Below are 104,025 nucleotides of genomic sequence, written 5' to 3'. Positions count from 1 at the left end.
GGGCGGCCAGTCCTTTCAAGCCGCACCATCAGGCCGGCAAGAGCGATGCAGCCTCACCCGCCCCACCCGGGGTCACAGCACAACGTAACAACACGAAGTAACTGCACCTACGAACTTAAGGATCTGCGATCTCGACGGCGTCATCAGCTGGTCGAGCACCTTGCCCCGCTGCTCGGGCTTGAGGTCGGGCGCCAGCCCCTGGGTCACCTTGAGCAGGTCGACCTGGCGGTCTTTGCGCAGGTTCAACCAGGCGTAGTTGAATGCGCTGGCTTCGGCCCCGCCCCGCAGCCACTGCTGTTGCATGAACAATGTGGTGAAGAACTCCTTGCTGCGCCTGGGTTCGTTGTCGAAGAAGCCCGCGAAGGCGTCCTCGTAATGGGTTTCGGTCGAGTTGTGCCGGATGAACCGCGTCGTCCCCAGCGGTGTCGCGGCCGTGACGACCAGCTGCGGGCGACCGTGCAACGCAAACAGGCGGCCCTTCAACGGCTTTCGTTTCAGCCACTTCGCCACGTTGGCGCGTTCGTTCGACGGCCAATCCTTACACAGCGTGCTGGGTTCGAAAATCGCCGCCCACGCCAGGTTCCGGAAGTCCAGCACCGGCTGGGCGAGGATTTGGAAGTCGGCCAGCGGGCGCTTCGGCCTGAACGGCGACCTCAGCCGATGAAACTGGTAGTGCCAGGTGGCAATTCGCAGAATCCGCTCCAGGCCGGTGGCCACCAGCGAGATCTGGGCTCGCGGCGTGTTCCAGTAACCGAGCAGCGTGAAGATCTCCATCTGATTCAGGATCGCTTTCAGCGCACGCTCGTACAGCGTCCAGTGATTCTCGTTGGCGCACCGATTTGCCCGGAATCCGAACTCGCGCGGCACCAGCCAGGCGAGCGCGGTCGCGGTGACCGCGGCCAGGGCGTCGGCCTGGTAGTCCACGTCCAGCAGCACCCGCGGGGCATGGCGGCTGAGCTCGGAGTGGTTGCCGCCGGACATCCCCTGGGAGTTGTGCAGCAGCTCGTGGATGAAGTAATTGTCGATCATCCAATCGGTGTCCTGGTTGTCGAGCCCCAGATTCGATTGCACCCGGGCCATGGCTTCCCGGGTCCGCCGGCTGATGCGATACACCGGCTGCCGCAGCGACGTGTCGATTTCCATCGACTGCTCGCGCGGGCCGGAGGCCGTCGGGTCGGTGTTCCGGTCGAACTTGAGGTTGCGCAGGTCCCCGTCGGAAACCAGCGCGGACAGGAATTTGATCGGCGCGAGCCGAAGCTTCTTGACCGAATCCTTCGTCAGCACCTTGCGCAGGGTTTCCAGGCGCCCTTCGATGCGGTCGTCGAAAGCCGATTGCGTGGCCGCCGCCGGTTGCGTGGTCGCTGCCGTTTGTATGGTCGCCAACATGGTCTGACCCCCAGCTCGGGCGTGGGACGGGCCGTCCGTGCGGTAGAACGTTACGCGCGCGCGGCCAGCGGCGACCGGTTTTGAGCGATTACGAGTGTGCCCGCGCGAATTGCCGGTGATCGCGACCAGTCCGGCCGTCGGCCGGGCGGGGCCGGACTGGTCGAGCGATCTCTTGCCGGGACTCGGGAAAATGGCCACCCCTCATTGGCCATTCCGGCGATGCCCCGGCGCAGACTGGGGCAGGGCGTGACTAGCTGGCCCGGGCGGGTGACGAGTCGGCCGGCGGCGCGACGGCGGCCGGGGCGGCGAGAACTGCGGTGACGGCCGCCGTGAAGAAGGCAGCACGGGACAACATCTGCCCAAACCTCCTTGCTTCCTCGTGAGTTGGGTGACGTTGCCCGATTCGTCGATGGCAGCCTAGCTGACGGCGTTGTCAATAACAGGCGGAATCGGGAAATTTCGCGCCCGGCGGCGCACGGCGCGGCCCCGGCCCATCGGGGCCCGGCGGGCTGTTACGGTGCCAGGCCGTAGAGGCGCGCGGCGTTCTCGCGGGCGATCAGGTTGACCACCCGGATGGCGTCGGTGCGGCTCCAGTCACCGGCTTCCACGAACTCGCGCAGCACGCGGTGAATACCCCTGCGCCACAGCACCGCTCCCAAAAAATGCAGTTCGGCGGGACCGAATCCGTCGGAGGAATAGAGGATCTTGGAAAACGGCGCCAGCTCCAGCAGGCGCGCCAAGAACGCCGGCGACCGCGCCCCCAAGTGGTTCACGCTCAACCCGCCGTCGACGTATACGTTGTTGAAGGCCTGCGCCAGGTAGCCGGCCTCCCGCTCGTAGGGATAGCAGTGCAGCAACACGATCGGCACATCTCCGCTGTGGTGCAGGAAGTCAAGCAGCAGCAGCGGATTGGCCTTGTGCAGATCGCAATCGCGATCGCCGAACCCGACATGCAATTGCAGCGGCTTGCCCAACCGCAGCGCCCGGTGCAGCCCGAACCGCAGCAGCACCCGATCGCGCAACCGGGTGCCGCCGAGCTCGCGCCACCGGGCCGCCGCCCGGGCGACCTCGGTCGCCGACGGCTCGCTTAGGTCTCCGTCGAACCCGCCCCGGTAGGCCAGGATCGATTTGGTGCCGACCGCGCCGGCCGCCCGCGCGGCCAGGATCTCGTCGAAGGCCGCCGCGTAGTCGCCCGGCGCTTGCGCCGCCTGCTCGGCGACCTCCTCGAGACGCACCAGCTCGGCCGTGGGGGCGGCCGCCAGCTCGGCCATCTCGGCGACACCGGCGACCACGCCGTGCCCGATTCCGGTGTCCACCAACCAGTTGCAGACCCCGGCGGCCGGCAGGAACAGCCGCGCCAGTTCGTGTTCGCTGAGTTGGCAACGGCGCTCCCAATAGGATTGCGGGTCGGCGTGTCTGGGCAGCCCCAGGATGGGAGCGCAGTGGGCGCGCACGGCGAACCCGAGCTGCGAGTCGAAGCCCGAACCGGTGATCGGCTCGGTGTTGGCCTCGTTCAGCGCGTTCTCGAATCGTCGCCGCCCGCCGGTCGTCAGCCAGCAGCCGTGGACGTGCTGGTCGATCAGCGACACGGCGCCGATGTGTTCGGCCAGCGCATCGGTGTCGGAGACCATGGCGGCGTCGTCACAGGCTCCAGGCCATGCGGAACCGGTCCGCCAGTTGCGCGGGGTCCAGGTCGCCGTAGCGTTCCTGCTCCAGGCGGCGCACCGCCACCACCATGTCGACCACCGGGTCGCCCAGGATGTGCCGCATCAGTTCCGAATCATCAAGGGCCGCAATCGCTTCTGCGGCCGAATCGGTCAGCAGCACCACACCGTCGCGGTCACGGTCGGCGTCGGACAGCGCCGCCGGGTCGACCGTCACCTCGGGAGGCAGCGCCGCCTGCGACTTGATACCGTCCAGGGCGAGCCCGAGGATGGCCGCCGACGCCAGGTAGGGGTTCGCCGACGGATCGACGATCTTTACCTCGACGTTCCCGCCGCGCGGGCTGCCGGGGCCGTCGACGATGAATCGCACTGCGGCTTCCCGGTTCTCGGTCCCCCAGCAGGCGTAGGCGCCGGCCCAATTGCCCGGGCGCATCCGCAGGCCGGAGACGATCGACCCGCACAGCACACCCTGCGCCTCGGGCAGCCCGCGGATCACGCCCGCCACCGCGTTCTCCCCCGCCGGGGTCATGCCCGCCGTGCCTGCGCCGCCGGAGAACAGCGGCCCTTCCGCCATGGACAGCGAAAAGTGTTGGTGGGCACCGGATCCCACATCACCGGCGAACGGTGCGGGTGACAGGCTGATGCGGAACCCGTGCCGGCGGGCCGCGCGGCCGATGATCAGCCGCATCAAGATCAGCTGGTCGGCGGCGGCCACCGGGGGTTGCGGCGCCAGCGAGAGCTCGAACTGGTTGGCGCCGTACTCGGGGTGCAGCTGTTCGATCGCGATGCCGGCCCGGGTCGCCGAACCGATCACATCGCGGACGAACGCCTCGTGCTCCAGCACCCCGGCAAGGCCGTACTGCGCCCACAACGTCGACGGCAACCGCTGCCCGTCCGGGGCGACCAGAACGAATTCGACCTCATGCCCGATGGCCGCGTCGATGCCGGCGTCGGCGAGCGCGGCCTCGACCCGCTTCAGCGTTCCGCGGGCGCAGCTGGGTATGGGCGTGCCGTCCTGGGCGAAAAACGCGGCCGGCGCCCAGGCCAGGCCGTCGCCGACGATGCGCAACGCGGACAGGTCGATCCGAAGACGTTGGTCCCCCACCACGCCGACCTCGGCGGTGAAGGCGATGCCGGTTTGGTCGACGGCGAAGGCATGCCAGGACGGGCTGGCGCCCAGACCGGGATCGGCGAAGGTGTTCGTCCGCCGGATCGGAACCGTCTTGGCCAGGGTGAGCCCGGCGGGATTGACGACCGTCCCGATCACGGTGTCGACGCCCTCGGCCTCCAGCTGAGCGATCGCCGCGGCGGCAAGCGGTGTGCCGGTCATGGCAGTCATTGTGCAGGGTCGCGGGCCCGGCGCCCGCGATTTCAGTTCTGGCGGCCGACCAACTCGGTGACGAACCGATCGAGAAAGCCGTCCCACGGCGCCGTGCCCGCCGGCCGGATCACGAATTTCGTCAGCCCCGCATCGAGGTAGGCGTCGAGTTTGCGGTGCAGCTGATCCCATCCGCTCGCGATCAGTTCGTCGGGGTCCAGGTCGGGGCGGCGGCGCCGCACTGCCGCGATCGCCGGCGGCGGCAGTTCGCCGTCGGCGACGGCCAGCGAGATCCCGAAGTGGTCGGGTTCGATGTGCCGTCCGGCGGCCGCCGCGGCCCGCTCGATCGCCTCGCGCCCGGCCCGGGCCTCCGCCGGGGTGAGGAAGCTGCCCAGCCAACCGTCGGCCAGCGCACCGATCCGCCGCAACGCCGCGGGCGCCGAACCGCCCAGCCAAATATCCAATGGCGGTGCGGGTTTGGGCGTGACCGCCGCACCGGTCACGCTGAAATACCGCCCGGTGAACGTCGCCGAATCCTCCACCAGCGCCGCGCGCAGCAGCCGCAGCGACTCGTCGAACACCGCCGCCCGCTCGCCGTCGGGAACCACGAACACCTCGCGTTCGGCCGGAATCGCCGAGCGCAGCCCGAACACCGGAAGGACCCGCTTGGGCGCGACCGCCGCCAGCGACGCCAACTGCTTGGCCACCAGCACCGGGTGCCGCCCCGGCAGCACGGCGACCGACGTGCCCACCTTCAACCGGTGCGTCCGCGCCAGCGCAAACGCCATCCCGACCACCGGATCGACCGCCGGGGAGTACACCAGCTCGGAGAACCACAGCGAATCCACCCCGGTCGACTCGAGATGGTCGACGATGGCGCCCAACTCGGCGGGGGCGTTGTCGGCGCCCAGCCCGACGCCGAAGCGGATCTTCATCGGCGCCTTCCCCGTCGGCGTCGCACGCCGGGCTATCCGCGGCTGGGGATGGTCAGCTTGCAGGCCTGCCCGATGTCGAGGGTCCGCAGCACCCGGCCCATGCCGACCCACAGCGCGCAGGACAGGGCCAGATCGGCGAGCAACTCGTCGGAGAAGTGCTCGGCGCAGCGGCTCCAAAAGTCTTCGTCGTCGCGCAGACCGGTGTGATCGGTCGCGAAGCGGTCCGCGAATTCGGCTGCCAGCCGCTCCTGTTCGCTGTAGCCGGGCCAGGTGCGCCACTCATGGACGTGGTCGTACAGCTCCTCGTCGACGCCCGCCGCCGGGCCGTCCTCGTCGCGGGTGTTGACGCACACGACGCACTCGTTGCGGTGGGCGATCACGGCGCGGGCCAGCTCCCGGGTGCGCAACGGCAACCGGTTCTTGGTGTAGACCGCCTGGCTGAACGCGCCCAGCGCGGCGCCGATGTCCGGAGATTTCACGAACCAGCCGGCCAGGTCGTCGTCAGCAAATGTTCCGATTCGGCTCATGGCGTGATGGTACGCCCGGGTTCGCCGGCCGCCGGCGACGAGTGCTCGGCCCGGCTAGCGGGCCGCCGCCGTGATCGCCGCGGTCGGCTGCGCGTCATGCCAATCACGTTGGGCGAGAACGCGATACGCAACGCGTTCCAGGGCGGCCTGCACCGCTTGGCGGTCCGGGCGCCCCTCGAAGCCGGGCGACCGCCCGAGTTTGTCGACCAGCCAGGCCAACAGCAGCGAATGCACGTAGCCGACCTGCTGGGCCCCGGCCGGCGTGAGCCACAGCCGGTCGCCGTCGCTGCCCGCGTAACCGGCGGTGACCAGGCGCGAGAAGGTCGGCTCGAGCACCTCGAACGGAATCCGCAGATACTCCGCCATGTCGGTGAGTCGCGCGGTCCCGTACATCTGGGTGTAGCGGTTGATGCGCAACACTCCCCACAACCCGGCGACGTCGAGCCGGCAATCGGGTCGCATCGCGATGCTGCGCAACCGCATCCCGGTCTCGCCGCGCAACATCCGGGCCATCGCGTTCTCCAGCATCTGGTCGGGTGTCTCGGTGGTCGGCATGCCGAATGCGTCACCGAGATCGACTGTGCTGTCGTGGATGTCGCGCAGCGGGATTTCGCGCAGGAACAGCGCCAGCACGAAACCCACCAGTGCGACCGGGGCCGCCCAGAAGAACACCTCGGTGAGCGATTCGGCATAGGCCGCCACGATGGGCGCGGCCACCTCATGAGGCTGGCGGTGTAGGGCGCCCGGCGAGCTGACCGCGCCGGGCGGCGCGCCGCTGGCCGCCAGCGCCGGACCGATCCGGCGGTTCAGGAAGTTCACGAACAACGAGCCGAATATCGCTGCGCCGAAGGAACTTCCGATGGTCCGAAAGAACGTCACCCCGGACGTGGCGACGCCGAGATCTTCGAAGTCCGACGTGTTCTGCACGATCAGGATCAGCACCTGCATGGACAGCCCGATGCCGGCGCCCAGGATGAACAGATACAGCGACTGGATCACCGCCGAGGTCGACGGCTGCATCCGCGACATCAGCAGGAACGCCAACGCCATCAACGCGGTGCCGGCCACGGGGAAGATCTTGTACCGGCCGGTGCGCCCGACGATGGTGCCGCTGCCGGTCGAGGTGAACAGCATGCCCACCACCATGGGCAGGGTGCGCAACCCCGACGTGGTGGCCGAGACCCCGTCGACGTATTGCATGTAGGTGGGCAGGAACGTCATCGCGCCCAACATGGCGAAACCCACCACGAAGGACAGCACGCAGCACACGGTGAACACCGGGCTGGCGAACAAGCGGACCGGCAGAATGGGCTCGGCGGCGCGGCGTTCCACCACCACGAAAACGCCGAGCGCCACCGCGGCGGCGGCGAACAGGCCGATGATCGTCGGCGAGCCCCACGGATAGCGGCTGCCGCCCCAGCTGGTGGCCAGCGTCAGGCCGGCGGCGCCCAGGCCGACGAAAACGATTCCGGCGTAGTCGATCACCGGTTTGGCCGACGCGGCCAGCGCGGGAATCGCCGCGGCGGCAACGAAAATGACGATCACCGAGACCGGCACGTTCACCCAGAACGCCCAGCGCCAGCTCAGGTAATCGGTGAAATAGCCGCCCAACAGCGGGCCGATGACCGTGGTGACGCCGAACACCGCCCCGAGGATGCCCTGGTACCGGCCCCGCTCCCGCAGCGGAACGACCTCACCGATCAGCGCGCTGGCGGTGACGGTGATCCCGCCGCCGCCGATGCCCTGCAGCGCACGCGCTCCCACCAACATGGCCATCGACTGGGCCAGTCCGCACAGGACCGAGCCGGCCACGAAGAACAGGACGGCGGCCTGGAAGACGCGCTTGCGGCCGTACAGATCGCCGAGCTTGCCCACCAGCGCGGTGACAATGGTCGAGGCGAGCAAATAGCTGGTCACGACCCAGGACTGATGGCCGGCATCGCCCAGGTTGGCGACGATGGTCGGCAGCGCGGTCGCCACGATGGTCTGGTCCAACGCCGCGAGCAGCATGCCGAGCACGATCGCGACGAAGATCAGGTTGCGCCGCTGCAGGCTGATCCGCTCGCCGCCGGATCCGGTATCGGCGCGGGCCGGTGCATTCACTGCTGCTCTCGGGGTCGTCATGGCTGCCTTCCGTCGCGTCGGCGTCGGCTATGAGTACCCAGCTGTCGGCGTGGACCTGTCAGCCCGCTGACCCCGAGGGCGCGCCGTGCCGCCCCGGCATCAGCTCGGTGGCCGCGACACGCACTGCGCCGAGTAGAGCTCCACGCCCAGCTTGTCCATCAACTCCAGCTGCGTCTCCAGGTAGTCGATGTGCTTTTCCTCGTCGGCGACGATCTGCTCGAAAAGCGTGGCGGTGGTGGAGTCCTGCTTCTCCCGGCACAGGATGATGGCCGGCTTGAGCCGGTCCATCACCTCGTATTCGATGGCCAGGTCGGCCTCGAACTGCTCGCGCAGCGTCTGGCCGATGCGCAGCGAGAACAGGCGCTGATAGTTCGGCAACCCGTCGAGCAGCAGGATGCGGTCGGTGATCGCCTCGGCGTGGCGCATCTCGTCGAAGGACTCGGCCCGGGTGTGCTCAGCTAACTCGGTGAACCCCCAGTTGTCCTGCATCTTGGAGTGCAGGAAGTATTGGTTGATCGCGGTGAGTTCGCTGGTCAGCTGCTCGTTGAGCAGACGCAAAACTTCCGGATCCCCTTGCATTTTCACTCCTACGGTGTGAGCGGCTGGCTGTTCGGCCGCGGTCGGTGCGCCGGGCTGGAGCGCACGAACCTGGGCTGTAGCAGCACTTTGCCACGGCCACAGCGAATCTTCCAGCAAGGTTTGGCTGCGCTCAGTGCGTGTTACGGGTGAGCTAGATCGCTTCTTGTTAGGTTAGACTCCACTAACTGACTTAGGTTAGACTCCACTAATATGCGGCGGGATATGCGGCAGCTGTGTCCGGTGGTTTCGCGTGGGCGATCGACGCCCCCGGCGGCCACCGGCCGAGGCGGCGCGGCGTCGCCCGTCCGAGCGTTCGACGAAGGGGATGCCTACGTGCGAGGGGTGCGCTGATGTACGTGTGCCTTTGTGTCGGGGCCACCAACCAGACCGTGTCCGAGGTCGTGGCGCGGGGCGCCACCACCTCCAAGGAGATCGCCGCGGCGTGCGGGGCCGGCGGCGACTGCGGCCGGTGCCGGCGCACGCTGCGGGCGATTCTGGCCGCTTCGGCGAAGCTGGAGACCGCCCCGTCGGTCTGAGGCCGCTCCCCCGCCTCAGCTGGGCCGCTTAGTGCTGTTTGCTTGGTGCCTGCCGCTCAGCGCTTGTTGAAGTCGGCCAGCGCGGCCGCGTTGGCCTGGGCGCCCATCAGCTCCGCGAAGTGCGCGTTCTCCCGCGCGGTGGCCGCCGCGATCTGCGGCCGGACCGGTTCCATCATCGTGTGCTTGACCGCCATCAAACTCGAAATCGGGCGGGAGGCAAGGATTTCCGCGTGATGACGGGCCTGCGGCAGCAGCTCGTCGGGCGCGCAGACCCGCCAGACCAGGCCCATCCGCAGCGCCTCGTCGGCGTCGACCCATTCCGAGGACATCAACAGCCAGGCGGCGTTCTGCCGGCCGACCAGTTGTGGCAGCAGGTAGGACGAGGCCGCCTCGGGGGCCACCCCCAGGCTGGTGAACGGGCACTTCAGCCGGGCCGTCGACGACATGAACGCCAGATCGGCGTAGCCCAGGATGGTGGCACCGATCCCCACGCCGACGCCGTTCACCGCGCAGATCAGCGGCTTGGGAAATGCGCTGAGCGCGTTGATGAGTCCGATGAAGCCATGCTTGCCCGGGGTGAAGTCCGGGTCGGTGATGCGGGCCTGCATCTCGGCCAGGTCGGTGCCGGCGCTGAACCCGCGTCCCGCCCCGGTCAGCAGCACGACCGCCACCTCGGGATCCTCGGCCGCGGCCAGCAACGCCTCGGCGGTGGCGTCGTAGAGGGCTTCGTTGAACGCGTTCAGCGCCTCCGGGCGGTTCAGCGTGAGGGTGCGTACCCGCTTGTCGTCGTCGATCTGCAGCGTCACGCCAGCAGCTTAGGTCAGCCGTTGCTGTAGACGCGGGTCGGGGCGATCAGCACGACGGCCCGCCGCTCCCGGGCCATCACCCGGTCGTACTCGTCCCAGTCGTCGTGACTGCCGCCGGCGGCGGTGAACACTTCGCGCAGCAGCAGTCGCAGCCGGTCGGCGTCGGTCAGCCACGGCTGGGCGTCGTCCGGGCCGACCAATTCGGCGCGGCCCTCGACGGTCGCCCACTGCCAGCCGTTGCGGAAGGTGACGCCCAGCTGCGGCCGGGCCCGCAGGTTGGCCCGTTTGACCTTGCCGTAGGTGGTAAAGCCCAGCACCGGTTGACCGTTCGCCGGGTGCGCCAACCGGCCGACGTTGACCAGCGAGGCCTGCACGGTCTGGTCGGCGCGGACGGTGGATATCACCGCCAGACCGTTTTCCGCGGCGGCCAGGGCGACGGCGTCGTCGAGTGTGGTCATCTCCGGTACCTCATTGCGCGAACGGTGTCTTGACGACGTAGCGGCTGGTCGGCACCGTGTCGATGTTCTCGTTGGCGCCAAAAGCCGTGGTGCTGGCCACCATTCGGCCCAGCCGGTGCTGCAGGTCCTGTTCGTCGGCCGCCCCGAAGAACGCCTGCAGATCGGTGATCGCCTCGGCGGGGAACAATTCCTCGACGATGCCGGCGATCTCCGGTGCGCCCGGGGTGAGGGTGCGCACCACCCAGTTCTGGGTGTAGCCGAACGTCGATTGGGTCTCGATGGCCACCGGGGTGTGGTCGCGCTGCCAGCGGGTCAGCCAGGTCTCCTGGTCCATGCCGGCCGGCCGGCGCAGTAACGCGATGTTGGCCAAACCCGGTGTGCGAGAGGCTGGTTCGGTTTGCGGCGCCGGCAGCGGCACCGACTCGGTCACCAGATAGGCGGCCAGCTGCTCGCACTCGGCGGCGAGCAGGCGCAGCGCGGCCGCCACTTGCTCGCCGTAGCACTGCTGGGTCCACATGCTGACCACCGCGGCCACCGGCGGGTCCAGCGTGGTCAACGTCATCAACGACCGGCGTACCGCATCGTCGCGGACATTGACCGCCAGCCCGGGCAGGCCCAACTCGAGCAGCGCATCGGCGACCGCGCCGCGCTGGCGGGCGCACCAGTCCTCCTCCGAATCGGCACGCATAAGCACGGCGATCACTTTTTCCATGAGCCGAAACCTACCCGCGCCGGGCCGCCGGCAGGGTTACTTCACCAGCCGTACCTGGTGCTGGCTGCTGATCAGCTCGCCGATCAGCCCGGCCAGCTCGCGGTAGGAGTCGTCGCGCCCGCTCGACGAGCGGAACACCAGACCGATGCGCCGGCCCGGGCGCGGCGCGGCGAACTGGGCCAGGCCCAGCCGGCTGCGCGACGCCTCCACCGGGACCGCGCTCTGTGGGATGAGCGTCACCCCCAGGCCGCCGGTCACGCACTGCACCGCGGTGGCCAGCGAGGCGGCCCGGGTGTTGGCCAGCTCCGCCCGCACACCCGCCTTGTGGCAGACGTCCAGCGCCTGGTCGCGCAGGCAGTGCCCCTCGTCCAGCAGCAGCAGCGGCAGGTCGGCCAGCGCCGTCGCCGGCACCCGGCGCTTGCCCGCCAGCGGGTGGCCCGGCGGAAGCGCGAGCACGAAATCCTCGTCGTAGATCGGGATCGCGGTGACGCCCGCCGTCTCGGCGGGCAGCGCGATCAGCGCCGCGTCGAGCGCGCCCTCGCGCAGCACCGCCAGCAGCCGTTCGGTCTGGTCCTCGGTGACCCGCAGGGTCAGGCCGGGCCGCCGTTCGGCGATTCCGGCCAGCACGGTCGGCAGCACGTAGGGCGCCACCGTGGGGATCAGCCCCAGCCGCATGCCGGCCCGCAACGGGTCCGCCGAACCCGCCGCCGCCGCGGTGAAGGCGTCGGCCGCCTCGACCACGGCCTGGGCGTGCGGCAGCAGCTCGGCGCCCTGGGGTGTCAAGAAGACACGCCGGGTGGAGCGCTCCACCAACTGCGTGCCCAGCCCCGCCTCCAGCGCCGCCAACGCCTGCGACAGCGTCGACTGGCTGACTCCCAAAGCCGTTGCGGCACCGCTGAATTGGCGCTTCTCGGCGACCGCGACGAAGGCGCGCAGACCGGCGATCGTGGGCTGATAAGTCTTATCGGGCATACCTATAAGTGTAGTGGGAAATATCACCTTTACTTCATTGAGGGTACGCGGCAACATGGTGGACGAAAGCTAATCTTGAGTTGATCCAGATAAGTAGATCCAGATAGGAGCGACATGCCTCTGCTGACCATCGGCGACCAGTTCCCCGCCTACGAGCTGACCGCGTTGATCGCGGGCGACCTGTCCAAGGTCGACGCCAAGCAGCCCGGTGACTACTTCACCACCATCACCAGCGAGGACCACGCCGGCAAGTGGCGCGTGGTGTTCTTCTGGCCCAAGGACTTCACCTTCGTCTGCCCCACCGAGATCGCCACCTTCGGCAAGCTCAACGACGAGTTCGAGGACCGCGACGCCCAGGTGCTCGGCGTCTCGATCGACAGCGAGTTCGTCCACTTCAACTGGCGCGCCCAGCACGAGGACCTCAAGAACCTGCCGTTCCCGATGCTCTCGGACATCAAGCGCGAACTGAGCCTGGCCACCGGTGTTCTCAACGCCGACGGCGTGGCCGACCGGGCCACCTTCATCGTCGACCCGAACAACGAGATCCAGTTCGTCTCGGTCACCGCGGGTTCGGTGGGCCGCAACGTCGAGGAAGTACTGCGGGTGCTGGACGCGCTGCAGTCCGACGAGCTGTGCGCGTGCAACTGGCGCAAGGGTGACCCGACGCTGAACGCCACCGAACTGCTCAAGGCCTCTGCTTAATCCGGGCCCGGCTGGGTACAAGCCTGATCAGGAGGCGAGATGAGCGTCGAGAATCTCAAGGAAGCACTGCCGGAGTACGCCAAGGATCTCAAGCTGAACCTGGGCTCGGTCACGCGCACCACCGAGCTCAACGAGGAGCAGCTCTGGGGCACGCTGTTGGCCAGCGCCGCGGCGACCCGAAACACGCAGGTGCTCACCGAGATTGGCGCCGAGGCGGCCGACACCCTGTCCGCCGAGGCGTACCACGCGGCGCTGGGCGCCGCATCGGTGATGGCGATGAACAACGTGTTCTACCGGGGCCGCGGCTTCTTGGACGGCAAGTACGACGACCTGCGTGCGGGATTGCGGATGAACATCATCGGCAATCCCGGCGTGGAGAAGGCGAACTTCGAGCTGTGGTGCTTCGCCGTTTCGGCCATCAACGGATGCCCGGACTGCGTGGCCTCGCACGAGCACACGCTGCGCGAGGCCGGCGTCAGCCGGGAGACCATCCAGGAGGCGCTCAAGGCCGCCGCGATCATTTCCGGTGTGGCCCAAGCGATCGTCACCTCCCAGACGCTGGCGACCGCCGGCTGACCGTGCCGTCGTGGCCAGTGTCGTGACCGGACCCGACTGGGTCCAGCACGTCATCTGGTGGCAGGTCTACCCGCTGGGGTTCGTCGGCGCGTACCCGCTACCGCAGTCCAGCGAGCCGCCGCAACCGGAACAACACCGGTTGCGGCGGCTCGTCGACTGGTTCGACCACGCGATCGAACTCGGCGCCTCCGGCATCGCGCTGGGCCCGATCTTCACCTCGCGCACCCATGGCTACGACACCACCGACCACTACCGCATCGATCCCCGGCTCGGCGACGACGCCGACTTCGACCACCTCATCGCGCAAGCGCACCGGCGCGGCCTGCGGGTGCTGCTCGACGGCGTGTTCAACCACGTCGGTGTGGATTTCCCGCGGTATCGCGCCGCCATCGACTCTGACGATCACGCCGCCGCCCGCTGGTTTCGCGGTAGTCGCGGGCGTTTTCACACCTTCGAGGGCCACGACGGCCTGATCACCCTCAACCACGACAATCCCGAGGTCGTCGACTACACCGTCGACGTCATGGCGCACTGGCTGGGACGCGGCGCCGACGGCTGGCGGCTGGACGCGGCTTACGCTGTGCCGGAAACGTTTTGGGCGGCCACCCTGCCCCGGGTGCGCGACCGCTACCCGCAGGCCTGGTTCGTCGGCGAATTGATCCACGGCGACTACGCCGCGGTGGTGCGGGCCACCGGCTTCGACTCGGCCACCCAATACGAGCTGTGGAAGGCGATCTGGAGCAGCCTCAACGACGGCAACTTCTATGAACTGGACTGGGCGCTGCAGCGGCACAACGCATTTCTGGGCCGGTTCTCGCCGCTGACCTTCATCGGCAACCACGACGTCACCCGGATCGCCAGCCAGCTGAACAACCCCGCGCACCTGGCGCACGCCCTGGTGCTGCTGCTGACGGTCGGCGGGGTGCCCAGCGTGTACGCCGGCGACGAGCTCGGCTTTCGCGGGGTCAAGGAGGAACGGTTCGGCGGCGACGACGCGGTACGGCCCGAGTTCTGCTCTCCCCCAATACCATTGGATGACTTCGGCACCGAGGTGTGGAGGCTGCACCAGTACCTGATCGGGCTGCGCCGCCGCCATCCCTGGCTGCACGCGGCCACCACCACCGCGCTGCTGCTGCAAAACCGGCACTACGTGTACGAGACCCGCAGCGGCGATGAGGCCCTGTTGATCGTGCTCAACATCGGCGATGAGCCGCTGCGGGTTTCGCTCGACGAGCTGGGCGGCCGGCGCGGGCGGGTGATCGGCGGCTCGGCAGCCCCACCGCCGGAGGTGCTCGACACGGTGGTCGTCGAGCCGCAGGGCTGGCGGATCCTGAGCCCGATCTAGGAGTCCGCCAGGCGGGCCAGCGTCACCGGGTCCTGCCGGCCGTCGTAGTACTTCTGCAGGACCGCCAGGAAGTCAGCGTTGTCGTCGGTCGCGTGCGCGAACAGCGTCATCGACGAGCACAGCTTCAGGTCGTCGGGCGAGCCGAAGATCTGCCCGACGGATCGGCCCTGCACCCGCTCGACCAGTCGGGCGCATTCGCGCAGACGCGGCCCGAGCAGCTCGTGGCGCAAGTAGGCGCGGGCCTCCGGCAGCGACGAGATGCCGTACCGGTCCGCCATCGCGCTGCCACCCAGGCCGCGCAGCTGCGGAAAGACGAACCACATCCAATGGCGGCGTTTTCGCCCGGCACGCAACTCGTCGACGACGTCGGCGTAGACCGGCTCCTGGGCGTCCACGAAGCGTTCGAGATCGAACGGGTCGGCGGCCGAGTCCATATGACTACGGTGGCACATGTGGGAGTCCAACGGCGAGTGCCCAGGGTGCGCGACCTCGCGCCACTGATGCAGTTCAAGCGGCCCGAGTTCAACGCGACCAAACGCCGCCTGCGATCCGCCCACACCATCGAGGACCTGCGCCGCATCGCCAAACGCCGCACCCCGAAGGCGGCCTTCGACTACACCGACGGCGCCGCCGAGGACGAGCTGTCCATCCAGCGCGCCCGACAAGCCTTCCGCGACATCGAGTTTCACCCGACGATCCTGCGTGACGTCAGCACCGTGACCGCGGGATGGGATGTGCTGGGCGGGCCCGTGGCGCTGCCGTTCGGGATCGCCCCGACCGGCTTCACCCGGCTGATGCACACCGAGGGCGAGATCGCCGGTGCGCGGGCGGCGGCGCGGGCGGGCATCCCGTTCTCGCTGTCCACCCTGGGCACCTGCGCGATCGAGGACCTGGCGGCCGCAGTTCCCCAGTCGCGCAAGTGGTTTCAGCTGTACATGTGGAAAGACCGGGAACGCTCGATGGCGCTGGTGCGCCGGGCCGCCGACGCAGGTTTCGACACCCTGCTGGCCACCGTCGACGTCCCGGTGTCCGGGGCGCGGCTGCGGGACAACCGCAACGGCATGACGATCCCGCCGACGCTGACGCTGCGCACCGTGCTGGACGCGGTGCCGCACCCGAAATGGTGGTTCGACCTGTTGACCACCGAGCCGCTGGCGTTCGCGTCGCTGGATCGCTGGCCCGGCACCGTCGCCGAGTATCTGAGCACCATGTTCGACCCCAGCCTCACCTTCGACGACCTGGAGTGGATCAAGGCGCGGTGGCCGGGAAAGCTGGTGGTGAAGGGGATTCAGACGCTGGACGACGCCCGCGCCGTCGTCGACCGCGGCGCCGACGGCATCGTGTTGTCGAATCATGGTGGGCGCCAACTGGATCGGGCCCCGGTGCCGTTCCACCTGCTGCCCACCGTGGCGCGCGAGCTGGGCAAGCACACCGAGATCCTGCTGGACACCGGGATCATGTCGGGCGCCGACATCGTCGCGGCGATCGCGCTGGGGGCCCGCTGCACCCTGGTCGGGAGGGCCTATCTGTACGGGCTGATGGCCGGGGGTGAGGCCGGCGTGACCCGGGCGATCGAGATCCTGGCCGAAGGCGTGATCCGGACGATGCGGCTGCTGGGCGTCACCTGTCTCGAGGAGCTGTCGCCGCGGCATGTGACGCCGCTGCGGCGGCTGGCGCCGCTGCCGCCCGTCGAGCCGCCAGTGACGCCGGCGTGACGCTCGCCGGCCGACGGTGCGCGGGCGTGACGCTCGTAGCGAAACCGTCCTCGGGAACAAACCGGCGCCGGGCTGGGTTAAGCGCATCAGACTCAACTTTTGGAGGATTTGATGGCTGAGGCCTACTCGGTGCCGGTGCTGTTCGTCACCGACACCATCGTGTTGCCCGGGATGGTGGTGCCGATCGCGCTGGACGACGCGGCCCGCGCGGCGATCGACGCCGCTCAGGCGAGCGAATCCGGTCAGCTGCTGATCGCCCCCCGGCTCGAGGACCGCTACCCGTCGCACGGCGTGATCGCCAAGATCGTGCAGGTCGGGCGCATCGCCGGAGGCGGCACCGCCGCGGTGGTGCGCGGCGAGCGCCGGGCCCAGATCGGGGCCGGCACGTCCGGGCCCGGCGCGGCGCTGTGGGTGCAGGCGACCCCGGTCCCCGACGCCGCGATCACCGACGAGATCAAGACGCTGGCCGCGGAGTACAAGAAGCTGCTGCTGGCCATGCTGCAACGCCGCGAGGCCTGGGAGATCATCGACTACGTCAACCGGCTGACCGACCCGTCGGCGCTGGCCGACACCTCCGGCTACGCGTCCTACCTGACCAGCGCGCAGAAGCGCCAGCTGCTGGAAACGGTCGATGTGGCCGAGCGGCTGCGGGTGCTGATCGACTGGACCAGCTCGCATCTGGCCGAGGTCGAGGTCAGCGACAAGATCGCCGAGGACGTGCGCGAGGGCATGGAGAAGACGCAGAAGGAATTCCTGCTGCGCCAGCAGCTGGCCGCCATCCGCAAGGAGCTGGGCGAGGGCGAACCGGACGGGTCCGATGAGTACCGGGCCCGCGTCGAGGCCGCCGAGCTGCCCGAGAAGGTCCGCGAGGCCGCGCTGCGCGAGGTCGGCAAGCTGGAACGCGCCAGCGACCAGAGCCCCGAAAGCGGCTGGATCCGCACCTGGCTCGACACCGTGCTGGACCTGCCGTGGAACGTCAAGACCGAGGATTCGACGGACCTGAAGGCCGCCCGGGACATCCTGGACGCCGACCACCACGGCCTCGACGACGTCAAGGACCGCATCGTCGAGTACCTGGCGGTGCGCACCCGCCGCGCCCAGCGCGGGCTGCAGGTGGTCGGCGGCCGCGGCTCGGGTGCGGTGATGGTGTTGGCCGGCCCGCCCGGCGTCGGCAAGACGTCGCTGGGCGAGAGCGTGGCGCGGGCGCTGGGCCGCAAGTTCGTGCGCGTCGCCCTGGGCGGGGTGCGCGACGAGGCCGAGATCCGTGGCCACCGGCGCACCTACGTGGGCGCGCTGCCGGGCCGGATCGTGCGTGCGATCGGCGAGGCGGGATCGATGAATCCCGTTGTGCTGCTGGACGAAATCGACAAGGTCGGCTCCGACTACCGGGGCGACCCGAGCGCGGCGCTGCTCGAGGTGCTCGACCCGGCGCAGAACCACACCTTCCGCGACCACTACCTGGATCTGGACCTGGACCTGTCCGACGTGGTGTTCCTGGCCACCGCCAACATCGTCGAGAACATCCCGTCGGCCCTGCTGGACCGGATGGAGCTGGTGACCATCGACGGCTACACCGAGGACGACAAGGTGGCCATCGCCCGGGACTACCTGCTGCCCCGGCAGCGGGAGCGGGCGGCGCTGACCGAGGACGAGGTGACGGTGACCGACGCGGCGCTGCGCAAGATCGCCGCCGACTACACCCGCGAGCCGGGCGTGCGACAGTTCGAACGGCTGCTGGCCAGGGCGCTGCGCAAGGTGACGACCAAGCTGGCAGAGCAGCCTGGGTCGGTCACCATCGACGAGCCCGATCTCGTCGACTACCTGGGCCGGCCCCGGTTCACGCCCGAGTCGGCCGAACGCACCGCGGTGCCCGGGGTGGCGACCGGCCTGGCCGTCACCGGCCTGGGCGGCGATGTGCTCTACATCGAGGCCGGGGCGACCGACGGGGAGCCGGGGTTGCAGCTGACCGGTCAGCTGGGTGACGTGATGAAGGAGTCGGCGCAGATCGCGCTGTCCTACGTGCGCTCCCACGCCGCCGCGCTCGGGGTCGACCCGAAGGCGCTGGACCGGCGCATCCACGTGCACGTGCCCGCCGGGGCGGTGCCCAAGGACGGCCCGTCGGCCGGGGTCACGATGGTGACCGCTCTGGTGTCGATGGCCACCGGACGCCAGGTGCGCTCCGACGTCGGCATGACCGGCGAGGTCACGCTGAACGGTCGGGTGTTACCGATCGGCGGCGTGAAGCAAAAGCTGCTGGCGGCCCAACGTGCCGGGCTGTCAACGGTTTTCATCCCGGCGCGCAACGAGCCGGATCTCGATGACGTGCCTGCCGAGGTGCTCGAGGCGCTGACGGTCACGCCCATGACCGACGTGGCCGACATCGTCGCGCAGGCGCTGGAACCCGTCACCGCGCCGGCCGCCGCCGCGGCCTGACCGCGCCTCCAGCGTCACGCCGGCGTGGCTCTCCGCACCGAACGCCACGCTGGCGTGACGCCGGGTGTCGCGGTTGAATGACCGCGTGAGTCTCAAACGGCGAGTGGTACACCGAGTTCAACGCCTGCTGGTCAACCCGGTGGGCCGGCAATTGCCGATGACCATGCTCGAAACCACCGGACGCAAGAGCGGCAAGCCGCGGCGGACCGCGGTGGGCGGACGCGTGGTGGACAACCAGTTCTGGATGGTTTCCGAACACGGCGAACACTCCGACTATGTGCGCAACATCAAGGCCAACCCGGCCGTCCGCGTGCGGGTCGGCGGCCGCTGGCGCACCGGCACCGCGCACTTGTTGCCGGACGACGACCCCGTGCAGCGGCTGGGCAACCTGCCCCGCCTCAACAGCGCGATGGTGCGCCTGATGGGCAGTGACCTGCTGACCATCCGGGTGGACCTGGACTGACCTCGACGCCCGTGTCGGCGGCCGGCATTAAGGTCGGCGCATGCCCTACGACGAGGACCTGGCCAACCGGATCCGCGAGCTGCTCGGCGGTCAACCGGGCATCGAGGAGAAGCGCATGTTCGGCGGGCTGGCGTTTCTGCTCAACGGCAACATGTCGGTGGCGGCCAGCGGCCAGGGCGGGCTGCTGGTGCGGGTGCCGCCCGAGGACACCGACAAACTCGCCGCGCGCGCCCATGTCGGCCCGATGGTGATGGCCGGGCGGGAAACCCGCGGCTGGTTACGAGTCGACGCCGCCGGGGTGCGGACCAAACGCCAGCTTGCGGGTTGGGTCGCCCGCGGCGTCGGATACGCCGAAAGCCTGCCGCCCAAGTAGCGGCGCCGTTTGCCCGCGCACGCCGGGGGTACGCGAACCGGTATGAGCAACCGCGACCAGCGAGTGCGACGACTGCTCGACGTCGCCGGCCAGACGTACGCGGCGCAGGCGGGCATCAAGCTGAGTGACAAGCCGATGCCATTGTTTCAGCTTCTGGTGCTGTGCATGCTGGCCAGCAAGCCGATCGACGCGGCCATCGCCGTGGGCGCGGCGGCCGAACTGTTCAAGGCGGGTCTGCGAACCCCTAAGGCGGTGTTGGACGCGGATCGGCAGACCATGATCGACGCGTTCGGGCGCGCCCACTACGTGCGTTACGACGAGAGCTCGGCCACCCGGCTCACCGACATGGCCGAGCGCGTGCGCGACGACTACTCCGGTGATCTGCGCGAACTGGCCGCTCGCAGCGAGCACGACACAGTGTCGGCGAAACGGATGCTGAAGAGATTCAAGGGGATCGGCGACACCGGCGCCGACATCTTTCTGCGCGAAGTCCAAGACGTGTGGACCTGGGTGCGGCCCTACTTCGATGACCGGGCCACCGGAGCCGCCAAGAAACTGGGGCTGCCCGCCGAGCCGGACAAGCTGGGAAGCCTTGCGCCGCAAGCCAATGCGCGGCTGGCCGCCGCCCTGGTGCGGGCGTCGCTGGACGACGACGTGCGCCGGCAGGTCAGCGGCTGACCGCCCCGTGACCGTGCGCATCGGTACCTCCGGGTGGTCGTATGACCACTGGGCGGATGTGCTGTACCCGCCGGGAACGCCGTCGGCGCCCCGGCTGTCCCGCTACATCGAGGTGTTCGACACCGTCGAGTTGAACGCCAGTTTCTACCGCTGGCCCAAGGATTCGACGTTCGCGGGGTGGCGCGAGCAGTTGCCGGACGGCTTCACCATGTCGGTCAAGGCGCACCGCGGACTCACCCACTACCGCCGGCTGGCCTCCCCCGAACCGTGGATCGAACGGTTCGAGCGGTGCTGGGAGTTGCTGGGCGATCGGCGCGGCGTGCTGCTGGTGCAGTTGCATCCCGAGCAGCAGCGCGACGACGCCCGCCTGGATTCCTTCTTGGAGCGCATGCCCGCGTCCATCCGCGTCGCCGTCGAACTGCGCCACCCGTCGTGGAACGACCCCGCGGTGTATGCGCTGCTGGAGCGCCGCCGTGCGGCGTACGTGGTGACGAGCGGCCTTGGACTGGCGTGCATCCCGCGTGCGACGACCGACCTGGTCTACATCCGGATGCACGGACCGGACCCAGCCGCCAACTATGCCGGCTCGTACTCCGACGACGACTTGCGGTGCTGGGCCGAGCGGATCACCACCTGGGACGGTGACGGAAAGGACGTGTGGATGTATTTCAACAACGACCTGGGCGGCCACGCGGTACGCAACGCGCTCGCGCTGCGCGAGCTGGTGGGTTGAGCGCCCGCGAGTAGGCTGAAACTTCGACAGAACGGAGCAACCCATCATGGCCAGCGCGACCGGCTTCGTCATCATCGGCGGCGGACTTGCGGCGGCAAAAGCCGTGGAAGCATTGCGGGACAACAACTTCGACGGGCGCATCATCGTGTTCGCCGACGAGGAGCACCTGCCCTACGAACGGCCGCCGCTGTCCAAGGAGTTTCTGGCCGGCAAGAAGTCACTGACCGACTTCACCGTGCAGAACTCGGACTGGTACCGGGACAACGACGTCGACCTGCGGCTCAACACCCGGGTGTGCGCGCTGGACACCGCCGGCCACACCGTCGGGCTCGCCGACGGCACCACCGTGGCCTACGACAAGCTGCTGCTGGCCACCGGATCGGCCGCGCGGCGTCCGCCGATCCCGGGATCGGATTGCGCCGGCGTGCATTACCTGCGCACGTATGAAGACGCGGTGGCGTTGAATTCCTTTCTGGGCGAAGGGAAGTCGCTGGCAGTGGTGGGTGCGGGGTGGATCGGGCTGGAAGTGGCCGCGGCCGCGCGCCAGCGCGGTGTCGAGGTCACGGTGGTGGAGGCGGCCCGACAACCCCTGACCGCGGCGCTGGGGGAAACCGTCGGCGAGGTGTTCGCCACGCTGCATCGCGAGCACGGCGTGGATCTGCGGCTCGAGACGCAGGTGCGAGAGATCACCCGGGCCGACGGCTCGGCGACCGGCCTGCGCACCACGGACGGGTCGGCGATCCCCGCGGACGCGGTGCTGGTGGCCGTCGGCGCCCGACCCAACATCGAACTCGCCGAGGCGGCCGGGCTGTCCCTGGCCGATGGTGGTGTGCTGGTCGACGCGTCGTTGCGCACCAGCGATCCCGACATCTACGCCGTCGGCGACATCGCCGCCGCCGAACATCCGCTGCTGCGCACCCGGATCCGCACCGAGCACTGGGCCAACGCGCTCAAACAGCCCGCGATCGCCGTGGCCGGGATGCTGGGCAGGCCGGGCGAATACGACGAACTGCCCTACTTCTTCACCGATCAGTACGACCTGGGCATGGAGTACGTCGGGCATGCGCCCCGGTTCGAGCGGGTGGTGTTCCGCGGCGACGTCGCAGCCCGCGAATTCGTCGCGTTCTGGCTCGACGCCGACGACCGGGTGCTGGCCGGGATGAACGTCAACATCTGGGATGTGCTCGACGACGTCAAGGCCCTGATCCGGTCCCGGGCGCCCATCGACGCCGACCGGCTCGGTGATCCCGGCGCACCGCTGGGCGAGCTGCTCGGTTGACGGGTCAGCCCGCGGGGCGCTGGGCCGGCGATCCCTCGGCGCAGTGCTGCGGCGGCGTCCACCGGCCGTCGATGACCTCGGGTGGGCATTGCACCTGCAACCGCTCCCGCTCGGTGCGGCGGCGCTTGATCCGCAGCCGGGCATCGCCGGGCATGGTCACCAGCTCGTTGCAGGTCAGGTAGTACACGTCGTCGACGGCGTCGATCAGATCCGCCTCCACCCGCAGAGATCCCAAGGCGCGCAACGTCATTCGGAGCTCGTGGGTGAACCGCATGGTGGCGTCGTGGGCCAGCTCCTTAGAGCCGCGGGCGTTGGCCGCCAGCCGCTCGGCCAGCGTCGCCGGCGCGGCGGGCTCGGCGGGCGCCGCGGCGGCAGCGGCGGCGGCGCTCAGCAGCATCGCCGGGTCGTCGGCGAACGTCTGGCTGGCCAGCTCGGCGTCCCCGGGCCCGCGGTGTCCAATCCGCGCCACCGCGGCGTCCACGGCGGCGGCGGTCTTCGGCGCCAGCGCGCGGATGCTGGCGAGGTTGCCGTCGGCGGCCAGCGCACACAACGGCGGGTCGGCCGCCAACATCGCCGCCAGCTCGGCGGTTTCGGCTGCCACTAGGCCGCTTTCGGTGATCATGCCGAGGCCGGGCACACTCTGCCCGGCCTGGCTGCGCACCAGCGCCGCCGCCGTGATCCCGGTGTCGAGCAGCCACAGCGCGTTGAGGATCCAGCCCTGGTGGATGCGGTCGCGCAACAGCCGCAGCCGCACCTCCAGCGCGGCCTGCGGCAGCAATGCCAGTTGGGCGGCGTCCACCTGCTCGGCGACGGCGGCGGCGCAGTAGTCGCGGGTGTTCGCCCGCAAGTGCCGCAGCAGCGCCACCGACCGTCCCGCGGCCACCGCCTTGGCGATCGAGCCGAGCGCCCCGCCCGCCAACGCCGGCTCACCGAACGGCAGCGGATCGCCGACCTGGGGCCGGCCCACCAGGGCGTCGCGGGCGACGGCGTCCTGGTCCCAGCCGGGCAGCTGGGTGGCGGCGACCATGTTGACCGACACCCCGACATAGGGCCGGTGGCCGAACACCGCGATGGCCCTGCTGTCCCATTCCTCGCCGACCGCGCCGCCCAGCGCGAGCACCCGGCCCAACACCCGGCTCGCGGTGCGCAGCCCGCTCAGTTGGACGTCGAGCGTGATCGGGGTGAGCGGCCCGGGCAGCGCATCGGTGAGCGCGGTGGCCGAAAACACCGGGAACCGCGGATCGATCCGGTCGTCGAATTCGCCTTCCACGCCTTCGGGCGCCGCGCTGTGCGCGCCGTTGCCCGCCCGCTGCGGCAGCACCTCGACGGGCAGCGCGAGCTGGGCGCCGTGATTGATCGCGCCCGCGGTGTCCAGCCGGCGCCCGACCAGCCCACGCGCGGTGTCGGCGACCGCGTCCAGCGCGTGCCAGCCGAACTCGAACAGCCAATCCTCTTGCGCGGCAGCAACATTGAGATCCGGAATCAGCTGCGACCAGCTGCGCACCCGGTGCAGCCGGGAACGGGGGTCGGTGGCGCGCAGCATCCGCCAGGCGGTGACCAGGTTGACGGTGTCCGGGCTGGCCAGGTCCACCACGCCGGTGCGGTCGGTGTCGAGGGCCGTCACCAAAAAGCGCATCAGGTCGTCGAGGTGCAGCACCCGCATCGGCTGCGCCGACACCTTGGTGCGCAGCACGGTGGCCACCGTGCGGCACACCATCCAGTCGAGCTGACGACCGACCGGCGGCGCGATCCGGACCACCACGCTGGGCCCCCAGCTCGAGGCCACCAGGTCCTCGGCCGGTCGATACAGCTCGGGCCGGCCGGCGGCCTGCGACACGAATAACAGCCGGGACCCGGCCCGGGCGGCGGCGTCGGTGACGCGCGCCAGCCCGTCCATGGCGGCGTTGCCGGGCGCGGTGGGGTCGATCGGGGCCAGGTGGATGACCGCGTCCGCCTCGTCGGTCAGCTCGCGCAACACCCGGTCGCGCAGCGGCGCGCAAACGAATTCGACGTTGCCGTCCAGGCAGGGGTGCGGCAGCTCAGCAATTCCGGTGACGGTGTGCCCGGCCGCGATCAGCTGCCCAGCGACCAGCCGCCCGAGTGCGCCGGTGGCGTCGGTAACCAGGATGTGCACCTGGGCTCACCTCCCCCAACCCTCAGCACTCAACAATAGGCAAATAGGCACTGGCTACGCGACCGTCGGTCCGGTAACGGTTCGATGACCGGCGGTGACGCCGGCGCCGGGGCCCGGGCCACTGCCCCGGGCTACTGCAGCGCCGCGCTGCCGTCGGCGGCGACGGCGACCTTGGCGCCACCGATGTCCTCGCGCACGGTTGCCTGCGCGGCGGCGCGATCGGTGACGACGGCCAGGGCGCGCGACCCGTCCGGGGTGCGCACCGCCAGGAACGCCTTCTCCGGCTCACCCTCGCGGTCGTGGGGCGTCGTCCAGGCCTCAACGGTGCCGACGCCCTCCCACTCGACCGCCGCATCGGTCGTCGGCTCCCGGTCGACGGCCGATTGGGTGTCCTCCCAACGGAATTCGGCCGGCGGTTCGGTGCCGTAGACGCCGAAGCTGTGCTTGGTCAGGTAGCCGCCGTTGGCGGTGATCAAACCACGCCGCCCGGGATTGGCCACCAGCAACTCGGCCATGGTGGCGATGGAGTGCATGACGTAGTTGCTCCACGGCCCGCCCGCAAACGTCAGCCCGCCGGTCACCGTGAGCGGTCGGGCGGGGTCGTCGAGGCCCAGCCCGAGTTCGGCCGCCGCCACCTGTACCGCGGAGGGAAAGCACGAGTACAGGTCCACGTGGTCGACGTCGTCGATGCCCAGCCCGGCCAGTTGCAGCGCCCGGGCGCCGGCGATCCGGATGGCCGCCGAGCGGTGCAGCTCGTGGCGTTCGGCGATGGACGCGGTGTCATGCGCATCCGTGCCCGCCAGCGGGTAGACCCACCGCTCGGGCGGGACCTTCAGCCGTCGCGCCTGCTCCACCGAGGTCAGTACGAGCGCCGCACCCTGGTCGACCATGTTGTTGGAGTTCATCAACTTGGTATACGGCCAGCTGATCATCCGGTTGTGCGGCCCCGCCCGGCAGATGTCGTCGGCGCTGTGCGGGGTGCGGATCCAGGCGTGCGGGTTGTCCACCGCCACCGCGTTGAACCGCGCCCACAGCCGCCCGATGCGGGTGAGGTGGTCCTCGACCGACTCGCCGGTGGACACCCGCAGCGCCTGCTCGAACAGGGGGTAGACGTAGGCCGGCCGGTCCAGGGAGATCCTGATCTCGGCCTCGCCGGCCATCGCCACGTCTTCGCCGCTGACCTCGGCCATCGGCACCGAGCGGTCCTGCTCGGTCCAGACCAGTTTGCCGCCCTTGGCCCGCAATCCCCGTCGGGTGCGCCAGGTTTCGGCGCCGGCCAGCAGCACCACGTTGGCGCGGCCCCGCTGGATATCCAGGCATGCCTGGTTGACCAGCGATTGCGGCACGTTGCCGCCGACCGGGGTGTACAGCGTGCCGAAGTCGCGGGCGCCGATGCGCTGGCCGAGCAGCAGCCCGGGATCGCGATACTGCGCCGAGAGGATGTTGACCACCCGGATGGAATCCACCGCCTCGATCACCGCGGCGTCGGCGGCCCGCTCGACGGCGGCGGCCATCAGGTCGACGGGCTCGACGGAGCGGACCGCCGGGTCGATGTCGTCGCGGTGGTTGACCTGGCCGTAGCCGATCAGCACCGGGGTGCGGGGGTCGACGGTCATGCAACGAATTTAGCGTGGCTATGAATCCGGCCGGGCCGTCGGCCCCGGCGCCGGACCGGCCGGGTCGGCGGGCCCGAACAGCACCCGCTCGTCGATCAGCCGCCGAATGTCGGCGGTGTTCATGCCCAGCAGGTCGCGGCAGATCGCCACGGTGTCCTGGCCGGGCAGCGGCGCCGGGGCCTGGCGGGCCGGCGGGATGTGGCGAAACGGCGCCGGGCCGGTCTCGGCCGGCAGCGGGTTGTCGATCAGCGGATGCCGCATCGGGCGGTAGAGGTTGCGGGCGATCAGCTGCGGGTCCTCCAGGATGTCCGGCGGGCGGTTCATCGGGCCGGCCGGCACCGCGGCCGCCTGCAGCAGCTCGGCCGCCCGCACCGGGGTGCGGGTGCGGGTCCATGCCGAGACCAGCTCCACCAGCTCGCGGCGATGGGCCAGCCGCGCCTCCGCGGTGCCGAAGCGGGGGTCGTCCGCCCATTCGGCGTGGTCGAAAACCGCAGCGGCGCGCCGCCATTCGTCATCCGACCGGATCGAGATGACGCACCACTCGTCGTCCCCGGCGCAAGGGTAGACCGCGTGCAGGCCGGTGTCCGGGCGGATCTGGGCCACACCGGCGGCCAGCGCGGCCTGCGTGACATACAGCGTGTCGAGCTGGTTGACCACCACCTCAGCCTGCGAGATGTGCACGTGGGCTCCGGCGCCGGCCCGGTCGCGGTGGATCAGGGCGGCCAGCGCCGCGATCGCGGTGACCCGCCCTACCACGTGATCGGGGAAGATCGTCGTCGCGTCGTAGAACGCGTGCCGGCCGTCGTCGTCGTGTTCCCGCGCATCGTCGGACGTCCACAACCGGGTCACCCCGGTGGTGGCGCGCACCAGGGGGCCGTAGCCCATCCGGGTGCTCCACGGCCCGGTGTCGCCGAAGGCGCTGCTTTCGGCCAGCACGATCCGCGGGTTGATCGCGCGCAGCTGTTCGTAGGAAAAACCCAGTGCGGCAAGGGTTCCCGGTTTGAAGTTGGCGAACACCGCGTCGGCCTCGGCCACCAGCCGGGCGAAGATCGTCTTGCCCTGCGCGCTGCGCAGGTCCAGTCCCAGCGCCCGGTTGTTGCGGTGCGTCCAGGCGAACGACTCGCCCATGGCCTCGCTGGCGCGGGCCTGGCGCAGCCCGTCGGGGTAGTCCGCGCTCTCGACCTTGATGACGTCGGCGCCCAGGTCACCGAACAGCCGGCTCAGCTCGCCGCCGGCGACGATGATGCCCAGGTCCAGGATGCGCAGGCCGGCGAAGGGATGGTCGCCGAGCCGGCCCGCCGGCGACGGCACCACCGACGGGGCGCCGCGCCAGTACGGTTCGTCCCGGCCGGCGGCGGGCACCGGCGCGCGAAAGCCCGCGCGCCGGCCGTCGACGACGAAATATCCGCTCGGCACGGCGGTGTGCACGCCGGGGACGAGTTCGGCGTCCGTGATGGCGCCCACCGCCTGAAAGTGGTCGGATCCCAGGATCTGCGACGGCGTCAGCACCGCGGCGATCGGAACCCCGTGCGCCTGGCCGGCGGCCACCAGATCCTTCATGGTCTGCCCGGCGAACAGCTTCTGCAGCAGCTCGCTGATCTGCGGCCACACCGCGAACCGCGCGCCGATCACGTCGTACTTGGGATCCTGGAAGTCCTCCGGCTCCCCCAGCCAGCGGCGCAGCCCGTGCCATTGCCGCGGCGCCATCACGCACAGCCGGACGTAGCCGTCCTGGCACGGATAGATCGGGTAGGCATCCTGGTTCTTCGGCCGGCCCCGCCACCGCCCGCTGCGCCGGATGCCGGCGGCGGCCTGCCCGTGCGCGCCGAACGCCGGGTCGAGCGCCATCACGACGGCGTCGAACCACGAGAAGTCGATGTAATCGCCTGTGCCGCAACGTAATCGGTTGTAGTATGCAGCGAGTGCGGCCCATGCAGCCTGAACGGCCGCGGTTGCCGACGCGATGCCGTCCGGCGGCAACACCGGAGTGCCGGTGGTGGGGCCGGATCGCGACAGCGCCCCGCACATCGCATACAGCACCGGATCGGTGGCGCGCCACGACGAGCGCGGGCCGGTGGCGCCGAAATCGGTGATCGACAGCACCACCAGGTGCGGGTAGCGGGCGGCCAGCTCCTCGGCGGAGGTGCCGAACATGGCGCCGCGCTCGTCGACGCCGGTGTCCACGACGATGTCGGCGTCGGCGGCCAGGTCCAGGAAGCGGGCGCAGTCCTCGTCGTCGAACGGGTCCAGCACGGTGCTGCGCTTGTTGGCGTTGTGCACGGCGAACGGAATGCTGGCGCCGCGCAGCGTGGGCAGCGCGTCACGCCCCAGGCAGCCGCCCGGCGGCTCGACCTTGAGGACGTCGGCGCCGAGGTCGGCGAACAGCCGGGTGACCGCGTCGGCGACGCCGTTCGACAAGTCCAGGACGCGCACGGCGTCGAGCAACCGGTCGGCCATCTGCACACCGTACCCGCCTGGTCAGGCCGCCGCGCGGCGGGCGTTGAGCGCGCCATCGGGATACCGCGCCGGCCCAAAATGCCGGGCGGGCAAGCTGTTTCGGCGCGCATCGGCCCTGCGCCGCTCGCCGCGGCGGGCGGTCGGCTATCGTCACAGGCCGATCCGCGACCTGTCGTCCGATGGAGGCATCCCCTTATGACCGCGCAGCTGAGCTACGTCGAGGCCGTGGTGGTCGGCGCCTTCCAGGGCGTCACCGAGCTGTTCCCCGTCTCCAGCCTCGGCCACGCGGTGCTGGTGCCGGCGCTGGTCGGCGGGCGCTGGGCGCAGGACCTGAGCGTGTCGGCCCACCGATCGCCCTACCTGGCGTTCATCGTGGGCCTGCACGTGGCCACCGCGGCCGCCCTGCTGGTCTTCTTCTGGCGCGACTGGGTGCGCATCCTGGCCGGCTTCTTCTCCTCGCTGCGGCATCGCCGCATCCGCACCCCCGACGAGCGGCTGGCCTGGCTGATCGTGGTGGGCACCATCCCGGTGGGGCTGGCCGGGCTGGCGCTGGAGCAGCTGTTCCGCACCACCCTCGGCAAGCCCGTCCCGGCGGCGGCCTTCTTGCTGCTCAACAGCGTCGCGCTGTATGCCGGTGAGGTGCTGCGCCGACGCGTCGCGCCGGTGGCGGATGAGCCCGCGGTGCCCGACGCGGAGCAGCAACACGGCGACGAGGCCTCCGACAACCGCCTCGCCCAACTTCCGCTGCGCCGCGGCGTGCTGATCGGCGCCGCGCAGATCCTCGCGCTGCTGCCCGGCATCAGCCGCTCCGGCATCACCATCGTGGCCGGGTTGTGGCGCGGCCTGTCGCACGAGGACGCCGCCCGCTTCTCGTTCCTGCTGGCGACGCCGATCATCCTGGCCGCCGGGGTGTACAAGATCCCGGAGCTGTTCGGGCCGCTCGGCGCCGGGATCGGTGGGCAGGTGCTGGCCGGCAGCATCGCCTCGTTCGTGTGCGCCTACCTGGCGGTGCGCTATCTCACCCGGTACTTCCAGACCCGCACGCTGACGCCGTTCGCGATCTATTGCGCCGTGGCCGGCGGCGCCAGCCTGGTGTGGCTCGCGCTGCGCTGACCGGGGGCCACCGACCGGCCGCTTGTTGCGCGGGCCGACGCCGAGTGCTGTGCTTAGCCCGTCGATGTTGACACCCGTCAAGAATCTGGAGGGCAGATGGCAGACACCGCTTCGATCGGGCTGAAGGTGCGGGACAAGGTCGTCGTCATCACCGGCGGGGCCCGCGGGATCGGGCTGGCCACCGCGACCGCGCTGCACAAGCTGGGCGCCAAGGTCGCCATCGGCGACATCGACGAGGTGCGGGTGAAGGAGTCCGGCGCCGCGCTGGACCTGGACGTCTACGGGAAGCTCGACGTCACCGACCCGCACTCGTTCTCCGATTTCCTCGACGAGGTCGAGCGTCAGCTCGGCCCGATCGACGTGCTGGTCAACAACGCCGGCATCATGCCGCTCGGCCGGGTCGTCGACGAGTCCGACGCCGTCACCCGGCGGATCCTGGACATCAACGTCTACGGCGTGATCCTGGGCAGCAAGCTGGCGCTGGCGCGGATGATTCCGCGCGGGCGGGGACACGTCATCAACGTCGCCTCGCTGGCCGGCGAGACCTACCTGGCCGGGGCGGCCACCTACTGCGCCAGCAAGCACGCCGTCGTCGGCTTCACCGATGCCGCCCGCATCGAATACCGCCGATCCGGGGTGAAGTTCTCGGTGGTCAAGCCGACGTTCGTGAACACCGAACTGATCGCGGGCACGTCGGGCGCCAAGGGCGTCAGAAACGCCGAACCGTCCGACATCGCCGACGCGATCGTCAAGCTGGTGGCCCACCCGCGGCCACGAGTGCGGGTCACCAGAACCGCGGGCGCGATCATCGCCTCGCAGAAGTTCATGCCGCGCGCGCTGTCGGAGGGCCTGAACCGGCTGCTCGGCGGCGAACACGTCTTCACCGACGCCGTCGACGTGGAAAAACGGCAGGCGTACGAGGCGCGGGCCCGCGGCGAACAGTAGCCGGGGACGAGCATTCTTCACCGAAGGCGCGCAGAATCGGCTCGGTGAGCCTAGAAACCTCAACCACCACGCCCGCCGGATCTCCGCTCTCCGACCGCGAACTGGACCTCATCGACAAGTATTGGCGCGCCGCCAACTACCTGTCGGTGGGGCAGATCTACCTGCTGGACAACCCGCTGCTCAAAGAGCCGCTGAGCGCCGAGCACGTCAAGCCGCGGCTGCTGGGTCACTGGGGCACCACGCCCGGGCTGAACCTCGTCTACGCGCACCTGAACCGGATCATCCGCAACCGCGACGCCGACGTCATCTACGTGACCGGACCGGGGCACGGCGGGCCGGGCCTGGTCGCCAACGCCTATCTGGAAGGCACCTACAGTGAGGTGTACACCGGCATCGAAGAGGACGCCGAGGGATTGCGAAAACTGTTCCGGCAGTTCTCTTTTCCCGGCGGCATTCCCAGCCACGTCGCGGCCCAGACGCCGGGATCGATCCACGAGGGCGGCGAGCTGGGCTATGCGCTGGTGCACGCCTACGGCGCCGCCTTCGACAACCCGTACCTGGTAGTGGCCTGCGTCATCGGCGACGGCGAGGCGGAGACCGGGCCGCTGGCCGCCGGCTGGCACTCCAACAAATTCCTCAACCCGGTGACCGACGGCGCCGTGCTGCCCATCCTGGCGCTCAACGGCTACAAGATCGCCAACCCGACCGTGCTGGCCCGCATCCCGCACACCGAGCTGGAAGCGCTGTTGCGCGGCTACGGCTACCGGCCGATCACCGTCGCCGGTGACGATCCGACCGACGTGCACCGTCAGCTGGCCGCTGCCCTCGACGAGGCGTTCGACGACATCGCCGCCATCCAGGGCGTGGCGCGCGGCGGCGGTGAGGTGCAGCGGCCGGTGTGGCCGATGATCGTGCTGCGCACCCCCAAGGGCTGGACCGGGCCGAAGGTGGTGGACGGCAAGAGGGTTGAGGGCACCTGGCGGTCGCACCAAGTGCCGCTCGCCGAGACGCACGACAACCCCGAACACCGCGCCCAGCTCGAGGAGTGGCTGCGCAGCTACGGTCCCGAGCAGCTGTTCGACGACGACGGGCGGCTGCGGGCCGAGCTGCGGGCGCTGGCGCCCACCGGTGATCGCCGGATGAGCGCCAACCCGCACGCCAACGGCGGGCTGCTGCTGCACGACCTCGACCTGCCCGACTTCCGCGACTACGCGGTGCCGGTGACCCGGCCGGGGTCGGTCACCCACGAGGCCACCCGGGTGCTGGGCACCTTCCTGCGCGACGTGATCGCCCGCAACAAAGACCGGTTCCGGATGATGGGGCCCGACGAGACGGCCTCCAACCGGCTCGACGCCGTCTACGGCGCCACCGAGAAGGTGTGGTTGTCGGCGACCGAGCCCGACGACGAGCACCTGGCGCCCGACGGCCGGGTGATGGAGGTGCTCTCCGAGCACCTGTGCCAGGGCTGGCTGGAGGGCTACCTGCTGACCGGGCGGCACGGCCTGTTCAACTGCTACGAGGCGTTCGTGCACATCGTCGACTCCATGCTGAACCAGCACGCGAAATGGCTTGCGACCAGCCGGGAATTGCCGTGGCGGCGGCCGATCGCGTCGCTGAACTACCTGCTGACGTCGCACGTGTGGCGCCAGGACCACAACGGCGCCTCGCATCAGGACCCCGGGTTCATCGACCTGGTCGCCAACAAGCGCGCCGAGCTGACCCGGGTGTACCTGCCGCCGGACGGCAACACGCTGCTGTCGGTGGCCGATCACTGCCTGCGCAGCCGCGATTACATCAACGTGATCGTCGCCGGCAAGCAGCCCGCGCTGGCCTACCTGGACATGGACGCCGCGATCGCGCACTGCACCCGCGGGCTGGGCATCTGGGACTGGGCCAGCACCGCCCGATCGATTGGCGCCGAACCCGATGTGGTGCTGGCCTGCGCGGGCGACATCCCGACGCTGGAGACGCTGGCCGCCGCCGACATCCTGCGCCGGGAGCTGCCCGACCTGGCGGTGCGGGTGGTCAACGTCGTCGACCTGATGCGGCTGCAGCCCGACTCCGAGCACCCGCACGGGCTGCCGGACCGCGAATTCGACGCGCTGTTCACCAGGGACCGGCCGGTCATCTTCGCCTACCACGGCTACCCCTGGCTGATCCACCGGCTCACCTATCGCCGCGCCAATCACGCGCAGCTGCACGTGCGCGGCTTCAAGGAACGCGGCACCACCACAACGCCTTTCGACATGGTGATGCTCAACGACCTGGACCGCTTCCACCTCGTCATCGACGTGCTCGACCGGGTGGAGGGGCTGGCCAGTCGCGCCGCGATGCTGCGCCAGCGCATGGTCGACGCCCGGCTCGCCGCGCGGATGTACACCCGCGAGCACGGCGAGGACGACCCGGCGATCGCCAATTGGACCTGGGAGCCGAGCGAGCGGAACTCACGTAGTGAGTGACGGGAGCGAGACGACCCATTGAACTTGGGAGCCGAGCGGCTGAGATTCGCGTGACGGCAATCGCATGCCCCCTCGCGCCGTTGGCCGCCGGTAAACTGGCCGGATGCGTGACGCCACCGCGACAGCCGACCTGCAGGCGTCCCAGCCCCCCGGGTTGCACCGGTTCCGGATCCATCTCGACATCGCCGTCGTCGTGGTGGTGCTGGTCCTGACCAACCTGGTCGCGCACTTCACCACGCCGTGGGCGAGCATCGGCACCGTCCCCGCCGCCGCCGTCGGGCTGGTCATCCTGATGCGCTATCGCGGGCTGGGCTGGACCGACCTCGGGCTGGGCCGTGACCATTGGAAATCCGGAGTGGGCTATGCGCTGGCCGCCGTGGCGGTGGTGGCCGCGGTGATCGCGATCGGGGTGCTGCTGCCGGCGACCCGGCCGATGTTCATGAACAACCGCTACGCCACCATCTCCGGGGCGATGATCGCCTCGATGGTTGTCATCCCGGTGCAGACCGTCATCCCCGAGGAGCTGGCCTTCCGCGGCGTGCTGCACGGCGCCCTCAACCGGGCCTGGGGCTTCCGCGGCGTCGCCCTGGCGGGTTCGCTGCTGTTCGGCCTGTGGCACGTTGCCACGTCGTTCGGCCTGACCAGCGGCAACGTCGGGTTCACCCGACTGTTCGGCGGCGGGATGGTGGGCATGATGGCCGGGGTGACCGGGGCGGTGCTGGCCACCGGGGCCGCCGGGTTCGTGTTCAGCTGGCTGCGCCGGCGCAGCGGCAGCCTGATCGCGCCCATCGCCCTGCACTGGTCACTGAACGGGCTCGGTGCGCTGGCGGCCGCGTTCGTCTGGCATCTGTCCACCTGAGGGCCGAGGCCGCTCAGACCAGCAGCACCGCCGCACCGGCGATGCGCCCGGCGCTCAGATCCGCCAGCGCCCGATCCGCTTGTCCGAGGGGATATTCCGGCGTGGTGACGCTGATGTGATGCGTGCCCGCGAAGTCGAGGAAGGCCCGCGCGTCGGCCCGGGTGTTGGAGGTGACCGAGCGCACCTGGCGCTCCTGGAACAGGTGGCGCTGGTAGTTCAGCGACGGGATGTCGGACAGGTGAATGCCGGCGATCGCCAGGGTGCCGCCGCGGTCCAGCGCCGCCAGCGCGGGCAGTACCAGATCGCCGACGGGGGCGAACAGGATGGCGGCGTCCAGCGGGACGGGCGGCGGGTCGGCGGCGCCCTGCGCGGAGGCGGCGCCGAGTTCGATCGCCAGCTCGCGGGCCCGCTCGCCGCGGGTCATCACGTGCACCTCGGCGCCCTGCGCCAGGGCGACCTGCGCGGTGATGTGCGCGCTGCCGCCGAAACCGTACAGGCCCAGCCGTCCGCCCGGCGGTAGCTGGGCGCGCAGCAGCGCCCGGTAGCCGATGATGCCGGCGCACAACAATGGGGCGAGCTCGCTGTCGCTGTAACCGCCGGGCAGTGGGTGCGCGAACGCCGCTGGCACGGTCGCGAATTCGGCGTACCCACCGTCGGCGTCCCAACCGGTGTAGCGGGACTCGGGGCACAGGTTCTCGTCGCCCCGCCGGCAGTATTTGCACACCCCGCAGGTGTGGCGCAGCCAGGCGATGCCCACCCGGTCCCCGACGCCGAACTCGTCGCCGGCCTCGGCGCCGACTTCGATGACCTCGCCGACCACCTCATGACCGGGCGTGACCCGGTCGCGGTGCACGGGTAGGTCGCCCTCGGTGACATGCAGATCGGTGCGGCACACGCCGCACGCACGCACCGCGACCAGCAGGTCGGACGGCCCGGGGCGCGGCACCTCGGTGGTCACTTCCTCGAGCGGATGAGTGTCCATCGGACCGGGCCGACGCACCCGCCAGGCGCGCATCGCCGTGGTGGTCACCGAAGAAGACATCACCCCATCATGCCGCTAACCACCACGGCCGCAACGGGTTAAGGCGATTACGTCCTGCGCACCATGCCGACGATCCAGAGCAGGATCACCGAACCGAGCAGCGCGGTGAAGAAGGTGAAGATGAGCCCGCCGCCCGCGGTGTTGACGAAGAAGCTCAGGATGAAGCCGCCGATCAGCGCGCCGACGATGCCGATCACGATGTCCATCAGGATGCCGGCGCCGCTACCCCGGACGTCTTGCTGGCCAGGGCACCGGCCAGGCCGCCGATGATGATGTAGCCGATGATGCCGACGCTGGTCAGCGTGGTGGAGCGGGCCAGGTATTCGGTGGCAGCAGTGACGTCCATGAGGATCTCCTCGCAATCGCTGGCAAAGCCCAGCTGTTTGCTGGGCCGTCACTTCGGTATACCCAGTTTGGGTCACGAATCGAGTGACGAATCGGCGACGGTTGATCAACCGGTTGCCGACGCGACGGCCCGGACTCGTCGGTCGCTCAGGCCGAGAGGGTCTGCTGCGGTGTCGGTGTGGGGGTGGGGCTGACCTCGACGGCCGGCGCCTGGCCCGGTGCCGGCGCGGGCGCGCCGGGTGCTGCCGGGGCCCCCGGGGCTGCTGGAGCCGGAGCCGCCGGTGCGGGCGCGCCAGGAGCCGCCGGGGCGCCCGGTGCCGGCGCGCCTGGAGCCCCTGGAGCCGGTGCCCCTGGTCCGCCCGGAGCCGCCGGCGGGGCGGGCGGCGGCGTCCACGCCTGGATCGACTCGGCGAGCGCCTTGGCCGCGACCTTGTCCACCGGGTCGTTCGAGGTGCCCAGCCAGACGACGAACCAGCGTTGCGCGTTGCCGCCGTTGGCCGAACCGATGACGCCGGTCCAGATCTGACCGTTCGGCTTGGACGCGTCGCTGAATTTCACCTCGTAGTACGACGCGCTGCCGGTGCTTCCGTTGGCGCCGTTGAGCGGGGTGCTGTCCTGGTTGATGCGGGTGCCGGGATAGGGCATGAAGAACTCGCCCATGTCCGAGCCCAGCCGCACCGCGGCCTTGGCGTTGTTGGCTTCCGCACTGGCGTAAAGCTTTTGGTCGAGACGGCCCATCACGATGCGGGTGTCGTTGGCAACCGGGGGCGGCTGGTCGGGCATCGGCGGCGGGCCGGTGACCTTGCTCAGCAGCGCCGAGCCGTAGTCGAGGTGAGACGCGTCGGACTCCACCCAGCCGGCGGGCAGCACGTAGCTGAACCCGCCGACGGCGTTGGGGATCCGCCCGGCGTTCGGGTCGGCCGGCGGGGGCGGCGGCGCGTTCGGGTCGACGGGCGGCGGTGGTGCCCCGTTCGGCGGCGCCGGTGGTGCCCCGTTCGGCGGTGCCCCCGCCGGTGGTGGGGCCGCGTTGGGATCATTCGGCGCCGGCGCGGCGGGCGCCGGTTGCCCGTTGGGCGCCGGGGCGGCGGGTGCCGGTTGCGCGTTGGGTGCCGGTTGCCCGTTGGGCGCCGGCGCGGCGGGCGGGGCGGTCGCCGTGCTCGGGGGGACCGGGGTCGGGACCTCGGGATCGGCATGCGAGGTCGCCGGCAACGCGATGGCGACGGCGCTGGCGCCGCTCACCGTGGTGATCGCCAGCGTCGTCCACAGTCCTTTGCGGCGTGTCGAGGTCGCTTCCACCTGATCCATGGCGACGAACCTACCGTGTTACCGCTGTGACGCAAGGAGCATTGCGGACTAATGCAGTGCGGTTTCACTGATGTTGGCAATGTGCAATCTGCGGAGCGCGGCCGCGCCGGGCGGGCACCGTTCAGCGTTCCGCCGCGGCCGTTGCCGGATACAGCACCACTTCATGGGCTTTGACCGAGAACCACACCCGGTCCCCCGGCGTCAACCGCAATTCCGAAGCGGCGTCCACGGTGATCTCGGCCGCCAGCCCCGGCGCGCCGTCGGGTTGCTGAGCGCCGCGCACCAACACCGCCGCCCCGCGGACGTCCATCTCGGCGACCGTCACCTCGACAGTGTTGCGGGGACTGCCGTGCGGCTGCTCGCGATAGACGGCCACCGCCGTCGGCGGGAAAACCGCGACGGCGCGCTGGCCGGACGCGAGCGGGCCGGCGGGCGCCGCCGGGGCGGCATACCAGCGGGCACCGGAGCGCGCGAGCAGGGCACCGTCGCCCTCGGCGGTCCCGTTGACCAGGTTCACCCCCGCGACCCGTGCCGCGAAATGACTGCGCGGCGCGGTCAAAACGTCAGCCACCGGGCCGATTTCGGCGATCCTGCCGGATTCGAGCACCAGCACCCGATCGGCCAACGTGAACACGTCCAGCAGGTCGTGGGTGACCAGCATCGCCGCGCAGCCGATGCGGGTGACGACCCTGCGCAGCACCGCCCGGATCGCCGCGGCCGCCGCGACGTCGAGACCGGCCAACGGCTCGTCGAGCAGCAACACGTCGGGTTCGACGGCCAGCGCCCGCGCGATCGCGACCCGCTGCGCCTGCCCGCCGGAGAGTTGTCGCGGTTTTCGGTCCGCGAGCGGCTCGGCGTCCACCTCCCGCAGCCAGCGCAAGGCGGTGGCCTTCTCCGCCCGGCGGCCCCGGCGCCACATCGGCCGGCGACTGTGCGGCCCGAACGCGACGTTGGCGGCGACGCTCATATGCGGGAACAGCAAGGCGTCCTGCAGCAGCAGTCCGACCCGGCGGTCGTGCGTCGGCACGTCGATCCCGGCCGCGGTGTCGGTCAACACCCGGTCCCCCACCCGCACCAGCCCACGGTCGGGGCGCAACAGCCCGGCGATGACGTGTAGGGCCGTCGACTTGCCCGCGCCGTTGGGACCCAGCACCGCCAGCACCTCCCCGGCGGCCACCGAGAACTCCACCTCGAAGCGCCGTTGCGAGACGACCGCGCGCAGCTGCAATTCGCTCATGGCCGGCGGCTACCTGGCGTCGGTCCCGGTCAGCCGGCGAGCGCCCAGCCCGAGCACCACCACGGCCGCCACCGCCACCAACAGGATGGACAGCGCCACGGCCGCGTCGGCGTCGGTCACCCGCTGCAGGTAGATCTCCAGCGGCAGGGTGCGGGTGACGCCCTGCCGTGATCCGGCGAAGGTCAGCGTCGCGCCGAACTCACCCAGCGAGCGGGCGAACGCCAGCACCGCCCCGGACACGACACCGGGCAACAGCAGCGGCAGGGTGACGCGCCACCAGACCGTGGTGGGTCGCGCGCCCAGTGTCGCGGCCACCACCTCGAAATCGGCGCCCGCGGTGCGCGCCGCGCCCTCGAGCGAGATCACCAGAAACGGCAGCGACACGAATGTCTGCGCCAGCACCACGGCGGTGGTGCTGAACGCAACGCTGATACCCGCGGCTTCCAGGTAGTGCCCCAGCAGCCCGAGCCGGCCGAACGCATACAACAACGCGATCCCGCCCACCACGGGCGGCAGCACCAACGGCAGCAGGATCAGGGGCCGCAGCAACCGGACCAGCCGCGTCCCGCCGCGGGCCAGCACCAGCGCCATCGGCACCCCCAGCGCCACGCACAGCGCGGTGCTGGCGGCGGCGGTCCTCAGGCTCAGCAGCAGCGCCGTCCGCGACGACGGGCTCGTGATCAGCCACCAGAAGTGCGGCCAGTCCACCTTGACCGCGATCGCCAACAACGGCAGTACCACGAACATGGTCCCGGCCGCCGCGGGAAGGTACACCCAGCGGGGCAGCGCCGTGCCGCGTCTGCTAATGCCTACCCCTTTGCCTCGTCTGCCTCGTTCGGCCCGCCGACGAATAGGTGGGGCCGCCGGTTATTCGCTGCACAGCATGTCAGGTACGGCCGAGACGGACGAAAAAGGACCCCCGGCGGTCCGACGCGGGCCGGCGCCTTATTAGCCGGACGCGAGCACCCCATTGGTCTCGTCTGCTGACGCAGTTTCCCGCGCGGCGCGGCGAGCGCGATTTTCCCGGAGTGCTTGCTGTGCGGACTCCAGGGTGATCTTGCGCGGATCGACCCCTTCCCGCTTGAAGCCTTCGACGGCAATCGGCAAGTACAGGAACTTCAGCGGGACAACACGCTCGAGAATCGCGTACAGCCGTCGATACATCCGCATGAAGCGGCGCGCGATCTCCTCGTCCTCGGGGGTCCACTCCAAATTGAACAGCTCCTGCACGTGGGGCGGGAAACTGTTGACGACGACTTGCCGCCGACCCGCCACCCAGGGCCACACGAACTTCTTCATGACCGGAGGCCACCACCGCGGCGGCACGCGACGCTCCATGAATTGCTCCAGCATGACCTGGGTCACCTGAGAATTCACCAAATGATTGCGCTCGATGTTGTCCAGATACCGCTCGAAATCGTCGTAGGTGGCCGGCTGGGGACTGTCGTCCACCCCCCACATGCTGTACCACTCCTTGGATTCCTCGAATATCTGCTCCTTCATCGCACGCGGCATGGCCCCGTCGAAATACAGCTGCTCAACCACCTTGAGCAACAGATGATAGAAAAAGGTGACATGCCCAAAATAGAAGGTGTCGGCGTTCAATGCATGAAAGGTGCCGTCCTGCAGGGTGCCCTTGATGGACTTGTGCATGTTCCGAGTCTTCAGGCCGTATTTCTTCGCATCCTCCGGCGCGTCGTACACCGTGCCATAGATGTACTCACGAGATCTCTGACGCCGTACCTTATATATTTTCGAGCGTGCACCGAACGAACTGTCACCGGTAAAAAGAACGGAACTCGACGTCGCTTTCGCCATCTGCGGCCACGCCCCGGCGATGGTGCCCACGACTCCGCTGCCGAAAAAGATCACATCAAGCCGTCCCCAATACTTCCATGTCAGGGAACCAGGGGGAATTGGATGCTGGGAAAGGTCTTTCCGCGACAAGCTGTTGTCGCCGGTGAATTCCGTAACCCTGGCTTCGTCCGGAACGACCAGCTCCGGATCGAATGTTGTCTGCATGATTTTCTTGAGTGCCCTGATGCCACGGACCGCCATGCCGAACTCCCTTGCGTTGCCGATACCCGCTACTTGGTTAAGCCAGCGGCGCAGGAAGTTTGACCGCGCGACAATGCGGTGATCGAAGGTCCTCCCCTGCCACGGTCAGGATGCTAGCGATTCGGCTAAGCCCGCGCGGTCGATTCGCGAGGTCGTCCGCAAATATGCGACGCGAAGAGGGATCGCGTGGGAAATATGAGCTGCCGCCGGCGGCGCGCAATCGCAGGAATTTCGGCTTTGCCCTTGGCGCCGTGCGCGGTCAGGGTTTGGCGAAGCCGGCCTGGGCCAGGATCTGCTGCCCGGGCGGGGAGGTCACCAGGTCGACGAAATTCCGCGCCTGGGTGGCAAGCGGCGCCTGCTTCAACACACCGATCGGGTACACGTTCACCGCGCCGGCGGCCTCCGGGAAGTTCACCGTCGCCACCTTGCTCCCCGCGGTCCTGGCGTCGGTGACGTAGACCAGCGCGGCGTCGGCCTGGCCGCTGGTGACCTTGGTGAGGGCGTCGGTGACGCTGGGCTCCTCGCTGACGGGGTTGAGGTGCACGCCGGTGCTGTCCTCGACGCGGTGGGCCGCCGCCCCGCAGGGCACCGGCCGCTGGCAGGTCACCACGGTCAGCCCGGGCCTCGTCAGGTCGGCGAACGACCCGATCCGCTTCGGGTTGCCCGGCGCGGTGACGATGACCAGGGTGTTGGAGGCGAAGTTCGTCGGGTCGGCGGCGAGCAGGCCCGCCTTGGCGACGACGTCCATCTGCGCGGTGTCGGCCGAGGCGAACACGTCGGCCGTCGCTCCCTGGGTCAGCTGGGTGGCCAGCTCGGAGGAGCCGGCGAACTCGAATTCGATTCCGGTACCGGGGTTTTGGGCCTTGAACCGCTCGGCGATCTGGGTGAACGCCGGTCGCAGTGACGCGGCCGCGAACACCATCAGTTTGCCCGCGGTCGGCGGCGGCTGGGATTTGGAGCCACACCCGGTCATACCGGCAATCAGCACCACCGACAGCAACCCGGTCAGGATCCCGATCCGCCGCATGGAAGCACCCTAGCCCGCCGCTGATGCGGGCCGCGTGGCGGTGCTGTCTCCGCAAGCACGGCACAAGAGAGCGGTGCCCGGGCCGTCCCGAAATAGTTATCCAAATGTTCCGCGCGTCGCGGCGGTCGGAATTTCCCCGACTAGCTACCGTCCAGTAACATATCTGGAACTGATGCCATCACGCGCTGGGATCTCAGGCCGTTGACGGGGGCCGCGGTGTTGCTACCGCGCCGAACCGCCAGCGCCCGGGGTCCCGGTTGAGGACGAGGAGGTCATGGCGGTGGAGGTGCTGGTTACCGGCGGAGACACCGAGCTGGGACGCGCGGTGGCCGAGGGCTTCCGCGACGACGGCCACAAAGTGACCCTGGTGGGTGCGCGCAAGAGCGATCTGGAGATCGCCGCCAAGGAGCTCGAGGCCGAGGCGATCGTCTGCGACACCACCGACCCGGCCGCCCTGGAACAGGCCCGCCCGCTGTTCCCGCATCACCTGGACACCATCGTCCACGTGCCGGCACCCAGCTGGGAGGCCGGCGATCCGCGCACCTACTCGATCGCCGACACGGCCAGCGCATGGCGCAATGCCCTTGACGCGACGGTGCTTTCGGCCGTGCTGACGGTTCAGACCGTGGGCGATCACCTGCGCTCGGGCGGCTCGATCATCAGCGTGGTGCCGGAAAACCCGCCCGCGGGCAGCGCCCAGGCCGCGGTCAAAGCGGCGCTGTCGAATTGGACGACGGGACAGGCAAGCGTGTTCGGCACCCGCGGCATCACCGTCAACGCGGTGGCCAGCGGGCGCGGCGCCCAGCCGGGCTACGACGGGCTCTCCCGCAGCCCCGCGCCGGTGGCCGCGGAGGTCGCGCGGCTGGCGCTGTTTTTGACCAGTCCGGCCGCACGGCACATCACCGGGCAGACCCTGCATGTCAGCCACGGCGCGCTGGCGCATTTCGCCTGAGGCGTAACGCCGCACCCTTCTCGCCGACCGGCCCGATCGTTACGGTGATGACCGTGGCTATCCGACTTGGTCTGCAGATTCCCAACTTCTCCTACGGCACCGGCGCCGAACAGCTCTTCCCCACCGTCATCGCCCAGGCTCGCGAGGCCGAATCCGCCGGATTTGATTCGGTTTTCGTGATGGACCACTTCTACCAACTGCCGATGCTGGGGTCGCCCGATCAGCCGATGCTGGAGGCCTACACCGCCCTGGGGGCGCTGGCCACGGCCACCGAGCGGGTCCAGCTGGGCACCCTGGTCACCGGCAACACCTACCGCAACCCCACCCTGCTGTCCAAGATCATCACCACGCTGGACGTGGTGAGCCAGGGCCGCGCGATCCTGGGCATCGGCACCGGCTGGTTCCAGCTCGAGCACGACCAGTTGGGCTTCGAATTCGGCACCTTCACCGACCGGTTCAATCGGCTGGACGAGGCACTGGAGATCATCCTGCCGATGATCAGAGGCGAGCGGGCAACCTTCGAGGGCAAGTGGTACCGCGCCAGCGATGCGTTCGCGAATCCCCGCTACCGGGACCGCATTCCGCTGATGATCGGCGGCAGCGGCGAGAAGAAGACGATCCCGCTTGCCGCAAGGCATTTCGACCACCTCAACGTGATCGCCGGGTTCGACGAGCTGCCCCGCAAGCTGGACGCCGTGCGGCGGGCCTGCGAGGAGGTGGGCCGCGATCCCGCGACCCTGGAAACCAGCACTCTGACCACGGTGATGATCGACGACAACGCGAGCCTCGATCAGATCCCCGCCGAGATGACCCAGCGCATGGTGGTCGGCAACCCGGATTCGGTCGCCGACCAGATCAAGACCAAGGTGATCGACGCCGGAATCGACAGCGTGATCATCAACCTGCCCTTCTACACCCCCGGCATCGTCCAGGCCGCCGGCGAAGCGCTGCGCCCGCTCGTCGGCGCGTAGGCGTTGAGGCCGGAGCACCCCCGAGTCGCGGATCCCTCGCGGCGCGGCGATACTTCCGTTAGCAGCGTTCACCTGCGCCACAACCGCGCAGCGCGGGAGTAAAGCCGGGAAGGCCATGACCAAACGAGCATCGGCGGCGGCGATCGCCGTCGGGGTGGCGTTCGCCCCGACGGCCGTCGCGCATGCCGACAACAACGGGATCGCGATGGCCATCTCCGATTCCACCGGGCACATCAGCATTGCCGACGGCGCCGCGAGCCAGGGCGCGGCGGAGAAGGCGGCGATGGACACCTGCCGCAAGAGCATCAGCGACTGCCGCCTGCTGGCCAGCGGCCAGGGTGGCTGCATGGCGCTGGTGCTGAACGCGTCGAAATCCAAATACTTCGGGGCCTGGGGGCCGACCCGGGAGGAGGCCGAGGCGGCGGCGCTGGCGCGGGTGCCCGGCGGAACGGTTCAAGAGGGCCACGACCACTGCGCGGGGGAAGGTTCGCCGCAATAACGGCCGGATGATTCGTCGGCTGATAACTTCACCACACCGCGCGCTGTCGACCTGGAGTGATACTGCTGGTGTGGTTGATTACACATGTTGTGAGTTAGGTTTCGGGGTATTCGCCTGACTAGCGTGGTGGCTGAGTGCAGTCGCGCGTCCAGAAGCCCCCGTCAGGAGCAGCGGAAACATGAGCCCCCATTCAGGAAGCACAGCTGGACCCGAGCGTCGGCATCAAGTCGTCATCATCGGGTCAGGGTTCGGCGGCCTGAACGCGGCGAAAAAGCTCAAGCACGCCAATGTCGACATCAAACTGATCGCCCGCACCACCCACCACCTCTTCCAGCCGCTGCTGTACCAGGTGGCCACCGGCATCGTGTCCGAGGGCGACATCGCCCCGCCCACCCGGGTGGTGCTGCGCCGGCAACGCAACGTGCAGGTGCTGCTCGGTGACGTCACCCACATCGACCTGGCCGGCAAGTTCGTCGTCTCCGACCTGCTCGGCCACACCTACGAAACTCCTTACGACACTTTGATTGTCGCCGCCGGCGCGGGCCAGTCGTATTTCGGCAACGACCATTTCGCCGAGTTCGCGCCGGGCATGAAGTCCATCGACGACGCGCTCGAGGTGCGCGGGCGGATCCTGAGCGCGTTCGAACAGGCCGAGCGGTCCCGCGATCCGGAACGACGGGCCAAGCTGCTGACCTTCACCGTGATCGGGGCGGGCCCCACCGGCGTCGAAATGGCCGGCCAGATCGCGGAATTGGCGACCTACACGCTCAAGGGCTCTTTCCGGCACATCGATCCGACCAAGGCGCGGGTCATCCTGCTCGACGCCGCGCCCGCCGTGCTGCCGCCGTTCGGCGACAAGCTAGGCAAGCGCGCCGCCGATCGGCTGGAGAAGATGGGGGTGGAGATCCAGCTGGGCGCGATGGTCACCGACGTCGACCGCAACGGCATCACCGTCAAGGACTCCGACGGCACCGTCCGACGCATCGAATCCGCCTGCAAGGTGTGGTCCGCCGGCGTATCGGCCAGCCCGCTGGGCCGCGACCTGGCCGAGCAGTCGACGGTCGAGCTCGATCGGGCCGGGCGGGTCAAGGTGCTGCCCGACCTGTCCATCCCCGGCCACCCCAACGTCTTCGTGATCGGCGACCTGGCCGCCGTCGAGGGCGTGCCCGGCGTGGCGCAGGGCGCCATCCAGGGCGCCAAGTACGTCGCCAACACGATCAAGGCCGAACTGGGCGGCGCCGATCCGGCCGAGCGGGAGCCGTTCCAGTACTTCGACAAGGGCTCGATGGCCACGGTGTCGCGCTTCTCGGCGGTCGCCAAGATCGGTCCCCTGGAATTCAGCGGCCTGTTCGCCTGGTTCGCGTGGCTGGTGCTGCACCTGGTGTATCTGGTCGGCTTCAAGACCAAGGTCAGCACCCTGCTGTCCTGGACGGTGACCTTCCTGAGCACCCGGCGCGGCCAGCTCACCATCACCGAGCAGCAGGCGTTCGCCCGCACCCGCCTCGAACAGCTGGCGGTGTTGGCCGCCGAGACCAAGCGGCCCGCGGCCCGGCGAGCCAGCTAGCCGCCCCGCCGTATCGGCCAAACCCGTTGCGGCACAACGGCTTTCAGTGAACCCCGGGCTAAGGCGTTGCCCGCCAGCACGGTTCGTGGGGTTTTCGGCGTGCGCCGATCAGGTATTGCGAACCTCGAGATTCTGCAGCCGCACCTGACCCCGGGCGACGACGCGGTCGTCGTCGTCGGTGATGGTGACCAACCACAGCTGCTGGCTGCGGCCCCGGTGGATGGGCTCGACCACGCCGTACACCGTGCCCGAGCCGATGGAACGCAAGAAGTCGGTGTTGTTGTTGACCCCCACCACATTCCCGCCGCCGCGGGTGGCCAGCCAGGTGTAGGCGGCCACACTGGCCATGCTTTCGATCATCGAGCAGTAGACGCCGCCGTGGACGAGTCCCATGGGCTGCAACAACTTCGGGGTGACTTCGAGCCGGGCGCGGGCGCCGTCGGGGCTGAGTTCGGTGAACTGCAGCCCGATCTCGCGGTCGAAGGGTGCGGAAAAGTCGGGCGGGATGATCGCTTCCTGCGGCTCTGACACGCTCCCGTGTCTACACCATCGCCCGGGCGGGCCGGCGCGGCGGGACGGCGATGTCGCCGATACCGGCCCCAGAAACGGCTGAGCCCCGTGCACAGGGCACGGGGCTCGCCGATCGAGTAGACCGGGGGTCACTGCAGCCCTCAGGACTCTCACGCGGTCCGTTATCGCTCGACGGGATTTAGAATAGGCAAGGCTGCCCTAACTTCGCAAGGGGTATTGTTCAACTTGTCCGGGAAAGTCCCGGAAAGTCCGGGAAAGTCCCGGAAAGTGCTGGGACGCACCGGAAAGCCCCGGAAAACCCCCGGGATCCGGTGCGGGCCGGTCCGGGCGGGTGCCGCCCACGGTGGCCGGCACAGGCATTTGTCAGCGTTCCGTACGACCGCCGGTAGTAAGCCGGAGTACGCTGGTTTCGACGCTCAGGAGATGGAACGAACTATGGCCAAACTGACACGGCTGGGGGATCTGGAACGGGCCGTCATGGACCACCTGTGGTCCACCCCCGAACCTCAGACCGTTCGCCAGGTCCATGAGGCGTTGTCGGCCCAGCGTGACCTCGCTTACACCACGATCATGACCGTGCTGCAACGGTTGGCCAAGAAGAACCTGGTCTCCCAGATCCGCGACGACCGGGCACACCGGTACGCCCCGGTGCACGGCCGCGACGAGCTGGTGGCCGGCCTGATGGTGGACGCGCTGGCCCAAGCCGAGGACTCCGGCAGCCGGCAGGCCGCCCTGGTGCACTTCGTCGAGCGCGTCGGCGCCGACGAGGCCGAGGCGCTGCGCCGCGCACTCGCCGAACTGGAAGCCAATCAACGCAATAACTCGGCATCTGCTGGCGCCGGCCCGGAGGGCTGAGGGACACTAACAGGGTGTCCGCCCTGGCCTTCACCATTCTCGCGGTGCTGCTAACCGGCCCGGTGCCGGCGATGCTGGCCCGCGCGCGCTGGCCGCTGCGCGCTCCCCGCGCCGCGATGGTGTTGTGGCAGGCCGTCGCGCTGGCCGCGGTCCTCTCGGCGTTCAGCGCCGGGATCGCCATCGCCACCCGGGTGCTGGTGCCCGGTCCCGACGGGCGGCCCACCACCAGCATCCTCGGCGCCGAGGGCCGCCTCGGGTGGCCGCTGTGGACGGCATACATCGGCGTCTTCGCGCTGACCGTGCTGGTCGGCGCCCGATTGATGGTCGCGGTGGTGCGGGTGGCCATCGCCAATCGCCGCCGGCGGGCCCATCACCGGATGGTCGTCGATCTGGTCGGGATGGGCCACGGCGCCGCGCTGTCCCAGCCCTGCAGCCGCACCCGCGATCTGCGGGTGCTGGACGTCCCGCAACCCCTGGCCTACTGCCTGCCGGGAGTGCGCAGCCGGGTGGTGGTCAGCGAGGGCACCCTGAGCACCCTGGCCGACGCCGAGGTGTCCGCCATCCTCACCCACGAGCGGGCGCACCTGCGGGCCCGCCACGACCTGGTGCTCGAGGCATTCACCGCGGTGCACGCCGCGTTCCCCCGGCTGGTGCGCAGCGCCAACGCGCTGGGCGCGGTGCAGCTGCTGGTCGAGCTGCTCGCCGACGACGCCGCCGTGCGCGCCGCCGGCCGCGCTCCCCTGGCCCGGGCGCTGGTCGCCTGCGCATCCGGGCGGGCGCCATCGGGCGCGCTGGCCGCCGGCGGCCCCAGCACCGTGGTCCGGGTGCGCCGGCTCGGCGGGCGCGGCAACAGCCCCCTGCTCTCGGCGGCCGCCTACCTGGCCGCCGCGGCGGTGTTCGTGGTGCCCACCGTCGCCCTAGCGGTGCCGTGGCTGACCGAGCTGGAACGCCTGCTCAACCTCTGACGCCGCCGGGACCGGTCACCCGGTGATCGGGCGCTGTGCCACAGTGTCACCGAAAGCTTTTTGCCGAGACCCCAATTGAGAGGCGAAGACATGAGTTCGTCGGTTACCCCGTCGCGTCCCACCACCGGCACCGCCCAGATCGGCGTCACCGGGCTGGCCGTGATGGGTTCGAACATCGCCCGCAATTTCGCCCGGCACGGCTACACCGTGGCGCTGCACAACCGGTCGATCGCCAAAACCGACGCGCTGCTGAAAGAGCACGGCGACGAGGGCAAGTTCGTGCGCTGCGAAACCATCGCCGAATTCCTCGACGCGCTGGAAAAACCGCGCCGCGTGCTGATCATGGTCAAGGCCGGCGACCCCACCGACGCGGTGATCAACGAGCTCGCCGACGCCATGGAGCCCGGCGACATCATCATCGACGGCGGCAACGCCCTCTACACCGACACCATCCGCCGGGAGCAGGCGATGCGCGAACGCGGCCTGCACTTCGTGGGCGCCGGCATCTCCGGCGGCGAGGAGGGCGCGCTCAACGGCCCGTCGATCATGCCCGGCGGCCCGGCCGAGTCCTACCGGTCGCTGGGCCCGCTGCTCGAGGAGATCTCCGCGCACGTCGACGGGGTGCCGTGCTGCACGCACATCGGCCCCGACGGGGCCGGGCACTTCGTCAAGATGGTGCACAACGGCATCGAGTACTCCGACATGCAGCTGATCGGTGAGGCCTACCAGCTGCTGCGCGACGCGCTGGGCAAGACCGCCGAGCAGATCGCCGACGTGTTCGACGAATGGAACTCCGGCGACCTGGACAGCTTCCTGGTCGAGATCACCGCGCAGGTGCTGCGCCAGACCGACGCCAAGACCGGAAAGCCGCTCGTCGACCTCATCCTCGACGAGGCCGAACAGAAGGGCACCGGCCGCTGGACGGTCAAATCGGCGCTGGACCTCGGCGTGCCGGTGACCGGCATCGCCGAGGCGGTGTTCGCCCGCGCGCTGTCGGGTTCGGTGGCCCAGCGCAGGGCCACCACCGGGCTGGCGTCGGGCCGGCTCGGCGAAAAGCCAAGCGACGCAGCACAGTTCACCGAGGACATCCGCCAGGCTTTGTACGCGTCCAAGATCATCGCCTACGCACAGGGCTTCAACCAGATCCAGGCCGGCAGCGCCGAATACGGCTGGGACATCACCCCCGGCGACCTGGCAACCATCTGGCGCGGCGGCTGCATCATCCGGGCCAAGTTCCTCAACCGGATCAAGGACGCCTTCGACGAGATCCCCGACCTGCCGACCCTGATCGTCGCGCCGTATTTCCGCAGCGCGATCGAGGCCGCCATCGACGGCTGGCGCCGGGTCGTGGTCACGGCCACCCGGTTGGGCATCCCGATCCCCGGCTTCTCCTCGGCGCTGTCCTACTACGACGCGCTGCGCACCGAGCGGCTGCCCGCCGCGCTCACCCAGGGTCTGCGGGACTTCTTCGGCGCACACACCTACGGGCGCATCGACGAGGACCCCGACAAGCGCTTCCACACGCTGTGGAGCGCCGACCGCCGCGAAGTGCCGGCATAACGGGGCCACACTGGAGGCCGCAAGGGGGCTGGACCTGCGATGAGGTTTCTCGACGGGCATCGACCCGGATACGACCTGACCTACAACGACGTCTTCATCATGCCGAACCGCTCGGAGGTGCCGTCGCGCTTCGACGTCGACCTGTCCACCGGCGACGGCTCGGGCACCACGATCCCCGTCGTCGTCGCCAACATGACCGCGGTGGCCGGGCGGCGGATGGCCGAGACGGTGGCCCGGCGCGGCGGCCTGGTGATCCTGCCGCAGGACCTGCCGATCACCGCGGTGCAGCAGACGGTGCAGTTCGTCAAGAGCCGCGACCTGGTGCTCGACACTCCGGTGCTGCTCGAGCCCGACGACTCGGTGTCCGACGCGATGGCGCTGATCCACAAGCGTGCGCACGGCGTGGCGGTGGTGGCCTTCGAGGGCCGCCCGCTGGGACTGGTGAGCGAATCGTCGTGCCTGGGCGTGGACCGCTTCACCCGGGTGCGCGACGTCGCGATGACCGACTTCGTGGTCGCCCCGGTGGGCACCGAGCCGCGCAAGATCTTCGACCTGCTCGAGCAGGCGCCCATCGGCGTCGCGGTCGTCACCAACGCCGACGGCACGCTGGCCGGCGTGCTGACCCGCACCGGAGCCGTGCGCGCCGGCCTGTACACCCCGGCCGTCGATGCGCAGGGCCGGTTGCGGGTGGGCGCGGCGATCGGCATCAACGGCGACGTGGGGGCCAAGGCGCGGTCACTGGTCGAGGCCGGAATCGACCTGCTGGTGATCGACACGGCGCACGGGCATCAGGTCAAGACGCTGGAGGCGATCCGGACCGTCGCCTCGCTCGAGCTGGGGGTGCCGCTGGTGGCGGGCAACGTGGTTTCGGCCGACGGCACCCGCGACCTGCTGGGCGCCGGGGCGAACATCGTCAAGGTGGGCGTGGGGCCGGGCGCGATGTGCACCACCCGGATGATGACCGGCGTGGGCCGCCCGCAGTTCTCCGCTGTCGTCGAATGCGCTTCGGCGGCAAGGGAATTGGGTGGACATGTATGGGCCGACGGCGGCATCCGGCACCCGCGTGACGTGGCGCTGGCGCTGGCCGCCGGGGCGTCGAACGTGATGATCGGATCGTGGTTCGCCGGCACCTACGAGTCGCCCGGCGACCTGATGCGCGACCGCGAGGACCAGCCCTACAAGGAGAGCTACGGCATGGCGTCCAAGCGGGCGGTGGTCGCCCGCAGCGGCGCGGAGACGGCCTTCGACCGGGCCCGCAAATCGCTGTTCGAGGAAGGCATTTCGACGTCGCGGATGGGTCTCGACCCGGCCCGCGGCGGCGTCGAGGATCTGATCGACCACATCACCTCGGGCGTGCGCAGCACCTGCACCTACGTCGGGGCCGCCACCCTGGCGCAGCTGTACGAACGGGTCGTGGTCGGGGTGCAGTCGACCGCGGGCTTCGCCGAGGGGCATCCGCTTCCGCTGGGCTGGTGACACGCCGGCGCGTGCGGCGCGACGCGCCGGGGGTCGGCTAGTAAGGCTAGCCTTGCCTAATGCGGCCTGCTAACCTACTGCGCCATGACCTCCTCCGCCTCCCCCGCTCCGACCGGGGCCACGCCCGCGGGCTCACCCGAAAACCACGTCAGCGCCGAGCTTCTCGGCATCCTGCGCGACGACCTCAACGTCGACGTGTCCCGGGTGACTCCGGACGCCCGGCTGGTCGACGACGTCGGGCTGGACTCGGTGGCGTTCGCGGTGGGCATGGTGGCCATCGAGGAACGGCTCGGGGTCACGCTGACCGAAGAGGAACTGCTGAGCTGCGAGACCGTCGGCGACCTGCAGGCCGCGATCGCCGCGGAACCCCGCGAAACCCGCGATGAGTGAGCTGGCCGCAGCGCTGACGGCCGCGATGCGCACCGGCGGCAGCGATCTGGTGGTCTTCGACCGCGAGTCGGCGGCCTGGCGCCGCCATCGGTGGCCGGAGGTGCACGGACTGGCCGAGGGCATCGCCGCGTGGCTGCTCGACCGGGACCGACCCGCCGCCCTGGGACTGGTCGGCGAGCCGACCCTCGAGTTCGTCGCCGCCATCGTGGGCGCCTGGCTGGCCGGCGCCGGCGTCTCGATCCTGCCCGGGCCGGTCCGCGGGGCCGAGGGTCGGCGTTGGGCCGACACCACGCTGACCCGCTTCGCCGGGATCGGCGTGCGCACCGTCCTGAGCCACGGCTCCCACCTGGACGCATTGCAAGCCCTGGACCCGTCCCGCCCGGACGAGATGGTCGTCGAAGACCTTGCCGTCGCGGCCAATACCGGACGCCGCTGCCCCGAGCCGCCGGCCCCGCACGCGAATCCGGCGATCCTGCAGGGCACCGCCGGGTCCACCGGCACGCCCAAAACCGCGGCGCTGTCCCCCGACGCGGTACTGGCCAACCTGCGCGGCCTCAACGCCCGGCTCGGGGTGACTCCCGCCGACGTCGGCTGCTCGTGGCTGCCGCTCTACCACGACATGGGGCTGTCCTTCCTGCTCGCGTCCGCGCTGGGCGGAATGTCGTTGTGGCTCGCGCCCACCTCGGCTTTCACCGCCTCGCCGTTTCGCTGGCTCGCGTGGTTGTCGGAGAGCCGGGCCACCATCACCGCGGCGCCGAACTTCGCCTACAACCTGGTCGGCAAATACGCCCGCCGGGTCTCCGGCGTCGACCTGGGCGCCCTGCGGGTGGCGATCAACGGCGGGGAGCCGGTCGACTGCGCCGGCTTCGAGCGCTTCGCGACCGCCATGGCCCCGTTCGGTTTCGACGCCGGTGCCGCCACCCCGTCCTACGGCCTGGCGGAGTCGACGTGTGCGGTCAGCGTGCCGGCGCCCGGCACCGGGCTGCGGTTCGCCGACGTCAGCGACGAGACCGGGACGCGCCGGCACGCGGTGCTGGGCGCGCCGATCCCCGGCACCGAGATCCGGATCTCGCCGCGCCACGACGTACCGGACGGCATCGGCGAGATCGAGATCCGGGGCGCGTCGATGATGGACGGCTACCTGGGTCACGCGCCGATCGACCACCAAAACTGGTTTCCCACCGGCGATCTCGGCTTCTTCTCCGACGGCGGGCTGGTGGTGTGCGGCCGGGCCAAGGAGCTGATCACCCTGGCCGGCCGCAACATCTTCCCGACCGAGATCGAGACGGTCGCCGCCCAGGTGCCCGGCGTGCGGGAAGGCGCCGTGGTGGCGCTGGGCACCGGCGAGAATTCCGCGCGCCCCGGCCTGATCATCGCCGCCGAATTCGCTGGCCGCGATCGGGCCGGCGCGCGCGCCGAGGTGATCCAGCGGGTCGCATCGGTGTGCGGCGTCGTTCCCTCCGATGTGATCTTCATGGCACCGGGGTCGCTGCCCCGAACCTCGTCGGGCAAACTACGCCGCCTGGACGTGCGGCGCTCATTGGAGGCGGTGGACTAAGTGACGACCCTGTCCGCGGCAACAACGGCCGACATCGACCACTACCGGACCGTTCTCGCCGGCGCCTTCGACGATCAGGTGCTGGAGTGGACGCGCGAAGCCGAAGCGCGGCAACGGTTTCCGCGCGAGCTGATCGAACACCTGGGCGCCCGCGGTGTGTTCAGCGAAAAGTGGTGCGGCGGAATGCTTCCCGACGTCGGCAAGCTCGTCGAACTTGCCCGAGCGCTCGGCCGGCTGTCGTCGGCGGGCATCGGGGTGGGGGTCAGCCTGCACGACTCGGCGATCGCCGTCCTGCGCCGGTTCGGCAAGTCGGACTACCTGCGCGACATCTGCGAGCGGGCAATCGCGGGGCAGGCCGTGCTGTGCATCGGGGCCTCCGAGGAGTCCGGCGGCTCCGATCTGCAGATCGTGCGCACCGAGATGTCTTCCCGCGACGGCGGTTTCGACGTCCGCGGCGTCAAGAAATTCGTCTCCCTGTCCCCCATCGCCGATCACATCATGGTGGTGGCGCGCAGCATCGACCACGACTCGGCCAGCAAACACGGCAACGTCGCGCTGATCGCGGTCCCGACCTCCCAGGTCAGCGTGCAGCGACCCTATGCCAAGGTCGGCGCCGGACCGCTGGACACCGCCGCGGTGCACATCGACACCTGGGTACCCGCTGACGCGCTGGTCGCCCGGGCGGGCACCGGGCTGGCGGCCATCAGCTGGGGGCTGGCGCACGAGCGGATGTCGATCGCGGGGCAGATCGCCGCGTCGTGCCAGCGGGCCATCGGTATCACGTTGGCCCGCATGATGACTCGCCGGCAATTCGGCCGCACGCTGTTCGAGCACCAGGCGCTGCGGCTGCGGATGGCCGACCTGCAGGCCCGCGTCGACCTGTTGCAGCACGGGCTGAACGGCATCGCCGCACAGGGCCGGCTGGACCTGCGCGCCGCCGCCGGCGTCAAGGTGACCGCGGCCCGGCTCGGCGAGGAGGTGATGTCGGAGTGCATGCACATCTTCGGCGGGGCAGGCTATCTGGTCGAGGAGACACCGCTCGGGCGGTGGTGGCGCGACATGAAGCTGGCCCGGGTCGGCGGCGGCACCGACGAGGTGTTGTGGGAGTTGGTCGCCGCCGGCATGGCGGCCGACCATGGCGGCTATCGGTCCGTGGTGGGGGCGTCCAGCGCGTAGAGCGCCATCCGCCGGTTCGTCGTGTCGTGTTCGCCGAGGAACCGGCAGCCGGCGTACTCGCACAGCCGGCGCGCGGTGGTGTTGCGGTGGTCGGGGTCGAACATCACCCGGCGGCACCGCGGCTCGGTCGCGAAGACGCTGGCCACGATCCGGGGCAGCAGCATCGGTCCCAGTCCCCGGTTCACCAGTTTCACGTCGGCGATGGCGGCGTGCAGTCCCAGATCGTAGGGCTCGGCGTCGTAGTAACGCGAGATGAGATCCTTTGCGCCCCAATATAGTTCGAGGTAAGCGAGATCCACACCGCGCATGCTTCCGATCAACGGCAGCGAGTAGCTGCCCTGAAGCTGGGCGCCCAGATGCCGCCGCCAGCGCGGGGTCGGCCAGTCGTACTCCCAGGCCGCGGCCAAGTGCGGTCGGTTCATCCACTCGGCCACCATGTCGGCGTCGCCGAGCCGCGCCACGCGCAGGGCGAACGGCGGATCCAGGTGGGGCATGGGCGGACGGGGAATGCGCGCCACGGCGTCGGGGATGTCGGACCGCTCGCGCGGCAGGACGGGCTGCTCGGCCGGGTCGGTCTGGACTGGGTCAATCTGGGCTGGCGCGCTCTCGGCTGGGGCGTCGGACATAGTGCGCCGAGCCTACCCGAGTAAGGGTAGGCATACCGAAGTCGCCTCCGGGGTGTCGGTCGAAGCGTCAGGCGTTGGCGTGGCCCCGGTGGTCGGCGCCCCGGCGCCGGAGCGCGGGCTAGCATAAGGCAGCAAAGACGGGCGCGTCCGCGCCCTCCGCCACCGGGCAGCGAAAGGATCGACGTGCCGCAGGCACCCGCGCAAGCCACCGGCGTGCGGGCGCATGGCCCGTCCGACCAGCCACCCGATGCGGAGCCTCCCCCGGCCACCGGGCCCTTCCCGTCCGGCGGGTGGCGTAGGTCATGAACGTCACCGTCACCGTGGTCAGCATTGTGGCGATCGCGGTGCTCATCTTCGGCAACGCCGTCTTCGTTGCCGCCGAATTCTCGCTCACCACGCTGGACCGCAGCACCGTGGAGGCCAACGCCCGCACCGGGGGACGCCGCGACCGCTGGATCCGCCGCGCCCATCACCGGCTGTCGTTTCAGCTGTCCGGCGCCCAGTTGGGCATCTCGGCCACCACGCTGGCGGCCGGCTACCTGACCGATCCGATGGTCGAGGACCTGCCGCATCCCTGGCTGGACGCGGTCGGCATCCCCGATCGGGTCGGCGACGCGATCATGGCGTTTCTGGCGTTGCTGATTGTGACCTCGGTGTCGATGGTGTTCGGCGAGCTGGTCCCCAAATACCTGGCGGTGGCGCGGCCGATGTCGACGGCCCGCGCCGTGGTGGCCGCGCAGCTGCTGTTCTCGGCGTTGCTGACCCCGGCGATCAGGCTGACCAACGGCGCGGCCAACTGGATCGTGCGCCGGCTGGGCGTGGAGCCCGCCGAGGAGCTGCGGTCGGCCCGCTCCCCCCAGGAGCTGCTGTCGCTGGTGCGCTCGTCGGCGCGCAGCGGCGCGCTGGACGCCGCGACCGCGGCCCTGGTGCGGCGCTCGCTGCAGTTCGGGACGCTCAGCGCCGAGGAGTTGATGACGCCGCGGTCCAAGATCGTGGCCCTGCAGACCGACGACACCGTGGCCGACCTGGTGACCGCGGCCGCCGAATCGGGGTTCTCCCGGTTCCCCATCGTCGACGGCGACCTGGACGAAACCGTCGGCATCGTGCACGTCAAGCAGGTGTTCGCGATCCCGCGGGCCGCCCGCGCGCACACACTGCTGACCACGGTGGCCCAGCCGGTGCCGGTGGTGCCCTCCACGCTGGACGGCGACGCGGTGATGGCCGAGATCCGGGCCAACAGCCTGCAGACCGCGCTGGTCGTCGACGAATACGGCGGCACCGCGGGCATGGTGACGGTCGAGGACCTGATCGAGGAGATCGTCGGCGACGTCCGCGACGAGCACGACGACGCCACCCCCGACGTGGTGCCGGCCGGCACCGGCTGGCGGGTATCGGGCCTGCTGCGCATCGACGAGGTGGCCGCGGCCACCGGCTTCCGGGCGCCCGAGGGCCCCTACGAGACGATCGGCGGGCTGGTGCTGCGCGAGATCGGTCACATCCCGGCGGCCGGTGAGACGGTGAAGCTGCCGGCCCTGGATCCCGACGGGTTGCTGGATCCGGTGCTGCGCTGGCAGGCGCGGGTGATCCGGATGGACGGTCGCCGCATCGACGTGCTGGAGCTGACCGAGATCGACGCGCACGCCGAAGCCCCGGGCGGGCGCCGATGAGCGACACCATGGGCGTGCTGCTGGCGTGCCTGCTGATCGGGGTGAACGCGTTCTTCGTCGGCGCGGAGTTCTCGCTCATCTCGGCGCGCCGCGACCGGCTGGAAGCGCTGGCCGAGCAGGGCCGCGCGGCCGCCGTCACGGTGATCCGGGCCTCCGAGCAGCTGCCGTCCATGCTGGCCGGCGCCCAGCTCGGCGTCACCGCCGCCTCGCTGCTGCTGGGCCGCATCGGCGAGTCGGCGGTGTCCAATCTGCTGCGAACGGTGTTGGGGCTGACCAGGATTCACCCCGCGCTGCTGCACAGCCTGTCGTTGGCGATCGCGCTGGCGATCGTGGTGACGCTGCACGTGCTGCTCGGGGAGATGGTGCCCAAGAACATCGCGCTGGCCGGCCCGGAGCGCACCGCGATGCTGCTGGTGCCGCCGTATCTGGCCTACGTGCGCGCTGCCCGGCCGTTCATCGCGTTCTACAACCGGTGCGCCAGCGTGATGGTCCGCGCGCTGGGCGTGGAGCCCAAGGAGGAGCTGGAGATCACCGTCTCCCCGGTCGAGCTGAGCGAGATGATCGCCGAGTCGGAGTCGGAGGGTTTGCTGGACCGCGAGGAGCACACCCGGCTGACCCGGGCGCTGCAGCTGCGGCACCGGGTGGTGGGCGACGTGGCGGTGCCGCTGGCCCGGGTGCATGCGGTGCCGGTGGCCGCGCCCGGCTCGGGCCCGACGGTGGGAGCGGTCGAGCAGGCCCTGGCCCAGACCGGGTACTCCCGGTTCCCGGTGACCAACCCCACCGGCGATTTCATCGGCTACCTGCACATCAAGGACGTGCTGACGCTCGACGACGACCCGGCGACGGTGATCAACCTGGCGAAGGTGCGGCCGCTGCCCCGGCTGCCGCGGTCGCTGCCGCTGGCCGACGGCCTGTCCCGGATGCGGCGCAGCAACAGCCACCTGGCGCTGGTGACCGACCAGGGCGGCGCCGTGGTGGCCATGGTGGCGATGGAAGACCTGGTCGAGGACCTGGTCGGGACGATGCGCGAGGCCTAGCGGGACCGGCCCGACCGGCCGCGCCGCGCGGAGCCCGTATGATCTTTCACGACTACCAGTTAAGAAAGTGCTGGGGGCAGTGGATCGCTTGCGCGTACAGCGTCGTTGCTGGAGTGCGATCCCGGTGCCCGCCGCCGCGTCGATCTTGGGGCTGTCAGGGTGGCCTGACCTGCGCATGTCGGGTCAGGCAGCTCACGCTCGCCAGGATGTGCTCGGTAGGCTGATGACATTGCCAATCTGGGACCGGTCTGGTGGTCCAGGGCGGCCCGTGACGGAGGAGAATCATGACTGATCGCGTGTCGGCGGGGAACCTGCGCGTCGCCCGAGTGCTTTACGACTTCGTGAACGACGAGGCCTTGCCCGGCACCGACATCGACCCGGACAGCTTCTGGGCGGGCGTCGACAAGGTGGTCACCGACCTCACCCCCAGGAACCAGGAGCTGCTGCGCCGCCGCGACGAGCTGCAGGCCCAGATCGACAAGTGGCACCGCCAGCGCGTCATCGAGCCGCTCGACATCGATGCCTACCGCGACTTCCTCATCGAAATCGGTTACCTGCTGCCCGAACCCGAGGACTTCACCATCACCACCTCCGGGGTGGACGACGAGATCACCACCACCGCGGGCCCGCAGCTGGTGGTGCCCGTACTCAACGCCCGGTTCGCGCTGAATGCCGCCAACGCCCGGTGGGGTTCGCTGTACGACGCGCTGTACGGCACCGACGTGATCCCCGAAACCGACGGCGCCGAAAAGGGTTCGAGCTACAACAAGGTTCGCGGCGACAAGGTGATCGCGTACGCCCGCAACTTCCTCGACCAGGCGGTGCCGTTGGAATCGGGTTCCTGGGCCGACGCGACCGGGTTGTCCGTCGAGGACGGCCGCCTGCAGGTGGCGACCGCCGACGGTTCCGTCGGCCTGGCCGAGCCGGAGAAGTTCGCCGGCTACACCGGGCAGCTCGGGTCGCCGGACTGGTCGGTGCTGCTGGTCAATCACGGCCTGCACATCGAGATCCTCATCGACCCGCAGTCACCGGTCGGCAAGACCGACCGCGCCGGCATCAAGGACGTGGTGCTGGAATCGGCCGTCACCACGATCATGGACTTCGAGGACTCGGTGGCCGCCGTCGACGCCGACGACAAGGTGCTCGGCTACCGCAACTGGCTCGGCCTGAACAAGGGCGACCTGTCCGAAGAGGTCAGCAAGGACGGCAAGACCTTCACCCGGGTGCTCAACGCCGACCGCACCTACACCACCCCCGACGGCCAGGGCGAGCTGACCCTGCCGGGCCGCAGCCTGCTGTTCGTCCGCAACGTCGGGCACCTGATGACCAACGACGCCATCGTGTTGAGCGACGGCGACGAGGAAAAAGAGGTGTTCGAGGGCATCATGGATGCGCTGTTCACCGGCCTGACGGCGATCCACGGGCTCAAGACCGGCGAGGCCAACGGGCCGCTGCAGAACAGCCGCACCGGCTCCATCTACATCGTCAAGCCCAAGATGCACGGGCCCGACGAGGTCGCGTTCACCTGCGAGCTGTTCAGCCGGGTGGAGGACGTCCTGGGCCTGCCGCAGGGCACCCTCAAGATCGGCATCATGGACGAGGAACGGCGCACCACCGTCAACCTCAAGGCCTGCATCAAGGCCGCGGCCGACCGGGTGGTGTTCATCAACACCGGCTTTTTGGACCGCACCGGCGACGAGATCCACACCTCGATGGAGGCCGGGCCGATGATCCGCAAGGGTGCGATGAAGAACACCACCTGGATCAAGGCCTACGAGGACGCCAACGTCGACATCGGGCTGGCCGCCGGCTTCAAGGGCAAGGCCCAGATCGGCAAGGGCATGTGGGCGATGACCGAACTGATGGCCGACATGGTCGAGCAGAAGATCGGCCAGCCCAAGGCGGGCGCCACCACCGCGTGGGTGCCCTCGCCGACGGCGGCCACCCTGCACGCCATGCACTACCACTACGTCGACGTGGGCGCGGTTCAGGAGGAGCTCGCCGGGAAGAAGCGCACCACCATCGAACAGCTGCTCACCATCCCGCTGGCCAAGGAGCTGGCCTGGGCTCCCGAGGAGATCCGCGAGGAGGTGGACAACAACTGCCAGTCCATCCTCGGCTATGTGGTGCGCTGGGTCGCCCAGGGGGTCGGCTGCTCGAAGGTGCCCGACATCCACGACGTGGCGCTCATGGAAGACCGTGCGACACTGCGGATTTCGAGCCAGCTGCTGGCCAACTGGCTGCGCCACGGGGTGATCACCGAGGAGGACGTGCGGGCCAGCCTGGAGCGGATGGCGCCGCTGGTGGACGCCCAGAACGCCAAGGACGCCGCCTATCAGCCGATGGCGCCCAACTTCGACGACAGCCTGGCGTTCCTGGCCGCTCAGGATCTGATCCTGACCGGCACGCAGCAGCCTAACGGCTACACCGAGCCGATCCTGCACCGCCGCCGGCGCGAGGTTAAGGCCCGCGCCGCGCAGTCGAATTGAGCCTGCGCCCGAATCGCGCTCGGTCGTGTCATAGTTCCGCTGATGACTAAAATCGGCGCCGGATTATCGCTGGATCGACGGAAAGGCCGCGGGCACCACGATGGGTAGGCACAGTGCGCCCGACCCCGACGACTTCCTCGACGAGCCATCGCCCGACCACCCTGTCGACGAGCGCGACGACGCCTACGCCTTCGACGCGCAAGGCGCGCCGGACGAGGGCTACTACCCGGACGAACGGCGCTACCCCGACGCGGACTTCGTCGCCGACGACGACTACACGCCCGAGGAGTTCGCGCCCGGCGAGGATCTCGTCGACGAGGACCCCGACGACTACCCCGAGTTCCCGTCGCGCCGGCCGGCCCCGTCCGGCTCGCAGGAATCGCCGGCGTCGGCGCCGTCACTGCGCGCACGCCGGCTCGATTGGCGCGGCGGGCATCGCAGCGAGGGTGGTCGCCGCGGGGTCAGCATCGGCGTGATCGTGGCGCTGGTCGCCGTCGTCGTGGTGGTCGGGTCGGTGATCCTGTGGCGCTTCTTCGGTGACGCGCTGTCCAAGCGTTCGCACACCGCGGCCGGGCGCTGCGTCGGCGGCCAGGAGCAGGTCCCGGTCGTCGCCGACCCGTCGATCGCCGACGCCATCGGGCAATTCGCCGAGAGCTTCAACAAGTCGGCCGGCCCGATCGGCGATCACTGCATGGTGGTCAGCGTCAAGCCGGCCGGCTCCGACGCCGTGCTCAACGGCTTCATCGGCAAGTGGCCCGCGGAACTCGGTGGGCAACCGGCACTGTGGATTCCGGGCAGCTCGGTCTCCGCGGCGCGGCTGGCCGGCGCCACCGCCCAGAAGACCATCACCGAGAGCCATTCGCTGGCCAGCTCGCCGGTGGTGCTGGCCGTCCGCCCGGAACTGCTGCCGGCCCTGTCGGGTCAGAACTGGGCGGCACTGCCCGGGTTGCAGACCAACCCGAATGCGTTGGCGGGATTGAACTTACCCGCGTGGGGGTCGCTGCGGTTGGCGCTGCCGATGACCGGCAACGGGGATGCGGCGTTCCTGGCCGGCGAGGCGGTGGCGGCCGCGTCGGTGCCCCCGGGCGCGCCGGTGACGCAGGGCACCGGCGCGGTGCGCACGCTGCTGAGCGCGCAACCCAAGCTGGCCGACAACTCGCTGACCGAGGCGATGAACACGTTGCTCAAGCCCGGGGACCCGGCCAGCGCGCCGGTGCACGGGGTGGTCACCACCGAACAGCAGCTGTTCCAGCGCGGGCAATCGCTGCCGGATGCCAAGGGCGCCTTGGCTTCCTGGCTGCCGCCGGGTGCCGCGGCGGTGGCCGACTACCCCACCGTGCTGCTCAGCGGGTCGTGGCTGACCCGCGAACAGGCCTCGGCCGCCAGCGAGTTCTCCCGGTTCATGCACAAGTCCGACCAGCTGGCCAAGCTGGCGAAGGCGGGCTTCCGCGTCAACGGGGTCAAACCGCCGAGCAGCCCGGTGACCACCTTCCCGGCGCTGCCGTCGACCCTGTCGGTCGGCGACGACGCGATGCGCGCGACGCTGGCCGAGGCGATGGCCAGCCCGTCGACCGGGCAGGCCACCACGATCATGCTCGACCAGTCGATGCCCGGCCAGGAAGGCGGGAAATCCCGGCTGGCCAATGTCATTGGAGCGCTTCAGGACAAGATCAAGGCGCTGCCGGCCAGCGCCGTGGTCGGCCTGTGGACGTTCGACGGTCACGAGGGACGCTCGGAGGTCACCAGCGGCCCGCTGGCCGATCCGGTCAACGGGCAGCCGCGTTCGGCGGCGCTGTCGGCCGCGCTGGACAAGCAGTACTCGTCGAGCGGCGGCGCGGTGTCGTTCACCACGCTGCGCATGATCTACCAGGACATGCAGTCCAATTATCATGCGGGGCAGACGAATTCGATTCTGGTCATCACCGCCGGCCCGCATACCGACCAGACCCTGGACGGGCCCGGCCTGCAGGACTTCATCCGCAAGAGCGCCGATCCGGCCAAGCCGATCGCGGTGAACGTCATCGATTTCGGCGCCGACCCGGACCGCACGACCTGGGAGGCGGTCGCCCAGCTCAGCGGCGGCGGCTATCAGAACCTCGCGACGTCGGCCTCCCCGGACCTGGCGACCGCGGTCAACGCTTTCCTGAGCTGAGCGGCCGGGCGCCGTCCCCCGGTGGCCGGTGATAGATCCGCGCCTTAGGGGCTACCGCGCCCGCGGGGGCCGCGGGCGGCCCGGCGCCGGGATCGCGCGCAATCATGGACAAATCGCGCCGAGCCTCTGTCGCACGGGCGCCGTCTGTGCCACACTCCAGCGATAGAACAAAATTGGATTTCTATCAACGCTGACCCGGGCAGGCGCCACAGGCCGGCCGGGCCAACCGTCGCGGGCCACCACCCGCCCACCCACTCGAGGAGAAGCGGTATGGCGACGACAAGCCGAATCAGCCGGCGCGGCAACGATTCCGCGGCGACGGCCCCGGCCGAATCCGATCAGCCGGACGCGCACCGGGCGCTGGCCGAGGACGTCCGGTGGTTCGCGGGCTCGCCGTTGGCGGCGGCCTTCGGCCGGCTGGCCCTCGACCAGGTGGCGCATCGGGAGATCGCGGCGGCGGTGGACCGCAGCGGGCGGTTCGCCGACAATTTCACCGACCGCGGCATCCGCAGCGCCGCGTTCACCGCCCTTGCGGCCTTCGGTGACAGCTCCGACGTCGAGGCGTCGCGGGCCGACCTCAAACGACTGCATCGCGACGTGCGCGGCACCGGCAAGGGGGCGTTCAGCGACACCCGCTACAGCGCCCTGGACCCCGAGTTGTGGACCTGGGTGGCGGTCAGCGGCCTCAACCTGCTGTACCAGGCTTACCTGCGGGTGTGCGGGCGCCGGCTGAGCACCGCCGAGAAGGAAGTCGCGTATCAGACGCTGCGCCGCGAACTGCAATTCCTCGAGCTGCCCAGCAAGCAGGGCAAGCTGCCGGCCACCCTGGACGAGATGCTCGACTACTACGACACCGTCGCCGCGAAACACTTGGCGGACAACGAGTTTCTGCAATTCGCCAGCCGCAGCTTCGTGGCGCCGCCGGTCCCGAGGCTGTTGCCCCGCCAGCTGCGGCCGGTGCTGAGACTGGTCTGGCCGGTGCTGACCTCGCTGGCCGCGCGGCCGGTGGTGGTGTGCTCGGCTGCGGTCGCCCACCCCACCATGCGCCGGCTGCTCGGGGTGCGCTGGGGCGCGCGGGAGCAGGCCGAGTTCGCCGTCTACGTCGCCGCGCTGCAGCTGGGCTGGCGATGGCTGCCGCGCCGGCTCACCCTGGAGCCCTTGGCGTACAACCGGTACCAGTACGAGCGGCTGCGCGACCGCTATCGTTCGGTGTTGCTGGATTCGTTCGCCGCGCCGGGCCGCGGCTAGATCCGGCAGGATGAGTCCCGATACCGCGTCGAGACCCCGATCGGCTGGAGGCCAGATGGTTGACCCCGCGATGCTGCTCGGCTTGCTGCCCGACGGCCTGGCCACCCTCGATCCGACCGCCCGCACCATCGTCACCGCGGCGCGCACCTGTTTCACCGAGCGCGGCTTCGCCAACACCACCATGCAGGACATCGCCGACGCGGCCGGCGTCGGCGTGGCCACCGTCTACCGCCGCTTCCGGCACAAGCGAAACCTTGTGCGGCTGACCATCATCGACGAATCCGTGCGGCTGAGCACCCTGATCTCCGACGTCGCGGGCCGCGCGGCGAGCGCCGAGGAAGGCATCGCCGAGGTGTTCGCCGCGTTCGTCCACGAAGCGTCGGCCCCCAAGCTGCTGACCCGCAGCATCCGGGAATCGCCCGCGGCCGGCGAGCTGTCCGCGTTCCTGACCGACGAGCATCTGATCGCCATCTCGCGCACCTACATCGCGAGTTGGTTGCGCCGCTGGCAGGAGCGCGGTGAACTGGCCGACGACCTCGACACCGAGGTGGTCGGTGAGATGATCGGGCGGCTGATCATCTCGCTCATCGAGACGCCCAAGTCCGTCATCCCGGTCTACAACCTCGCCGAGGCCCGCGATTTCGCCCGCCGGTACCTGGTGCCGCTGGTGCTGCCGGCCCCGGCGGCGCTACCCGGCTGATCGGGCAACGGGCACAAGACGAACGGGTCAGGCGAACGCCTCGACCGGCGGGCACGAGCACACCAGGTTGCGGTCGCCGTAGGCGCCGTCGATGCGTCGCACCGGCGGCCATACCTTGGGTCGGAAGTCCTTGCCCAGCGGATAGGCCGCCTGTTCGCGGCTGTACGGGTGGTCCCAGTCGGTGGTCACCAGGCACTCGGCGGTGTGCGGGGCGCCGCGCAGCGGATTGTCCTCCACCGGCCACTCCCCCGCACCCACCCGGTCGATCTCGCCGCGGATGGCGATCATGGCGTCGCAGAAGGCGTCCACCTCGGTGAGGGTTTCGCTCTCGGTGGGCTCCACCATCAGCGTGCCGGCCACCGGGAAGCTCATGGTGGGAGCGTGAAAACCGTAGTCCGCCAACCGTTTTGCGACATCGTCGACGGTCACGCCGGTGGCCTTGGTGATGGGACGCAGGTCCAGGATGCACTCGTGGGCCACCATGCCGTTCTCGCCGGTGTAGAGCACCGGAAAGTATTCGTCGAGCCGCCGGGCGATGTAGTTGGCCGAGGTGATCGCGGTCAGCGACGCCGCGCGCAGGCCGTCGGCGCCCATCATCCTGATGTAGGCCCAGCTGATCGGCAGGATCGACGCCGAGCCGTAGGGCGCCGAGGACACCGGATGCCCCTGCGGCAGCTCCGGGGCGTGCGGATGCCCGGGCAAGAACGGCGCCAGGTGCGAGCGCACCGCCACCGGCCCCACCCCCGGCCCGCCGCCGCCGTGCGGGATGCAGAACGTCTTGTGCAGGTTCAGGTGGCTGACGTCGCCGCCGAACTTGCCCGGCCGGGCCAACCCGACCAGCGCGTTGAGGTTGGCGCCGTCGACGTACACCTGGCCGCCCGCGTCGTGGACGGCCGCGCAGATCTCGGCGATGTCGTGCTCGTAGACGCCGTGCGTGGACGGGTAGGTGATCATCAGCGTCGACAGCCGGTCGCGGTGGTCGGTGACCTTCGCGCGCAGGTCGTCGAGGTCGACGTCGCCGTTGTCGTGGCAGCCCACGACCACCACCCGCATCCCGGCCAGGGCCGCCGACGCGGCATTCGTGCCGTGCGCGCTGGACGGGATGAGGCAGATGTCGCGGTGCGGTTCCCCGCGGCTGGCGTGGTAGTCGTGGATGGCCAGCAGGCCGGCGTACTCGCCCTGCGACCCGGCGTTGGGTTGCAGCGAGACGGCGTCGTAGCCGGTGATGGCCACCAGCCAGTTCTCCAGGTCGCCGATGAGCCGGCGCAGCCCCGGCGTGTCGGACGCCGGGGCGAAGGGGTGCTGACGGGCGAACTCCGGCCAGGTGATCGGCTCCATCTCGGCGGCGGCGTTGAGTTTCATGGTGCACGAGCCGAGCGGAATCATGCTGCGGTCCAACGCAATATCCTTGTCGGCCAGGGTGCGCAGGTAGCGCATCATCGCCGTCTCGGTGCGGTACTGGGTGAAGGCGGGATGGGTAAGGAATTCCGAAGTGCGGGTAGCGATTTCGCTGGCGACGGGCTCGGCGGGTGCGACGCCGAACGCCTCGAGCACCGCGGCGACGTGTTCGTCGGTGGTGGCCTCGTCGCAGGCCACCGAGACGTGGTCGTCGTCGACCCGCCACAGGTTGATGCCCCTGGCCTTGGCCGCGGCGATCACCTCGTGGGCCCGGCCCGGCACCCGCGCCAGCACGGTGTCGAAGTACCTGTCGTGCACCACCGCGGTGCCCAGCGCGGCGGCGATCGCCTCGGCGTGCCCGTGCACGCGGCGCGCGATCGCGGTCAGCCCCTCAGCGCCGTGGTAGCTGGCGTACATGGCGGCCATCACCGCCAGCAGCACCTGCGCGGTGCAGATGTTGCTGGTCGCCTTGTCGCGGCGGATGTGCTGCTCGCGGGTCTGCAGCGCCAACCGGTAGGCCGGCGAACCGTCGGCGTCCAGCGAGACACCGACCAGCCGGCCCGGCAGCTGCCGGGCGTGGTTGGCGTGCACGGCCAGGTATCCCGCGTGCGGGCCGCCGAATCCCATTGGCACACCGAATCTTTGGGTGGTGCCGAAGGCCACGTCGGCGCCGATCTCGCCGGGCGGGGTGATCAGGGTCAAGGCCAGCAGGTCGGCGCCGAGCGCCACCAGCGCGCCGCGCTCGTGCGCCTGCGCCACCAGGGCGGCCCAGTCGGTGATCGCGCCGCTGGCGCCGGGCAGCTGGGCGATGACGCCGAAGAAGTCGCCGTCGGGCAGTCCGTCGCGCAGGTCGGCGGTGACGATCTCGATACCCAGCGGCCGGGCCCGGGTGGCCACGATGGCCGCGGTCTGGGCGAACACGTCGACGTCCACCGCCAGCCGGTTGGACTTGCCGCGAGATGCGCGGTGCATCAGGGTCATCGCCTCGGCGGCCGCTGTGCCCTCGTCGAGCATCGAGGCGTTGGCGATCTCGAGGCCGGTCAAATCGGCCACCATGGTCTGGAAGTTCAGCAGCGCCTCCAGCCGGCCCTGGCTGATCTCCGGCTGATACGGCGTGTAGGCGGTGTACCAGGCGGGGTTCTCCAGGATGTTGCGCAGCAACACCGGCGGGGTCAGCGTGTCGTAGTAGCCCTGCCCGATCATGGACACGGCGACGGTGTTGGCCTCGGCCAGGCCGCGCAGCTCGGCCAGCGCCTCGGTTTCGCTGGCCGGCGGCGGCAGCCGGTCCAGGCCCGGCGCGATCCCGTCGGCCGAGAGCCGGTCGCGGATGCCGGCCGGAACGGCCTTGGCGGCCAGCTCGTCCAACGAGCCGACACCGATGACGTCGAGCATGGCCGCGACGGCCTGAGGGTCCGGGCCGATGTGCCGGGCGGCGAAAGTGGTGTGGTCGGGCACGGGAAACTCCTGACGAAGACGCTCGGGGCGAGGACGGCGGTGCTGCGGTGGTCCTCTCCCTCTGTCTTCACCCGTTCGCCGGGCGCCTGAGAGATTCGGCGGCCGATGCTGTCGCGGCCGCCTTTCCCCATCGGCGGGTGCGGGCCCGAAGGCCGGCACCGCTTTCCAGAGGCATCATGTTTCGTGCGGTCCGGGTGCCTGAGAGGTTGACGGAGAGGTGTTGCTCCTTCGGCGTCCGTGACTGGCCGTCACGGAACTCTCCCGCTCGAATGCGATGCGCCGCCCAGTTTACCCGCCCGCGCCGGCCGCCCACGCGCGCGGCGCCGGGCGTGATCAGCCGATCTTGCGGTCGCGGTGCTTGCGCCGGGACGCCAGCTCGTCCTCCGGCTCGGCGATCGACTCGCCGCCGTCGGCCCGCTCGCCGGGGAAGTCCGCGATGACGCCGGTCAGCTCGCGCATGGCGCCGGAGACCGCGATGCCGAACACGCCCTGCCCGCCCTGCAGCAGGTCGACGACCTCCTCGGCCGACGTGCACTCGTACACGGTGGTGCCGTCGGAGAACAGGGTGATGTTGGCCAGATCCTCCACCCCGCGCTGGCGCAGGTGGTCGACGGCCACCCGGATGTTGTGCAGCGAGATGCCGGTGTCGAGCAGCCGCTTGACGATCTTGAGCACGAGGATGTCTTTGAAGGAGTAGAGCCGCTGGCTGCCGGAGCCCGCCGCGCTGCGGATCGACGGCACCACCAGCGAGGTGCGGGCCCAGTAATCCAGCTGCCGGTAGGTGATGCCGGCGATCTGGCAGGCGCTCGGGCCGCGGTAGCCGACGAGTTCGTCGGGCACCGAGTCGTCGGGGAACAATCCGGGCTGGACCGGCGCGGCGGCCGCGGTGACGCTGCGCTCACCGGTGCCCGCATTCCCGTCCTCGGCCAAATTGAGCTGCTCTTGGCGTGGCTGCTCGCTCACGGTGGTTCCTTCCCGCGATCGCGCTCTCGTCGGTGGCTGCGTCTCCAAGGCTGCATCGCAGCCACGTCTGCTCAGGCCCGAGTGCTAGTGAGCTTACGCTTGTCGATAGCCGCCGCGCCTGAAGTCGTCCTCAAAGTATGGCCGTCGCGGGCCCAAGTGGGCGAGCTATCCGCCAGCGTGTCGACATCACGCCGCCAGTTGAGACGCATCCGTGATATCGCCCTCCAGGCTAATCCAGCCGCCGCGTCGTTCCCAAAGCGCTGGTCGCGGGCGCGCCGGATGTCTAGGTGGCCTTGAAATCGTCGGGCGAGACGCTGTCGAGGAATTCCTTGAACTTCTCCACCTCGTCCTCGCGGACGGCGGTGCCGCCCTCCTCGTCGCTCTCGTCCGGAATCAGCAGCCCGGCCTGGGCCAGCACCGCCTCCTCGACGTAGATGGGGACACCGACGCGCAGCGCGATCGCCACCGAATCCGAGGGGCGCGCCGACACCGTGATGTTGCGGTCGAACACCAGGTCGGCGTAGAAAGTCCCCTCCTGCAGATCGACGATCCGCACCTCTTTCAGCGAATGTCCAAGCGCGGCAATGACATCCCTGATCAAATCGTGCGTCAACGGGCGAGGCGGCTCAACGCCTTGCTGCTCGAGGGCGATCGCGGCAGCCTCTGACTGACCGATCCAGATCGGCAGGTAACGGTCACCGTTGGTTTCGCGCAGTAACAACACCGGCTGGTTTTGCGGCTGCTCTACGCGAATGCCGACAACACGAACTTCACCCATTTGTGTCTGCCCTCCGCATTAGTGGCGCCGGTTGAATTGGTACTCGCCAGCGACGGCGAGGTCAAAAATCCGCCCCACTGCCGAAACCAAGCTGTCGACCGAAGTCTAGTCCTCAGCGATCGAGAACGTCGCGAACGGCGGATTTGATCAACGACGTGTGCAACGTAATGGCCAGCGCCGCAACCTCACGCGCCAAGTCGTCGGCGCGATCGCGGGCGCCCGCCTTGCCGGCTTTGCCTACCGGCCCGGCGATTTGGGCGATCAGGTCCGACTGCCGGTCGGCTGCCGAGCGGAACGCGCGCAGATGCCGCGGCTCGACGCCGTAGTCCGACAGCGCCCGCGCGCACTGCAGGATGACGACGGCGTGCTCGTCGAAGAACCCGGCGGGCCCGGTGGTGATGATCCCGGCCTTGAGCAACGCCGTCAGCAGTTCGTCGTCGACGCCCGCGCGCCGCAGCAGCTCTTCGCGGCTGAGCCGGACGTGGGCCGGGGCCACCGCCGAGGTGTCCGAGCCGAGGCCCGCGTTGGCGCCGGCGTCGGTTCCGGCCACCGACACCAGCCGGGGGGCGGTGTAGGGGGTGTTGAAGGCCGGCAGCTCGCCGTCGGGTTGGGCGTCCAGCTGCGCCCGGATGACCTTGAGCGGCAGGTAGTGATCGCGCTGCGCCGTAAGGATGAAACGCAACCGCGCGCAGTCGTACGCGGTGAACCTTCGATACCCCGACGCGGCCCGTTGCGGCGTCACCAGCCCTTCGGCCTCCAAGAAGCGAATCTTGGAGATGGTGACATCGGGGAAGTCCGGCCTCAACAATTCCAGGACCGCCCCGATCGACATCCCGGCCAGCGCCGAGCTATCGGGTGCGCTCACTAGCCTGAAGATCCTCCGTCCTCACCTTGCTTGGGCCCGGTCAAAAACACCAAGCGGAACTTGCCGATCTGCACTTCGTCGCCGTTGGCCAGCACCGCGGAGTCCACGGGTTCCCGGTTGACGTAAGTGCCGTTGAGACTACCAACGTCGACCACGCTGAATTCGTTGTTTTCCAACCTGAATTCGGCATGCCGGCGGCTGACGGTGACGTCGTCGAGGAAAATGTCGCTGTCCGGGTGCCGGCCCGCCGAGGTGGTGGCCTGGTCGAGCAGAAACCGCGATCCGGCATTGGGTCCGCGCTTGACGACCAGCAACGCCGAGCCCGCCGGCAACCCCTCCACCCCGGAGACCGCGCTCTCGGTGCCCGCCTGGGCGGGCGCGTCCAGCTCGTTGAGGAAGTCGGCACGGAAGACGGAAGTCGTCTCTACCGTGACTTCGTCCCCGTTCTGGTCCTGACTTCCAGAGTCCATGTCCGTCACGCGCTGCTCCTCACTGGCCGCTGTGGCGTTGTCTGTCCGGGCCGCTCGGCCGGCCGTCGCACCGGGCTCGTCCGCCCGGTATGCCGATTACTGCCGTCTCGTAGTTTCAGTGTCTTACACGTGTCATTCAACGGTCTTCAATGGTCCTTCACGGATCGCTGCACGGATCCCTTCACCGATCGATGTGTCGACGGTACCGCGCACGTCGCCGCAATGCGCCCACCACCTGACGATCCGAAACGTTGATTTCCCCCGTGTGCCGGCCGCACCGCTCGCTTGGCCGGGCGGGCTGCAGGGACATTAGCAACCGTCATTCGGTCAGCGTTCCGCGGTAGGCCTCGGCGTCGAGCAGTGCGGTGATGGCCGACTCCAAGGCGGCGGCGTCGGACACCTGGACATCCAGCAACCAGCCGGCCCCGTACGGGTCGGAGTTGACCAGCTGCGGGCTGCCTTCCAGGTCGGTGTTGACCGCCGTCACCGTGCCCGACACCGGGGCGTAGAGGTCCGACACCGATTTCGTGGATTCGACCTCGCCGAAGGATTCCCCGGCGGTCAGCTGCGCGCCCACCTCGGGCAGCTGAACGAAAACGACGTCACCCAACGCCGACTGGGCGAAGTCGGTGATGCCCACCCGCACGGTGTCATCACCGCTTCGGCGAACCCATTCGTGTTCGGCGGTGTAGTGCAGGTCGGGCGGGATGTCGCTCACGGTGATCCTGTCTGTTCGGGAGTTGCTCACTTGACGGGCTGAGCGTATTGGTGCGGTTTTGGTTGCCGCAAGGTGGTCACGTCCACCCGGTCGGCCTGCTGGACGGACATCCGTCCGCCCACCCGCTTGACGGTGTCCTGGGCGCCACCGGGAATGTTCATGGCCGCGGCCAGGGTGGGCGGATCGCCAATCGCCAGAATCGAATACGACGGCGACAGCGTTTTCGAGTCGATGGTCAACGACCCCGGCGTACCCGCCACCCAGGTGTCCACACCCACCCGCACCGACTGGTGCGCGTCGTTGACTTCGAGCGCCTCGGCGCCGGCGGCGCGCAGCTCGTTGACCACGTCGAGCAGCGCCTCGGGGGACACTCCCGGCGCGGGGTCGTCGATCGTGACGGTGACACCGGGCCCGGTGGCGCCCACCGCGCCGACCAGGATGGACAGCGCCGCCAGCCGGGATTGCGCGGACTGGATGGCGGCCTGGTCGTTATTGCCGGACGCCTGAAGTGAATTCAGCGTGTTCTGCAGTTCGCTCACCTCGGCGCTGAGCGTGCCCTCGCGCTGCCGCAACGAGTCCAACAACACCAACAGGTCCGCGGGCCGCGCCGTCTCCAGCGAGTCCCCCGATTCGGTCTGGCGGACCTGGGTGACGATCGCGATGCCCAGCAGCAGACACAACAGCACGGCCAGGGTGCCGAAACCGAACCGGGAACGGCCCCCGCGCAGCATCCCGGACAACCCGGTGCGGCGCAGCGGCCCGATCGCCGGGCGGGGCTGCTTTCCCGGCAGTTCGTGGCGCCCGTGCGCCGCACCCTGATCCGGCGGGTCGGCCGGGCGATCCGGCGGGTCGTGACTCATGTTCACCTCATGCGCCGAACAGCCTGCGGCGCAGCGCCGCGGCGTTGCCGAAGATGCGGATACCCAGCACCACGATGATGGCCGTCGACAACTGGGTGCCCACCCCCAGCTGGTCGCCGACGTAGACGATCAGCGCGGCGACGAAGACGTTGAACACGAACGAGATCACGAACACCTTCGGATCGAAGATGCGTTCCAGATACGCACGCAGACCGCCGAACACCGCGTCCAGCGCCGCGACCACCGCGATCGGCAGGTAGGGCTGCACGACCTCGGGCACCGACGGATGGAACACCAGGCCCAGCACGATGCCGATCGCCAGTGCCGCGATACCGATCATGCGCGGCTTCCCGTGTCGCGCCGGAAGGGAAACCGGAATGGGAAGCTGTTCGGGATTCTTCTCACTGTGGCCCAATCTGCTTGGCGAACTTGACATCCCGGACCGATCCGGCAGGCAGCGTTAGTCCGTCGGCGACATCCACGGTAACCACCACGCCGTAGGAGATCTGCAGCAGCCTCAGCCGCTGCATCCCCGGGCTGGTGTCGAAGGCGTCGCGCAGCGCGTGCGGCGGCCCGATCGCCAGGATCGTGTAGGGGCTGCTGGTCGGGTTGTTGTCCACCAGGATCGCGCCGCCGGCCTGCCGGATGGTCACGGTCGGGCCGATCCGCACGCCGCCGACCGAGACGGCCTCGGCGCCGCCGGCCCACAACGAGTTGACCACCAGCTGCAGGTCGCGGTCCAAGATGATCTGCCTGCTGCCGCTGACCCGCTGCTTGGACACGTCCGAAAGGTTCGGGCCGGCGCCCGGATCGGTCACCGTGACCTTCAGGCCGGGGCCGATCACCGCCGTGCTGGCCGCCGCCAGGCCGAGCGCGTCGAGGCGTTTGAGCAGCCGCTGCCCCTCGGCGTCGTCGGCCAGGGCGTGCCGCTGCACGTCGTCGACCTTCGCCGACAGCTCGTTGCGCCGCTGCGCCAACTTCGCCGCCGAGCCTTCCGTGGCCCGCACATTGCCCAGCAGCAGCTGCTGCGCGCTGCGCACCCCGGGGGCCACCGAGCGGGCCTGGGCGACCGCGGCCGCGAAGACGGTGGCGATCAGCAGCGCCGCCAGCGCCTGCCACAGCCAGCCGGACACCCGCGGGCGCCGGTTGCGCGTTTCGTCGACGGCGCCGCGTTTGGCCGCCGCCGCGGCGTAGCCGGGATCGAGATGCTCGGAGAGCAGGGCGCGCAGCAGCGAGGGCACCGGAATCCGCTGCGGGCGCGCCGCCAGGTGCGCGCTGTGACCGGCGTTGGGGTCATAGCCGCCGAGCGCGCGGTCCACGTCAGCCATGGTCGACGACCTTCGCCATGGTCGACGGGCGCGACGCGCGGTGGACCTTGGGCATCCGGCGCACCACCAGCGTCATCTGCACCGCGTACTGCGCGAACGCCCACAGGTACGCGTACAGGCCCCAGATCAGGAAGGCCCAGCCGCAGGCGCCCACCACGCGGCTCCACAACGCGTCCCAGGTGCCCAACAGCACCAGCGGGAACCCGCACATCAACGCGAACGTCGCCGCCTTGCCGATGTAGGTCACCGGCAGTGCCGACAGGCCGCGGCTCCACAGCAGCGGCAGCGTGGCGGCCAACAGGCCGTCGCGGACGAGCAGGACGACGACGAACCACCACGGCACGATGCCGCTCAACGCCAGCACGACAGGCACGACCACCATGTAGAGGCGGTCCACCGCGGGGTCGAGCAGCACACCCAGCCGCGAGGACTGGTTGAGCAGCCGGGCGATTTTGCCGTCGGCCCAGTCCGAGGCGCCGCTGAACATCAGGATCGCCACCGCCCACCCATTGGCGTGGGCGACCAGCAACGCGTAGACGAACACGGGGACGAGCGCCAGGCGGACCGCGCTGAGCGCGTTGGGCACCGTCAGCACCCGGTTGGGTGGAAGCACCGGCTCCATGTGCCGTGACATTAGCCAAGCGCGGCGCCCCGTGCGCGGCTGGCCGCGCACCGGCTAGCGGAACACCCCGGGCAGGCTCAGGGTGGACAGCGTGTCGTCCGACAGCGGGTTGTCGTTGACCATGTACGTCCACGTCGACGTCGGCCGGGCCAGCTTCGACAGATCCAGGCCCGGCTCGTCCTCGAGCACGTTGGCGGTTTCGAACGTCTGCTGGGCCGCCTCGATCGCGTCGGCGGCCAGCGACGCGAACGCGTCGACCGCCAACCGGTGGAATTCGTCCAGCGGATTCTGCCGGCCCAGCGCCCGCAGGTGGATGCTCTCGCGGATGTCGGCCAGGTACGCCAGATGGTCGGCCCAGCCGCGGTCGAGGTGGTAGAGCATGATGTGCCGGCAGATGGTTTCCAGGCGTTCCTCGGGGATCTCCTCGGCCAGCTCCCGGTAGCGCTTCGGCGCCAGCTCGGCCAGCTCCTCACGCGCGGTTGCGGTGCGCAGCAACGTGTTACGGCGGTCCACGATGATCGCGCGCTGCTGGGCAATCAGCTGGTTGTAGCGCCAGGTGTTCGCGTGCACGTCCAGCATGCGGCCCTCGGCGACGCGCTGGGCGTGATCGAGCAGCCCGGCGGCCTTGGGGCTGACGATCCGGCCGTCGCCCGTTTCCGGGTCGGTTTCCATCGGCAGCTTGTTGCGGTCGAGGTTGGCCGCCACGACGTCGTCCTCCCAGCTGGAGAAGAACACCGACGACCCCGGGTCGCCCTGCCGGCCGGCGCGCCCGCGCAGCTGGTTGTCCAGCCGCTCGGTGTGGTGCCGGCCGGTGCCCACCACGTGCAGCCCGCCCAGCTCGGCGACCCGGTCGTGGTCGGCCTCGTCGGAGCCGCCGAGCCGGATGTCGGTGCCGCGCCCGGCCATCTGGGTGGACACCGTCACCACCCCGAACTTGCCGGCCTCGGCGATCACCTGGGCCTCCTCGGCGTCGTTCTTGGCGTTGAGCACCACCGCCGGCACGCCGCGGCGCAGCAGCCGCTCGTGCAGCTCCTCGGATTCGGCCACGTCGCGGGTGCCCACCAGCACCGGCTGCCCGGTTTCGTGGACCTCGATGATGTGCTCGACGATGGCGTCGTTCTTGGCGGCCGCCGTGATGTAGACGCGGTCGGCCTCGTCTTCGCGGATGTTGGGTTTGTTCGGCGGAATCGGCGACACACCGAGCTTGTAGAACTGGCGCAGCTGCTCACCGGCGGCCAGCGCGGTGCCGGTCATGCCGCACACCGTGGCGTACCGGTTGATCAACGCCTGCACGGTGATGGTGTCGAGCACCTCCCCGGTTTCGGTGGTCTCGATGCCCTCCTTGGCCTCGACGGCGGCCTGCAGGCCGTCCGGCCAGCGCTGCAGCTGCGCGATCCGCCCGCGCGAGGCGTTGATCAGGTGCACCGCGTCGTCGCGGACGATGTAGTGCACGTCGCGCTGCAACAGCACGTGCGCGTGCAGCGCGACGTTGACCTCGGTCAGGGTGGTGCCGACGTGCTCCTCGGAGTACAGGTCGATGCCGCCGAGCGCCTTCTCCACCTTGCGCGCGCCGACGTCGGTGAGATGCACGTTGCGGCTGTCGGCGTCGGTGTCGTAGTCGGTGCCGGCCTCCAGCTCGCCGACCAGCTTGATGATCTCCAGCCGCGGCGTCTCGCGGTGCGTCGTGCCGGCCAGCACCAGCGGCACCAGCGCCTCGTCGACCAGCACCGAGTCGGCCTCGTCGATCAGCGCCACGTCGGGGTTGGGCGAGACCAGGTCCGCGACGTCGGTCACCAGCTGATCGCGCAGCACGTCGAAGCCGATCTCGTTGACCGAGGCGTAGGTGACGTCGCAGCCGTAGGCGGCCCGGCGCTCCTCGCTGGACGACTCGGCGGTGATCCAGCCGACCGTGAGCCCCATCGCCTCGATCAGCGGGCCCATCCATTCCGCGTCGCGGCGGGCCAGGTAGTCGTTGATGGTCACCACGTGCACGTGCCGGCCGGCCAGCGCGTAGCCGGCCGCCGCGATCGCCCCGGCCAGGGTCTTGCCCTCGCCGGTGGCCATCTCGATCACGTCGCCGGCCAGCATGCGCAAGGCCCCAAGCAGCTGCACATCAAATGGGCGCAAGCCCGTTGCCCGCTCGGCGGCCTCCCGGGCGATGGCCAGGAACTGTGGGATGTCCTCGGACTCGGCGAGATCCTCCAGGTTGAGCAGCCCGGCGGCCTTGCGCAGCTGCTCGTCGGTCAGCCCGGCGGCCTCGTCGTCGTATTCCGACGAGTCGGTCACCAGGGTGAGCGAACGGCTGCGGTTCTTTTCCGTGCTGGCGCCGAGCAGGCGCCAGAATCGGCTGCTCAGCCGGCCGGGTTGAGCGCGGTTCGTCTTAGGCACAGGTCAACGGTACCGGTGGGGCGAGCCCGCGTGTTCGCACCCGACACGCCCGTCAGGCCAGGTTCGACCGCCGCGGGTAGGCGACCGTGGGGTCGGTGAGCACGTTGACGACGGCGGGCAGGCCGCTGGCGAAGGCGCGTTCCAGCGCCGGTCGCAGCTCGCCCGGCGCGGCGACCAACTCGCCGTGGCCGCCCAGCGCGCGCGCCACCTCGTCGTAGCGGGTGCCCGGGCGCAGCTCGGCCACCACCGAATAGCCGTACAGCTGCTCCATTGGATGCTTTTCCAGCGCCCAGATCCCGTTGTTGCCGATCACCGAGACCACCGGCACCCGGTGGCGGACCAGGGTGTCCCATTCCATGCCGCTGAAGCCGAACGCGCCGTCGCCCTGCAGCAGCACCACCTGGCGCTCCGGCCGGGCCAGCTTGGCGGCCAGCGCGTAGCCGGGTCCCGACCCCAGGCAGCCGAAGGGGCCGCTGTCCAGCCAGCAGCCCGGCCGGTAGCTGTCGATCACCCGCCCGGCGTAGGAGCCGAAGTCGCCAGCGTCGATGACGACGATGGCGTCGCGGTCCAGCATCGGCGCCAGCTCCGCGTACACCCGCATCGGATGCAGCGGGACGCGGTCGTCGGCCAGCTCGGCCTGCTCGGCGGCGCGCGCCGCCGTCTCGGCCGTGCGCAGTTCGTCGATCCAGTCCCGGTGGTCGCCCCCACCCGCGGTGGCCAACGCGGCCAGGATCGTCATCAGGTCGCCGTACAGCTGCGCCTCGACGGGCCGGGGATGCTTGCGCTCGGGCGCCACCCGGTCGGCCACGATCAGCCGGGTGTGCGGCCCGAACACCGCGCCGAAACCGAGCCGGAAATCCATGGGCACCCCGACGATCAGCGCGACATCGGCCTCCCCCAACGCTTTTCCGCGAACGCGGGAGAAGGCCAGCGGATGGTCGGCGGGCACCGCCCCGCGTGCCATCCCGTTCATCAGCACCGGGATGGCCAGTTCCTCGGCCAGCCGCAGCAGGGCCGCTTCCCCGTGCCCCCACCAGACGTTGGTGCCCGCCATGATCACCGGCCGCTTCGCGCCGGACAGCAGGCCGGCGGCCCGGCCCAGCGCGGCGCCGTCGGGTTCGGGTTCGCGCGGCAGGTCGACGAGCGCCCCGGGGCGGCCGTCGTCCTCGGCCATGGAGAACACGTGGTCCATCGGGAAGTCCACGAAGCCCACGCCGGACGGGGCGCCGACGGCCGCGCGCAAGGCGTCGTCGACCAGCCGGCCGGCGTCGTCGGCAGATTGCGCGGTGGCGGCGAAACGGGCCAGCGGCGCCACGAACGGCACGTGGTCGATCTCCTGCAGCGAGCCCATGGCCCACCGCTGCGCCGGCGCCCGGCCCCCCAGCACCACCAGCGGCGAGGAGTTCTGTTGCGCGGCGGCCATCGCGCTCATCCCGTTGGTGACGCCGGGTCCGGCGGTCAGCGCGGCCACCCCGGGCAGCCGGGTCACCTTCGACCAGCCCTCGGCGGCGAACGTCGCGGTCTGTTCGTGCCGGGTGTCGATCAGCCGAATGCCCTCATCGCGGCAGCCGTCGTAGATGGAGAACAGGTGGCCGCCGGACAGCGTGAAGACGGTGTCGACACCGCTGGCCCGCAGCCGGCGCGCGACCAGCCGGCCGGCGTGCAGGGTCGGTGCGGAGGTGGCGTCACTGGTCATCACCGCAGCCTATCCAGATCCGTCCGGTACCTTCGCCGAAGGATTTCAAGTTGAGGAGAGTCCGACCACCTCGACCGTAAGGAGACGCCGACGATGGGTGCCAAGCCGTTCAAGCCGTCGATCGACTGGTCGGCGGCGTTTGTCGATTCCTTGCGGTGGCTGGCCATAGCGTGGGTGATCAGCGCCGTCTGCCTGTTCGGGGTGCTGCTGGCGTTCCGGTTCCTCACGCCCTGGGGCCGGCAGTTCTGGCGGATCACCCGCGGTTACTTCGTCGGCGCCCACAGCGTGCGGGTGTGGCTGATGCTCGGCGTGCTGCTGCTGTCGGTGCTGCTGTCGGTGCGGCTGAGCGTGCTGCTCAGCTTCCAAAGCAATGACCTGTACACGGCGCTGCAGAAGGCGTTCGAAGGCATCGCGTCGGGCAATGACGCGGTCAAACATTCGGGGATACATGGCTTTTGGGTATCGCTCGGCATCTTCTGCCTGCTGGCGGCGCTGTGGGTGACCCGCTTCATGGCCGACGTCTATCTGACGCAGCGGTTCATCATCGCGTGGCGCATGTGGCTCACCGCGAACCTCACCGACGACTGGCTGGCGGGCCGGGCGTATTACCGGGACCTGTTCATCGACAACACGATCGACAACCCGGATCAGCGCATCCAGCAGGACATCGACATCTTCACCGCCAACGCCGGCGGGACGCCGAACGTCCCGTCCAACGGCACGGGCAGCACGTTGCTGTTCGGGGCCGTCAACGCGGTGGCCTCGGTCATCTCGTTCACCGCGATCCTGTGGAAGCTGTCCGGGGACCTGAACCTGTTCGGCTTGGTGTTGCCGCGCGCGATGTTCTGGACGGTGCTGGTGTACGTGTTCATCGCGACCGTCGTCGCGGTTTGGCTTGGGCGCCCGCTGATTTGGCTTAGCTTCAACAACGAGAAGTTAAACGCCGCCTTCCGTTATGCGCTGGTGCGGTTGCGGGACGCCGCGGAGGCGGTCGGGTTCTACCGCGGCGAGCGCGTCGAGCGGGCCCAGCTGTGGCAGCGTTTCACGCCGATCATCGCCAACTACCGCCGGTACGTGCGCCGGACCATCATCTTCAACGGCTGGAACTGGTCGGTGACGCAGATCATCGTTCCGCTGCCGCTGGCCATCCAGGCGCCGCGACTGTTCGCCGGCGAGATCGCTTTCGGCGATGTGACCCAGACGGCCACGGCGTTCAACAACATTCACGACTCGCTGTCGTTCTTCCGGAACAACTACGACGCCTTCGCCGCCTTCCGGGCCGCGATCATCCGTCTGCACGGCCTGGTGGACGCCAACAGCAAGGGCCGGGCGCTGCCCGCCATCCTCGTCAAACCCAGCGAAGAGACGGCGGTCGAGCTGCGCGGTATCGAGGTGCGCACCCCCGAGGGAGATCAGCTGGTCGACTCGCTGGACATCCAGCTCGACGAGGGCGACACGCTGGTGATCACCGGACGCTCGGGGGCCGGCAAGACGACGCTGCTGCGCAGCCTGGCCGAATTGTGGCCGTACGCCTCGGGAACCCTGTGCCGGCCCGACGGCGACAACGCGACGATGTTCCTGTCGCAGTTGCCCTACGTGCCGCTGGGCACGCTGCGCACCGTGGTGTGCTACCCGAATTCGCCGGATAGCATCGCCGATTCGCAGCTGCACGAGGTGCTCACCAAAGTGGCTCTGGCGCCGCTCATCTCCCGGCTGGACGAAGACCAGGACTGGGCCAAGGTGCTCTCCCCCGGCGAGCAGCAGCGCGTCGCGTTCGCGCGCGTCCTGCTCACCAGGCCCAAGGCGGTCTTCCTCGACGAGGCCACCTCGGCGCTGGACGAGGGGCTGGAATACGCGCTGTACCAATTGGTTCGGGCCGAGCTGCCGGGGTGCGTGATGGTCAGCGTGAGCCATCGGCCCACCGTCGAGCAGCACCACGACCAGCAGCTGCACCTGCTCGGCGGCGGCCCGTGGCAGCTGAGCCCGGTCGAAAAGGAGCCCGCGCGGGTTTGATGCGCGCCTACGCTTTCGCGGCGCGCCGCGCCGCGTGCGCTCCGGCGCCCGATTTGATGCGCGCCTATGCTTTCGCGGCGCGCCGCGCCGCGTGCGCTCCGGCGCGGCGCCCGAAGAACGAACCCTCACCCAGCTGCGTCCCGCTGGCGTACCCCTTGCCGTCCTGAGCCAGGTTCGACGCGCACGCGCCGGCGGCATACAACCCGGGCACCACCGAGCCGTCGGCCCGTTGCACCTCGCCGTCGACGCTCACCGCCAGGCCGCCGATGGTGAACCCCGAGTACATCGCCCGCCCGAGCGACAGGTCGAACACCGCCCACGGTCCATTGTCTTGTGCGGCAAGGTATTCCGGCTGCTTGTGGAAATCCGGGTCTTCGCCCGCGGCGGCGAACTTGTTGTAGCGCTCCAGCGTCGCGGCCAGGTTGCCGGCCGGAATGCCCAGCGCGGCTTCCATTTCCGCGATCGTCTCGTAGCCGTCGAGGAACCGGATCAGCGGCATCTCCGGCATCTCGGTGTGCGCCTCGTCCACGATCAGGTATGCGGTTTGCTCCGGCTGCTCCAACACGAAAGCCGAAGTGCGCGAATGATAGGAGTCCTCGGCGACGAAGCGCTTACCCTCCTTGTTGACGATGATCCCGGTCAGCAGCACCTCCGGCGGGTAGGCGGCCGCGGTGATGAACAGCTCGTCCATGTGCTTGGTCGCCCCGCCCGCCGACACCCCCATCCGGATGGCCAGCCCGTCGTCGTGCGGATTGCCCAGAATGTACGGCGCCACCAGGCCGTGGTGCTTGGTGCGCCGCGGCTGGCCCAACGCCGGAGTGTGCTCGGCCACCATCTGCGGATTCATCGCGAAGCCGCCGGCAGCGAGGATCACCGCGTCGGCCTTGACCGCGCCGGTCTCGGTGAAATGCTTCCAGGCCACACCGACCACGGCGCCGTCGTCGTCCACGATCAGGTTGGTCGCCCCGGTCTCGTAACGGATCTGCACGCCCAGCGCCTCGGCGCGTTTCACCAGCAGGTCGATCACCATCGCGGCCCCGCCCAGCTCCCCGGGCACCGGCACGGAATGCCCGCGCGGCGCCGGCTTGGCCTGCTCGCAGAACGGCCACACCTTCTCGTTGCCGGTGTAGCTCAGGCCCTCGGTGCCCGGCGGGACGACCACCTTGCCCGGGTAGTAGCTGCGTTCGAACTGAAAACCCAAGTCTTCCAACCAGTTGAAGTGCTCGACGCTGCCCTCGCAGTAGGCGCGGATCTTGTCCAGCTCGGGCTCCCGCGACACCGCCACCAGGTACTTGTACATCTCCTCGGCGGAGTCGTCGTGACCGGTCGCCTGCTGCACCGCGGTGCCACCGCCGAGGTAAAAGTGGCCCCCGGCAAGCGAAGTGGTGCCGCCGGCCGCGGCCGCGCGTTCCAGCACCAACACCCGCGCGCCATCGGCCGCCGCGCTGACCGCGGCGCAGCCGCCGGCAATGCCGAAGCCGATCACCACCACGTCGACGTCGTCGGACCACGACGTCACGTCATGGGCACTGACAGTTGCCGGTATCTCGGTGCTCATTGGCGCCATTCCTCCTCATCGCCGTGCCGCGCGTCCGCGCGGGCGCGGCTCACCGCTGCTGCTGTTTGATGTAGTCGTAGAACGCCCGCATCTCGGGCGCGATGTAGGCGAACTCCACGAACGGAACTCCCGCCTGCGGCGCCGAGACATAGGCGAAGTGGATTCCGCCGGGCATCACACCCTGCTGCACCACCGGGGCGCCCCGCTCGCCGGCCCGCGCCAGCGCTTCGGCCAACTGCTCGGGGCTGTCGGCCTCGACGCAGATGTGGTGCAACCCCGGCCCGCCATCGGACAGAAAGTCACTATAGATGTTCTCGCCACGTACCGGTTGGATCAGCTCCAATTGCATGTCGCCGAGATAGCTCAGCGAGATGCTCGCGACGAAATCGGCGGGCTTACCCCGGTAGCTGCAGGCATCCGCAGCAAAGTGCACGTCCGGTATCCGCACCCACTTGCGCACACCTAACAGGCCGGTGAGGGCCGTTTCGGTGGCATCCAGGTCGCCGGTGACCCAGGCGATCTGCGTCGGCGACTGCACGGGAAGCGTCATCGTCTCGCACAATAGTCGAGCCGCCGGGCGGCCAGAAAGTGCCCGAAAGAATTTGCCATGCCGATCCGGTCCGAACCGGGAAACCGCGGGTGAACACGTTCTAATTCCGTGCTCCGCGGTCCGTGACCGGCCGTGGCCGGATCAGTGCCGGGTCAGCACGTCGACCAGCAGCCGCAGCTGGGCGTCGAAGACGGCTTCCACATCGGTCAGCGTGTCCGCCCCGTACTGTCCGAACACCTCGAGGCTGATCGCGCCCAGCACCCCCGCCCACAGCAAAAAGCACTTGGCGATCACCAGGTCATCGCCCGGGAAGCCGAATTCGTGCCGGATCCGTTCAAAGTCGGATGACATCGGTTGCGGCGCAGGGTCATTGGTCAGCCGGATATCGCCGGTGGTGATCCCCGCCGCCACGGCGTCGAACAACGCCGCGACCACCCGGGTGCCGGCGGCAACGGTGCGTTCGGGGGGCGCGTGGTACCCGGGAACCGGGCTGCCGTAGAGCAGGGCCCAGCATGCCGGGTGCTCGACGGCCCAGCGCCGGGTGGCGCGCGCGATGGCGATGACGTCGTCGCTCCACTGTTCGCCCGCGGTTTCGCGGGCCCGGTCCACGGTGTCGGCCAGGTCGGAATAGGCGTCCACCAGCAGCAGGGTCAGCAACTCGTCGCGGCTGGACACGTAGCGGTACACCGCCGAGGACACCATGCCCAGGTCGCGGGCGATGGCGCGGACCGACAGCCCGGCCGCGCCCCGGTCCACCAGTTGGCGGCGACCGAGTTCGATGATGCGCGCCTCGATCTGCTCCCGGGACTGCTGGCGTTTGCCCACCCGGTCAGTCTGACACAACCGAGAACACCGCTCTTGCTTTCCCGACCGCGGTGTGGCAGCGTGTTCGAAATGGAGAGCACCGCTCTCTGGCATTGCCCCGGGATTCGCTGAGAGGACGGCGCCCATGTCCACCCGATACGAAGAACCGAACCGGGCCGCCCGCGCCGCCAACGTGGTGGTCCGCTGGCTCGCCGACGCGGGCGTCAGCATCGCGGGCACCCGGGCGCTGCGGGTCCGCGGCCGCAAGACCGGGAAGCTGCGCGCGGTGGTGGTCAACCTGCTCACGGTGGACGGGACGGACTATCTGGTCTCGCCGCGCGGCGACACCCAGTGGGCCCGCAACGTGCGGGCCGCGTCCGTCGTCGAGCTGGGTCCGCGCTGGCGCCGGCGACGCATGCGGATCAGCGAGGTCGACGACGCGGCCAAGCCGCAGCTGCTGCGGCGTTACCTCGACCGGTGGTACTGGCAGGTCAAGGACTACGTCGCCGGGTTGACCCCGGACAGCAGCGACGAGCAGTTCCGCGCCGCGGCGCCCACCATTCCGGTGTTCGCGCTGACGAAGGCGGGCTGAACGGGCCTATCCGGCACTCAGCGCGCGTTGTCGCGCACCCCGAGGTCTTCGCGGACTTCCTCCGACGTCGCCTGCCACGACACCGCGGCCGGATACTCCCCCCACACGCTGTTGAAGATCCCGACGATCTGTCCCGGGCCGCCGCTGGGGGCCAGATACACCGGCCCGCCGGAGTCGCCGTTGTGGCTCTGCACCCCGTGCGACATGGTGAACCAGCCGTTGTTCACGCTCTCCACCGTGCCGCACGTCTCCCCGGTGATCACCCCGAAATGGCAGACCGGCTGCCCGGGCGTCAGCGCCAGCCCGGGGTCGGAGACGAGCGGCCGCCCGCCCGGCAGGATGTTGTTCGCGGTGACGCCGTTGTCCAGCACGATCGCCTCGTAGTCGTTGATCACCTGACTGGTCGACACTGTCGTTCCGCTGGGGGTGTTGTCCCGGAAGGCCGCCATCCGCCCGATCACCGTGCCGCCGCGGTCGGTCACCACTCCGCCGCCGCCCCGGCAGTGTCCGGCGGTGAACGCGATCTTCAGGCCGGGGTCGACGTAGCCCAGCGTGCAGACCCGGTTGTCCTGCCGTATCTCCATGCCCGGATACACCATGACGTCGGCTTTTGCCGCCGACGCCGGCAGCGTGGCGGCCAACGCTGTGACAGTGATCGATGCGGCGAAGGCGCGTGTTGCCAGGCGATGCACCATGAACTCCGATCCATCGGGCCAACTACCGACGGGAGGTCGAGGTTACGGCGTAACCGTCCTCCACGCTCAGCTTTTCGCGCCGGCCAGCGCCGATGTTACAGAGAGGTCACGACGGGCGCGCCGGCCGCGGTTCGGCCGGCGCTACGCGGCGCCCAGCCGGGCGGCCCGAACACGTAGCCCAACCGGTCCCGCAACCGGCTCGCCGACCGCCAGTCGCGGGCGATGGCGACGTATTCGCGGGTCTGCAGCTTCCAGACGTTGAAGGTGTCGACCTGCTTGGTCAGGCCGTAGTGCGGGCGGAACAGCTCGGCCTGGAAGGTGCCGAACAGCCGGTCCCACACGATGAGGATGCCGCCGTAGTTCTTGTCCAGGTACACCTTGTCCATGCCGTGGTGCACCCGGTGGTGCGACGGCGTGTTGAACACGAACTCGAACGGGCGGGGCAGCTTGTCGATCCGCTCGGTGTGGATCCAGAACTGGTAAATCAGGTTCAGCGAGAAGCTGAAGAACACCATCCACGGCGGAATCCCCAACAGCGGCAACGGAATCCACATCAAGATCTCGCCGCTGTTGTTCCACTTCTGGCGCAGTGCGGTGGCGAAGTTGTAGTACTCGCTGGAGTGGTGGGCCTGGTGCGTCGCCCAGATCAGCCGCACCCGGTGCGCGATCCGGTGATAGGCGTAGTAGAGCAGGTCGACGCCGAGAATCGCGATCGCCCAGGTGTACCAGCGGGTCGCCGGAAGGTGCCACGGTGCCAGGTAGGCGTAGATCGCGGCGTAGCCGAACAGGGCCAGCGTCTTCCAGCCCGCGGTGGTGGCCACCGACGCCAAGCCCATCGAAATGCTGGTCAGCGAGTCGCGGGTCTGGTGCGCCCCCGGGGCCGGACGGGCGGTGAGGTGTTCCAGCTTGCGGGCCGCGGTCCATTCGAGCGTCAGCAACAACAGGAAGAACGGAATGGCCACCAGCACCGGGTCGCGCAGCTGCGGCGGCAGCGCGGTCAGGTAGCCGGACAGGGCGCTCACACCGGTAAGCGTACGACGAACGCCGCTGCGCTCAGCGCCGATCGTCGGGCGCCTGCGCCTCGTCGCCGGCGTACCACTGGACCGCCCGCACACCCGGTTGCAGGGACAGTTCGGCCACCAGCCGCTCCAGCCGGGCCGGGGCGTCGCCGTTCATCAGCAGGTGCGCGGTCAGGGTGAGCTCGTCGTCGGCGGGATGGCCGGTGTGGATGCCGCGCAGCGTGATGTCGTTGCCGCCGGCGTGCTGGACGATCTGGGCGCGGGCGTACTTCTCGTGTTTGGGCCGGCACACCACCTGCACCAGAAACGGCAGCAGGCTTTCGTCTTCGTCGGCGCTGCTGTCCCGGTCGATCAGCCGGCCGAGCGGGCGTCCCAGCAGATGAATCCCGATCACCGTGCCGGTGCCGATCGCGGCGAACACCAGATGCCCGGACGCGGCCAGCACACCGATCGCCGCCGAACACCACAGGGTGGCGGCGGTGTTGAGGCCGCGGACGTTGACGCCTTCCCGCAGGATCACCCCACCGCCCAGGAACCCGATGCCGGAGACCACGTAGGACGCCACCCGGGTGGGGCTGGTGTCCGAGGTGGCGGCGGCGTAGAGGACGAACAGTGTGGCGCCCGCGGCGACCAGCGCGTTGGTGCGCAATCCCGCCCGACGGGCGCGCCATTGCCGTTCCAGCCCGATCAGGGCGCCGCAGCCCACGCCGACGCCCAGCCGGAGCAGGAAATCGACGGCGCTCAACGTCTCCACGACACTCTCCTTCCCGGGTGCAAGGCGGCGAAGAAGGGAGCTAACCAAATCCGGGTTAACCGCAAGTGGAGCCCAACCCAACCGCCGACGTCGGGAGCGATCCCCGGCGCGCGGCGAATCTCAGGCTAACCGCCTTTGGGCGCGAGATGGTGGGGGCAGTAGGCGTTCGAGGCGAGCGCCGCGAATTGGGCGGCGCCGTCCATCGTCATGCCGGGATTCTGGTCCTTGATGTCGGTGACGACCTGCAGCCCCGTTTCGCCCCGGCCCATCAACCCGCACACGGCCTTGGCGGACGCGATGACCTGGACCGAGCTGCTGTAGGTGATGCCGGACTGGTCGAGGCTGGCCAGGAACGCGGCGTCGTCGCCCTGCGGCTCGGCGCGCGCGGGCGCGGCGTATCCGAGTGCGGCGGCGCCGATTCCGAGCAGCGCGAGCACGCGTTTCATGCGCTTCCCGCCGGCCCGGCGTCGGGCAGGGTCACGGTCGGTTTGCCGCCGCTGGACACGTGCACCGCATGGATGCCGGGCTTTTTCGACAATCGGTCGAGCAGGTCGTCGAGTCCGGCCTTGTCGACGTTCCAGTGCTGCACGGCTTCCGGTTGCCGTTGCAGCTTGGCGATGACGTCGTCGAGTTTGACGGGTTCGGCGGGCTTCGCCGCGCGGACCCGGACGCCCCGGCCGCTGCCGACGTGCGGCGCCACGGCGCCGAGGGCGCCCCCGGTGACGCTTCCCAACGCCATCTGGCCGAGCAGGCCGGCCGGGATCCCGGCGGCCGGGGCCGCGGCCGCTGCGGTGGCCGGCGCCAGGCCGCTGGCCAACCGGATGGCCGGGGTCGCCGACGCCCAGGTCGGCGGCACCGACAGCCTGCCCACGGTGTTCGCCTCGCCGACGCCCACCGAGACGGCGCCGGTGAGACCGGCGCCGGCCGACCGCAGGCCCAGCCCGGCGCCCAACGCGGACTTCGGGATGTCCAGGCCCTCGACGGGGAGCTTGTAGAACATCTTGAACTCGGTCATGGCGAGGTTGATCGGGCTCATGCTGTCGTTGGCGACCGTGCTGAATCGGCCGATGTCGGCGAGGATCCCGAAGGTGTTCTGCCATGTCGTGCCCGCCAGCGGGGATCCCGTGAGGGTATTGAGCACCTGGTCCCAGAAGTCCATGTATCCGCGCGACGCGTTGCCGAGCGCCTCGAGCAGCTGGCTGATGATGCCGGACGGCGGGGCTGTGGCGTCCGCGGCGGCGGTACCGGCCCCCCGGCCGGTGGCCTCGCCCAGCGCGGCCGCCTGCGCGGCGATTCCAGCGTCATTGGTGGTCTTGGGCGGCTCGGTGAAGGGCGCCAGGCGGGTGGCGGCCGCCGACGCGCTGGCATAACCGAACATCGCGGCGGCGTCCTGGGCCCACATCTGCCCGTACTCGGCCTCGGCGGCGGCGATCGCGGCCGAGTTCTGCCCGAAAACGTTGCTGGCCGACAACATCGCGAGCCGGGCGCGGTTGGTCGCGATCTCGGCGGGCGGAACCACCGCCGCGAACGCGCTCTCGAAGGCGCTCGCGGCCGCCGTCGCCTGCTCGGCCGCCGTCCTGGCCTGCGCCGAGGTCGCCGACAGCCATGCGACGTAGGGCGCCGCCGCGGCGGCCATGGCGGCCGCCGACGGGCCGGCCCAGGCCTCGTCGGCCAGACCGTTGACGACGGCTGCGTACGACGACGCGGCGGACTGCAGTTCGGCCGCCAGCGCGTCCCACGCCGCGGCGGCCGTCAACATCGGTCCGGCCCCCGGACCCGTGTACAGCTGGGCGGAGGTGATTTCGGGTGGCTGCAGCGCGAAGTTCATTGGATCGACCCCGCTCGAGATGTCATGGTCTGCCCCGTCAATCCGCCGGCACCACGATGATCGTGGCGGTCGTCGCGGCACCGTCGGCGGCCGCAGCGGTCGCGGCGCCGGTGGTCCCATTGCCGACGGTGCGCACCCCCGCGCCCGCCAGGGCACGTCCGGCCAGACTCGCCGCGGCCATTTCGCCGAACACGGCCCCGCCCGACGCGGGCATCGCCGCGGCGGTTGCCGAGCTCGCGGCCGGCAGCACCGACGCGACCGTCCTCAGGACGGGGGCGGCGGTGGTCCAGCCCGGCGGCACCGACAGGGATCCGACCAGGGTCGAGCGGCCCATCGACCCGGCCACGCCGCCGGCGTCGGGGGTCACCGCCGAGACGTAGCCGCCCCGCAGCGGCGCCAGCGGCGACAGCCCACCCGCGATGGCTTTGCCGCCGCCCAGCAGTTCGGCGACGCCCGGCGCGTTTTGGGCCAGACCCAGCGCCTGCAGGGACAGCAGCCACCACCCGCCGGGCAGGATGATCGCCCCGATCGGGCTGTAGGCGCCGGTGACGGCGGCGAAAAAGGGCCGCAGCGCGGCCGTGATCGGATAGATGGCCTCGATGATCGACGCCGCCGGCGTCGCCGCCGCCGCCGAAGGGGTCGTCGCCAGGCCTTGCAGCATGGTGGGCGTCACGTCGATCAGGGTCGACAGCTGGGCCGGGAGGTCCGACGCGGCGCTCTGCGCGACTGCGGCGGATTGCCTTGCCGCCGCGGACGATTCGGTGGTCCGCGGCGGTTCGGTGAAGGGCGTCAGCTCGGCGGCTGCCGCCGACGCGGCGGCGTAGGCGTACATCGCCGCCGCATCCTGGGCCCACATCTCGGCGTACTCTGCCTCGGCCGCCGCGATGGCCGCGGTGTTCTGGCCCAGGATGTTGGTGGCGATCAGGGTCATCAGCAGGCTGCGGTTGGCGGCGATCACCGGCGGCGGCACCGTCGCCGCGAACGCGGTCTCGTAGGCCGCGGCGGCGAGCCTGGCCTGGGTCGCGACCTGCTCGGCCCGGCCGGCGGTTGTCGTCGCCCAGGCGATGAAGGGCGCGGCCGCGGCGCTCATCGACGTGGCCGCCGGCCCCAGCCAGGAGCCGACCGTCAGGCCGGCGATCGTCGAGGTGTAGGCCGCCGCAAAGGAATACAGTTCGACCCCCAGCGCATCCCATGCCGCGGCGGCGGCCAGCAGCGGCCCCGATCCCGCACCCACGTACATCCGTCCTGAATTGACCTCTGGTGGCAGCGCCCCGAAGTCCACCCGTTGCCTCCCGTCCTGCTCTGGGCGCCAGGGTAGGAGCGGAGATGCGGGCGTCCCGCCAACGAGCCGCGGCTCAAATGGAATTCATCAGATCGGCAGTGAAGGATATGGATTTTCCATGGATTCACCCGCCGCACCCAGCCGTCGGTTGACGCCGGCGTGCCCCGCCTGGCGCCGAGCGTGAAACTAGGCGCACGTTCGGTGGCGAGCGTGAAACTAACTTCACGCTCGCGCGGCGTTCACGCTCGCCGCGGCGCTCGCGCTAGCTTCGGTTAAGTTGCTGCGGGCAATAGTATTTCGCCGCGATCGCGAGGAACGACGTGGCGTGATCGCGGGTGAGCCCGGGGTTTTGGCTCTTGAGCTCGTCGAGCAGCTGCGGACCCGATTCGCCGTTGCCCATGGACACGCACACCGCTTGGGCGAACTTGACCGCGCCCTGCGGCGTCGCGTAACCGATGCCGACGCTGCGCAGCGACGCGAGGAACCCGGCCTCGTCGACGCCCGGATCGGCCTGCGCCGGCGGGACCAGCGCGATCGCCGCCGCGACGCCCACACCCAGCAGCAGCCTCATGACCCGGGATCGTCGCACGCCGCAACGACGGAACCGCCAACGGCAGAGTTGTTGGAGGGCAAGCACATTCGCCCTTCTCGCGGCGCCGGTCAGGCCTTGGAGAGCTGATGGGGGCAGTAGTATTTCGCGGACAGCAGGGCGAAGTTCGATGCCATCTCCATGTCCATTCCGGGATTGTGGGTTTTCACGTCGTGCACCACCTCGAGCCCCGGCTCGCCGTTGTTCAGGCACGAGCACACGGCGCGTCCGGCGGCGACGGCCGAGCCGGGGCTGCTGAAGCTGAAGCCGGCTTGCTGCAGCGCGGCGACGAAACCCCCGTCGTCACCGTCGGGCACCGGTGGCGGATCGGCATGTGCCGGCGCGGCCAGTCCGATCGTGGCGCCGATCATGGCGGACGCACCCAGTGCCGCGAGCAGTCGTTTCATCACGTGTCACCCTCCTGAACTCTGATTGCCTTGCCGCTCAACCCAACTGGGCATCGGCCGGCAGGACCTTGGACTTGTCGCCCTTTTTCAGGTGCACCGCGTGGATCCCCGGTTTCTTGGCCAGCTGCTCCAGCAGCGCGTCCAGGTTCTCCTGGTCCACGTTGTGGTGCTGCACGCTCTCCGGCTGCTCGGAGATCTGCGCGACAAGGCGTTTCAGCTGTTCCGGCGATTGCTTGTCTTTGAGGTCCTTGATCGCGGTCATCCGGTTGCGGACGCCGCCCCGTACCATGGTGGGCCCGCCGGAGCCGACCGCGCTGCCCAGCATCCCGGCCAGCCCCATCGAACTGAACAGGCTGCCCTCGCCCAGCGCGGCCGCCGGCACTGCCTCGGCCCCGGCGGCCGACAGCGCGGCGGCGACGGTCCGGATCGACGGCGTGGCCGTGGCCCAGCTGGGCGGGATGGACAGCTTGCCCACCAGGGTGCCGGCGTTGCCCATCCCGGCGACCGGGCTGATCGCGCTGTACAGCGTGCCGCGGCCGAAGCCCAGGGCGCCCAGCCCGGCCCCGAGCGCGTCCTTGGGCAACGCGCCGTAGCCGATCGGCGGGGCGAACTTGAGCCACTGCGACAACGGGAAGTTGACCAGCAACCCGACGTCGTTGAACTGGGTGGTCAGCCCCAACGGCACCTTCACGGCGTTGTACATGCTGGTGTAGAAGCTGGCACCGCCCGGGACCGTGTTGAACAGATTCGTCATGAAGGTCTGGTACAGATACGCCAGGTTCGCCGGGCCGGAGAACGGGCCGCTGTAGGGCAGCGTGGTGCTGGCCGCGCTGGCCGCGGTCTGGGCGACATTGGCGGCCGGGGTGCTCGCCGCCGACGACACCGCGGCGGCCTGCATCGGTTGGGCCGCCTCGTTGGTGGTCTTGGGCGCCGGGCCGAACTCCGTCAACTTGTTGGCGGCGGTCGCCGACGCCGCGAAGTAGGTGTCCATCGCGGTGGCGTCCTGCGCCCAGAACTCGCCGTACTGGGCTTCGTTCGCGGCGATGGCGGCGGTGTTCTGCCCGAAGATGTTCGTCGCCACCTATTGCGCCAGCAGGGCGCGGTTTTCGGCGATCACGGCGGGCGGGACGTGCGCGGCGAACGCGGTCTCGTAGGCGGTGGCCGCCGCGGTGGCCTGGGCCGCGGTTTCGGCGGCCTGCGCGGCGGTCTGCTGCATCCAGGCCACGTACGGCGCGGCCGCCGACGCCATGGCCAGCGACGACGGCCCCACCCAGGGCCCGGCCGTCAGGCCGGACAGCACCGACGAATACGACGCCGCGGCGGACTGCAATTCGGCGGCCAGGTTCTGCCACGCCGTCGCCGCGGCGACGAACGACCCCGCGCCCGGACCGCTGTACATCCGGCCCGAGTTGAACTCCGGCGGAAAGGCCCCATAGAACATCTCTGCTGCCCCCTACCTGGCCGCGCGACGGGAAAGCGATTGGCGGCCAATCGGTTTGGTCTCGGTAATCATGGTGCTCATTCCTCGATGCACGGGATCACGATGATGGTGGCGGCGGCCGGGTCGGCCTCGGCGGCCACCCCACCCAGGGAGCTCGCGGCCGAGGCGGCCCCGCCGACCGGGCGGGTGGCGGCCGCGGCGACGGCGCGACCGGCCAGGCTGGACAGGGCCATCTGGCTGAACACGCCCTCTTCGCCGGCCATCGCGGCGGGTGCCGCCGCCATGTTTCCGGGCAGCACCTGGGCGAGGGTCCGGATCGCCGGGGCGGCTTCCGTCCAGCCCTGCGGCACCGACATGCTGCCGACCAGGGCGGCCTTGCCCATCGACCCCGACACCTGCCCCGCCCCGACCGCGGAGCTGAGCATGGGCTTGACGGCGTTGCCGCCACTGGCCAGCGGTGCCAACGCCCCCGAAATCGCTTTCGGCCCGGCCAAATACGCGGCGGCACCCTGCCCGTTCTGGCCCCAGGCGTAGGCCTGGCCGAACGACAGGAACGGGCCACCGGGGATGGTGGTCCATGACTGCGGCGAGTACACCCCGGTCACCACCGACCAGAACTCGTTCCAGTTGGTGATGAAGCTCGGCGTCGTCAGCTGGGTCGACGCGGCCGTCGTCGAGGCGGCATTGCCGGCCGCCTGGGCCGCCGGCTGCGCGGTCGCGCTCAGCTGGGACAGGTGGGCCGCGGTGTTGGAGCCGGACTGCGCAGCGCTCTGGGCGACCGCGGCCGACTGCAGCGGCCCGGCCGACTCGTTGGTGGTGCGCGGGGGTTCGGTGAACGGTGTCAGCTGGGCGGCGCTGGCCGAGGACGCCGCATAGGCGTACATCGCGGCCGCATCCTGGGCCCACATCTCCATGTAGTGCGCCTCGGTGGCGGCGATTGCCGGGGTGTTCTGCCCCAGGATGTTGGTGGCCACCAGCGTGGCGAGCAGGGCCCGGTTGGCCGCGATCACCGGCGGCGGCACCGTGGCGGCGAAGGCTGTCTCATAGGCGGCGGCGGCGAGCTTGGCCTGGGCGCCGGCCTGCTCGGCCTGCGCGCCGGTGGCCTGCAGCCACGCCACATACGGTGCCGCCGCGGCCGCCATCGCGATGGACGAGGGCCCGGTCCACGGGCCGGTGGTCAGCGTCTCGACGGTCGAGCCGTACGACGCCCCGACGCTCTGCAACTCCGCGGCCAGCTCGTCCCACGCCGCCGCGGCGGCCAGCAGCGGGCCCGAACCCGCGCCGACATACATCCGCCCCGAGTTGTATTCCGGCGGATAGGCACCGAAATCCAGCATTTAGGACCTCCCCCACCCCGCGCCACGCCGAGCATCCCGCCCCTCGCCCCGCAGCGACGAATTCGCGACGCCGAGTGAATTCATCGAAAGCGCTTTCAAATACATGCGCGCATTCCGCGCGTTGAAGACAGCAAGCCCCTACTCTCCTAGCTGTGCACCGGCGTCACGACGCCGGACGAAGGACCAGTCAGCCACGCTGCTAATGCACAGACAATGCTGCACAAAAGTTATTCAGCGGGCGTTCCCGTCAGGTAAACCCATGTAAAACATCGATGTCGCGGACCGCCGTCGCGTGTGAGAACACGCGGGCTGAAGGCCCAGCTCAGTGGCGCAAGTCACTCGGTCAACGTGCTGTGGGCAGCATCCGACCACGGGCCGATCCCGGTGAACAATCGGTTATCGGTTCGACGGGAAATGCTCGCGATTCGGCGTCATCGCCGATTTATACAATTGGCTGGAAAGCCATCCTTATTGCGCCCGAAATGCGTAACCTTGGAAACCTCCTGTCTCGCTTATCTCAGCGATGGAGTTCTGGCATTGCGGTTGCCTCGCACACCCCTGAGCGACCCGGCATCACCGGGGTGTGTCGCGCATCTTCAGTCGATGCTCGTCACCATTTCGGTGAAATGCGATCGACCGAAAATCGAGCCGACAGCGCTGTCGGTGACGTCCGCGCTCGTGCGGCCGCACGAGCGCGGCGACGTCCTCTCATACGAGTAGACGCGGCCAATCTGCCCTGGCACTGATTAGCTACTGACAGTTTCCTGTATGGCAATAACGACGTGGTCAGATCGATTTTCGGGCAGCGGGAACGCGTCGGTTCGGGTGTCTCGCGACATTGCCGGTGTGACGGAATTTACTGAATTGCCGTTGGAGAAAACCGGCGTCGTGTAGCGCCCTGCGGGCCGGGCCGGGGTGGCGGTACGTACCGCCCTAGCTATTGCTGTGCGGGTTCGTGCCGCCGTCGCTGATCGACAGCCGGTCGGGACAGTAGGCGCCGGCGGCGGCCTGAACGAACAGGGCCGCCTTTGCCGTACTGAATGCGGGGTTGAGCTCGTGGACATCCCGGATGATGTCCAGCTCCGTGGTGCCCGAGCCGGCCAGGTCGCACACCTTCTGGCCGGCCCTTATCGCGCGGGCGGGGTCGGGATAGGTGATGCCGGCCTTGTTGAGGGCGGCGAGGAACGCGTCGTCATCGGAATCGGCGTGCGCCGGTATCGCCATGCCGACCAGGGCGGCCGCGCCGGCCAGCAGCGCTAGGGCTCTCATGTCGCGACCTCCCGTCCTCACCCGGCGGCCGGCGGGCGGCCGATGATGCGCGGGCGGAACCCGTACATCGGCTCGGAGAACTCGTCCTCATGCGCACCGGGGAGGCCCGCCAGCGGCACCCCCGGCATGCCCACTGCCCCAGCCTCTTCCATCACCATCGGGGTGGCCGAGCCGAAGCCGTGGTAGGCGCCCAGGCCGACCTGAGTCGTCGCCGCCAGCGGCGTGATCGCCGCTCCGGTTGCACCCCAGGTCGGCGGAACCGACAGGGCCCCAACCAGACTCGCCTGCCCCACCTCCGCCGCCGCTGCCGCACCGGGCGCGGCTGCCGACGCCAGGTTCGCCGTGCCTCCGAGCCCGGCCGCCAGCACGCCCAGTCCCGACGTGGTGGAGTCGACGGCGTTCAGCGAGTTGATGGAGTTCATGTTGACCGCCGCGTCGACGAACGAGGTCGGGTTCAGCAGCCCGCTGGTGGTGAAGGCGTTGGAGAGGTTGGCGACCGAGGCGTTGTTGAGGAAGCTTCCCAACACGTTCCCGTCGGATCCATCCAAAAAGTTCATCAGTCCCGCGAGCCCGGGCTGGCCGGGTCCGTTGGTGTTGGGCGCCAGGCCGAGCCAGGCGAGTAAGCCGCCGGAGGGATCCCCGCTGCCGGCGTCGTTGGCGGCTTGGGCGACCGTGTTGGCCTGGGCGGCAATGCCGTTGGCGGTGGTGTCCGGGCGCGGCGGGGTGAACGGCGTCAGCTGCTGGCTGGCCGCGTTCGAGGCGCTGGCATAGCCGGTCATGGCGGCGGCGTCCTGCGCCCACATGTCGCCGTATTGGGCCTCGTTGGCCGCGATCAATCCGGCGTTCTGCCCGAAGATGTTGCCGGCCACCAGGTTCGCCAGCTGGGTGCGGTTGGCCGCGACGACGGCCGGGGGCACGGTCGCGGCGAACGCGGCCTGGTAGGCGGCGGCGGCCGCGTTGGCTTGGGCCCCGGCCTGCTCGGCCTGCGTGGCGGTGGTGTGCAGCCACTCGAGATACGGCGTGACCGCCGCCGACATCTTCGCCGCGGACGGTCCGAACCAGCCTTCGCCGGTGAGCGTCGCGATCGCCGACTCGTAATCGGCTGCGACGGACCGTAATTCAGCGGACAGTGCGTTCCAGGCGGCCGCGGCGGCCAGCATGGATTCCGAGCCCGGGCCGGAATACATTCTCGCCGAGTTGACTTCCGGCGGCAGTCCCGCGTAGATCGACATGACATCTTCTCCCGAGTTCTCAGCCGGCGGCCGGCGGACGTGGCATGACGACGGGCCGGAAACCGTATTTGGGGACAGCGCGGCGAAGTCGCCTGCCGGTGCCGCCCACCGGCCCCGCGACGCCCCCGGGCCCGCCCGCCGCCGGCGCCGCGTCGGTGAGACCGGTGACGCCGGTGGCGGGCACGGCGGCTTGACCGGGGTTGATCGTCGCGGCGTTGGCCCAGCCCTGCGGCGCCGACAGCGACCCCACCAGCTGCGCGCGGCCCATCCCGGCGGCTACCGGGGCCGATCCCCCCGTGCTGGCCGCCAGGTCGGCGGTCGCGGCGCCTTCGGCGTCGGCGGCGAAGTCCCCCAGCCCGCCCAGTGTGGTGGCGTGCTGCGCGGCCAGGATGCCCTGCACCGAGGAGATGATGAATTGCGGGTTGAACGGGCCGCCGGCGAGGGATCCGTTGACCACGGCGGTGCTGAAGAAGTTGCCGTTGGTGAAGGTTCCGAAGGCCGAGTTGTCCGAACCGCTCAACAGGCCGGCCAGCCCGGACGACGACACCGTCGACTGCACCGTTCCCGCCGGCGCCTGGGCGGCGTTGGTCACCGACGTGGCCTGGGCCGCAACACCTTCCGGGCTGGTGTTCGACCGTGGCGCCGTCATCGGTGTCAACCGTGTCGCCGCGGTCGAGGCGACGGCATACCCGTTCATCGCCGCAGCGTCCTGGGCCCACATCTGTCCGTACTCGGCCTCGGTGGCCGCGATGGCCGGGGTGTTCTGGCCGAAGACGTTGGTGGCCACCAACATTGCCAGCTGCGCGCGGTTGGCCGCCACCACCGCCGGGGGCACCGTCATGGCGAATGCCGCCTCGTACGCGGTCGCCGCGGAGTTGGCCTGCGCGGCCGCCTCTTCGGCCCGGGTGGCGGTGTCGGTCAGCCAGGTCAGATACGGCGTGACCGCCGCGAGCATCGACATCGACGACGGACCGAACCAGTCGGCACTGGTCAGCTCCGAAATCACCGCGCCGTAAGAGGCCGCGGCGGAACGCATTTCGGCAGCCATGGTGTTCCACGCGGCGGCGGCCGACATCATCGGCGCCGATCCGGGTCCGGCGTAGATTCCGGCCGAATTGATCTCTGGCGGCAACGCCGCGAAGTCGATCACGGGTCCCCCCTTGAAGGTTCAGCGGGCCGCCGCCGCGTTCGCGGCCTCGGTGGCCGCGTACGATCCGGCGCTGGTCTGCAAGGTGGTCACGAACATCTCGTGGACCGCGGCCGCTTCGGCGCTGACCGCCTGAAAAGCCTGCCCGTGCTGGGCGAATCGCGCCGCGGCCAGCAGCGAGACCGGGTCGGCGGCGGCCGGGACGACGCCGGTCATCGGCGCGGAGTTGGCCCCGGTCTGGGCTGCCAGTGCGGTGCCGATCTGCTGCAAGCGGTCGGCGGCGGCATTCATGGCTTCCGGCTGTGCGGTGACATACATCATCGGAGTGCTCCTGTTCAGGCGCGAGCGAGCCCGAGGGCTCGGGAAGGTTCCGCGCGCGCGTCAGCGCCACCGATCGGCGCGCAGGCGCTCGGAGTAAAGTTGGCTATTTACAAGCCAATTCAGGCAAAAACGATGCCGAGGACGGATCGAAGCGACGTCGTCGTCGATCTGGAGTAAGGACTGTCATCGGGACTCAATCGCTCTCACCTCCTCAAGGCCGCGGCACGCGCGGGTGCCATAGGTTCGCACATGGGGAGGAGCGACCAGCCGAAATAGCCGGGCGCGGCACCCCTCTCGTCAGAGCTTCGGCACCACACGGCGTATCCGGCCGTCAAAAGCCGGAAGCCACTTGGGCTCAACCCTTAATCCGGGAGGAGCTGTCCTGACCCTGGGCGTCTTTCGACGTTCGAGGTCAGTGGCCTGTGTCCGTGCAGACGCCTCACCTAGCGAGGTGCTTGCATTGGCAATGGTGGCACTCGGGGGTCGGCGAGTCAAGCTGATCCACAACGCGATACCAACGGTTCACGCCCGCGTCACCTCGGGGGAAGGCTAGGTGGTCTTCTTCTCTGCCACCGCCGCGCTGAGGCCCTCGGCGAGGTCCTCGCGGGTCAGCTCCTTGAAACGCAGCAGCTGGCGCTCGCTGAACTCGGTCACGTCGCTGGCCAGCACGGCATCCAGATCCTCGTCGTCCAGCCGGAAGCTGCGGTGATCGCGCGCCTTCTCCACCACGTTGCGCACGAAGCCGGCGTTGCCCAGCGTGTCGATGCCGCGGATGAGATCGCCGTCCTCCGAATAGCTTTCGTCGAGATAGAACTTGGTGTACGACGGCAGCAGCGCCTGCGCCGCTTCGTCGGTGATGACGTCCTCGTTCTCCTGGCCCATCAACCGGGTCAGCGCGACCAGTTCGTCCGGGGTGTAGCTGAAAAACTCGATCACGGTCGAAAAGCGCCGTCGCAGACCCTGATTCACCTCGAGCATCTTGTCCATGGCCTTGGCGTAGCCGGCGCCGAAGACCACCAGCTCGTCGCGATGGTTCTCCATGTACAGCAGCAAGGTGTTGATGATCGCGTTCCCGTACGGGTCACCCTGCTGGTAGCCCTTCTCGTGCAGGGTGTGCATCTCGTCGAAGAACACCGCGCCGCCCAGGGCGCCCTCGAGCATCTCCTCGGTGTTCTTCTCGGCGTCGGCCATGTATCGGCCCAACAGCTTGGTGCGGCTGGTCTCCACCACCAGCGGCTTGCGGAGCACCGTCAACCCGCACAGCTGCTTGGTGAAAGCCCTTGCCACCGAGGTCTTTCCGGTTCCCGGCGGGCCCAGCAGCAGGGTGTGGCGCGACGTCACCGGCACCGGGAGTCCCATCTTGGCGCGGGCCAGGTTCACCTTCGTCGTCGACTTGATCAGCTTGATCTCGCGCTTGGCCCGCTCCATGCCCAGCATGGCGTTGAGTTCGGCGTCGCCTTCGGCCAGGTACTTGGCCGCCTCCTCGGCGTGGCGGGCGGCTTCGGCTTCGGCGCGGGTGGGCGCGCTGTCGGGGTCCCACGGGTCGGTGCGGGCCTCGATCGTTTCCGGGTCGGTCAACACCAGCCGGTAGGTGGGGTTGTCCAGCGCTTCGCGGGCCGGGGTGAATTTGGGGTCGCGCGAATACACCCGCCGCAGCAGTTCGACGGCCTCGTCCTCGCGGCCCAGGTGCCGCAGGCACATGCCCTGGGTGTACAGGGCGATGTTGGCCGCGCCCGGCACCCGGTCGCCCTCGATGGCCTCCTGGCCGCGGCGCAGCGCCTCCTCGAACACCCCGAGCGAGGCCAGCGCCGTGGTGGCCATCGCCGCCCCGGCGGCCTTCAGCTCGGGCTGGCGCCAGCCCTTGCCCTCGGGGAACTGGTTGAGCACGTCCGGCCACCGGCCGGTGCGGAAGTACAGCACGCCGCGCACGTAGCAGAGCAGCTCTTCGTCCACCGGCTGGCGCGGTTCGACGCCGTCGATCAGTTTGGCCGCCTCGGCGTAGTGCTTCGCCTCGGCGAGCACCACGGCGTAGGCGCACGCCAGCGATTCCACGCTGGTGACGGCCAGCCGCAGGAACAGGCCGTCGGAAACCTCTGGGCGGAACTGCAATTCGGTGACGCCCAGGCGGCGGGTCTCCCAGCCGAACGTGCGGATGGAGGACCAGGCACCGGCCAGCACGTCGAGGCTCTGCTCCCCCGCCAGGATCCGCGCCAGCCAGGCGTCACACATGGTGGGATCCAGGTTGGTGGCGGTGGTGAACATCTGCGCCGCGACCTGTGGATTGTGGCTGGGCTGTAACCCGTTGACCGACACCCCCGATGCCAGCAGGCCGGCGACCATGGCGTTGCGGGCGCCCTCAGCGGTGGACTGCGGCCGCGTCATTGCGCCACGGGTACGCCCGCCGCGCTCTCCCGGGGTGCAGCCAGCGACAGCGACAGCTCGTCATCGTCGGCGCGCAGCGGACGGCTCGGCACCTCCAGCAGCGGCCGGGCGGTCGGGACGGGCAGGCTGGCCCGCACCGCGGCCAGCTGGCGCCCGGTGAGACGGTTCAGCCCCGACGAGATGTTCCGGCGCAGCCGCTTCTCGGTGTGGTAGCGCACCCACGCCGACACGTGCGGCCGGCCGGCGCGGGCGGTCAGCCGGATGGTCAGCACGGTGGCGAAGGTGTCGTCGTCCCACAGCTCCTCGAGCTTGTCGGTGGTGATGTCGGACGGCGACAGCCACAGGCTCGTCACGAACCCGTTGAAGTGCTTGAGGCGGCGCCACCCGGGGCGGCTCCAGGTCGGTTCCAGGTCGGCCAGCACCGCCCGGTCCACCTCGGCGATCTCCTCGGCGGTTAGCGGCCGGGCCGCGCAGGTCAGCCCGTCGAGATCCTGGGCCAGCCGTTCGGTGGCCGCCACCAGCGTCGAGGCCAGCGAATCGCGGGCCGCCACCGCTGCGACGTTGCGCTGCGGGTTCATCCGCAACACCAGCCAGGTCCGGCGAATGTAGGAGGTGGGTTCGTCGCCGACCACGTCCCACTCCTCGGGGCCGAAGTCGTCGAGCTTCGACAGCTCGGCGGACCTGGCGTCGGGACCGCCCCGCCGGACCTTGACCGACACGATGTCGATGTCGTCGAGGTGGATGTCGAACTGGCGCAGCCCCGAGGCGACGGCCGCCACCAGCAGGGTCGGGGACGCGGCGCGGTGCCGATGCCGCGACCCCGTCTCGTCCTCGCCGCCGTTGACGGCGATCACGGAAACGAGTTGGCCTTTGTACTCGCGTACCCCGACCTTGTCGCGGCCGAACCGGCGCTGGTGGTCCAGGGCCGGCGTGCAGCCCGCGGCCAGCGCGGAGCCGGGATCGGCGGACCAGTCCCACAGCCAGGTGGCCAGCCCCGACGCCACCGTGATGCCGTGGTAGGTCACCAGCGACAGCAGCGTCACCAGCACGGCCAGCCCGACGCCGACCCAGAACGCGATGCGATAGGTGCCCTGCCAGGATTCCGGGCAGTGGCTGGCCACCACCATGATCACGATGTCGACCAGAAACACCGTGGTCAGCCGGGGCCACGTCAAGGACAACCCCAATCTGCGCTGAGCCTTCATCAGTCTTGCTGCTCCGCCCCTATTGCTGCCTGCGCGATCGCTTCATCAGCATCGCCGTACCGAACACTGCGCCGCCGATCAGGAGCGCCCCGAACAATCCTCCGGCCGCCACCCATATTGGCACCATATCCCGGCGCGGGACCGGTTTCGGAATGGTCAGCGGCGCCGAGAGCTGCTGCGGCGGCTTGACCGGCCCGTCGGGCACGTCCCAGGTCAGCGCCGCGACCGGGTCGACGATCCCGTGACCGACCTGGTTGTCCACCCCGCGCGCGGGCGCCCGGGCGGTCCGCGTCAGCCGGTTGATCACCTGGTACGCCGACAGCTGCGGGTATTTGGCGCGAACCAGCGCCGCCACCCCGGACACGATCGCCGCGGAGAAGCTGGTGCCGGACGGGACCAGCAGGGTGTTGTCCGGCCCGTCGATGGCGTTGATCAGCCCGTCGTCGCGGGGTGAGAGTCCGACGACGTCGGTGCCGGGCGCGGCGATTCCCACCCACGGGCCGGCCACGCTGGTCGACGCCTGCCCCTGGTTGCCCTGGCTGAGCGGGTGGCCTTCGGTGTCGACCGCGCCGACCGTGAGCACGTAGTCGCTGAACCAGGACGGCGTCACGACGGTGGTGACGGAGTTCCAGTTGCGAGGATCGTTGGGCTGCAACGGATCATGCGGCGGGTTCTGTTTGCAGTCCTTCTTGCTGGTGTCCCCGGCCGCGGCGACGATGACGGCGTTCTTGTCGACCGCCGCGTAGCGCACCGCGGCGCCCAGCGCCCGCTGGTCGATGATGTTGCGGGCGCTCATGCAGGTCACGTCGGAGATGTTGATCACCGACGCGCCCATGTTGGCGGCGTGCACGATCGCGCGCGCCATCGTCTGCACGTTGTCGATCTTGGCCTGCGTCTGGGGATCCTCGTCGCCGGTGTAGGCGTCCTTGAGGCCGAACGCCTGGCTGGATTGCCGGATCGCGATGATGTCGACGTCCGGGGCCACCCCGCTGAACGCGTCGGGGCCCGGCTTGGGCGGCGCCGGCGGCGGCGGGTCGAGCGGGCGCGGGCCGCGCAAGTTGTCGACGTTGGTCACCCGGGCGGCGCCCGCGTGGCCCGGGATGGTCACCGTGCCGCCGCCGTGGTTGCCGGCCGGGGCCTGCCCGCCCTGCGGCGGCCCGGGCGGTGGTCCGGCCGGAGCGGGTCCTGCCGCCGGCGGCGGGGGCGGCGCCCCGAACGGTCCCGGTGGTGGCTGTTGCTGTTCCTGCGACGGCGGGGGCGGGACCATCGTCACGGTCTGCGGCAGCGGCGAGAGCGTCACCGTCTGCGGCGGCGGCGCTTTGGGCGGCGGCTCGGTGGTGGGGATGGTGACCGGTTTGCGCGGCGCCGCCGGCGGGACGCCCGCGCCGTCGGCCGACGCCGCCCCGATCATCGAGGCCACCAGGGTGCCGTGCGCGTCGCAGTCGGACAGGCCGTCGCCGGACATGATGTAGTCGCCGCCCGGGATCAGGTGCGGAAACCGCGGGTGCGGGGTGACGCCGGTGTCGATGACGGCCACCTTCTGGCCGGCCCCGCGACCGAACTGCCAGGCCTCCTGCAGGTTCAGCATGTCCATGTACTTGGGCTGCAACCGAAAATCGGTGCCCGGCAGCACGCCGACCTCGGTGCAGTACGAGTTCTGCTTCATCGGCGCGCCCGGACCGGGCGGTCCGTCCGGCGGCACCGCCGCGGGGTCGATCGTCGGCGGCGAAATCGCGGCGGCCGGCGGCAGTCCGGCCAGCGCGCCCGACGCGAGCAACAGGGCGGCCAGGGCCGCGGCGGACGCGCGGCCGCGCCACACGTTGGCCTCAGCGGTAGCGGATCGCTGCATAGACATTCATCAACCACAATGCCAGCGGGAAGATCGGCATCAGGCAGAGGTATTCGATCCATTCCACGAACTTGCGGAACAGCGGGCTGTAGACGGTGTTCGGCACCACGGCCGCCGACGTCAGGCCCGCCACCGGCACCAGCACCAGGATCGCGGCGCTGATCGAGACCGCGAGCGGCGACTGCAGCACCAGCGCGTAGCGCACCACCACCGCGCCGACGATCAGCACCGCCGTCCCGGCCAGGGTGATGGCCTGCCAGCGGTCGACGTAGGAGCGGCCGCGCAGCAGCAGGAAGCCCGCGCAGAAACCGGCCAGCAGCACCGGCAGCCAGCGTTGCCCGGTGCGCGGGTCCGACAGCGCGGTCAGCGAGACGACCATCAGCACGCCGAGCCCGATCAGCAGGCCCGACAGGAAGGAACGGGCACGCTCGGCCTGGGTCAGCACGTCGCGCACCGAGGCGGGACCCTCCAGCACCGGCGGGCCGCCGTCGGACCGCACCACGGTGGTGGGCAGGTCGGGCCGGGCCTCGAACACCCAGCGGCTGGTGGCCGACGGGAAGACGGGCAGCCGGATGCCGGCCAGCCGCCGCGAGATCGCCGGCGCGCTCTGGTAGATCAGCACCGACACCAGCACCACGCAGGTCAACAGCGTCACCGCGCCGGTCATCGCGACCATGCGGGCCAGGGCGGCCAGCGCCGCGATCGCGCTGACGGTGACGATCGCGGTGTAGATCGCCAGCCGACGCCCGGTGAACCGCAACGCGAGCACCGCGGCGATGGTCAGCACGCCGAAGCCCAGTACGGCCTGGGGCGAGCCCACGCCCCCGGGTGGCGCGGCCGCGGCGGCGACCGACACCGGCGCCAGGCTGCTCAGCAGCAGGGTGTCGCCCACCCGCCGCTCCTGCTGGGTGGTGGCGCGCATGAGCAGCAGCACCGACACGCCGAGCATCAGCACGCCGATCACGCCGGCGTAGACGGTCGGCAACCAGGAGTTGTGGTGCCAGCGCCACCAGCCGAGCAGGCCGGACGCGGCGGTGACGCCGACGGCCACCATGGTGGCACCGACCTGCACGGCCACCACCGGGTCGATGGCGGCGAAGCGCTTGCTGAGGTTGGCCGCGACGGCGGTGGAGATGTGCTCGATGACCTGTGAGCGGTGTTCGGTGTCCGGGATGAACCGGATCCACAGCCGGTCGCCGTCGTAGACGTCCTGCTCGCTGAGCGACTGGGTGGCCCGCAGCGGCGAGCCGTCCACCAGGCACAGCGCCCAGCGGCCCCGGCCCGTGGCCTCCAGCGGGGTCTCGCCGAGCTCACGCAGCCGACTGTTGACCACCTTGAGCAGCGGCTCGGTCATCACCGAGACCGGGGCGTTGGCGTCCAGCAGGACGCCGATCTGCACACCCGCGCCGGCCATCACGCCGACGACGACCGCCTGGGGCTGCGAGATGCCCTCTACGTCAGGCTGTGGTACTTCAACAACCGCAGTCATCGCCTTGCACTCCCTACCGTGATGAATGTGTGGGCCCGCGCCGCCAATCGGGCGCGGGCCGGTTCCGGCCTCCTCGAGGCGTCGCGGACCCCCGCACAGTGCATTCCGATCAACTGGAATTCCATCTGCCTCGCCTTGCGATCAAGAGTTCTGGTGGACACCGGTTCAAAATTTGCTGATGCCTGAGAGAAGTATGCCGTGTCCGCAGCTCAACCGCATGTTGAGCGCAAGACATTGACGAAATCCGTATTTGGTGTGGGTCACACCCTGCTGTGGGTTTTCCACTCCCCGTAGGGAAGTGTGTCCAGCACGGTTTTGACGCCCACCTGGACCAGCTGCGGGGTGGCCGGGCAGATGGCCAGCCACGCCTCGCCGGAGCCCGCGGTCCGGGCTTGCTGGTAGAGCGCGATGCGGCCGCCGGAGCCGTCTTTGAGCGACAGTACCGAGGCGCTCGGCCCTTTGGCGTCGTCCTGGTACTGGCGGGCGTACACCGCGACCTCGGCGGCGGGATCGGACAGCGCCTGGCCCAGCGCGGCCACCGTGGCGGCGCTGATGCCCATCCGGCGCAGGTCGCCGCCGGAGAACACGTTGAAGCCGGACTCCTGCCACGACTTGGTCGCTTCCAGCATCTCCTCCAGCGGCACGTTGACCGCGTTGATGGCGGCGGGCTCGGCGTGGTGGATGGATTCCAGCGCGTCGATCACCAGGGACGCGATCGAGGCGCTGTCGGCGACGGCGACGTCGTCGACGGTGATCTCACCGCCCACCCGGACCGCCGACACCCAGTGCTGGCCGCGGCGGGCCAGCACCACCCGGAACTCGTTGTCCGGGATGTCACGGGACCCGGGCGGCTGGTTCTGGTCGTCGATGACGCCGTAGGCCAGCTTGCCGCGGGACAGCAGCGCGATCACCTCGAGGTCGGGCGCCGCGAGCACCCGCATCCGCGCGGCGACCTGCTCGTTGACCTGGTCGCCCTCGACGATGCCCTGCTCGCGCATCACCGCCATCCCGGGATGGTCGTTGAGCCAGTCGTTGGAGTCGGTGGAGACGTACGGCCGGCACCGCAGCTCCGGCGCGACGTGCCGGATGTCCAGCAACGCCTGGAGCATCCAGAAACCGTCGACGTTGACCGTGATGTCGGTGCGGGTGCTCTGTTGGTCCATCAATTCCTCAATTGGTCGCTGACCGGCTCAAGCGTCAAATTGCACGATAACCGCAGGACGCGGCAGCACACCGACGGGTGGTGTGCTGCCGCGCCTGAAGTGAAGGCGTCAGGCCCAGCTGGACCCGACGGCGCTGTCGGTGCTGGCCATGTTGCTGCCCGCGGTCTGGACCTTCTGGCCGTGGGCGTTGGCCTGCTCGTAGATCACCTGGAAGTTGCGACCCAACTGGGT

The 104,025-nt window shown here is 69.8% G+C and carries 90 protein-coding genes, 3 pseudogenes and 2 riboswitches; of the genes and pseudogenes, 34 read left to right on the top strand and 59 right to left on the bottom strand.

Annotation, left to right across the window (positions count from 1 at the left end; genetic code table 11):
- Positions 1-72: 72 nt before the first annotated feature.
- The 7 genes from H7I87_RS07275 to bfr all read right to left on the bottom strand — a co-directional run bounded on the left by H7I87_RS07275 (position 73) and on the right by bfr (position 8,533).
- On the bottom strand, positions 73-1,386 hold the full coding sequence (locus tag H7I87_RS07275; RefSeq protein ID WP_083071356.1) for a hypothetical protein: 1,314 nt from the start codon (positions 1,384-1,386) through the stop codon (positions 73-75).
- Positions 1,387-1,898: 512 nt separating this feature from the next.
- Positions 1,899-3,017 (bottom strand): amidohydrolase family protein, encoded by a 1,119-nt coding sequence (locus H7I87_RS07270; RefSeq protein WP_033726954.1) that lies wholly within the window; start codon positions 3,015-3,017, stop codon positions 1,899-1,901.
- 10 nt (positions 3,018-3,027) lie between these two features.
- Positions 3,028-4,380 (bottom strand): type I glutamate--ammonia ligase, encoded by a 1,353-nt coding sequence (locus H7I87_RS07265; RefSeq protein ID WP_011725078.1) that lies wholly within the window; start codon positions 4,378-4,380, stop codon positions 3,028-3,030.
- Positions 4,381-4,421: 41 nt separating this feature from the next.
- On the bottom strand, positions 4,422-5,303 hold the full coding sequence (locus H7I87_RS07260; protein ID WP_011725079.1) for a TIGR03854 family LLM class F420-dependent oxidoreductase: 882 nt from the start codon (positions 5,301-5,303) through the stop codon (positions 4,422-4,424).
- A gap of 32 nt (positions 5,304-5,335) precedes the next feature.
- Positions 5,336-5,830, bottom strand: coding sequence for a carboxymuconolactone decarboxylase family protein (locus H7I87_RS07255; protein WP_003876563.1), 495 nt, complete (start codon positions 5,828-5,830; stop codon positions 5,336-5,338).
- Between the two features lie 54 nt (positions 5,831-5,884).
- Positions 5,885-7,933 (bottom strand): MDR family MFS transporter, encoded by a 2,049-nt coding sequence (locus H7I87_RS07250; protein ID WP_033726955.1) that lies wholly within the window; start codon positions 7,931-7,933, stop codon positions 5,885-5,887.
- A 120-nt stretch (positions 7,934-8,053) separates the two neighbouring features.
- Positions 8,054-8,533: a bacterioferritin gene (gene bfr, locus H7I87_RS07245; RefSeq protein ID WP_003876561.1), complete on the bottom strand. Its 480-nt coding sequence runs from the start codon at positions 8,531-8,533 to the stop codon at positions 8,054-8,056.
- Between the two features lie 350 nt (positions 8,534-8,883).
- Here bfr and H7I87_RS07240 point away from each other — a divergent pair, with 350 nt between their 5' ends.
- Positions 8,884-9,069 (top strand): (2Fe-2S)-binding protein, encoded by a 186-nt coding sequence (locus H7I87_RS07240; protein ID WP_003876560.1) that lies wholly within the window; start codon positions 8,884-8,886, stop codon positions 9,067-9,069.
- 56 nt (positions 9,070-9,125) lie between these two features.
- Here the strand turns inward: H7I87_RS07240 and H7I87_RS07235 are convergent, their stop codons facing one another.
- From H7I87_RS07235 to H7I87_RS07220, 4 genes are read right to left on the bottom strand one after another with little or no spacing between them, the layout of a single operon-like run.
- On the bottom strand, positions 9,126-9,875 hold the full coding sequence (locus H7I87_RS07235; RefSeq protein ID WP_003876559.1) for an enoyl-CoA hydratase/isomerase family protein: 750 nt from the start codon (positions 9,873-9,875) through the stop codon (positions 9,126-9,128).
- 14 nt (positions 9,876-9,889) lie between these two features.
- Positions 9,890-10,333, bottom strand: a complete 444-nt coding sequence (locus H7I87_RS07230) for a TIGR03618 family F420-dependent PPOX class oxidoreductase (protein WP_033726956.1) — start codon at positions 10,331-10,333, stop codon at positions 9,890-9,892.
- Positions 10,334-10,343: 10 nt separating this feature from the next.
- Positions 10,344-11,045 (bottom strand): EthD domain-containing protein, encoded by a 702-nt coding sequence (locus tag H7I87_RS07225; protein ID WP_011725082.1) that lies wholly within the window; start codon positions 11,043-11,045, stop codon positions 10,344-10,346.
- Positions 11,046-11,081: 36 nt separating this feature from the next.
- Entirely contained in the window at positions 11,082-12,017 is a 936-nt protein-coding gene (locus H7I87_RS07220; protein WP_011725083.1) for a hydrogen peroxide-inducible genes activator, read from the bottom strand.
- Positions 12,018-12,131: 114 nt separating this feature from the next.
- Between H7I87_RS07220 and H7I87_RS07215 the strand changes: the two genes are divergently transcribed.
- The 3 genes from H7I87_RS07215 to H7I87_RS07205 are packed head-to-tail and all read left to right on the top strand — an operon-like array spanning position 12,132 to position 14,640.
- Positions 12,132-12,719 carry a peroxiredoxin gene (locus H7I87_RS07215; RefSeq protein ID WP_009976955.1) on the top strand — a complete coding sequence of 196 codons (588 nt, stop codon included), beginning with the start codon at positions 12,132-12,134 and terminating at the stop codon, positions 12,717-12,719.
- A 39-nt stretch (positions 12,720-12,758) separates the two neighbouring features.
- Positions 12,759-13,295: an alkyl hydroperoxide reductase gene (locus tag H7I87_RS07210; RefSeq protein ID WP_023861649.1), complete on the top strand. Its 537-nt coding sequence runs from the start codon at positions 12,759-12,761 to the stop codon at positions 13,293-13,295.
- A 10-nt stretch (positions 13,296-13,305) separates the two neighbouring features.
- On the top strand, positions 13,306-14,640 hold the full coding sequence (locus tag H7I87_RS07205) for an alpha-amylase family protein (protein WP_023861650.1): 1,335 nt from the start codon (positions 13,306-13,308) through the stop codon (positions 14,638-14,640).
- On the opposite strand, the gene H7I87_RS07200 is transcribed toward H7I87_RS07205, so the two are convergent.
- Entirely contained in the window at positions 14,637-15,074 is a 438-nt protein-coding gene (locus H7I87_RS07200; RefSeq protein WP_011725086.1) for a DUF1810 domain-containing protein, read from the bottom strand. The genes H7I87_RS07205 and H7I87_RS07200 overlap by 4 nt on opposite strands.
- Positions 15,075-15,092: 18 nt before the next feature.
- Between H7I87_RS07200 and H7I87_RS07195 the strand changes: the two genes are divergently transcribed.
- From H7I87_RS07195 to H7I87_RS07165, 7 genes are all read left to right on the top strand, one after another.
- Positions 15,093-16,355, top strand: coding sequence for an alpha-hydroxy acid oxidase (locus tag H7I87_RS07195; RefSeq protein WP_023861652.1), 1,263 nt, complete (start codon positions 15,093-15,095; stop codon positions 16,353-16,355).
- 111 nt (positions 16,356-16,466) lie between these two features.
- The gene (gene lon, locus H7I87_RS07190; protein WP_170924231.1) at positions 16,467-18,788 is read left to right on the top strand and encodes an endopeptidase La; all 2,322 of its coding nucleotides are present in this window, start codon (positions 16,467-16,469) and stop codon (positions 18,786-18,788) included.
- An 85-nt stretch (positions 18,789-18,873) separates the two neighbouring features.
- Positions 18,874-19,251, top strand: coding sequence for a nitroreductase family deazaflavin-dependent oxidoreductase (locus tag H7I87_RS07185; RefSeq protein WP_011725088.1), 378 nt, complete (start codon positions 18,874-18,876; stop codon positions 19,249-19,251).
- Between the two features lie 40 nt (positions 19,252-19,291).
- Entirely contained in the window at positions 19,292-19,624 is a 333-nt protein-coding gene (locus H7I87_RS07180) for a TfoX/Sxy family protein (RefSeq protein WP_011725089.1), read from the top strand.
- Positions 19,625-19,666: 42 nt separating this feature from the next.
- Positions 19,667-20,302 (top strand): endonuclease, encoded by a 636-nt coding sequence (locus tag H7I87_RS07175; RefSeq protein ID WP_033719894.1) that lies wholly within the window; start codon positions 19,667-19,669, stop codon positions 20,300-20,302.
- A gap of 7 nt (positions 20,303-20,309) precedes the next feature.
- The gene (locus tag H7I87_RS07170; protein ID WP_019733905.1) at positions 20,310-21,035 is read left to right on the top strand and encodes a DUF72 domain-containing protein; all 726 of its coding nucleotides are present in this window, start codon (positions 20,310-20,312) and stop codon (positions 21,033-21,035) included.
- 46 nt (positions 21,036-21,081) lie between these two features.
- Positions 21,082-22,314 carry an NAD(P)/FAD-dependent oxidoreductase gene (locus H7I87_RS07165; RefSeq protein WP_063967010.1) on the top strand — a complete coding sequence of 411 codons (1,233 nt, stop codon included), beginning with the start codon at positions 21,082-21,084 and terminating at the stop codon, positions 22,312-22,314.
- A gap of 4 nt (positions 22,315-22,318) precedes the next feature.
- Here H7I87_RS07165 and H7I87_RS07160 read toward each other — a convergent pair whose 3' ends face one another.
- The 3 genes from H7I87_RS07160 to H7I87_RS07150 all read right to left on the bottom strand — a co-directional run bounded on the left by H7I87_RS07160 (position 22,319) and on the right by H7I87_RS07150 (position 28,527).
- Positions 22,319-24,448 carry an NAD(P)H-binding protein gene (locus H7I87_RS07160; protein WP_011725093.1) on the bottom strand — a complete coding sequence of 710 codons (2,130 nt, stop codon included), beginning with the start codon at positions 24,446-24,448 and terminating at the stop codon, positions 22,319-22,321.
- Positions 24,449-24,579: 131 nt separating this feature from the next.
- The gene (locus H7I87_RS07155) at positions 24,580-26,064 is read right to left on the bottom strand and encodes an acetyl-CoA acetyltransferase (RefSeq protein WP_011725094.1); all 1,485 of its coding nucleotides are present in this window, start codon (positions 26,062-26,064) and stop codon (positions 24,580-24,582) included.
- A gap of 18 nt (positions 26,065-26,082) precedes the next feature.
- On the bottom strand, positions 26,083-28,527 hold the full coding sequence (locus H7I87_RS07150) for a CaiB/BaiF CoA-transferase family protein (protein ID WP_011725095.1): 2,445 nt from the start codon (positions 28,525-28,527) through the stop codon (positions 26,083-26,085).
- Positions 28,528-28,716: 189 nt separating this feature from the next.
- On the opposite strand from H7I87_RS07150, the gene H7I87_RS07145 reads away from it, so the two are divergent.
- From H7I87_RS07145 to H7I87_RS07130, 4 genes are all read left to right on the top strand, one after another.
- Complete coding sequence (locus H7I87_RS07145) at positions 28,717-29,634, top strand: undecaprenyl-diphosphate phosphatase (RefSeq protein ID WP_011725096.1); 918 nt, start codon at positions 28,717-28,719, stop codon at positions 29,632-29,634.
- A gap of 96 nt (positions 29,635-29,730) precedes the next feature.
- Positions 29,731-30,579 carry an SDR family oxidoreductase gene (locus H7I87_RS07140; protein ID WP_011725097.1) on the top strand — a complete coding sequence of 283 codons (849 nt, stop codon included), beginning with the start codon at positions 29,731-29,733 and terminating at the stop codon, positions 30,577-30,579.
- 44 nt (positions 30,580-30,623) lie between these two features.
- Positions 30,624-33,038, top strand: a complete 2,415-nt coding sequence (locus H7I87_RS07135) for a phosphoketolase family protein (RefSeq protein WP_011725098.1) — start codon at positions 30,624-30,626, stop codon at positions 33,036-33,038.
- Between the two features lie 103 nt (positions 33,039-33,141).
- Positions 33,142-33,897, top strand: a complete 756-nt coding sequence (locus tag H7I87_RS07130; protein ID WP_009976984.1) for a CPBP family intramembrane glutamic endopeptidase — start codon at positions 33,142-33,144, stop codon at positions 33,895-33,897.
- Positions 33,898-33,910: 13 nt separating this feature from the next.
- Here H7I87_RS07130 and H7I87_RS07125 read toward each other — a convergent pair whose 3' ends face one another.
- The 7 genes and pseudogenes from H7I87_RS07125 to modA form a co-directional block, all read right to left on the bottom strand.
- Positions 33,911-34,939 (bottom strand): zinc-binding alcohol dehydrogenase family protein, encoded by a 1,029-nt coding sequence (locus H7I87_RS07125; protein WP_033716489.1) that lies wholly within the window; start codon positions 34,937-34,939, stop codon positions 33,911-33,913.
- Between the two features lie 47 nt (positions 34,940-34,986).
- Positions 34,987-35,285, bottom strand: a pseudogene (locus H7I87_RS07120) (GlsB/YeaQ/YmgE family stress response membrane protein).
- Positions 35,286-35,431: 146 nt separating this feature from the next.
- Entirely contained in the window at positions 35,432-36,589 is a 1,158-nt protein-coding gene (locus H7I87_RS07115; protein ID WP_011725101.1) for an alanine and proline-rich secreted protein Apa, read from the bottom strand.
- Between the two features lie 121 nt (positions 36,590-36,710).
- Entirely contained in the window at positions 36,711-37,826 is a 1,116-nt protein-coding gene (locus tag H7I87_RS07110) for a sulfate/molybdate ABC transporter ATP-binding protein (RefSeq protein ID WP_063967009.1), read from the bottom strand.
- Between the two features lie 9 nt (positions 37,827-37,835).
- A complete protein-coding gene (locus H7I87_RS07105) occupies positions 37,836-38,573 on the bottom strand; it encodes an ABC transporter permease (protein WP_139800080.1) in 738 nt (245 codons plus the stop codon).
- Positions 38,574-38,774: 201 nt separating this feature from the next.
- Positions 38,775-39,884 (bottom strand): oxygenase MpaB family protein, encoded by a 1,110-nt coding sequence (locus H7I87_RS07100; protein ID WP_081256522.1) that lies wholly within the window; start codon positions 39,882-39,884, stop codon positions 38,775-38,777.
- 259 nt (positions 39,885-40,143) lie between these two features.
- Complete coding sequence (gene modA / locus H7I87_RS07095) at positions 40,144-40,911, bottom strand: molybdate ABC transporter substrate-binding protein (protein WP_003876530.1); 768 nt, start codon at positions 40,909-40,911, stop codon at positions 40,144-40,146.
- 274 nt (positions 40,912-41,185) lie between these two features.
- On the opposite strand from modA, the gene H7I87_RS07090 reads away from it, so the two are divergent.
- The 4 genes from H7I87_RS07090 (at position 41,186) to H7I87_RS07075 (ending at position 44,897) form a co-directional block, all read left to right on the top strand.
- Positions 41,186-41,863: an SDR family oxidoreductase gene (locus tag H7I87_RS07090; RefSeq protein WP_003877922.1), complete on the top strand. Its 678-nt coding sequence runs from the start codon at positions 41,186-41,188 to the stop codon at positions 41,861-41,863.
- Positions 41,864-41,910: 47 nt separating this feature from the next.
- A complete protein-coding gene (locus tag H7I87_RS07085) occupies positions 41,911-42,834 on the top strand; it encodes an LLM class F420-dependent oxidoreductase (RefSeq protein ID WP_023881671.1) in 924 nt (307 codons plus the stop codon).
- Between the two features lie 115 nt (positions 42,835-42,949).
- Positions 42,950-43,333 carry a DUF4189 domain-containing protein gene (locus H7I87_RS07080; RefSeq protein ID WP_003876527.1) on the top strand — a complete coding sequence of 128 codons (384 nt, stop codon included), beginning with the start codon at positions 42,950-42,952 and terminating at the stop codon, positions 43,331-43,333.
- A 178-nt stretch (positions 43,334-43,511) separates the two neighbouring features.
- A complete protein-coding gene (locus H7I87_RS07075) occupies positions 43,512-44,897 on the top strand; it encodes an NAD(P)/FAD-dependent oxidoreductase (protein ID WP_003876526.1) in 1,386 nt (461 codons plus the stop codon).
- A 108-nt stretch (positions 44,898-45,005) separates the two neighbouring features.
- Here H7I87_RS07075 and H7I87_RS07070 read toward each other — a convergent pair whose 3' ends face one another.
- Positions 45,006-45,428, bottom strand: coding sequence for a PaaI family thioesterase (locus H7I87_RS07070; protein WP_003876525.1), 423 nt, complete (start codon positions 45,426-45,428; stop codon positions 45,006-45,008).
- Positions 45,429-45,863: 435 nt separating this feature from the next.
- Here H7I87_RS07070 and H7I87_RS07065 point away from each other — a divergent pair, with 435 nt between their 5' ends.
- The 7 genes from H7I87_RS07065 to mbtN all read left to right on the top strand — a co-directional run bounded on the left by H7I87_RS07065 (position 45,864) and on the right by mbtN (position 53,408).
- Positions 45,864-46,283, top strand: a complete 420-nt coding sequence (locus H7I87_RS07065) for a BlaI/MecI/CopY family transcriptional regulator (RefSeq protein WP_009976998.1) — start codon at positions 45,864-45,866, stop codon at positions 46,281-46,283.
- 14 nt (positions 46,284-46,297) lie between these two features.
- Positions 46,298-47,248: a M56 family metallopeptidase gene (locus H7I87_RS07060; RefSeq protein ID WP_003876523.1), complete on the top strand. Its 951-nt coding sequence runs from the start codon at positions 46,298-46,300 to the stop codon at positions 47,246-47,248.
- A 90-nt stretch (positions 47,249-47,338) separates the two neighbouring features.
- Positions 47,339-48,808 carry an NADP-dependent phosphogluconate dehydrogenase gene (gene gnd, locus H7I87_RS07055; protein WP_038430466.1) on the top strand — a complete coding sequence of 490 codons (1,470 nt, stop codon included), beginning with the start codon at positions 47,339-47,341 and terminating at the stop codon, positions 48,806-48,808.
- 39 nt (positions 48,809-48,847) lie between these two features.
- A complete protein-coding gene (locus H7I87_RS07050) occupies positions 48,848-50,284 on the top strand; it encodes a GuaB1 family IMP dehydrogenase-related protein (RefSeq protein ID WP_011725105.1) in 1,437 nt (478 codons plus the stop codon).
- Between the two features lie 84 nt (positions 50,285-50,368).
- On the top strand, positions 50,369-50,674 hold the full coding sequence (locus tag H7I87_RS07045) for an acyl carrier protein (RefSeq protein ID WP_009977006.1): 306 nt from the start codon (positions 50,369-50,371) through the stop codon (positions 50,672-50,674).
- On the top strand, positions 50,667-52,232 hold the full coding sequence (gene mbtM / locus H7I87_RS07040; RefSeq protein WP_011725106.1) for a long-chain-fatty acid--ACP ligase MbtM: 1,566 nt from the start codon (positions 50,667-50,669) through the stop codon (positions 52,230-52,232). The genes H7I87_RS07045 and mbtM overlap by 8 nt, the downstream gene beginning before the upstream one ends.
- Positions 52,233-53,408 carry a mycobactin biosynthesis acyl-ACP dehydrogenase MbtN gene (gene mbtN, locus H7I87_RS07035; RefSeq protein ID WP_011725107.1) on the top strand — a complete coding sequence of 392 codons (1,176 nt, stop codon included), beginning with the start codon at positions 52,233-52,235 and terminating at the stop codon, positions 53,406-53,408. It begins immediately after the preceding gene.
- Here mbtN and H7I87_RS07030 read toward each other — a convergent pair.
- Complete coding sequence (locus tag H7I87_RS07030) at positions 53,375-54,034, bottom strand: GNAT family N-acetyltransferase (protein WP_033722696.1); 660 nt, start codon at positions 54,032-54,034, stop codon at positions 53,375-53,377. The genes mbtN and H7I87_RS07030 overlap by 34 nt on opposite strands.
- 302 nt (positions 54,035-54,336) lie before the next feature.
- On the opposite strand from H7I87_RS07030, the gene H7I87_RS07025 reads away from it, so the two are divergent.
- The 6 genes from H7I87_RS07025 to H7I87_RS07000 all read left to right on the top strand — a co-directional run bounded on the left by H7I87_RS07025 (position 54,337) and on the right by H7I87_RS07000 (position 63,327).
- Positions 54,337-55,701: a hemolysin family protein gene (locus H7I87_RS07025; protein ID WP_003876517.1), complete on the top strand. Its 1,365-nt coding sequence runs from the start codon at positions 54,337-54,339 to the stop codon at positions 55,699-55,701.
- Positions 55,698-56,738, top strand: coding sequence for a hemolysin family protein (locus H7I87_RS07020; RefSeq protein ID WP_009977010.1), 1,041 nt, complete (start codon positions 55,698-55,700; stop codon positions 56,736-56,738). Before H7I87_RS07025 ends, H7I87_RS07020 begins: the two co-directional genes overlap by 4 nt.
- Positions 56,739-57,022: 284 nt before the next feature.
- The gene (locus tag H7I87_RS07015) at positions 57,023-59,227 is read left to right on the top strand and encodes a malate synthase G (RefSeq protein WP_011725110.1); all 2,205 of its coding nucleotides are present in this window, start codon (positions 57,023-57,025) and stop codon (positions 59,225-59,227) included.
- Positions 59,228-59,327: 100 nt separating this feature from the next.
- A complete protein-coding gene (locus H7I87_RS07010) occupies positions 59,328-61,379 on the top strand; it encodes a substrate-binding domain-containing protein (RefSeq protein ID WP_062906339.1) in 2,052 nt (683 codons plus the stop codon).
- A gap of 270 nt (positions 61,380-61,649) precedes the next feature.
- Positions 61,650-62,627: an oxygenase MpaB family protein gene (locus H7I87_RS07005; protein ID WP_024636741.1), complete on the top strand. Its 978-nt coding sequence runs from the start codon at positions 61,650-61,652 to the stop codon at positions 62,625-62,627.
- A 55-nt stretch (positions 62,628-62,682) separates the two neighbouring features.
- A complete protein-coding gene (locus H7I87_RS07000) occupies positions 62,683-63,327 on the top strand; it encodes a TetR/AcrR family transcriptional regulator (RefSeq protein WP_061504232.1) in 645 nt (214 codons plus the stop codon).
- 27 nt (positions 63,328-63,354) lie between these two features.
- Here H7I87_RS07000 and gcvP read toward each other — a convergent pair whose 3' ends face one another.
- The 12 genes from gcvP to H7I87_RS06940 all read right to left on the bottom strand — a co-directional run bounded on the left by gcvP (position 63,355) and on the right by H7I87_RS06940 (position 76,868).
- The gene (gcvP, locus tag H7I87_RS06995; protein ID WP_011725113.1) at positions 63,355-66,180 is read right to left on the bottom strand and encodes an aminomethyl-transferring glycine dehydrogenase; all 2,826 of its coding nucleotides are present in this window, start codon (positions 66,178-66,180) and stop codon (positions 63,355-63,357) included.
- A 176-nt stretch (positions 66,181-66,356) separates the two neighbouring features.
- Positions 66,357-66,454: riboswitch (glycine riboswitch) on the bottom strand.
- Between the two features lie 59 nt (positions 66,455-66,513).
- On the bottom strand, positions 66,514-67,143 hold the full coding sequence (locus H7I87_RS06990; RefSeq protein WP_003876510.1) for a MerR family transcriptional regulator: 630 nt from the start codon (positions 67,141-67,143) through the stop codon (positions 66,514-66,516).
- Positions 67,144-67,426: 283 nt separating this feature from the next.
- Positions 67,427-67,921 carry a bifunctional nuclease family protein gene (locus H7I87_RS06985; protein ID WP_003876509.1) on the bottom strand — a complete coding sequence of 165 codons (495 nt, stop codon included), beginning with the start codon at positions 67,919-67,921 and terminating at the stop codon, positions 67,427-67,429.
- 112 nt (positions 67,922-68,033) lie between these two features.
- Positions 68,034-68,786, bottom strand: a complete 753-nt coding sequence (gene ftsR, locus H7I87_RS06980; RefSeq protein WP_009977019.1) for a transcriptional regulator FtsR — start codon at positions 68,784-68,786, stop codon at positions 68,034-68,036.
- Positions 68,786-69,256, bottom strand: a complete 471-nt coding sequence (gene garA / locus H7I87_RS06975) for a glycogen accumulation regulator GarA (protein ID WP_009977020.1) — start codon at positions 69,254-69,256, stop codon at positions 68,786-68,788. The genes ftsR and garA overlap by 1 nt, the downstream gene beginning before the upstream one ends.
- 319 nt (positions 69,257-69,575) lie before the next feature.
- The gene (gene gcvH, locus H7I87_RS06970) at positions 69,576-69,974 is read right to left on the bottom strand and encodes a glycine cleavage system protein GcvH (protein ID WP_003876506.1); all 399 of its coding nucleotides are present in this window, start codon (positions 69,972-69,974) and stop codon (positions 69,576-69,578) included.
- A gap of 26 nt (positions 69,975-70,000) precedes the next feature.
- Positions 70,001-70,834, bottom strand: a complete 834-nt coding sequence (locus H7I87_RS06965) for a DUF881 domain-containing protein (protein ID WP_009977022.1) — start codon at positions 70,832-70,834, stop codon at positions 70,001-70,003.
- 7 nt (positions 70,835-70,841) lie between these two features.
- On the bottom strand, positions 70,842-71,174 hold the full coding sequence (locus H7I87_RS06960) for a small basic family protein (RefSeq protein ID WP_003876504.1): 333 nt from the start codon (positions 71,172-71,174) through the stop codon (positions 70,842-70,844).
- 61 nt (positions 71,175-71,235) lie between these two features.
- Complete coding sequence (locus H7I87_RS06955; RefSeq protein WP_003876503.1) at positions 71,236-72,162, bottom strand: DUF881 domain-containing protein; 927 nt, start codon at positions 72,160-72,162, stop codon at positions 71,236-71,238.
- Positions 72,155-72,784, bottom strand: a complete 630-nt coding sequence (locus H7I87_RS06950) for a CDP-alcohol phosphatidyltransferase family protein (RefSeq protein ID WP_011725116.1) — start codon at positions 72,782-72,784, stop codon at positions 72,155-72,157. Before H7I87_RS06950 ends, H7I87_RS06955 begins: the two co-directional genes overlap by 8 nt.
- 54 nt (positions 72,785-72,838) lie before the next feature.
- The gene (gene secA2, locus H7I87_RS06945) at positions 72,839-75,172 is read right to left on the bottom strand and encodes an accessory Sec system translocase SecA2 (RefSeq protein WP_009977026.1); all 2,334 of its coding nucleotides are present in this window, start codon (positions 75,170-75,172) and stop codon (positions 72,839-72,841) included.
- A gap of 52 nt (positions 75,173-75,224) precedes the next feature.
- Complete coding sequence (locus tag H7I87_RS06940; protein ID WP_024637415.1) at positions 75,225-76,868, bottom strand: acetolactate synthase; 1,644 nt, start codon at positions 76,866-76,868, stop codon at positions 75,225-75,227.
- A gap of 93 nt (positions 76,869-76,961) precedes the next feature.
- On the opposite strand from H7I87_RS06940, the gene bacA reads away from it, so the two are divergent.
- Complete coding sequence (bacA, locus tag H7I87_RS06935; RefSeq protein ID WP_003876498.1) at positions 76,962-78,881, top strand: vitamin B12 ABC transporter pemease/ATP-binding protein BacA; 1,920 nt, start codon at positions 76,962-76,964, stop codon at positions 78,879-78,881.
- A gap of 64 nt (positions 78,882-78,945) precedes the next feature.
- On the opposite strand, the gene H7I87_RS06930 is transcribed toward bacA, so the two are convergent.
- From H7I87_RS06930 to H7I87_RS06920, 3 genes are all read right to left on the bottom strand, one after another.
- Complete coding sequence (locus H7I87_RS06930) at positions 78,946-80,439, bottom strand: FAD-binding protein (RefSeq protein ID WP_011725118.1); 1,494 nt, start codon at positions 80,437-80,439, stop codon at positions 78,946-78,948.
- A gap of 49 nt (positions 80,440-80,488) precedes the next feature.
- Complete coding sequence (locus H7I87_RS06925) at positions 80,489-80,989, bottom strand: VOC family protein (protein ID WP_009977032.1); 501 nt, start codon at positions 80,987-80,989, stop codon at positions 80,489-80,491.
- A 141-nt stretch (positions 80,990-81,130) separates the two neighbouring features.
- The gene (locus H7I87_RS06920) at positions 81,131-81,814 is read right to left on the bottom strand and encodes a TetR/AcrR family transcriptional regulator (protein WP_011725120.1); all 684 of its coding nucleotides are present in this window, start codon (positions 81,812-81,814) and stop codon (positions 81,131-81,133) included.
- A gap of 124 nt (positions 81,815-81,938) precedes the next feature.
- Here H7I87_RS06920 and H7I87_RS06915 point away from each other — a divergent pair, with 124 nt between their 5' ends.
- Complete coding sequence (locus H7I87_RS06915) at positions 81,939-82,385, top strand: nitroreductase/quinone reductase family protein (protein WP_011725121.1); 447 nt, start codon at positions 81,939-81,941, stop codon at positions 82,383-82,385.
- 17 nt (positions 82,386-82,402) lie between these two features.
- Here H7I87_RS06915 and H7I87_RS06910 read toward each other — a convergent pair whose 3' ends face one another.
- The 20 genes and pseudogenes from H7I87_RS06910 to H7I87_RS06815 form a co-directional block, all read right to left on the bottom strand.
- Complete coding sequence (locus H7I87_RS06910) at positions 82,403-83,080, bottom strand: Rv1815 family serine proteinase (RefSeq protein WP_003876493.1); 678 nt, start codon at positions 83,078-83,080, stop codon at positions 82,403-82,405.
- 95 nt (positions 83,081-83,175) lie between these two features.
- Complete coding sequence (locus H7I87_RS06905) at positions 83,176-84,102, bottom strand: sterol desaturase family protein (RefSeq protein WP_033726966.1); 927 nt, start codon at positions 84,100-84,102, stop codon at positions 83,176-83,178.
- 31 nt (positions 84,103-84,133) lie between these two features.
- The gene (locus H7I87_RS06900) at positions 84,134-84,853 is read right to left on the bottom strand and encodes an MgtC/SapB family protein (protein ID WP_011725124.1); all 720 of its coding nucleotides are present in this window, start codon (positions 84,851-84,853) and stop codon (positions 84,134-84,136) included.
- A gap of 125 nt (positions 84,854-84,978) precedes the next feature.
- On the bottom strand, positions 84,979-85,299 hold the full coding sequence (locus H7I87_RS06895) for a DUF732 domain-containing protein (RefSeq protein ID WP_023863875.1): 321 nt from the start codon (positions 85,297-85,299) through the stop codon (positions 84,979-84,981).
- Positions 85,296-86,681, bottom strand: a complete 1,386-nt coding sequence (locus tag H7I87_RS06890; protein ID WP_011725126.1) for a PPE family protein — start codon at positions 86,679-86,681, stop codon at positions 85,296-85,298. Before H7I87_RS06890 ends, H7I87_RS06895 begins: the two co-directional genes overlap by 4 nt.
- A 37-nt stretch (positions 86,682-86,718) precedes the next feature.
- Complete coding sequence (locus H7I87_RS06885; RefSeq protein WP_081256523.1) at positions 86,719-87,963, bottom strand: PPE family protein; 1,245 nt, start codon at positions 87,961-87,963, stop codon at positions 86,719-86,721.
- Positions 87,964-88,225: 262 nt separating this feature from the next.
- On the bottom strand, positions 88,226-88,534 hold the full coding sequence (locus H7I87_RS06880) for a DUF732 domain-containing protein (RefSeq protein ID WP_023861683.1): 309 nt from the start codon (positions 88,532-88,534) through the stop codon (positions 88,226-88,228).
- A gap of 89 nt (positions 88,535-88,623) precedes the next feature.
- Complete coding sequence (locus tag H7I87_RS06875) at positions 88,624-88,962, bottom strand: DUF732 domain-containing protein (RefSeq protein WP_010949249.1); 339 nt, start codon at positions 88,960-88,962, stop codon at positions 88,624-88,626.
- A 34-nt stretch (positions 88,963-88,996) separates the two neighbouring features.
- Positions 88,997-90,400, bottom strand: a pseudogene (locus H7I87_RS06870) (PPE family protein).
- Positions 90,401-90,477: 77 nt separating this feature from the next.
- Positions 90,478-91,737 carry a PPE family protein gene (locus tag H7I87_RS06865; protein WP_011725129.1) on the bottom strand — a complete coding sequence of 420 codons (1,260 nt, stop codon included), beginning with the start codon at positions 91,735-91,737 and terminating at the stop codon, positions 90,478-90,480.
- 933 nt (positions 91,738-92,670) lie between these two features.
- Positions 92,671-93,006 carry a DUF732 domain-containing protein gene (locus H7I87_RS06860; RefSeq protein WP_031347983.1) on the bottom strand — a complete coding sequence of 112 codons (336 nt, stop codon included), beginning with the start codon at positions 93,004-93,006 and terminating at the stop codon, positions 92,671-92,673.
- A gap of 17 nt (positions 93,007-93,023) precedes the next feature.
- The gene (locus tag H7I87_RS06855) at positions 93,024-94,238 is read right to left on the bottom strand and encodes a PPE family protein (RefSeq protein ID WP_033724814.1); all 1,215 of its coding nucleotides are present in this window, start codon (positions 94,236-94,238) and stop codon (positions 93,024-93,026) included.
- A gap of 19 nt (positions 94,239-94,257) precedes the next feature.
- Positions 94,258-95,388: a PPE family protein gene (locus H7I87_RS06850; protein ID WP_033724813.1), complete on the bottom strand. Its 1,131-nt coding sequence runs from the start codon at positions 95,386-95,388 to the stop codon at positions 94,258-94,260.
- Positions 95,389-95,406: 18 nt separating this feature from the next.
- Positions 95,407-95,706, bottom strand: a complete 300-nt coding sequence (locus tag H7I87_RS06845) for a PE family protein (protein ID WP_019733545.1) — start codon at positions 95,704-95,706, stop codon at positions 95,407-95,409.
- A 282-nt stretch (positions 95,707-95,988) separates the two neighbouring features.
- A riboswitch (M-box (ykoK) riboswitch) is annotated at positions 95,989-96,164 on the bottom strand.
- Between the two features lie 91 nt (positions 96,165-96,255).
- On the bottom strand, positions 96,256-98,088 hold the full coding sequence (gene eccA5 / locus H7I87_RS06840; protein WP_023863880.1) for a type VII secretion system ESX-5 AAA family ATPase EccA5: 1,833 nt from the start codon (positions 98,086-98,088) through the stop codon (positions 96,256-96,258).
- Positions 98,085-99,293, bottom strand: a complete 1,209-nt coding sequence (gene eccE / locus H7I87_RS06835; protein WP_019733543.1) for a type VII secretion protein EccE — start codon at positions 99,291-99,293, stop codon at positions 98,085-98,087. Before eccE ends, eccA5 begins: the two co-directional genes overlap by 4 nt.
- A gap of 19 nt (positions 99,294-99,312) precedes the next feature.
- Positions 99,313-101,142: a type VII secretion system ESX-5 serine protease mycosin MycP5 gene (gene mycP5 / locus H7I87_RS06830; protein ID WP_033726327.1), complete on the bottom strand. Its 1,830-nt coding sequence runs from the start codon at positions 101,140-101,142 to the stop codon at positions 99,313-99,315.
- A complete protein-coding gene (gene eccD / locus H7I87_RS06825) occupies positions 101,120-102,631 on the bottom strand; it encodes a type VII secretion integral membrane protein EccD (RefSeq protein ID WP_011725134.1) in 1,512 nt (503 codons plus the stop codon). Before eccD ends, mycP5 begins: the two co-directional genes overlap by 23 nt.
- Before the next feature lie 260 nt (positions 102,632-102,891).
- Complete coding sequence (locus H7I87_RS06820; RefSeq protein ID WP_003877890.1) at positions 102,892-103,794, bottom strand: ESX secretion-associated protein EspG; 903 nt, start codon at positions 103,792-103,794, stop codon at positions 102,892-102,894.
- A gap of 108 nt (positions 103,795-103,902) precedes the next feature.
- Positions 103,903-104,025, bottom strand: a pseudogene (locus tag H7I87_RS06815) (type VII secretion protein EsxI); the annotation flags it as partial.

This window comes from Mycobacterium timonense (assembly GCF_025821985.1).
GTDB lineage: Bacteria > Actinomycetota > Actinomycetes > Mycobacteriales > Mycobacteriaceae > Mycobacterium > Mycobacterium avium.
The sequence above is the reverse complement of the archived record's forward strand: the minus strand, read 5'-3'. Positions and strand labels throughout refer to the sequence as shown.

Coding starts and splice junctions, on each gene's coding strand:
- H7I87_RS07275 (WP_083071356.1), bottom strand. CDS start 1,386: ATGTTGGCGACCATACAAACGGCAGCGACCACGCAACCGGCGGCGGCC.
- H7I87_RS07270 (WP_033726954.1), bottom strand. CDS start 3,017: ATGGTCTCCGACACCGATGCGCTGGCCGAACACATCGGCGCCGTGTCG.
- H7I87_RS07265 (WP_011725078.1), bottom strand. CDS start 4,380: ATGACCGGCACACCGCTTGCCGCCGCGGCGATCGCTCAGCTGGAGGCC.
- H7I87_RS07260 (WP_011725079.1), bottom strand. CDS start 5,303: ATGAAGATCCGCTTCGGCGTCGGGCTGGGCGCCGACAACGCCCCCGCC.
- H7I87_RS07255 (WP_003876563.1), bottom strand. CDS start 5,830: ATGAGCCGAATCGGAACATTTGCTGACGACGACCTGGCCGGCTGGTTC.
- bfr (WP_003876561.1), bottom strand. CDS start 8,533: ATGCAAGGGGATCCGGAAGTTTTGCGTCTGCTCAACGAGCAGCTGACC.
- H7I87_RS07240 (WP_003876560.1), top strand. CDS start 8,884: ATGTACGTGTGCCTTTGTGTCGGGGCCACCAACCAGACCGTGTCCGAG.
- H7I87_RS07230 (WP_033726956.1), bottom strand. CDS start 10,333: ATGACCACACTCGACGACGCCGTCGCCCTGGCCGCCGCGGAAAACGGT.
- H7I87_RS07225 (WP_011725082.1), bottom strand. CDS start 11,045: ATGGAAAAAGTGATCGCCGTGCTTATGCGTGCCGATTCGGAGGAGGAC.
- H7I87_RS07220 (WP_011725083.1), bottom strand. CDS start 12,017: ATGCCCGATAAGACTTATCAGCCCACGATCGCCGGTCTGCGCGCCTTC.
- H7I87_RS07215 (WP_009976955.1), top strand. CDS start 12,132: ATGCCTCTGCTGACCATCGGCGACCAGTTCCCCGCCTACGAGCTGACC.
- H7I87_RS07210 (WP_023861649.1), top strand. CDS start 12,759: ATGAGCGTCGAGAATCTCAAGGAAGCACTGCCGGAGTACGCCAAGGAT.
- H7I87_RS07200 (WP_011725086.1), bottom strand. CDS start 15,074: ATGGACTCGGCCGCCGACCCGTTCGATCTCGAACGCTTCGTGGACGCC.
- lon (WP_170924231.1), top strand. CDS start 16,467: ATGGCTGAGGCCTACTCGGTGCCGGTGCTGTTCGTCACCGACACCATC.
- H7I87_RS07180 (WP_011725089.1), top strand. CDS start 19,292: ATGCCCTACGACGAGGACCTGGCCAACCGGATCCGCGAGCTGCTCGGC.
- H7I87_RS07175 (WP_033719894.1), top strand. CDS start 19,667: ATGAGCAACCGCGACCAGCGAGTGCGACGACTGCTCGACGTCGCCGGC.
- H7I87_RS07165 (WP_063967010.1), top strand. CDS start 21,082: ATGGCCAGCGCGACCGGCTTCGTCATCATCGGCGGCGGACTTGCGGCG.
- H7I87_RS07155 (WP_011725094.1), bottom strand. CDS start 26,064: ATGACCGTCGACCCCCGCACCCCGGTGCTGATCGGCTACGGCCAGGTC.
- H7I87_RS07145 (WP_011725096.1), top strand. CDS start 28,717: ATGACCGCGCAGCTGAGCTACGTCGAGGCCGTGGTGGTCGGCGCCTTC.
- H7I87_RS07140 (WP_011725097.1), top strand. CDS start 29,731: ATGGCAGACACCGCTTCGATCGGGCTGAAGGTGCGGGACAAGGTCGTC.
- H7I87_RS07130 (WP_009976984.1), top strand. CDS start 33,142: ATGCGTGACGCCACCGCGACAGCCGACCTGCAGGCGTCCCAGCCCCCC.
- H7I87_RS07125 (WP_033716489.1), bottom strand. CDS start 34,939: ATGTCTTCTTCGGTGACCACCACGGCGATGCGCGCCTGGCGGGTGCGT.
- H7I87_RS07115 (WP_011725101.1), bottom strand. CDS start 36,589: ATGGATCAGGTGGAAGCGACCTCGACACGCCGCAAAGGACTGTGGACG.
- H7I87_RS07110 (WP_063967009.1), bottom strand. CDS start 37,826: ATGAGCGAATTGCAGCTGCGCGCGGTCGTCTCGCAACGGCGCTTCGAG.
- H7I87_RS07105 (WP_139800080.1), bottom strand. CDS start 38,573: ATGTTCGTGGTACTGCCGTTGTTGGCGATCGCGGTCAAGGTGGACTGG.
- H7I87_RS07100 (WP_081256522.1), bottom strand. CDS start 39,884: ATGGCGGTCCGTGGCATCAGGGCACTCAAGAAAATCATGCAGACAACA.
- modA (WP_003876530.1), bottom strand. CDS start 40,911: ATGCGGCGGATCGGGATCCTGACCGGGTTGCTGTCGGTGGTGCTGATT.
- H7I87_RS07090 (WP_003877922.1), top strand. CDS start 41,186: ATGGCGGTGGAGGTGCTGGTTACCGGCGGAGACACCGAGCTGGGACGC.
- H7I87_RS07085 (WP_023881671.1), top strand. CDS start 41,911: ATGACCGTGGCTATCCGACTTGGTCTGCAGATTCCCAACTTCTCCTAC.
- H7I87_RS07080 (WP_003876527.1), top strand. CDS start 42,950: ATGACCAAACGAGCATCGGCGGCGGCGATCGCCGTCGGGGTGGCGTTC.
- H7I87_RS07075 (WP_003876526.1), top strand. CDS start 43,512: ATGAGCCCCCATTCAGGAAGCACAGCTGGACCCGAGCGTCGGCATCAA.
- H7I87_RS07065 (WP_009976998.1), top strand. CDS start 45,864: ATGGCCAAACTGACACGGCTGGGGGATCTGGAACGGGCCGTCATGGAC.
- gnd (WP_038430466.1), top strand. CDS start 47,339: ATGAGTTCGTCGGTTACCCCGTCGCGTCCCACCACCGGCACCGCCCAG.
- H7I87_RS07050 (WP_011725105.1), top strand. CDS start 48,848: ATGAGGTTTCTCGACGGGCATCGACCCGGATACGACCTGACCTACAAC.
- H7I87_RS07045 (WP_009977006.1), top strand. CDS start 50,369: ATGACCTCCTCCGCCTCCCCCGCTCCGACCGGGGCCACGCCCGCGGGC.
- mbtM (WP_011725106.1), top strand. CDS start 50,667: ATGAGTGAGCTGGCCGCAGCGCTGACGGCCGCGATGCGCACCGGCGGC.
- H7I87_RS07030 (WP_033722696.1), bottom strand. CDS start 54,034: ATGTCCGACGCCCCAGCCGAGAGCGCGCCAGCCCAGATTGACCCAGTC.
- H7I87_RS07025 (WP_003876517.1), top strand. CDS start 54,337: ATGAACGTCACCGTCACCGTGGTCAGCATTGTGGCGATCGCGGTGCTC.
- H7I87_RS07020 (WP_009977010.1), top strand. CDS start 55,698: ATGAGCGACACCATGGGCGTGCTGCTGGCGTGCCTGCTGATCGGGGTG.
- H7I87_RS07015 (WP_011725110.1), top strand. CDS start 57,023: ATGACTGATCGCGTGTCGGCGGGGAACCTGCGCGTCGCCCGAGTGCTT.
- H7I87_RS07010 (WP_062906339.1), top strand. CDS start 59,328: ATGGGTAGGCACAGTGCGCCCGACCCCGACGACTTCCTCGACGAGCCA.
- H7I87_RS07005 (WP_024636741.1), top strand. CDS start 61,650: ATGGCGACGACAAGCCGAATCAGCCGGCGCGGCAACGATTCCGCGGCG.
- H7I87_RS07000 (WP_061504232.1), top strand. CDS start 62,683: ATGGTTGACCCCGCGATGCTGCTCGGCTTGCTGCCCGACGGCCTGGCC.
- H7I87_RS06985 (WP_003876509.1), bottom strand. CDS start 67,921: ATGGGTGAAGTTCGTGTTGTCGGCATTCGCGTAGAGCAGCCGCAAAAC.
- garA (WP_009977020.1), bottom strand. CDS start 69,256: ATGGACTCTGGAAGTCAGGACCAGAACGGGGACGAAGTCACGGTAGAG.
- H7I87_RS06965 (WP_009977022.1), bottom strand. CDS start 70,834: ATGAGTCACGACCCGCCGGATCGCCCGGCCGACCCGCCGGATCAGGGT.
- H7I87_RS06960 (WP_003876504.1), bottom strand. CDS start 71,174: ATGATCGGTATCGCGGCACTGGCGATCGGCATCGTGCTGGGCCTGGTG.
- H7I87_RS06955 (WP_003876503.1), bottom strand. CDS start 72,162: ATGGCTGACGTGGACCGCGCGCTCGGCGGCTATGACCCCAACGCCGGT.
- H7I87_RS06950 (WP_011725116.1), bottom strand. CDS start 72,784: ATGGAGCCGGTGCTTCCACCCAACCGGGTGCTGACGGTGCCCAACGCG.
- H7I87_RS06940 (WP_024637415.1), bottom strand. CDS start 76,868: ATGACCAGTGACGCCACCTCCGCACCGACCCTGCACGCCGGCCGGCTG.
- bacA (WP_003876498.1), top strand. CDS start 76,962: ATGGGTGCCAAGCCGTTCAAGCCGTCGATCGACTGGTCGGCGGCGTTT.
- H7I87_RS06930 (WP_011725118.1), bottom strand. CDS start 80,439: ATGAGCACCGAGATACCGGCAACTGTCAGTGCCCATGACGTGACGTCG.
- H7I87_RS06925 (WP_009977032.1), bottom strand. CDS start 80,989: ATGACGCTTCCCGTGCAGTCGCCGACGCAGATCGCCTGGGTCACCGGC.
- H7I87_RS06915 (WP_011725121.1), top strand. CDS start 81,939: ATGTCCACCCGATACGAAGAACCGAACCGGGCCGCCCGCGCCGCCAAC.
- H7I87_RS06910 (WP_003876493.1), bottom strand. CDS start 83,080: ATGGTGCATCGCCTGGCAACACGCGCCTTCGCCGCATCGATCACTGTC.
- H7I87_RS06895 (WP_023863875.1), bottom strand. CDS start 85,299: ATGAAACGCGTGCTCGCGCTGCTCGGAATCGGCGCCGCCGCACTCGGA.
- H7I87_RS06890 (WP_011725126.1), bottom strand. CDS start 86,681: ATGAACTTCGCGCTGCAGCCACCCGAAATCACCTCCGCCCAGCTGTAC.
- H7I87_RS06880 (WP_023861683.1), bottom strand. CDS start 88,534: ATGAGGCTGCTGCTGGGTGTGGGCGTCGCGGCGGCGATCGCGCTGGTC.
- H7I87_RS06865 (WP_011725129.1), bottom strand. CDS start 91,737: ATGCTGGATTTCGGTGCCTATCCGCCGGAATACAACTCGGGGCGGATG.
- H7I87_RS06860 (WP_031347983.1), bottom strand. CDS start 93,006: ATGAGAGCCCTAGCGCTGCTGGCCGGCGCGGCCGCCCTGGTCGGCATG.
- H7I87_RS06855 (WP_033724814.1), bottom strand. CDS start 94,238: ATGTCGATCTACGCGGGACTGCCGCCGGAAGTCAACTCGGCGAGAATG.
- H7I87_RS06845 (WP_019733545.1), bottom strand. CDS start 95,706: ATGATGTATGTCACCGCACAGCCGGAAGCCATGAATGCCGCCGCCGAC.
- eccA5 (WP_023863880.1), bottom strand. CDS start 98,088: ATGACGCGGCCGCAGTCCACCGCTGAGGGCGCCCGCAACGCCATGGTC.
- eccE (WP_019733543.1), bottom strand. CDS start 99,293: ATGAAGGCTCAGCGCAGATTGGGGTTGTCCTTGACGTGGCCCCGGCTG.
- mycP5 (WP_033726327.1), bottom strand. CDS start 101,142: ATGCAGCGATCCGCTACCGCTGAGGCCAACGTGTGGCGCGGCCGCGCG.
- eccD (WP_011725134.1), bottom strand. CDS start 102,631: ATGACTGCGGTTGTTGAAGTACCACAGCCTGACGTAGAGGGCATCTCG.
- H7I87_RS06820 (WP_003877890.1), bottom strand. CDS start 103,794: ATGGACCAACAGAGCACCCGCACCGACATCACGGTCAACGTCGACGGT.